The organism is Actinokineospora auranticolor, assembly GCF_002934265.1.
In the GTDB taxonomy this organism is placed as follows: domain Bacteria; phylum Actinomycetota; class Actinomycetes; order Mycobacteriales; family Pseudonocardiaceae; genus Actinokineospora; species Actinokineospora auranticolor.
This window is the reverse complement of record NZ_PTIX01000015.1, coordinates 1-113,928: the sequence shown is the minus strand read 5'-3', so window position 1 is coordinate 113,928 and position 113,928 is coordinate 1. Positions and strand designations below refer to the sequence as shown.

The following is a 113,928-nucleotide window of genomic DNA, read 5'->3' as shown; positions in this document are numbered from 1 at the left end:
TTGGACGCGTTCGACCGGTCGGTGTCGCGGGCCGCCTGCGCGGTGTCCTTGACCTTCCGCCCGCTGGTCTCCGCTGATTCCGCCGCCCGCTGGACGCCCTCGCGGGCGGTCTTGATCGCCTCATCCGCCTTGAACATGGCGACTTGGCCGAACACCCCCGCGCTCTGCGACGAGGCGCCGATGTTGAGCTTGCCGCCGACGCCGTCGCGGAGTTGGCCGCCGCGACCGGAGATGCGGTTGCCGATGGCGTCCATGCCATCGGGGTCCATGCCCGTCCCGGATCCGACTCCGGACCCGGGACCGACGGAGCCGCCCGGGGTGGGTGTGCTCGACCCGCCGTGGTGGGTGGTTCCCCCGTGGCTGCCACCGGGGGAATCGCCGTGCCTGCGCATCTGTCGGTCAGTGGGCCAAGCCGGGGTTGACGCCAGGGGTCTGCGGTTGGGTCTGCGGCATCTCGTACGGCTTGACCGCGTCGTAGGCGGTCTTGGCGTAGTCGCCGTAGTCGGAGAACTTCTCCAGGCCCTTCATCAGGCCGGACATCTTCTTCGACAGCTCGCCGATCCTTTTGCCGAATCGCTCCATCGCCTCAAGCAGCTTCTTCAGCCGCCCGGCGATCTTGGTGGACAGCCTGATCGCCTTGCCCATGGCATAACCCGCATAGGTGGCGACCGAGCTGCCGAGGGTCACCGTGGCCGACGCGGCGGCGATGATCGCGCCTGTGACCAGGTCGCCGATCAGGTCGGAGATCCAGTCGAAGACCATGGCGCGCAGCTCGCAGACCAGCGCGCCGGACAACGCGTAGATCGCGGCCGTGCCGTCCATCGTCTTGCCGAGCGCCTCGTACTGCGCCGCCATCTGTTCCTGCGACGCCCGGAACGCCTCGTTCGACTCGCCGGACCAGGAGCCGCCCATCGCCTGAACGTCGTCCCGGTGTTCTTGGGCGACCATCTTCATCTCAAGGGCGGCGGACTTGAGCTGGTCGGTGTTCGCGTTGATCTCGTCCGGGTTGCCGAGCAGGGCGTCGAGGGGCTCGCGGAGGAAGCTGATGTGCTCCAACAGCCAGCCGACACCGGCCGAGATGACCGAGCTGAGGGGGTCGGCGGCCGAGCCGACCACGTCGACGACCATCCCGGCGCCCCCGATGGCGGCGTCGATGACGTCGACGCCCTCACCCTCGGACTCACCGGTCAACGTGTCGACGAACCCGGCGACGCTCTCCACGGCGCCCGCGCCCTCGTACCACTCGGTCACGCTCTGCTCCCCCACTGCCGTTCCCCCTGAACGGCCATCGGCCAGAGCCTTGCACACCGGCACCGGGCGCGGGTCCGGAATGGCCGGGTTCGCCGCGTCAGAACGCGGGCCACGGGATGGGGCGGCCGTCCTCGTCGGGTTCGGGGAAGACCGGGGCGGCGAGCAGGGCCTGGGTGCGGGAGCGCAGGGCGGCGATCTCGGTCAGGGTGATGTGCGGGGCCAGTTCCTCGGGCAGGTCGTCCCCGCGTAACGCGGCCGACAGGGTGTGCAGGGCGTCGACCGCCTCGTCCGGCAGCGCCTCCCCCGCCCAGCCCCACAGCACCGTGCGCAGCTTCGGCTCCTGGTGCAGGCAGATGCCGTGGTCGACGCCGTAGACGCCGCCGTCGGTGCCGTGCAGGACGTGCCCGCCCTTGCGGTCGGCGTTGTTCAGCACGACGTCGAGGGCGGCCATCAGCGCGACCGGGGCGGCGTTCGAGTGGGCCAGGACGGCCGGGTCGCCGTAGCGGTCCAGGGCGCGCAGCACCGGGCGCCAGCCCTGGGGCAGCTCGTCCGGTGCCAGGACGTCGACCAGGTCGTCGCCCTCCTTGGTGTCCACCCACAGCTGCGCCATCCCCGGCCCGAAGGGGCCCTGGCGCAGCACCGTCGGCGGGATGACCGCCAGCCCGGCCGCCCGCGACACCAGGTACGCGGCCACCTCGCGGCCCGCCAGCGTGCCGTCGGGGAAGTCCCACAGCGGGCGCTCGCCGCGGATCGGCTTGTACACGCACTTGGCCTCGACGCCCTCGGCCTCGATGGCGCAGAACAGGGTCGCGTTGGACGCGTCGACCAGCCTGCCCTCGATGTCCAGGGTGCCGTGGCGCAGGAACTCCCCGGCGTCGGGGTCGGTGGGCAGCACGGCGGGTCAGTCCTCTTCGCTGCGGCGGTACCCGTTCTGCCGCGGGCACACGTGCCCCTCCGGGTCCAGTGGTTCCCCGCACAGCGGGCACGGCTTGCGGCCCGCGTTGACCACCCGGTCGGCGCGCTCGGCGAAGGCGCGGGCCTCGGTCGGGGACAGGAACACCCGCACCGCGTCCGGGCCGTCCTCGGTGTCGTCGAGCACCACCGACTCGTCGACCTCGCCCTCGGTGGCGGCGAGCAGCTCGATGACCACCGCGCGGGTCTCGGCGTCCCAGCCCAGGCCCATGGTGCCCACCCGGAACTCCTCCTCGACCGGCACCTGGAGCGGCTCGGCGTCGACGTCGTCGTCCTCGACCCGGTCGTCGACCTCGGCGCCGAAGCGGCGGTGGACCTCCTCCAGCAGCGACCCGATGCGCTCGGCGAGCACCGCGACCTGCTGCTTCTCGATGGTCACGCTGACCGTGCGGGCGCTCTCGACGGCCTGCAGGTAGAACGTGCGGTCGCCGGGCTGCCCGACCGTTCCGGCTATGAAGCGGTCGGGCTGACGGAAGACGTGGATGACACGGGCCATGGCACCTCCGACCTTATGGGACATCGTCGGGACGGGCAGGCCGTACCCGCCGGTGTCGCCGCACACCTAAACCGTATCGGGCGATCGGACGGGACTCGGTAGGGTCCTGCCTGTGGTGAAGATCGCTCCATACGGTACGTGGGTTTCCCCGCTCGGCGCCGCCGACGTGGCCCGCGCCGACAGCAGGCCGCGCTGGGTGCGCGCGCACGGTCCGGACACGTTCTGGGTCGAGGACCGACCCGCCGACGGGGGCCGCGTGACCCTGGTGCGCCACGACGGCGCGCGGGTCCGCGAGCTGACCCCGGCGCCGTGGAACGTCCGCAACCGGGTGCACGAGTACGGCGGTCTGCCGTACCTGGTCATGTCCGGCCGCGTCGTGTTCACCCACTGGGTCGACCAGCGGCTCTACCTCACCGACCTCGACGGCGCCGAGCCCCGACCGATCACCCCGGAGCCGAATGAGCCCCAGGGGCTGCGGTACACCGACCTGGTGGCGGGCCCGGACGGCACCGAGGTGTGGTGCGTGCGGGAGGACCACGACAACTTCCGCGAACTGGTCGCCGTGCCCCTCGACGGCGGCGAGCCGCGGGTGCTGGGCCGCACCCACCACTTCATGTCCGGCCCGAAGCCGAGCCCCGACGGCCGTCACGTGGCGTGGCTGGGCTGGGAGCACCCGGCGATGCCGTGGGACGGCACCGAGCTGTGCGTGGCCGCGGTCACCGCCGACGGGACGCTGGGCGCGCACCGGGTGGTGGCGGGTGGGCCGCGTGAGTCGGTGTGCCAGGTGGAGTGGGAGTCGGCGGACGCCCTGCTGGTGCTGACCGACCCGGACGGCTGGTGGAACCTGCGTCGTATCGGTGTGGACGGTGCCGCGGCGACGCTGGCGCCCGGCGAGTACGAGCTGGGCGGCCCGCTGTGGCAGCTGGGCTACCGGTGGTTCGCGCCGCTGGGCCGGGGCCGGTACGCGGTGCTGCGCGACGACCGGCTGGCGGTGCTCGACGAGCGCAGCGGCACGGTCACCGACGTGGAGACCGACCTGCCGCTGTGGACGCACTTCGACGCGACCCCCGACGGCGTGGTGGTCGGCGCGGCCGGTGGACCGCGCGAGGGGTGGCGGCCGGTGCGGCTGGACCTGTCCACAGGGGAGCTGGTCGACCTGGCCGGGGCCGAGGAGTCGGCGTACGCCGAGTACCTGCCCGAGCCGGTGGCGCGGTCGTTCGACAGCCCGGACGGGTACCGGGTGCCCGCGTACGCGTACCCGCCGACCAACCCGGACTTCGCGGCGCCGGACGGGGAGCTGCCGCCGTACGTGGTGTACCCGCACAGCGGCCCGACCTCGCGGGTCACCCCCGCGCGCAACCTGGACATCGCGTACTTCACCAGCCGCGGCATCGGGGTCGTCGAGGTCGACTACGCCGGGTCCACCGGCTACGGGCGCGCGTTCCGCGAGTTGCTCAACGGCGCCTGGGGCGTCGCCGACGTCCGCGACTGCGCCACCGTCGCCCGGGCCCTGGTCGCCGAGGGCACCGCGGACCCGCGCCGGTTGGCGATCCGGGGCGGGAGCGCGGGCGGGTGGACCGCGGCGGCGGCGATCACCACGGTGGACGTGTTCGCGTGCGCCGCGATCAGCTTCCCGATCCTGGACCTGTCCCCGTGGGCCGAGGGCGGCGTCGACAGCCACGACTTCGAGTCCCGCTACGTCGAGGGCCTGGTCGGGAGCCTGCCGGAGCACCGCGAGCGGTACCTGGCGCTCTCGCCGATCAACCACGTCGACACCCTCGCCGGTCCGGTACTGCTGCTACAGGGCCTGGACGACCCGGTGTGCCCGCCCGCGCAGGCCAACCGGTTCGTCGCGGCGCTCGACGGCACCGGTGTGCCGCACGCGTACCTGACGTTCGAGGGCGAGAGCCACGGCTTCCGGCGCGCGGAGACCATCGTCACGGCCCACGAGGCGGAGCTGTCGTTCTACGGTCAGGTCTTCGGCTTCGACACCGACGCCCCGACCCTGGAGCTGCACCGATGAACCGCACCCACCCCGCCCGCCTGCGCCCGGGCTCGACGGTGGCGCTGGTCGCCCCGGCCGGGCCGGTGGACCCGGACCAGCTGGCCCGGGGCGTCGCGGTGCTCCAGTCGTGGGACCTGGTGGTGAAGGTCGGCGACCACGTCCTCGACCGCCACCCGAAGCTGCCGTACCTGGCGGGCGCCGACACCACCCGGGCCGCGGACTTCCAGAAGGCGTGGACCGACCCCGAGGTCGAGGCGGTCCTGTGCGCGCGGGGCGGCTACGGCTCCCAGCGCCTGGTCGACCTGCTGGACTGGGACGAGCTGGCCGCGGCGGGTCCCAAGGTGTTCGTCGGCTCCAGCGACACGACCGTCCTGCACGCCGCCCTCGGCGAGCGCCTGGACCTGGTGACCCTGTTCGGCCCGATGATGGCGGGCACCCTGTTCGACGAGGAGGCCCAACGCCACCTCCAGGACACCCTGTTCTACCCGGAGAGCGTGAAACGCCTCATCGGCCCCAAAACCGCGACGGCGGGCCACGGCCTGGCCCGAGGCCGCACGGTGGGCGGCAACCTCTCCCTGATCTCCACAACCCTGGGCGCCGCGGACTTCTACCCGCCGCCGGACGGGGCGATCCTGCTGCTCGAGGACGTTGGGGAGTCGCCGTACCGGGTGGACCGGATGCTGACGCAGCTGCTGCGGGCGGGCTGGTTCACCGGGGTGTCGGGGATCGCGCTGGGGTCGTGGTCGGGGTGCGGGGACCTGTCGGAGATCTACGGGGTGACGGAGGACCTGCTCGGGGGGCTCGGCATCCCGATGGTCTGGGAACTAGGCTTCGGCCACTGCCCGGGCCAACTCACGATCCCCCTGGGCGCCGACGCCACCCTCGACGCCGACGACGGCACGCTGATCATGACGGAACCGGTGCTCTCCTAGCACCGCCCGTGGGCCGCGCGATCCCACCGGAAACCGCGCGGCCCAGGTGAAACCCAAGCTCCCGAAAACCCGCGCAGCACGGACAACGCGACTCTTCGTGTATCCGTTCCGGCACGGTTTCCCACGTAAACCTGCCTTGACCACACGTGCCTCGGCTCGGGGATCGCTGGTTGGCTGCGCGGGTCCGGTGGACCTCAGTCGACGGCATCACCGTGTCCGTCGTGGACCGGAGGTGATAGCGGCAGGAGCGGTTCGCGCCAGGCTCCGGGTGGAGGCTGGCGGTCAGCGCCACGTGGGGTATTCGCGGCGGTCAGGGTGAGGAAGCGGTCGACTGCGACTCTTGCTTCCGCTCTGGGGTCGGACGGGGGTGTTTCGCCTAGTAGGGCGCGGATTTGGTGGTCTTGGATCACCAGGCCGTAGAGGAGTCGGAAGGCGTCCGGGGTTCGGGATGCCGTTGGCGGCCAGGTAGGACTCGACCAGAGGGCCCGTTGTGTGTCGGCCGTGTTGGAGTACCAATTCTGCGAGTTCGGGGGCGGCCATCGCGGCTCGGTTGATTGCCGGGGACGGGGGGCTCACCAGCAGGCCCAGCAGGTTCTCGGCGATGGTGATCAGTTGGTCGCGGAACGGGGCGGGGGTCGCGAGGGCGGTGGTCACGGCCGCGGTGACGGTGTCGGCTTGGCGGCGGATCAGGTCGGCGAGCAGACCGGTGCGGTTGCCGAACCAGGCGTAGAGGCTCGACGACCGCGCCTTTGTCGCCTCGATGCGCGGCATCAACGCCGTCGTCCGCAACGTTGCCTTCGCGCCGAGTTTCTTCGGGGCGCTGGTGCTCACCGCCGTGGCCTTGGCACTGCACACCCGCCGACCGGTGCGGCGGGTGCTGGTGTGGGCGGTCGCGGCGCTCGTCCTCTACGCCGCCGCCTTCGCGCTGACGATGGCGGTCAGCGTGCCGCTCAACGAGTGGCTGGCCGCCGCGGGCGTACGCGGACCCGGCCGCGGTGCGCGCGCAGTACGAGGGACCGTGGGTGGCCTGGAACATCGTGCGGACGATCCTGTCGACGCTCGCGGTGGTGTGCTTGGTGGCGGCGGTGGCCGCGCGTGCCCGGATCAGGGCCCCTCGAGCGGTCTGATCTCCTTGCGCAGGCCGCGGCCCTGGGTGCGGCCGACGACGGCGAGCGCGACCGCCAAACCCAGGGCGATGAACCGGGAGGCAACCTCGGCTTCACTCGTCGACAGGCCCATCGAATACACCACCGGTATGCGCGCGATCGCGTCAACGAGGAACAAGGTCGCGCAGACCGCGGTCATTGTGCGCGCTTTCCTCCGCAGCACCGGATTCCGCCGCCAAGCCGCGTCCCAAAGGGACGGTTTGCCGAGGAAGCGGCGGGCCAGGTGGTACGCCACCGGGCGGCCGAACAGCAGTGAACAGTAGCAACCCACCGCGAAGGCGGCGGTGAAGGCGGAATCCTTGGCGATCGCCACGCGCGGGTCGCCGACCAGCAGTGCGGCGATCACGGCCGCGGCGAACAGGAGCAGGATGAAGGCCGCGAGGCCGTCCAGGCGCTTGGTGTGGATCGCGGTGAAGAGCACGCGGAGCAGGGACGTGGAGCCCGCCGCGGCGATGGCGATGAGGTCGGACACGCCCAACAGGTGCAGGGCCAGGTAGACGCCCGCGGGCAGGACGACGTCGATCAGCAGGAGTGGCAGCATGGCGCGGCCGGTCGCGGGACGCGTTTCGACGGAATGACGGAGTTCTCCGTTGTCCGATATAGACATTTATCCCCCAGGTTGATGTCTAGTTCGAGCGGGATACCTTTCGTGTCAACGGCGTGACGTTGTCCGATTCGGACGGCCAGGTCAGCGAGCAGGCACGGAGATCGGCCACCACCGAGTCGAGCCAGTCCGCCTCGGCGTTGTCCAGCGCCCGCGCGTGTTCGAGTTCCAGCAGCGCCAACCGGTCCAGGTGCGGACGAACGAGCGCGATCTGCGTGTCGACGTCGGCGATCCGGCCGCGTAGCGCCACGACGCGCGACTGGAGCGCGCGCAGCGCGGACTCGACGGGCAGGTGGGCGAGGAAGGAGACCGCGGCGGTGAACACCGGTCGTTCGGTGCGCGGTGTGGAGAGCAGGTCGAGCAGCCGGAGTTCGAGGCGTTCGCGGCCGCTGTCGGTGATCCGGTACGTGGTCCGCTCGGGCCTGCCCTCGTCCTTGGTCGTCTCGGCCTGCTCCACGTTACCGGCCCGCAGGAGCCGGTCGACGGCGTGGTACAGGCTGCGCGGCAGGCCGGTGACGAAGTCCTTGCGGCGCTCCTTGATCAGCCGCTGCATCTCGTAGGGGTGTCGTGGCTGTTCCGCCAGCAGCGCCAGCACCGCCAACGCCACGACGTCCCGGTCGCCGAGCCGTTCCCTGGCCATCCCACCCCCGCCAACTAGTGCGTCACGCATCAAGCACTTTGCACTATAGCGGATCGCCGCACGGTGCGGCGGCGGTCAGGGTTCGAGCTGCTCGGGGATGGAGTCGCGGGCGCCGGTGGGGTGCTGGGTGCGGCCCTGCTCGTCGTAGATCTTGACCCAGTCGACGGTCGGGAACTGCTTGAGCGTGGGCGTGATCTGCCCCGCGACGGTGATCACCGCGGAGCCGTCGGAGCTGATCGGGCCGAGCAGCCGCACGTGCGCGACGCGGTCGATGTCGACGCGGAGATCGGCGAAGCCCGTGACGTGGCTGCTGACGAACCGCAGACGCCTAGCGCGTTCGGACTCCCCTGGGCCGTCGAACAACGCCCGCAGCGCGGCGTTCGCGACGGCGGGCTTGTCCAACCTGCGCTCCACCGCGGTGACCGGCGGGTCGGTGTTGTCGTCCACCTTGTGGTCGTCGCAGAAGAAGACTTCGCCGCAGTACCAAGGATTCCGGCCCTCCTGGGCGATGTCGACGACCACCCGCGCGCCGTCGAGGGCGAAGGCCCGGAACGGCACCGGGTCGGTCGAGCCGCCGACCGCGATACCGAAGCTGACGTGTCCCTCGAAGTCCCCAGCCAGCTTGACCTGCCGGACCCTCGCCAACCCGGGCCGGAGGTCGCGGTCACCGGCGGGGATCGTCGACGCCCCACCCTCGTGCGCGGCGGCCCACCGCAGCGACACCAGCAGCTTCAGCCCTGGCACCATCGGCAGCGGCGTGCCCTTCGGGTCCTCGATCACCTCCGGCACGTAGCCGACGGAGAACCCGGGCGCGGAGGTGTTGTCGCGGAAGTCGAACACCACGCGGTCGAACCCCTCGTCGGGGTGGGCACCGGTGCGGACGTCAACCAACACGGCCACGGGGCTGTTGGTCGGCGGCAGGTCGTGCTCGACGGTCGAGGTGCACGGGAGGTTCGGCATGGTCTGCGCTCCTTCTCGCCTGCATCCGATGGTCGAACCGCAGCACACCCCAGCGGCAGTGCCGAAAGGTGCACGGTTCGTCGTCGGAAGGCCCTGGGACGCCACGCGTGTCGCGGAACGCGCGGGCGATCGGCGGCGTGGCGTTGAGCGCGTCGGGCCCGTGCCTGCGGGCGACGACCGCGTTGAACAGCAACCACAGCGCCCACGCGAGCAGACCCGTGGTGGGCACGACGGCGATGGCGGCGACAACCGTGAGGGTCATCCCCGGCTCCCTCTGCGCAGGGCCAGCTCGGCGAGGACGGCGGCGGCGTCGTTGACGGTCATCGGGTAGCCCTCGACGTACTCGGCCTCGGCGTGCAGGCCGTGCGCCCCCGCGATCGAGGTGGCGGCGGCGAGCAGCGCGGGCTTGAGGATGTCCTTGGTCTGCGCGGAGAACGTGCGGACGGTGGCCTCGAACCACGCGCTGTCCGGGATGATGTTGCGGCGGGTGCCTGCCTGGAACGTGCCCACGGTGAGCACCGCCGGGTCGAAGATGTCGACCCGGCGCGTGATGAGCACGTGCAGGGCGGTGACGATCTCGCAGGCCACCGACACCGGGTCCTTGGCTCGGTGCGGTCGCGAGCCGTGCCCGCCCGCGCCGTGGACCGTGACGCGCAGGCCGTCGGACGCGGCCATCGTGGTGCCGGCCCGCGCGCTGAACACCCCGTGCGGCACGCCCGAGGCGAACACGTGCAGCGCGTAGGCGGCCTCGGCTCGGCGGCCCGCGGCGTCGAGGACGCCCTCGGCGATCATCGCGGCGGCGCCGTCGCAGCCCTCCTCCCCCGGCTGGAACATCAGGACCACGTCCCCGCGCAGCCGGGCGCGGTGCGCGCAGAGCAGCCGGGCGGCGCCGACCAGCGCCGCGGTGTGCAGGTCGTGGCCGCAGGCGTGCATCACGCCGGGAACGCGGGACGCGTGGTCGAGGCCGGTGCGCTCCTGGATCGGCAGCGCGTCCATGTCGCCGCGCAGCAGGACGACCGGGCCCGGCGCGACTCCGCGCAGCACGGCGGTGACCGAGGTCAGGCCCGTGCCGGGGGTGATCTCCAGCGGCAGGCCGTCGAGCGCGGCGAGGACCCTCGCCCGGGTGCGCGGCAGGTCGAGGCCGATCTCCGGGTCGACGTGCAGGTCGCGGCGCAGGCGGATGAGGTCGTCGCGCGCGGTGGCGGCGTCGTCGAGGACGGACACTTCGAACTCCCTTGGCGTGGTGGCAGGGGGCTTGCCGAAGCATCCCGACCGCTGCCGCGCTGTGCCGTGATCTCGATCTGATCAATCACCGGATGGACGCTCCGTGCCGGATTCCGCCATGTTCGACGAGGTCGACCTCGAAATCGTCCACGCGCTGCAAGCCGCGCCCCGGGCCACCTGGCACGAGCTGGGGAAGCGGCTCGGCATCGCGCCCGCCACCGCGGCCCGGCGCCGGCAGGCGCTGCACGACGCGGGTCTGGCGCGGATCACCGCCTACCCCACGGTGACCACCTGGGCCAAGGACCACTGCAACGCGTTCATCGAGTTGGACATCGAACCCGCCTGTCGCGACGACGCGGTGCGGGGACTCGCGCGGATTGGGAACCGCACCACCGCGAGCTGCTCCGCGCCGCTTGGAGGCCGAGCTGGCCGCCAAGCTCCCCCACGTGACCCTCACCGACCGCGCGGTGACGCTGCGGTCCGTCGAGCGGATGGGGTGCCTGATCGACGAGACCGGCCGCATCACCGGCGCCGTCCCGATCGACCCGTGGGCCCCGGCGGCGTGAGCGGTCAGGTGGCCGGCGAGGTCCGTTGGCTCCGGCCCCACCAGACCGTGCCCAGCACGATGAGCGCGGTCACGACCAGCAACTCCAGCCACCCGAGCCAGGCGCCCCTGGCGCGGCCGAGCTCCTGGGCGACGGTCGTGTTCCCGATGACGGCGTACCCGCAACCCGCGAACTGCACGGGCACGCCGCACATGCGGTGGTCATTTCGCCAGTACCGCTCCGCGGGTGAGCCCGCCCGGTTCACCCCGCGCCCCAGCAGGTAGGCGGCGACGCCCGCGACGAGAACCCCCGCCGCCGCGCCGACGAGCACCTCGATCAGCGTCCCGTGTCCGAAGGCGGCTCCGACACCACCGCCGACGAGGATCCCGACCAGCGCCAGCGGCACGGCGACCCAGCCGTACCCGGTCCACGTGGTCACGACGCGGCCCCGGCGTGGTCGTGCGGCACCGGTACGTCGTTCAAGATCGCCCCCATGGGGGCGATGCTCCCACCCGCCTACCGGCCCGCCCCGGGGATAGGGGCGCCGTCACCCGAACAGAGCAACCAGCGGGGTCCCCTGTGGACGATCCACTCGGGGGCATCTCACCCGGCGGGCTCGGACCGGCGCACCCTGGTCGCGCTGTGCGCCCGGTGCCGGTCGCCGACGATCACAAGCGCGCACAAGGCCGTCATCGCCGCCTGGTAGGCGATCGAGGCGGGCAGGCTGGAGGCGATCATGAACGCGATCCCCCAGCGCGGAAGCCACCATCCCGCCAGCGCGCCGGTCCCGGCCGCGTGCCACACGACGAACGCCACGAAGAGCGCTACGGCGAACGGATGCCACGCGATGGCCATGCTCCTCGCGTGGCGGACCGAGGCGAGCGCCACCAGGTTGAACGGCAGGCTCCCAACGAACACCCAGGCGAAAACCGAGTATTCGAGACGACTCGGGTTGTCCGCGTACATACCGAGCAACCCCATCGCCGACGCGAGCTAGACCCCGATGAGCACCAGCGCGACCCAGTCCGGCACTTCGCGACGGGGGCCGCTCACCCTGCCTCCCGATGCGGGGGTTCCACTGGTGGCGCGAGTCTACGACCGCGCGACCGATCGGACGGTCGCGCGGTCGCCAAGATCACGAGCCGGGCCGCACCCGCGGTGAACGGAGCGGAACCCCGTGGGCGCGGCCCGGTGTGACCCGGGCTCAGCTCGTGGGCATGAGCACCGAGTCGATCAGGTACACCGTGGCGTTCGCGGTCTTGACACCGCCGCAGATCACGTTGGCGTCGTTGACCTTCAGGTTGTCGCCGGAGCCGGTGACGTTGACCGTGCCCTTCTCCACCGTGGTCTGCGAACCGACGATGGCGGTGGGCGACTTCTGGCCCGCGACCACGTGGTAGGTCAGGATCTTGGTGAGCAGCGCGTCGTCGGTCTTGAGCTTCTCGATGGTCGCCGCGTCGATCTTCTTGAACGCCGCGTCGACGGGGGCGAAGACGGTGAACTGGCTGCTGTTGAGCGTGTCGACGAGGTTCACCTTGGGGTTGAGCTTGCCCGAGACGGCGGAGACCAGCGTGGTCAGCAGCGGGTTGTTGCTCGCCGCGACCGCCACCGGGTCGGCGGCCATGCCCGAGACCGAGCCCGCGCCGCTGGGCACGGCCTTCGCGTAGTCCGCGCAGCCCGGGCCGACCAGGTCGGACGCCGGTTCGGCCATGGCCGAGGTGGTGGTCATCGGCGCGGCGGCGGCCGTGGTCGTGGTCATGCCCGGGTTCGAGCCGGAGGCGCCGGTGTCACCGCTCCCGCAGGCGGTCGCCGTCAGCGCGATGGCGCCGGTGCCGAGGATGACGAGCGCGGCGCGAATCCTTTTCTGCATGGTGCTTCCACTCCAGTGTGAATCAGTCGCAAACGGACAGCGAATCGAGGGCCGCGGCGGCGCCACCGGGGCCTCGCAGGTCATTCGACGGCACTTCTGGAGCGGATTGGTCGTTCCCGCGAACGGATGACGGGAACCGCGCGGCGGGGTCGGTCCGGTACCTCGGTGCGGCCGCGCGTCGCGGTTTCCACGCCGAACTCCGGGCACAAAACAAGCGGGCCGTGCCAGTGCCACGGCCCGCTCGACGTTGTCCCCAGGCCCGGGGAGGTGGGCCCGCCTCAGGCCTTCGCGGCCAGCCGTTCCAGGCGCTCCGGGCTGGACCAGCGGGCGTCCCGCGCCCAGCCGAGCTTCTCGAAGGCCCAGATCACCCGGGCCGAGATGTCGATCTGCCCGCGCTTGACGCCGTGGCGGGCGGAGGTGGGGTCGGCGTGGTGCAGGTTGTGCCAGGACTCGCCGAAGGACAGGATCGCCAGGGGCCAGAAGTTGGCCGAGCGGTCACGGCTGGTGAACGGGCGGTCGCCGACCATGTGGCACACGGAGTTCACCGACCACGTGACGTGGTGCAGGAACGCGACCCTGGCCAGCCCGGACCACAGGAAACCGGTGAGCAGGCCCCACCACGACCAGGTGATGAGCCCGACGAGCACCGCGGGCAGTCCGACACTGAGCGTGACCAGCAGCGGGAACATCCGGTCGACCGCGCGGATGTCCGGGTCGTCGGCCAGGTCGGGGGCGAACCGGGCGACGTTGGTGCGGTCGCTGCCGAAGAGCCACCCCATGTGCGCGTGCCAGAAGCCCTTGGCCAGCGCGGCGGCCGAGGTGCCGAACAGCCACGGCGAGTGCGGGTCGCCCTCGCGGTCGGAGAACGCGTGGTGGCGCCGGTGGTCGGCCACCCAGGTGATGACCGACCCCTGCGCGGCCAGCCCGCCCGCGACGGCCAGCGCGATCCGCAGCGCCCGGTTCGCCTTGAACGCGCCGTGCGTGAAGTAGCGGTGGTAGCCGATCGTGACACCGAGGCCGGAGACCACGTAGAACGCCGCGCCGACGCCGATCTCGGCCCAGCCGATCCCCCACCCCCACGCCGCGGGCACCACCGCGACCAGCGCGAGGAACGGGATGATCAGGAAGGCCCGGATGGTGATCAGTTCCACCCGTCCCGCCTGGTGGGAGAGCAGCGGTTTGGCCTGCGGGCGCGGTCTGTCGACGACGGGGCTGTTCGTGGTCATGCCACCTCAAGGTGTCGGTGATGACCGGGGCGCGGTCATCTGTCGCGCGCCTGGGCGAGGATCCACACAGGGCTGCGACGCGAAGGGGGAGCACTGCCGGCTCCACCCGGCCTGTGTGTTTTCACATACCGCACCGACTGTACGCGACCGCCAAATCGTACGCCGAACGGCCACCTTCGTCCTCAGTGGACATGAAGCGGGCGTCAGGCGGGCGACGGCGGCCCGTGCGCACAGGCGGTCGCGGGTGTCGCGGTCGAGGAGTTTGCGCAGGTGGGCGACCGCGACTTCGGGGGGCAGGGCCGATTGGTGGCGAATTGGCGCGTTCACGTGTGAGGGGCGTTTTCGACGGGTACCACCGCCACGGTGAGTACCAGACCGCTGCGGGTCGAGGTCGCCGCACGCGCACGAGCCGTGTCCGAGATCAGGTCTGCCGTGCGCGCGTGGCTCATGTCCCACCAGGTGGTCGGTGAGCGGGCGGAGGAGATCCTCCTCGGGGTCAGCGAGGCGGTCACCAACAGCGTCGAACACGCCTATCCCCCGGACGCGCCCGGCGTGGTGACCGTCCGCGCCGACGTCCGAGACCGGGTGGTGCGGGTGTCGGTGTCCGATCGCGGCCACTGGCGAGCCGCCGATCGGCCCCGGACCGCCACGGACCGCTTCCGCGGCCGCGGACTCCGCATCCTGCGCGCCCTTGCCTCCCACCTGCGCGTCGACCACGGTACCAACGCCTCCCCCGGCACCACCGTCGAAGCCGACTTCCCCCTGCCGACCTGATCCCCATTCGTCCATAGAGGACAGCGAGGCCCGCCGCTACGGCGCGCCACCCGACTCGGCGGCGCGGCGGGCGCGGAGCGCGCGGACGCGGCCCCGGCTCGCGCAGGCCGGGGACGGGCACCAGCGCCTGCGCCCGGGTGGATCGATGAAGACGCCTCGGCAGTCGTGTTCCGGGCAACTCTTCAGCGCGCGGCGGTCCGCGCCGGTCAGGTGGTCGACGGCTTGGCGGGCGATGCGGACGAGGGCGTCGGCGGCCGTCGCGGGCTGTTCGCGGCGCAGCCGATCGTCCGCGGCGAGGTGGATCGGGTCGTCGTGTTCGGCCAGGAAGGTGATGAGGTCACCGACCGCGGACTTGGGTGGTGGCTGTTCGTCGACGGTGGCCAGCGCGAGCACGCGCAGTGTCTCCCGCAGGTGGTGGGCCAGGCGCAGGTCGTCTTCGTCCGGCGGCCGGGCCGGGGACAGCTCGCCGTGCTCGAGCCACTCGGCGAGCCGGTCGGGCGTAGCCAACCGCTCGACAGGGTTCGCGCTGTGGGCGCGGCCCTTGGTCGCGAGCAGGTTCAGCCACACCGCGCCGCAGTCGAACCGGAAGGCCGCCGCGTTCTCGTTCGCCATACCCGGACGGTAACGGATCATCCGTTACGCGTGCTAGCGTCGCCGTAACGTTCGAAGCGTTACAGCGAAGGGTTCTCGCCATGACGACCAGGCCTCTGCCGGAGCAGCTGACCCAGGCGCGGTTCGACCGCGACGAGGGATACCGGCTGCTGGACCACTTACAGGACACCGCCACCCAGCACGCCGCCCTGCCCGGGCTCGACGACCTCGCCCCCGGGTTCGCCGACTGGATCGTGACCGCCCTGTTCGGTGGCACCTACCTCCGTGAAGGGCTGTCGCTGCGCGACCGGCAGCTCGTCACCCTGGCGGCGCTGGCCGCGCTCGGCGGTGTCGACCCGCAGTTGGCGGGCCACGTCCGGACCTCGTTGCGGATCGGTATGACCCGCGACGAGGTCGTCGAGGTGTTCGCGCACCTCGCGCCGTACATCGGGGTGCCCAAGGCGCTGGCGGGGCTCCGCGTCGCCGCGGCCGCGCTCGGGGAGCCCGGGCGGTGACCGCGGCGATCCGGACCGTTCTCGGCGACATCGCGCCGTCCGAGCTGGGTGTCTGCGACGCCCACGACCACCTGTTCCTCCGCTCCCCCGTGTTGCCCGGTCAGGAACTGGACGACGCCGGGGCCGCGCTCACCGAGTTGGACGCCTTCGCCGCGCTCGGCGGGCGCGCCGTGGCGCAGTGGACCCCGTGGGGCCTGGGGGCGCGGGCCGACGACCTGCCCGCGCTGTCCCGGCGGTCCGGCGTGCACATCATCTCCGCCACCGGCGCCCACCAGGCGAAACACTACGACCGCGACGACCTGCGACGCGTCTACGACGGGTTGGCGGGCCTGTTCGTCCACGAGTTGACCGGCGCGCGGACCCGGGCCGGGATGATCAAGGTCGCGGGCGCCTACCACCGCCTCGACGACCACGCCCGGCACGTCATCGCGGCGGCGGCTGAGGCGCACCACGCCACCGACGCGCCCATCGGCGTCCACCTCGAAGGCGGAACGGCCGCCATGGACGTGCTCCGGCTGCTGTGCGACACACACCGAGTCCCGGCGCACCGGGTGATCCTCGGGCACGCGCAGCGGTTCCCGGATGCCGAGAGCCACCGGCGGGCCGCCGAGGCGGGCGCGTTCCTGGCGTTCGACGGCCCGTCCCGCGCCCATCACGGCACCGACTGGCTCCTGCTCCGCGGTCTCACCGCACTCGCCGACTCCGGCCACGCCCCGCGGATCCTGCTCGGCGGGGACACGACGACTTCGGCGGCCCGTTCCGGCGCCGACGGACCGGGGATGCCGTTCCTGCTCAGCGGCCTGCGCCCGCGGATCGAGCGCGACCTGGGGGTCGACACCGCGGCCATGATCTTCGTCGAGAACCCGGCCCGGGCGTTCGCGGCGAACTGGCGCTCGTGACGGCGCCATCATGGACACCATGAACTCCCCCGACGCCGTCATCCGCGCCATGACCGACCGCGACTGGTCGGACGTCCGGCGCGTCTACGCCGAGGGCATCGCGACCGGCGTGGCCACGTTCGAGACCGAGACCCCCGACCTCCGGGCGCTCGACGCCAAGTGGCTGCCGGGGCACCGCTGGGTCGCCGAGGTCGGCGGGGCCGTGGCGGGGTGGGCCGCCGTCACCCCGGCGTCCACGCGGGACCGCTACGCCGGGGTCGCCGACACCTCCGTCTACGTCGGCGCGGCCCACCGCGGCCGGGGCGTGGGGAAAGCGATGCTGCGCAAGCAGATCGCGGCCGCCGACGCGGCGGGGTTGTGGACGTTGCAGGCCTCGGTGTTCCCCGAGAACCACGCGAGCATCGCCCTGCACCACGCGGCGGGCTTCCGCACCGTCGGCGTCCGCGAGCGCATCGCCCGGCACCACGGCGTCTGGCGCGACACCGTCCTGCTCGAACGCCGCGCGCCCTGAGTCCGTTCGGCTACGGTCGCGGTGTGCGATACGTGGTCATCGGCGCGGGTGCCGTCGGGTGCTCGATCGGTGGGAAGCTGCACGAGAGCGGCCACGAAGTGGTGCTCGTCGCCCGGGGCGCGCAGGCGACCGCGCTGCGGGCCGACGGGCTGCGGCTGATCACCCCGCAGGGCACCCTGCACCTGGACATCCCGGTGGCGACGGGTCCGGACGAGGTGGACCTGCGGCCCGACGACGTGCTCGTGCTCACCACGAAGACCCAGGACAGCGCCGCGGCGCTGCGGGCGTGGAGCCCGCGCCCGGTGGCGGGCGCGACGGCGGGCCAAGTGCTGCCCGTGGTCACCGCCCAGAACGGCGTGGCGAACGAACGGATGGCGTTGCGGCACTTCCGGCAGGTGCAGGCCGTGTGCCTGATGCTGCCCGCGACGTACCTGACGCCCGGTGAGGTGATCGCCACCGCCGCGCCGTACACGGGGATGCTCACGATCGGCCGCTACCCGCACGGCCACGACGACACCACCGAGGCCATCGCCGCTGATCTGGAGAAGGCGAACCTGCCCGCACCGGTGGTGCCGCGGGTCATGCGGTGGAAGTACGCGAAGCTGCTCGCCAACCTGGCCAACGCGATCGACGCGGTCACCGGTGGACCCGTCCCCGCACTGCGTGACCTCGCCGTGGCCGAGGGCCGCGAAGTGCTGGCGGTGGCGGGGATCGACTGCGCCACGGAGGAGGAGTTCGTCCAGTTGCGTGGGGGCATGGTGGTGTCCCAGGACATGCCGGGGGCCGGGGGGAGTTCGTCGTGGCAGAGCGTGGTTCGGGGGACGGGTGTGGAGACGGACTACCTCAACGGGGAGATCGTGGCGCTGGGCAGGCTGCACGGGATCGAGACCCCGGTGAACGAGGCGCTGCTGGTGGCGGTCCACGAGTCTGTCCGAACGGGACGGTCACCGGGTGGTCTCACGGCGGCGGAACTCGCCGCGCGGATCGGGCGCTGACCGGCACCGGTTCACGAGACGCCTCTTCGACGTCCGCGGCGTTTGCGGTGGAAGTCGTGGTCTTGACGAATCAGGCGTTCGACGTCTGCCTGCCTGCTGGCGCTCAGTACGGCGGGGCCGTGGCGAATCTGCTCGACCAGGTAGCCGGTACCGATGGAGAGCAGGACCGACAGGTCGCTCACCGAGCCGATCTCGGCGCGTTCGTGCATGACCACCACCGCGGCGTACACGGAAACGGGCACCCCGCGTCGACCGAGGAAGCCCTCCAGCGCGTCCGCCACGTCGCGGACCTGTCGACCCCAGCTACGGCCACTCCGATCGGAGAGGTCGTCCTCCTCCACCAGGTTGCCGTAGCGATCGAACTTCTCGTATGTCCAGCCGTCACCATCGACGTGCACGCGCACGCCACGACCCTTGACCTCGACCGCCCACACCCCACCCGGCCCGACCACCACGAGGTCGACCTCACCACGGCGGTTGGTGTAGCCCGAGAAGAGCGCCCACCTGTCGTCGAAGCGCGCCACCAACTCCCAGGCCGCGCGTTCCTCGGCGGCCGCCCCGGCTTCGTACCGGACCAGCTCGTGGTGCAGGGCCGGGTCCACCACCGGCGCCAGCGCCCGCATCGCCGCCTCCTGGGCCCGGTGCCGCCACCACAGACCCCACTGCCACCACCGCCGGGACGCCGCGTTGGCACGGCGGAACCCTTCCACCGCCCGGAAATGCTCGCCCCGGCGGGCTTGGACTTCGGCGATCTCGGCCCGCAGGGCGCGCACCTGGGCCAGTGGGTGGTTGGACAGCTCCTCGACCCGCATCCCCACATGCTAGAAGCCGGGTACGGCGAACCCGCGGCAGTCCGAGGAAGTTGATGATCAAGTGACCACCGACAGCGGAAACTCGACCAAAACGGCAGCCGTACTTCGTGATCGTCAGCCGATCCGGCACACCGGTGGGCGAATGCCGAACAGGATGCCGCCACGCAGGTCGCCGCCGTCCCGGTGTACGCACAGCGCGGTGCCCCGGTCGATGATCGCGCCGCGGGGCGCCGTGGAACCCGGGCACGTCGAGCATCGGCCCGAACCACTGCTCGACGTGCCCGGCCAAGGCGAGGAAGCCCGCGACGTCGGCCATCCTCGCCACTGCCACCTGCACCGGGACCAACCTTTCGGACTGGCGCCGCGGACCCGAGCCCGGGCGGGCTCGGGTCCGCGCGGTGCGGTCAGGCCAGGTCGAAGCGGTCCAGGTCCATCACCTTGGTCCACGCCTTGACGAAGTCGCGCACGAACCGGGTGTGGGCGCCCGCGCCCGCGTAGACCTCGGACAGGGCGCGCAGCTGCGAGTTGGAGCCGAAGACCAGGTCGACCGCGGTGGCCGTCCACTTGAGGTCGTCGGTCTTCGCGTCGCGGATCTCGTAGACGTGCTCGTCCGACTTCGACGCCTGCCAGCGGGTGCCCGGTGCGAGCAGGTTGGTGAAGAAGTCGTTGGTGAGGGTGCCCGGGCGGTCGGTCAGGACGCCGTGTGCGGTGCCGCCGAAGTTGGCGCCGAGGGTGCGGAGGCCGCCGACGAGGACGGTGGTTTCCGGTGCCGTCAGGTTGAGCATGTAGGCGCGGTCGACCAGCAGCACCTCCGGCTGGGCCTTCTCCCCCGCCCGCACGTAGTTGCGGAACCCGTCGGCGCGGGGCTCGAGTACGGCGAACGACTCGACGTCGGTCTGGTCCTGGCTCGCGTCGGTGCGGCCCGGGTGGAACGGCACGGTCACCTCGACGCCCGCGTCGCGGGCCGCCTTCTCCACGGCGGCCGAACCCGCCAGCACGATCAGGTCGGCGAGGGAGATCTTCGCGCCGCCCGCCGCGTTGAACTCGCGCTGGATGCTCTCCAGGGCGTCGAGCACGGCGGAGAGCTGATCGGGCTGGTTGACCTCCCAGCCGCGCTGGGGTTCCAGGCGGATCCGGGCGCCGTTGGCACCGCCGCGCTTGTCGGTGGCGCGGAAGCTCGACGCGGACGCCCACGCGGTGGTGACCAGCTGGGCGGTGGTGAGCCCCGAGTCCAGCACCTTCGCCTTCAGGGCGGCGACGTCGGCGTCGGACACCGGGTCGTGGTCGGCGGCGGGCACCGGGTCCTGCCACAGCTGCGCCTCGGGCACCCACGGCCCCAGGAACCGGCTGACCGGCCCCATGTCGCGGTGCAGCAGCTTGTACCAGGCCTTGGCGAACGCCAGCGCGAACTCGTCCGGGTTCGCCAGGAACCGGCGGGAGATCTTCTCGTACGCCGGGTCGACGCGCAGCGACAAGTCGGTCGTGAGCATGGTCGGCTTGTGCTTGCGGGCCGGGTCGAACGGGTCCGGGATGATGGCCTCGGCGTCCTTGGCCACGTACTGCTTGGCGCCGCCGGGGCTGGTGGTCAGCTCCCACTCGTGGCCGAAGAGGATCTCGAAGAACCGGTTGCTCCACTGGGTGGGCACGTCGGTCCAGGTCACCTCGAGGCCGCTGGTGATCGAGTCGGCGCCCTTGCCGCTGCCGTGCGTGCTCAGCCAGCCCAGGCCCTGCGCCTCCAACGCGGCGCCCTCGGGTTCCGGGCCGACGTGGTCGTCGGCGATCCCCGCGCCGTGGGTCTTGCCGAAGGTGTGACCGCCCGCGATGAGCGCGACGGTCTCCTCGTCGTTCATCGCCATCCGGGCGAAGGTCTCGCGGATGAAGTGCGCGGCGGCGGCCGGGTCGGCGCTGCCGCGCGGGCCCTCCGGGTTGACGTAGATGAGGCCCATCTCGGTCGCGCCGAGGTCGGGCACCATCTCCGCGGCGCCTGCGTAGCGGTCCTCGCCTAGCCACTCCTCCTCCGGGCCCCAGATGATCTCGTCGGGCTCCCAGACGTCCTCGCGGCCGAAGGCGAAACCGAACGTCTTGAACCCCATGGACTCCAGGGCCACGTTGCCCGCGAACACGAGCAGGTCGGCCCACGAGACCTGCTGGCCGTACTTCTGCTTCACCGGCCACAGCAGCCGGCGCGCCTTGTCGAGGTTGGCGTTGTCGGGCCAGCTGTTGAGCGGGGCGAAGCGCTGGCCGCCGTCGCCCGCACCGCCGCGGCCGTCGTGGATGCGGTAGGTGCCCGCGGCGTGCCAGCTCATCCGGATCATCAGGCCGCCGTAGTGGCCGAAGTCCGCGGGCCACCAGTCCTGGGAGGTGGTGAGCACCTCGGTGATGTCGCGTTTGAGGGCCTCGACGTCGAGGGTGGCGAACTCCTCGGCGTAGCTGAAGTCGGCCCCCAGCGGGTTGCCCTTGGCCGAGTGCGCGTGCAGCACCGACAGGTCGAGCTGGTTGGGCCACCAGTCCTGGTTGGTGCGCGGGCGGCCACCCGTCTTCGGCGTCGGCGAGTCGATCGCCGGGTTCTCGCTCTCGCTGCCGTGCGCGGTGGCGGAGTCCTGGGCGACCGGGCATCCCGTTGCCTTGCCCTGGGGATCGCTCATCAGGTCGGGTTCCTCTCAAGCAGTCTGTTCGGCGGAAACACAGTCGGGGCAGGTGCCCCAGTAGACGACTTCGGCCTCGTCGACCACGAACCCGCGGTCGTCCGAGGCGGTCAGGCAGGGGGCGTGGCCGACGGCGCACTCGACATCCGCGATGGCGCCACAGGACCGGCACACGGCGTGGTGGTGGTTGTCCCCCACACGGGTTTCGTAACGCGCGTTCGCGCCCGCGGGCTGGATCCGGCGCAGCAGACCGGCGTCGGTCAGTGCCCGGAGCACGTCGTAGACCGTCTGGTGCGACACGGACGGGTGATCGACCCGCACGAGCGCGATCACCGCGTCCGTGTCCACGTGCGGGTGGTCCCGGAGCACGGCGAGCACCGCCAACCGCGGCTGCGTCACCCGCAGCGACACGGCCCGCAACTGAGCCTCGAACTCCGACGTCACCCCCCGACCGTAAAACGGTTTCTGGAGTCGGTCAAATTATGACGAGGAGAGGTTCATCGGGCCCGCGGCGGGAGCCGATCTTCCCGCTCCAACGGGTGGCCACGCTCTGACAGCCTCGCAGCGGTACACCTACGGTCCACTTCGGACATGTCGGAGGACTTGGCCGTGCACGCGCCGATCAGAGGTTCCGGTACGGCTTGCTGAAGAACCCCACCGAGAAGGACACCGACACGCCCAGCCCGGCCACGATGATCACGAGCCGCGGGTCGACCGCGCCCAGGGCGGTCCCGGCGAGTAGCGCGGAGGCCGGGTAGGCGAGGCCCGCGCAGGTGGCCAGCAGGCTCATGATCCTGCCCAGTGCCTGGGCGGGGACTTCGCGTTGGAGCATGGTCATGTAGAAGACGTTGACCGCGGCTTGCAGGGACGCGGCGGTGAACAGGGTCGCGGTGGCGATGACCAGTGAGGAGCCCGTCGGGATGGCCGCGAGGGCGAGACCCTGGACGACGCCGAGGCAGAGCGCGATCAGTCCGCGGCGGCGTTGCCGGAGCAGGGTCGGGCCCAGGAGCGCGCCGAGGACCGAGCCGCCGCCGAGGCCCGCCATCATGATCCCGAACCCGGGGGCGCCGCGGTCCAGCGTGGTCTGGGCGAGGATCGGCAGCGCGACCTCGATCAGGCCGACGGCGGCGAGGTTGAACACCAGCGTGGTCAGCAGGTTCATCCGCACCAGGGGCGAGCCGGTGGCGTAGCGCAGCACCGATCGCCAGGTCCGCAGCCGGTCGACGTCCGGGACGTCGTCGGCGCGCGGTGCCCCGGCCGCGGGCCTGGGGCGGATCGCCACCAGGGTCAGGCTGGACACCAGGAACGTGACCGCGTCGATCAGCAGCCCCACGCCGCTCTTGAACGCCCCGACGAGCGTCCCGCCCAGCGCGGGCCCGGCGATCCTCGACGTGCTCTGCATGACCTGGATCAGGGAGTTGCCCGCGGCGAGCGACTCGGGCGGCACGATCCGCGGCAGCACGGCGAACGAGGCGGGCATGAAGATCCCGCCCAGGACGCCGAACGGGACCGCGACCGCGACCATCGCCCACAGGGGGATGCGGCTGTTGGCCGCGAGCAGGACGAAACCGAGCACGACGACGGCACGGAGCGCGTCCGCGGCGAGCATCACCGGCCGGGCGCCCAGGCGGTCGGCGAGCGTGCCGCCGACCGGCAGGGCGGCCAGCCTGGCCGCGCCGTAGCAGGCCAGCACCACGCCGAGGTTCGCGGGACCGCCGCCCTGGTTGAGCATGACGAACGGCAGCGTGACCAGGTAGATGCCGTCGCCGATCCGGGAGAGCAGCTGGCCGATGAAGTACAGCGCGAAGCGCCGATCCCGCAGTGGGACCAGCAGGCGGACGGCGGGCTCCGCTGCGATCGCGGCCCGGCGTGGGGTCGTCGTCACGCGCGCCTCCGCTCGAGGGCGACGGGCTGGCCGGGACGTCCGGATGATGACGGCACCTCCTCACCAGGTGACGGGCAGTGTGTGGACACCGTAGAGGAGCGCGCCATCCTTGAAGTCCAGTTCCTCGACAGGGGCGGCGAGCCGGAGCCCGGGGACCCGGGCGAACAGCGTGGTGAACGCGATCTCGAGCTCGAGACGGGCCAGGTTCTGGGCGACGCACCGGTGGATGCCGTGGCCGAACGCCAGCTGGTGCCGCGCGTCGCGGTCGAAGTCGAGTTTCTCCGGCTCGGCGAAGACGCTGTCATCCCAGTTCGCCGCCGCGGTCGACACGACAACACCGTCGCCCTCCTTGACCACCATGTCGCCGACCTCGATGTCGGCCAGCGCCACCCGCAGCCCGCTCGGGTCGGTGATGCTGGTGTGGCGCAGGATCTCCTCCACCGCACCCGGGGTGCGGGTCGGGTCGGCCCGGATCACGGCGAGTTGCTCGGGGTTCTCGAGCAGCAGCACGGTGCCGAGCGCGATCACGTTGGCCGTGGTCTCGTGCCCGGCGCTCAGCAGCGACAGGCACAACGCGGCGATGTCCTCCTGGCTGAGGACCCGCTCCTCCCGGTTCTTGGCGATGAGCCTGCCGACCAGGTGGTCGCCCGGCACGGCACCCGGTTGCTCGGCCTCCGCCACCTTCGCGGCCACGAAATCGCTGAGGTATCCGCGAAGCGCGGCGTCCGCCTCCTCGCGTTCGCGCAGGCTGCTGTGCCAGTCGGCCATCGCCTTGCTGGTCGAGCGGAAGAGCTCGCGGTCGCGGTAGGGGGCACCGAGGACCTCGCAGATGACCTGGGCGGTGACCGGGCGGCAGAGAGCGTCCACCAGGTCGATGGGCCGGTCACCGTCCAGCATGGTCGTGATGTGGTCGTCCACGATCCGCTGCACGAGGGGCCGCAGCTTCTGCACGCGTTTGTGGGTGAACTCGGGGATCACCATCCGGGTCAGCACCGCGTGCGCCGGCGGGTCCAGGCTCATCAGGGACGCGTTGACGCCGATCAACTTGTGCGCGAGCGGGCGGTAGAAGGGAAAGTTGGGGTGCAGCCGGTTCGTGCTGACGTTCCGGTCGGCGAGGAACCGGCGCACGTGCTCGTAGCGCGTGATCAACCAGGCGGTCCGCCCGCTGGGCAGGGTGATCTTCTCGAGCGGCGCCCCGGCACGCAGCTCGGTGTACCGGTCCGGCGGGCGCATCGGGCAGGACCGGGACATCGGGTAGGCCGGTTGTTCCATCGCGGAACTCTCCCTTCGAACGCGGCGGGCGGGCCCGCTCCGCGGCGGCCGTGGCAGCGCGGACCTCGTCCGGCTTTGGCTTCGAACAACGACTTCCGGTTCAGTGGTCGGCGGTCCGGGCGCCGCGGCGCGGGTCCGGTCACGCCGCCCGCAACGAATCCGCGCACGCGCGGAGGTCGGTGAAGTAGTCGGCGCCCTGGGCCGTCCACTCGGCTTGCCTGTCGAGGATGTCCAGGCTCTGCGCCAGGTTCCCCAGCGCCCGCTCCCGCCGCTCGTGCGCCTCGTCGGGAGCGTCCGCCTCCGCCGTCCAGCGGTGCAGGCCGGTGGCCATCCGGGCCAGGACGTGCGCGGAGTGCAGGACGCCGAAGATCGGTCTCGGGTCCGGTCGCAGCGGGTGCGAGGCCAGTGCCGCGCCGTTGAGCACGAAGGGCCCGAACGAGTTCCGCAGGTACAGGGCGTGGTGGCCGGTCTCGTGCAGCAGCATCTCGAACGCGGCGGCGACGCTGCCCAGCGAGCGCGGCGCGGCGTAGATGGCGCCGTACGTCTGCTCGACCGTCGCCGAGCGGAACACCGTCCCGTCCACGTACACGATCGACCGCACCAGGGTCCGGAACTCCCGCGCGGCGGCGGGCCACACCCGGGCGAGCACCTCGACGGCCTGGTCGACGTGTGGCCGCGCGCTCCGGGCCAACCGCCGGGACAACGTCAACGACTGGGCATCGTCGACCGCCCGGATGTCGTGTTCGAGGTAGCGGACGCTTTCCTCGAGCCACGGCACGCCGTCGCGTTCCGGGAGGTGCTCCAGCGGTGGCCGCGCGGGCCCTCCCACCACGGTGTACGTCCCGGCACCGAGCGCGCCCGCGTCGACCGGGCCGACCGTGACCATGCGGACGACGCTCGGGTGCAGCCACGTGAGTCGTCGCCAGCCATCGGGTCCGCCCGGCGGCGTGCCCTGCTCGGCGAGGCGCGCCCAGAGGCGTCGACCGAGCCGCCGGTGGTACACCGTCGCCAGGGCGGCGGTCGCGTTCTGGTTTATCTCGAATGAGGTGAGCTGATTTCTCAGGTATTCCTCGGCTGCGGATGGCATCGCACTGCGCTCCCGGGTCACGTCGGCGGCGTGTCGATAGTCGGCGTCGATTCCGACACCGCGGCGATCAGTTCGCCTGGTCGAGTATACCTACACGACAATAGGCCACAATCGTTTATGGTGGCCGGTTCATGCCGCGCCGACCACTGGCAGGAAATGACCACTCGCGATGGGCGAACGCGCGCGGGAGCATGGGATCCGCCGGCAGGTCGCCGGTGTGGTCTCGAAGGAAGGTGCGCACCATGCCTGACCCCCAGGAGTTGCAGACCCTGCTCACCGCGATGGCCGAGTCCGAGCCGGAGCCCGGCAAGGCCGAGCAGATCGAGTTCGGCACCGTCGCCTGGTACCTGGACACGCCGTAATCGGTATCGCCGCCCCAGCGGGATAACGGCGGGGACGGGTTGCGAAAGGTGGTGGTCCCGTCGGCATGCCGCGGGCGGGGCCACCGCGATCCGGGAAACAATTCACTTCGGGCACTACCCAAGGAGCGACAATGACTGCGCAGATGGTCGACGAGCGGGTCTTCGAGGGGGTCCGCTCCCTGTTGGACGACTACGTGAAGATCCGCGACCAGGACAAGTTCGTGATCACCTACACACCCGACAGCCGCGACCCCGCGGCCTGGGTCGCGCTCGGGCTGCGGCAACGCGGGTTCACCCCGGACATCATCCCGATGCGCCCATTGGAGGACAGCGGCTTCGCCGAGCGGATCGGCGCGGTGCTGCCGGACCCGGCCGCGCTGCCGGGCAGGCTCGTCATCATCACCCTCGAGCTGGACACGATGTCGCACTTCGACGTGCTCGCGCCGCTGCTGAGCCGCTACGGCCAGGGCAACACCATGATCCTGCGGATCATCAGCGCGGGCGCCGACTTCTTCACCAAGGCGCTCAACGTCAGCCCGGCGGAGTTGTCGTCGCTCAACGGCACGTTGCTGCACCGGCTGGACAACGCCAAGCGGGTCCGCGTGACCACCGAGGGCGGCACGGACATCACAGTCGACCTCGACAGCGAGAAGTACCAGTGGATCAGCAACCGGGGGGTGTGGCGGCCCGGCGGCTTCACGATCCTGCCCGCCGGGGAGATCGCCACCTTCCCGGCGGGTGTCGAGGGCGTGCTGGTCGCCGACGGCGCGTACAACGCCAACATCATCAGCGACCTGAACGCCAAGCTGGCCGACAACCCGGCCCGGGTGGAGATCGAGGGCGGTAAGGCCCGGTCGATCAGCTGCGACCGCCCGGAACTGCTGGAGATGTTCGAGCTCTGCCTGAACAGCCCGAACGGGCGCAACATCGGCGAGTTCGGCCTCGGCACGAACCACGGCGTCGGCGAGTTCCTCACCGCGAACTCGCACATCAACGAGCGCAGCTGCGGTCTGCACCTCGGGTTCGGCGCGCACAACCAGAGCAACAGCCGCGTCGGGTACATGGCGTGGGCCCACCTGGACCTGATCACCGTCGGCGGTCTGATGTGGATCGACGACGAGGTCGACCCCATCGACCTGACCCGGGTCCAGCCGCTGGACGTGCCCCACCCGGTGGACGCGCTGGACGAGGACATCACCGGCGACTGCTGCGGCATGGGGTACCGCCAGCTCCAGGGGCTCTCCGAGGACCCGACCTGCCAGGTGCCCGGGGTTCGGCGACCCTGACACGCTAGTCGAGGTCGTCGATGTCGACCCAGCCCCGTGCCACGGCCCGCGCGCCCGCCTGGAACCGGCTCCGCGCGTCCAACCGCGCGAGCAGTCCCGACGCGACGCGGCGGGCCGTGCGCACCGAAACGCCCAACCGGCGGGCGATCACCTCGTCGGTGCACCCCTTGCCCAGCAGCTTGAGCGCTTCGCGGCCCTGGTCGGTCAAGCCGTCCGCGGCGCGCGGCCGGGGCGGGCCGAGCGGCGTCGAGGTCCGCCACACCGACGCGAACAGGGTGTGCAGCGCACTGGCGACGCCGCCGATCGAGACGACTACCGCCGAGTCGGCGTCGTCGTCGTCGACCGGCACCACGGCGATCCGCCGGTCGACGACGAACATCCGCAGCGGCAGCGATGGCGCGGTGCGCACCTCGCTGCCGAGGTCGGACAGCCTGCGGGCGTACTCGACCGCGGGCGGGTGGTTGCGGATGCTGTCGTGGTAGATCGTCCGCAGGCGCACTCCCCGGTCGATGGCCTCGCAATCCAGGAACCGGGTGACGGGCAGGCCCTCGGCGAACGCCGCGCCGCCCGGCATGAACGAGCACGCCTCCCGTTCACAGGACTCCGCTATCTCGCGAAGCCGTCGCCGAATCGCCGTCAGCCCCATCAGGTGCTCGACGCCGGAATCGGCCGATTTGGCACCGGATTCGGAGTGCCGGGAAAGCAACCGGGCGAACGCGAGTTTGCTCTCTTCGACTTCCTGCTGCCTGCGCGCGATCTCGGCCTGCCGCCTGGCGATCAACGCCGCCACGCCGACCTCGGGATCGACCGGCCGCAGCAGCCGCCGACCGGCGTCGCCCGCCTGCAGCAGCGCCAATTTCGTCAATTCATCAAGCGCCACGACGACTTCGCGTTCCGTGAGGTCGAGGTGCTCGACGAGGTGGCGGTAGTCGCCGTCCGCGCAATCCAGCAGTGCCAGGTACACCAGCTCGGAAGTCTCACTCAACCCGAGCGCCTCAAACATAGAACCACCCCCAGGACGCAATGCTCCAGCAGTTCCCCAAGAAGGCATAACGCGGGGCCCCCGCCACGTCAACGCATTTCAGGCAGGATTGAAGCATTGACACGAGGATTGTCCGAAAACCTCGGTGCGAGCATTACATGACTCGACCCCATCCCCAACACCATCGACGGCTCAGGATGCGACTGGGGATGAAACCGCGCATTTGGCAAAGCGCATCCACGACCCGGTGGTGCCCATTGTCACCGGCGAGGTGGCGGTCTTGGCACGAGATCGCGCGGGCCGCGGGCGTCAGGCGGGTTGCCGCAGCCCGAACCCGCTGCGGTGGAACACCAGCGGCAGAGGGTGTGCCACGTGCGCCGCCGCGTGCAGCCGGAGCAGGACGATGGTGTGGTCGCCCGCCGCCACCTGGCGGTCGATCGTGGTGTCGAACCAGGCCACGCCGTCGGCGAGGGTGACGGCGCCGGACTCGGTGGTGACCGTGGCCAGGCCCGCGAAGCGGGTGTCGGCCGGGCCCGCGAGTTGGCGGGCGACGCCGTCGTGGTGCGCGGCCAGCACGGTCACACCCACGTGGTCGGCGCGGCGCAGGTCGGGCCAGGTGCGGGAACCGGTGGCGATCGAGAACGACACCAGCGGCGGGTCCAGCGACACCGAGGTGAACGAACTGGCGGCCAGGCCCACGACCCGCCCGTCCACCCGCGCGGCCACGGCGACGACCCCGCTGGGGAACGCGCCGAACGCCGCGCGCAGCAGGGCGGGGTCCAACCCCGACGGTTCGAGGCGATCGGTGGTGCGGGTCATCGGTGGTCCTTCCCACTCCGGCTCCCACCACCCTGACCCGGCACCGGGGGCCGCGTCCAACAACGTTTCGCGATCAGTACCGATGACCGAGCGCGATGGGTGGGGCGGTCAGGCGCGGAGGCAGCCCTGGTACCTGAGCTGGTCGCGGGGGCTGATCGCCCAGGCGCACGCGCTGGTGGGGACGTCCCCGTCGATCATCATCGTGTGGAAATCGCCGATCGGGATCATGTGCTCCGAGCAGTCGGCAGGCAGGCATACGGCTTTGTTCCCCTTGCTTGGCAGGCTCACGACCAATCTGCCGTAGGTTCGTCCGGTTGCCTGTCCCCAGTCGCGGTTGGACGCGTTGGAATGCCAGACGCGCACATCCAGGATCGGTACGCCCGCGTTGTCGCGTATCGCGCCTTCGGCCGCTATTCGCGCGTCCCGCGCGCAGCCGCTGGTCACCGGGTCGGGGTCCGCGGGGCGCGCTGGCTCGTCGGCCGTGGTCGTCTCGTCGAGGGTCAGTTCGACGCCTTCGGTGGTCGTGGGTGGCGCGGTGGTCGGCACCGGGGCGGTCGCGGTGATGGCGATTTCCCCGTCCGACACGGAGATCACGCTCACCTCCTCGGTGATGATCAGGGTCGTGACGCGGTCGCGCACCCGCAGCACCGGGTCCTTGTAGGCGCCCATGTCGATCTTGAATTCCACGATGCCGAGGCCGACCTCCAGATCCACGACCGGACCGTCGGCGCCGCAACCGCAGGCGCAGGACAACAGCGAAATGATGGCGACCACGCGCGCGAACAAGCACCCCACCTCCTTTTCGCACGGTCGCCCCGAAGATCACCGGTGTTACGGGACAAAAGACCACAGTGGTCACCCCGGCCACCGCGGGAAGACCGACAAATCCGGCGCCCGCCGGTACCCCGGGCGCGTTCCGTCCACCTCGGACCGGGAGCGCGCGCACCCCCACCCCACCACCATGACCTCGGACGATTTAGGGTGCGGCGTGCGTTTCAACCCCCTGCCCAAGGACAAGACCTTCTACGAGCTGTTCGGCAAGTCGGCGAGCCACCTCGTCGACGGCGCCCGGCTGCTCACCGGCATGCTCGACGCCGGGAGCGACCGCGCGGCGGCGGCCGAGCGGCTCAAGGAGGTCGAGCACCAGTGCGACGAGGTGACGCACGAGATCATCCGGAGACTGAACTCGACGTTCATCACGCCGTTCGACCGGGAGGACATCTACCGGCTGACCGGCGGGCTCGACGACGTGATGGACGACATGGAGGCCGCGGCCGACTACATCACCCTGTACCGGATCGAGGAGCTGCCACCGGAGGTGTCCGACCAGGTGGAGGTGCTGCGGCAGGCCGCCGACCTCACCGCGGCGGCCATGCCGCGGCTGCGGGACATGCGCGACCTCGACGAGTACTGGATCGAGGTGAACCGGCTGGAGAACCACGGCGACAAGATCTACCGCCGGTGCCTGGCCCACCTGTTCTCCGGCGCCTACGACGCGTTGACGGTCATGCGGCTGCGTGACGTCGTGGAGCAGCTGGAAGCGGCGATCGATTCGTTCGAGACGGTCGCGAACATCGTCGAGCAGATCGCGGTCAAGGAATCCTGACGTGGAGTTCGCACTCGTGATCGCGGTCGTCGCGATCGCCCTGGCCTTCGACTACACCAACGGCTTCCACGACGCGGCGAACGCCATCGCCACGTCGATCTCCACCCGGGCGCTGACCCCGAGGGTGGCGCTGCTGCTGGCCGCGGTGATGAACCTGCTCGGCGCCCTGGTGTCCGAGGGCGTGGCAAGCACGATCGGCAGCGGCATCATCAGCCCGCCGGAGAACTCCGGCGGCATGACCGTGGTCCTCGCGGGCCTGGTCGGCGCCATCGCCTGGAACCTGATCACCTGGTGGCGGGGGCTGCCGTCCTCGTCGTCGCACGCGCTCATCGGCGGCCTCATCGGCGCGGGGATGGCGGCGTCGGTGACCGTGCACTGGTCGGTCATCGTCGGCAAGGTGCTCGTCCCGATGGTCGTGTCGCCGCTGGTCGGCTTCTGCCTCGCCTACGGCGTGATGGTGGCCATCGCCTGGCTGTTCCGCCGCGGCTCGCCAGGCCGGGTCAACCGGGGTTTCCGGGCCGGACAGTCGCTCTCGGCCGCGGCGCTGGCCTTCGGGCACGGCCTGCAGGACGCGCAGAAGACGATGGGCGTCATCGTGCTCGCCCTGGTGACCGCGGGTCTGCACACCGGGCACGACGTCCCGCTGTGGGTCAAGCTCGCCGCGGCGGGCGCCATCGCGCTCGGCACCTACTCCGGTGGCTGGCGGATCATGCGCACCCTCGGCCGCCGGGTGATCAAGCTGGACCCGGCGCGCGGGGTCGCCGCCGACCTCACCGCGTCCAGCGTGCTGTACGTGATGGCGATCGGCCTGCACGCCCCGGTGTCCACGACGCACACCATCAGCTCCGCCATCATGGGCGTCGGCGCCACCCGCAGGCTCTCCGCGGTCCGTTGGGGTGTGGCGGGCACCATCGTGTCCGCGTGGATCCTCACCATCCCGATGTCGGCGGCGATCGCCGCGGCCACCTACGGGCTGCTCACCCTCTTCCTCCCCTGACCGACCGCGCTCACCCGTCCGGTCCCGGCGCGGCGGTGCGGGTGCGGTCGACCGGACCGCACCGGTCATCGGGTTCGGGTGAGCGCGGTGGGCAGGTCGGGAGCTCGGCGCGGCCGATGTAGTGGGCGGTCTCCTCGTGGTTGGTCGAGTGCACGAGGTCGGCGAAGCCGTGCTTGAAGCGCAGGTGGACGTGGTGGGGACCGGCGGCGGGCGGGTCGAGGTGGCGGCGCGCGCGGGCGGCCCTGGCCAGGGCAGGGACGTCGAAGGCGTAGGTGCGGGCGACGGTCCAGTGGGCCTCGCCGTCGACCGAGGAGAGCCGGGCGTCGGGCAGCGCCCGGGGACCCGGATCGGGCAGGGGACGGGTGTCCAGGTCGTAGCGGAGCACCTCCCGCAGCGCCTCGCGCCACTCGCGGGGCGTGGCCGGGCCCACGGCGGCGCGCCACCAGCCGTCGACCAGGTCGGCGAACTCCTCGGTGGAGAAGCAGTACGCGAGCGCGGGGGCGAGGGAGTCCGGGTCGGCGGTGGAACTCGTCGCCGCCGCGCTCAGCAACCGGGCACCCGCGTGGTGCGCGGCCTCGGCCTCGACGAAGTCCGCCAGCGAGAGGATCACCGCGGACTGGCTCCAGCCCAGCACCGCGTCAAACACCGGCCACGTGTCGCGCAGGACCAGGTTCTCGGCGAGCAGCCGGGCCCAGAACAGGAACCGCTGCATCCGCAGGTTCTGCGCCAGCGAGACGCCCCGCGCGGCCAGCACGTACTCGAAGTCGTCCTGGCGACCGCGCACGGTGACGAAGCCGTGGACCGCGCGGCGGTCGGAGAAGTCGGTGTTGGGCAGCAGCAACAGCGGGTAGGCGGCGATCCGGGACACGTGCTTGGCCAGTTCGTCGTAGCCGCGCAGGAAGGTCTCCGGGGTCTCGCCGGGGATGCCCCAGATCAGCTCGGCGTAGCAGTCGAGTCCCTCGGCGGTGAGCCACTCCGCCAGGTCGCGCCACTGGTTGATCTTCATGTTGCGGCGGTTGACCAGGTCCAGCGCGGTGTCGTCGAGGGTCTGCAGCGCGAGGGTGAACGAGCTGCGCATGCCGGCCTCCCGCATCCGCCGGACGATGCCGCGGAACACCGCCGACTTGTTCTTCGCCCAGGACGTCTCCAACGCCCTCGGGCAGCCGTACCGGTCCCGGATCTCGATGAGGTCGTCGACGAACTCGGCGTCCTGCCGCAGCATCCCGAAGTTGGCGTCGCACAGCACGACGGTGTCGGCACCGGCCCGCGCCAGTGCCTCCAACTCGGCCCGCAGCCGGACCCGGGAGAACGACCGGACCTTCTGGCCGACGGCACCGCCCCAGTAGCAGAACGCGCAGTGGTACGGGCATCCCCGGTTGGTCTCCATCAGGGCCACGTCGTAGCGGAACCCACCGCGCTCGTCGAGCAGCGGGACGGCCCCGGTGAGGATCGGCGACGGGATCCGGTCCAGGTCGTCGACGCGTGCCTCGTCCGCCGTCGTGACGACCGAGCCATCCGGGCCCCGGAAGGAGATGCCGCGCACCCGCGCGTACGGGCCACCGTCGAGGACCGCCTTGAGGATGTTGACGAACGTGACCTCGCCCTCGCCGTTGACCACGATGTCCACCGCCGGGTCCCGGGTGAGCACCCGCGCGGCCTGCTTGGCGACGTGGTTGCCGCCGAAGACGACGACCGCCGACGGGTTGACCTGCTTGACGGTCGCGGCCACGGCGGCGAACTGGTTGGCGTTCCACCCGAGCACGGAGAAGCCGATCACGTCCGGTACCCCGGCCTGGAGCACCTTGATGGCCATCTCCAGCGGGGACAGGTGACCGGGGAAGTTGAGGATCCGCACGGCGCAGCGCGACCCGAGTTCGGGGTGCGCGCGGACCACGGCCGCGAGGTACCCGGCGGCGAGCGGCATGGACTCCTTCGCCATGTGCCACACCCCCTGCTGCACGATCAGCACGGTCAGCGCGGGCAGCACGGTCGACTCGCCTGCCGGGGCGGGTCCCGCCGGGCCGGGCGTCGTGGGCGGCATCTCGGCTGGCGCGCGGGCTCAGGGGGTGACCTGCGGGATTCCGGGTCCGATCATCCGGACCCGGCCGGTGGTGGTGCTGCGCTGCGCCAGCCAGGTGCGGACCGGGTCGGCGTTGGCGACCGCGTTGGTGCCCGACAGCAGGTCGGTGTGGCCGCCGACCGCCGGTTGAACCCGGGAGTCCCCGGTCACCAGGTCCCGCCAGCCCGCGATCCACCCCGGGTCGCCGTCCGCGGCGGTCAGCAGCAGCAGGTCGCACGGCACCCGACCGGCGGGCCGCGCGGCGGCGTGCCAGCGGGCGTAGCGGGCGACGGTGTCGGTGACCCGGTCGGCGCCGGTCTGGTGGACGTGCGCGGTCAGGTGCGGGTCGTCGAGGACCTCCCGGACCATCGCCGCAACCTCGCCGGTGCCGATCGGGACCGGGGTGCCGGGCGGTTCGGAGTCGAGGACCACGATCCCGTCCACGCGCTCGCCGCGTTCCCGCAGCGCGGCGGCCGTGGCGGTGGCGAGCACGCCACCGGCGGAGTAGCCGACGAGGAATCGGGGCCCCGACGCGCGGGTCGCGGTCATGAGGTCCGCCGCGCTGGCCGCCGGGTCCTCGCCACCGGGGAAGTCGAAGCCGTACACGCGGAAGCCCAGGTGCTGGGCGAAGCCCGCCATGGCCCACGCGTAGCCCGCGATCGGTGGGAAGCAGTACACGGTGGCGGCGCCGTCACCCTCGGCCAGCAGCTTCAGCGGGCTGTGCGCGGCGGGGCGCCGGTCGATCAGCCGCGCCAGCGCGGCGGCGGTCTGCGCGCGGTACACGTCCACGATAGACACTTCGCGGCGGAGGACGTCCCGGATGCGGATGGCCAGCAGCGCGGCGCCGAGGCTGTGACCGCCCACCACGAAGAAGTTGTCGTCCAGGCACGCGCTCTCGTCGGCCAGCACCTCGCGCCACAGGTCGAGCAGCACCCGCTCGGTCTCGGTCGCCGGTGGCCGAGCCGCCGCGCGGCGGACCTGCTCGGGTGTGGGCAGGGCGTTGCGGTCGAGCTTGCCGTTGGGCATCCTCGGCCAGTCCGCCATGATCACGACGTCGACGGGCACGGCGGCGGCGGGCAGGAACCGGCCGAGCGCGGCCCGCAGGCTCAGCGGATCCGGTGCCGCGCCGGGGTCGGGGATCACGTAGCCGCACAACCGGAGCTCGTCCGTGCCCGGTACCGGCCGCACCGCGCCCGCCGCGTCCCGCACGCCGGGCAGGGACCGCAGGCACTGTTCGACCTCACCCAGTTCGACCCGGTGGCCGAGCAGTTTGACCTGGGTGTCGGCGCGACCGCTGACGACCAGGTCGCCGCCGGGCAGCCGCCGGGCCAGGTCGCCGGTGCGGTAGAGCCGTTCCCCGGGCAGCGCGGGCGCGCGGGTGCCGAACTTCTCCTCGGTCAGCGCCGGGTCGCCGAGGTACCCCTTGGCCAGCCCGATCCCGGCCAGCCACAGTTCGCCGACCACCCCGACGGGCACCTCGCGCAGCTCGCTGTCGAGGACGTGGGCGCGGGCGTTCGGGATCGGGCGGCCGATCGGGACCGGCCCGGACGAGCCCACCCGCGCCGGGTCGATCACGGCCGCGCAACTGATGTCGGTGGCCTCGGTGGGTCCGTAGATGTTGAGCAGCGTCGCCCGGCACTCCCCCGACGCCACCCAGTCCCGCAGCCGCGCGAGGTCCGGTGTCTCACCGCCGAGCGCGAGGTGGCGCAGCGACCGCAAGGGGCGGAACCCCGCCGCGGCGGCGACGTCGATCAGCGGGTACACCGCCGACGGCACACCCGGGTTCAGGACCGTCACCCGTTGCGCCTCCAGCAGCGCCAGGAGGTCGCGCGGGTCGTAGGCGCTGTCGGGGGCCAGGACCACGCTCGCGCCGGAGATCAGCGGTGCCAGGTAGTTCTTGACGGAGGCGTCGAACCCGCAGGTGATGGTCTGCAGCACCCGCGTATCCGGACCCATCTCGCACGCGTCCCGGTACCACCGGAGCAGGTTGACCAGCCCCCGCATGCCGACCTCGACGCTCTTGGGCGTCCCGGTCGAGCCCGACGTCTGGATCACGTAGGCCGTGGCGTCCGGGTCGTGCCGGTCCGCCACCGGCGTGGCGGGCCGGGTGTCGAGTGCGCGGCGGTCGTACTGGCGCTTGTGGACGCGGGCGGGTGCCCGGGGTGTCGTGCGGTCGATGTGCAGCAGGACGTCGTAGGCGTAGCCGGTGAGGTGGTCGTCGTGGAAGGCCATCGGGGCGGCCTCGACCCGCGTGACCTCCGGGAAGTGGTGGGGCAGGTCCTCGAAGAAGGCGGTCGGGAGGAACAGCGCGTCGGCCGCGGACAGCGGGCGACCGCCGTGCTCGGCCCGGTGGCGGGCGGCCACCTCCGCCAGGAACCCCTCCCGGCGGGCGGCGTCCCACACGTGCCCGAGGTAGACCACGCCCCGCGCGCCGACCCGGCCGATCGCCTCCCCGAGCACGGCGCGCAGGTAGTTCACGCCGCCGAAGCTCTGCACGACGCTGTTGAACACGACCGCGTCGAACGGCCCCGCCGACTCGGCGGGCAGCTCGTTGAGGTTGAGCGCCCCAAGTTCGTGCAGCGCGACGTTGTCCAGCCCGTGTTCGGCGCGGGCCCGGTGCGCCCAGCGCAGCACCCCGGCCGACGGGTCGATGCCGACGTACCGGCCCACCAGCGGCGCGAGGCCCTTCAACGTGGTGCCCGTGCCGCAGCCGATCTCCAGCATGGTCGCGTCCGGGGACAGGTAGTCGGCGATCTTGCCCGCGGTCGCGCGCACGTACCGGTCCAGCGCCTCGTCGCTGATCCGCGCGCCGGTGTACGGGCTGCGCCACCCGTTGGCCGCGACCGGGTCGTCGGCGTGGTCGGCGACGTAGTTCCACAGCTCCAGGCTCATCCGGGTGCCCGCAGGTTCCAGCTCGCGCAGCACGTCCGGGGAGTCGACGCACAGGCTCGCCGCGGTGTCGGGGCTGTTCCAGAACAGCTCGTTGCAGGTGCCGGTCAACGCCCGCTCGGACACGATGACCAGCGGACGGGTGTCGCGGACCAGCGAGTGCAACCGGGCGTCGGGCAGGTCCGGGTTGAGCGGCACGTACGAGCCGCCCGCCTTGAGCACGGCGACCAGCGCGACCACGAGCCGGTAGGACCGCCGCAGCAGGACCCCGACGTGCGCGCCGGGCCCGACGCCGTGCTCGGCGAGGAACCCGGCCAGCCGGTCCGCGTCGGCGATGAGGTCGGCGTAGGTGTGCCGGGCCGCGCCGTCGACCACGGCCACCGCGTCCGGGGTCGCGGCGGCCTGCTCGGTGATCAGCGCGCCCGCGGTCCGCTCCCCGGGGGACTCGGTGGCGGTGGGCGGCCGGGCCCCGGGTTCGCTGTCGTCCTCCCACAGCGCGATGTTGGACAGTTTCACGCGGAGACCTCCCTGGTGACGGCTCGGGCAAGCCGCCGCAGGGCGGCGAGGTAGCGCTCGACCGTGCCGTGCCGGAACAGGCGGCCGTCGTACTCGAAGGCGACCCGGAACTCGGCGGCGGTGTCGTGGACGTAGAGCGTGAGGTCGAACTTGGCGGTGTCCACGGGGACCTCGACCAGCCGGGACTGGTCGAGGAACAGCCCGTCCGACTCGGGTTCGGCGCCGAGGACGTCGGCGAAGTTCTGGTAGGCGAACATCACGTTGGTCAGCGGCTGGGTGCCCGACCCGCGATCCGGGTTGAGGTCGCGGACGACCACATCGATGGGGCAGTCCTGCTGGTCCAGCGCGGCGGTGAGGGCGGCGGCGACCTGGTCGGTGAACTCGTCGAAGTCCAGGTCCGGGCGCGGGAACAGGCGGACGGGCAGGACGTTGACGAAGAACCCGACGAGGTGCTCGAGGTCGGGGTGCACGCGCGCGGCGCCGCCCAGGCCGACGCAGATGTCCTCCAGGGACGTCAGCCGGTGCAGCAGCCAGCCGTACAGGGCGAGGAACACGGTGGCGGGCGTCCGGCCAGACCGCGCGGCCAAGGCGCGCACCCGCGCGGACAGGTCCGCGTCGAAGGTGCACGCGCAGGTACCGCCGGAGAACACCGCGCCCGCCGCCGAGTCGCCGTCCGCGGGCAGGGGCAGGTGGGTGGGCACGCCCGCGAGTCGTTCCCGCCACGCCGGTGCCCGCGCGGACAGGTCCCGCGCGCGGTCCCACACCGCGAAGTCCCGGTAGCCGATCGGCAGGTCGGGCAACGCGGGCCGCTCTCCCCGGCGGGCGGCGCGGTAGGCGGCGTTGAGGTCGCGGGAGAGCACGACGATCGACCAGCCGTCGCAGATGACGTGGTGCAGCGTGATGACCAACCTGCACCGCGACGACGACAGTTCGACGAGCACGACCCGGGCCAGTGGTGCCTCGGTGAGGTCGAACGGTCTGGCGGCCTCGGCGCGGACGAGTCGCTCGGCCGCCGCGACCGGGTCGTCCTCCGTGGACACGTCGACGACGCGCAAGGGGACGCGCACCCGCTCGTGGACGATCTGGCGGGGTTCGCCGTCGCGGACGGTGAACCCGGTGCGGAGGCTGTCGTGGCGGGCCGTGACGACGGCCAGCGCGGTCTCCAGGGCGGCGCGGTCGAGCGGCCCCTGGTCCATGACCACCGGGACGTTGTAGGCCAGGGAACCGCCGAGCTGGTGCAGGATCCACATCCGCTGCTGCGCGTGGGACAGCGGGTGGTCGGCCGCGGGTTCCGCGCGCGGGATGTGGTCGACCCGCGCGCCGAGGTCAGCCAGCGCTCGGGCGAGGGACCGGGGTGTGGGGTGGTCGTAGACGGTGCGCAGCGGAACGCGCGCGCCCCAGCGCGCGGCGATGCCGTTGACCAGGCGCAACGCCTTGAGGCTGTGTCCACCGGCGGCGAAGAAGTCCTCGTCCGGCGCCAAGGCGGCGCGGCCCAGCGCGGTGCCGAGCAAGACGCCGAGATCGGTCGCGTCCGCACTGGGTGGCGCCGCGGTGCTCCGGGCCGCCTCGGCGGCCAGCGCGGCTCGGTCGACCTTGCCGTTGGCGTTGTGCGGCAGCGTGGCGCGGCGGAGGAACCGGGACGGCACCATCCACGGCGGGAGGTGGGCGCGGGCGTGCCCGCGCAGGGTTTCTGCGTCCGCGTCGGCGGCGTAGCAGGCGACGAGGTCGAGGTCGCCCGTGCCGTCGGGGACCGCGACGACGGCGACCTCGGTGACGCCCGGGCAGCCCGCCAGGACGTTGCCGATCTCGCCGGGCTCGACCCGGTACCCGCGCACCTTCACCTGGTCGTCGACGCGACCGAGGAACTCCAGCCCGCCGTCGGGGGTGACCCGCCCCAGGTCACCGGTCCGGTACAGCCGATCGTCGTCGAGGGTGGTGAAGCCGGAGCCGGGCGCCGGGTGCAGGTAGCCGCGAGCGAGTCCCATGCCCCCGACGCAGATCTCTCCGGCCACGCCGGGCGGAACCACGCGCAGGCCGTCGTCGCGGACGTCCACGCGCACACCGGGCAACGCCGTGCCGAGTCCCAGCGTCGGTCCGGTGAGCTGCGTGTCGCGGTCGACGCGCAGACAGGTGGCGTCCACTGTGGCCTCGGTCGGCCCGTACATGCTCCACACGGTCAGCGCGTCGCCCGCGCTCCGGTCGAGCAGCCGCCGGACCACGGCGGTGGGCACGGCCTGCCCGCCGGTGACGATGTGCCGCAGGTCGGTGCGGGTCGTGCCGAGCCCGGCGTCGACGAGCGCGGCCAGGAACGGGGCGACGACGTTGACCAGCCCGACCCGGTGGCGGACCACGAGGTCGAGGAACCGGTGCGGGTCGCGCCGGTCGTGTTCGTCGAGGACGAGGAGGGTGCCGCCGTTGGCCGCGCACGACAGCACCTGTTGGAGGGCCGCGTCGAACACGAACGGCGCCGACAGGGCCTCGACCGTCCGGCCGCCGAGCGGCGCGTAGAGCGTGTCCTGGAGGTGGGTGACGAGGTTGGCGAGGCCGCCGTGTTCGAGCAGCACCCCTTTCGGCGTGCCGGTCGACCCGGAGGTGTACAGCAACGCGGCCAGGCCGGTAGGTTCCGGTGTACCCGGTGCTCGTTGTGCCCCTGGCTCGTCGGGATGGTCCGGAGACAACAGGGACACCGGGGACAGCGTGGTCACCGCGTTCGGGATCGCCCGCCGCCCGGTGTCGTCGACGACCGCGAAGCGGCAGCCGCTGTCGGCGAGCAGCAGCGCGAGCCGTTCCGCCGGGTACTCGGTGCTCAGCGGGAAGTAGGCCGCACCCGACTCAAGCACCCCGAGCAGACTGGAGACCGTCCATTCGGACCGTTCCATGAGGACGGCTACGGGTTCGCCCCGCCGCACGCCGTTGACCAGGAGGGCGTGTGCCAACCGCCGCACGCGGGCGCGCAGCTCGGTGTGGGTAACACGGTAGGTGACGCCACCTCGTTCGCAGACCACCGCGAGCGAAAGGGGATCCCGGGTTCCCTGAAGAACCCGCGCGGCGGTTCGCTGGTCTACCGCGCTCACGAGCTCTTCCGGGTGGCGAACAGGTCGTTGACCACGTAGCCGTCGAGGCCGTGCTGCTCGCCGTAGGTGATGAGGTCGCTGGTGCGGTTGATGAAGCCCCGCCCGGAGAAGTTGAGGGAGGTGTTGCACAGCACGCTGTAGCCGGTCAGGGCGCGGAACTCGGTGAGCAGGCGGGCGATCCCGGGGTTCTGCTCCGGTGTGACGGTCTGGACGCGGGCCGTGCCGTCCACGTGCGTGACGGCCTTCAGCGCGTCGGTGCGCACGTCGGTGAAGTAGAGCATGAACGGATCGGGCAGTCCGCCCGCGAACCAGCGGTCCGCGTCGCCCGCCAGGCAGATCGGCGCGATCGGGCGGTAGGGCTCGCGCTGCTTGATGGTGTTGAGCCGCGCGTGGGTCTCCCTGGTGAACGGCGCGGCCAGGATCGATCGCGCGCCCAGCGCGCGGGGACCCATCTCGTAGCGGCCCCTGGCCCAGCCGATCACGTTGCCCCCCTCCAGGAACCGGGCCACCTCGGCGTGGTCGAGCGGGCGGACGTCGTAGCGCACCGGGTCGAACGCGGCGTCTTCCACGAACTCCTCCCCCGCGTAGGCGTCCCACGCCACCCGGGCGGAGCCGGTGTAGTGCAGTTGCGCGTCGATCGCGGTGCCGAGCGCCGAGCCGCTGTCGTTCGGGCACGGCGGGACGAACACCTCGGCGAAGAGCCCGCAGTCCGCCCAGCGCCGGTTCCACTCGCAGTTGAGCCCGCACCCGCCGGACAGCAGCAGCGGCAGGCCCTCGGTGAGGTGCCGGGCGGCGTAGTCGTGGAACCGGCCGAAGATGGCGTCGGAGAACTTCGCCGCCAGGTTCTTGTACTCCTGCGACAGGACCCCGACGTTGTGGAACGGCGACCACGACAGCTCGGACTTGGGCAGGGCGAGCAGGATGCCGTCCTGGTCCAGCAGGTACTCGATGAGTTCCTTCTCCTCCGGCAGCACCGGTCCCCGCTCGGCGAACCCGGTGAGCGCCATCTGCTTGCCCGCGTCCTGGAAGCGGAAGTGGCCGGGCAGGTCGGGGAACCTCGGGTCGGCGAGGGCGAACAGGTAGGCGTACTTGTTGCCCGGGTCGGTGAGCACGTGCTCGAGGTGGGTGACCGCGCCGGTCTCGTCGACGCGGTAGAAGGAGCCGATGTTGCCCTCCCACACCAGGCAGTAGCAGGGCTGCCCGGCGGCCACCGGTCCGAGTCCGTAGGCGGTCATGATGTGCGAGCGCTCGTGGGTGGAGGAGAAGACCCGGGTCGGCTTGCCCAGGAAGCGGCCGGGCCGGTCGGTGACCGAGCCGGGGCCGACGCCGAAGTAACCGGTGTGGGCGGGCGGTTCGACGGAGTGCCAGCCCTTGACCCAGCCGCCGACGGCGACCGCGTCGGGTTGCCGGTCCAGGCGGTCGGCGGCGCGCAGCAGCAGGTCCGCGGTGAGCCGGTCGTAGCGGGGGTAGTTGTCCTTCTCCGCCTCCAGGGAGAACAGCAGGGTCCCGTCCTCGACCGCCACGACGGCGCCGTCGTGGCCCTCCTTGAACGACAGGATCAGCACGGTGGTCAGCTCCTTGGGTGCGGGGCGGTCACGACCGGACGAGCAGGTGGCGGCCGTGGCCGGTCAGGTCGGGGAGCAGGTCGCCCTGCCGCCGGGCCGAGGCGAACGACCGGTGCAACCGGCCGTCGTGGTGCAGCCGCACCTCGGCGACGTCCTGCAGCGGTCCGATGCGGAAGCCCGGCACCTCGGGTCGCCCGAGGTCCGCCGCGTCGACGGGGTCCAGCGGCACGGGCCGACCGTCGACGAGCAACTCCGGTGCCGAGGCGCACTCCAGCCGGTGCGCGCCGCCGACCGGCAGGAGGGTGCGCGCGCCCCAGGCCCGGCCGCCCCAGGTCACGATCACCCGGTAGGCGCGGACGTCCCGGAGGTCGTCGGGCCCGAACCCGCCCAGGTACGCCGTGGCGGCGCCCGGGGTCTCCTGGGTCCGCAGTCCCGTGGCGGTGAACCGCCACCGCGCCACGGCGCCCGGAGTCGGGGTGCCGGTCCACTCCGGCCGCCGGGTCGGGCCGGCGGCATCGGCCCACAGGTCGACCTCGGCGACCGAACCGCGCAGCCCACGACCCAGGTCGAACAGCCCCGGGTCGCCCGGCTGCCCCTGGTACTGACCCACCGCGAACGCGCCGCCCCCGGGCAGCCGCGCGCCACGCGCCACGACCTGCCGGGCGATCGGGTCAGCAAGTGGGGAAGGCGACCGCCCCTCGGCCTCGGCGGTCACCCTGGCGATGCCGTCGTCCTGGTACAGCAGGGTTTCCCCGGTCGTGGCGTCCCAGCTCACCGCGAGGCGCTGCCACTGGGCGTAGTCGAGGCTCTTGCCGAAGGACACCCGCTCGCCCGCGACCTCGAGCGTGAGGCCGCCGTCGAGCCGTTCGCGCAGCGCGAGGACGGTGCCGTCGCCGGGCACGGCGTAGCTGAACAACACGATGTCCGCGTCGCCCCGCAACGGGCACAGGTCGAACACCGCGGTGAACGCCCGGGGCGGGAAGTCCGCGAGGTTCTGCGCCATGACCCACTGCCGGGGCTTCGCCCGCAGGAACGGCAGCGCGCCGACCGGGTCGAGCAGCAACCCGTACCGACCGCGCGCGGACCGGTACTCCACCACGGGCACGACCGAGGTGTGCGGACGAAGGCGCACCTCGGCGGTCACCCGCGCGTCGACGGCCAGTGCCGCGAGGTCGGATTCGGCGGCCACGGCCCAGGTCGGGCTCACGGGAACACCGCCGGTGTCTCCCACCACCGCACGGCGGGCGCGTCGACGTCGAGGGGGCGGACGATGCGCCAGGCCTCGTACGGGCAGTAGCTCGCTCGGGGGTCGTAGCCGCGGCCGTTGTCCGCGTAGTCGCGGCGGACCTTCTCCCGGACGGGCGGGGGCAGCACGGTCTCCCCCGGCCGCAGCACCCGGGTGAACGACGGCCGCGGCTGGATCAGCAGGTAGGTGCGGTCGATGCCGAACCCGTAGCGGGAGTGCGCGGACGGGTAGCACGGCGCGAAGGTGTTGACGAAGAACTCCTCGCCGCCGAAAGCGAAGCACCACGACACCCGCTCGATCTCGCCGTAGAGGCACCGGCTGTCGGCCGGATCGTGGTCGCTGAGGAAGCGCAGCACGGCGTGCGTGGTCTGGGCCAGTGCCCGCACGCTCGCGCCGAAGCGCTCCCCGGCCAGTTCCACGACGAAGCCGTCGAGGTTGTCCGCGTAGGTGTGGTCGATGAAGTCGCACAGCAGGGGCACGGCACCGGCGAGGTTCTCCTCCGGCGTCCGGTCCCGGTCGTAGTCCGGGGCGCCCCACAGCCGCGACGCCGGGGCGTAGACGCAGTGCGTGCCCGTGCGCACGGGGTCGAACCGCGCCAGGCACGGCGCCTGGTCCGGGGGTGGTGGGGACTGGCTGTCGGGTGGGCTCGTGGTGGGGTTCGTCACGCGGGGTCCTTGTCTCGGCGAACCGGTCCGGTCATGAGCGGACGAGGCGTTCGTTGAGCCACGCCTCGGTCGTGGCGAACACGTCGGCCGCGATCTCGCCGAGCACCGGGTGGCAGGCGGCGGGTTCGAAGGTCTGCCGGGGCGTGCGCCCCGCGGCGAGGCGCCGCCAGTACGGTGGCAGGCCCGCCATCCTGGACAGCATGCCCCCGTCCTCGTCCGGCGCGAGGTAGCGGACGGCGCGGATACCGGAGTTGAGCAAGCGGACCGTACACATAGGACAGCATTCGAGCGAGGTGTACAGGGTAGTGCCGACTCCGACTCCGACTCCGGACCCGGACCCGGGGTCGGAGTCGGGGAAGCGGGCCTCGAAGGTGTCCAGGGCGTCGGATTCCGCGTGCGCCGAGGTGTCCCGGCGCGGTTGGAGCAACCGGTTGCGGCCCTCGGCGACGATCTCGCCGTCGCGCAGGACCACGGCGCCGACGCCGTAGTTGCCCTCGTTGGCCGACACCAGCCCCAACACGCAGGACAGCCAGGCGAACGCGTCCTCGGGGCCGGGCAGGCCCTCGGTGTCGGCGAGCCGTTCGGCCAATCCGGCCACCAGGTCCCCGGTGGGGCGCAGGTCGTCGAGGAGCGCGCGTCCTCGGGCCCAGGCTTCGCGGACCGCCGGTGTCACTTGTGTTCCATGGTCAGATCGGTGGCGGTCCGGGGCTCGGCGATCAGCGGGAGCAGGTGGTGGCCGGGGCGCACCGAACCGTCGCCGTTCATGACGATGGCGCGCTTGAGCAGGCCCCGGGTGAAATCCTCCCTGGCCCGGTAGGTTTTGTCCTCATCGGACAGACCCTCGGAGGTCAGCCCGAGGTACACCGCGATCCCCTCTTCGCGCTTGCGCTCGGCCATGGCGACGATGTCCGAGAGCCTCGGGGGTTTGTAGTCCGGCAGGCGTTGCGCGCGGGCCGCCCACTGGGTGCCGTGGGCCACGTACATGGGGTTGATCCGGATGGTCAGCGGGACGCGCCTGCTCGCGCAGTGCTCGTGCAGGTAGTCGATCGCCTTCTCGGCCTCGGTCCAGGCCTGCTCGTCGGTCATCTCCGGGTCGGGTTTGAAGAGCACGTACGCGGTCAGCTCGCAGCCCGCCTCGGCCACCTCGTCCAGTCCGCGCAGGAACGACTCGAGTGGTTCGCGCTTGCCCAGCACGCGTTCGCGCAGGTCCTCGTCGAGGGTCTCGAAGCCGGTCAGGATGTCGAGCGTCTTGCCGCTGTCGCGCGCGATCTGCCGGAGCCGGTCGGCGCGCGCGAACTCCAACCTGGTCTCCAGCACGATCTTGCGCACCCTCGGGAGCTTGCGCACCGCGGTGGTGATGTCGGTCAACGCCTCCGGCGGGAAGGTGGTCTCGTCGAAGACCGAGCCCTCGTTGGCGATGGTGATCCGCTCCAGCACGCCCAGCGCGTGCCGGTCCTCGTCCAGCACGTGGCGGAACTGCGCGCGCACCTGCTCGGCGGGCACCCAGTCGCGGGAGGACTTGAACGGCAGCGCGCAGAACTTGCACTGGTACCGGCAACGCTTGGTGTTGAACAGGATCGCGAGGTCCTGTTCGCCGAGGAAGTTGCGGTGCAGGAAGAAGTGCGGCCGGTCGTGCGCGGGTGCCGAGTCTCCCATCGCCTTCGGTGGACCGTAGGCCCGGTACAGCGCGCCGAGGTGTTCGTCGAGCGGGAGGCTCATGCGGTCGTGGTCCCTTCACCTGATTTCGGCGCTCACCAGACCGGATCAAGGGTGGTGTCCGCGCGGGCAGGGAAAGCGAAAGCGCTTTCCTGCAATTGCATTCCGGCCTGCGTCCGGGGTGTGGAGTCGAGTGCCCACCTCCTCCCGCACGGCACTTCCGAGTGTCGCACGGGTTCCGGGAGTTCGATCACGAAACCGCCCGTCTGCGCCAATTGTTCACGCACGGTCACTCGGAGTCGGTCGGTCGGTAATGCGACCGGCGCAATGGGAGGTCGCTCGAGAGTTCGCACGGGGAAGCCTGTCCCCGGTACTACGCTGGGCGCCGCCGAGGACGCATCGCTTGGAGGGGTGTGGATCCGCATGCCGGAGGACTTGCGCGTCGAGGTGGTGGACCGGCCGGATCACGCCGAGTGGGATGCTTTGGCCGGGCGGGAGTCGTTCTACGCGGGCACCCGCTGGCTGGCGTTCCAGCGGGCGCTGGAGCCGAACGCGCATGCGTACCACGTGTGCGTTCGCTCCGGCGACCGACTTGTCGCCGCCGTCGCGGTCTTCGCGCTCGACCGCCCCAGCCGCGCCGACTACCACCCCCACCGCCTGTTCCCCGACATCACCCGCCCCGACGCCACACCCGTGACCCTGATCGGCGGCACCAACGGCTACCTCAGCGCCCCCTTGGGCGGCGCGGCGGCCCCGCTGCCCCTCTTGCTCGACGCCGTCGACCGGATCACCGAGGAGCACAGCGCCGGTCTCGGCTGGTGGCTCTACACGACGAGCGAACACGCCGCCACGATCGCCGAGCGCGCGGGTGTCGTCCCCCGCCTGCACGCCTGGGGCGAATGCGTCGTCGACCTCCCCGGTGCCGGTTTCGACGACTACCTCGGCGGCCTCTCCCGGTCGCGGCGCGAGGCGGTCCGCCGGGATCTGCGCGGCATCACGAGGTCGGGCCTCACGGTCGAGCGAACCCGCCTCTCCACCTGCCACGAGCGGTGCGGTTGGCTCCTCGCCCAAACCATGCGCAAGTACGACAAGGAGGCCACGCCCGAGGACATGGCCGAGTGGCTGGACAAACTCAACGGGGCCGCCGCCGACACCGGGCAGGTCTACCTCTGCCGCGACGAACGGCGGCAGGTCATCGGGTTCTCCCTGGCCTACGCCGAAGGCACCACCGACTACATGCGCGTGGCGGGATTCGATTACGCCAACGCGCCGCACGTCGGAGAATACTTCCAACTCCTCTTCTACGAACCCATCCGGGACGCGTACCAGCGCGGCGCCACCGCGCTCCACGTCGGTTCCGGGTCCACCCACGCCAAGGCCAGGCGCGGCGCCCGCGTTCGTCCACTGTGGGCGGTGCCGACCCGGGCCGAGGCATGGGACGTCGGAACGACCACCGAGCACAACCGGCGTCGCGCGAGCGAATTGCGCGCCGAACTACCCAACGAGGACCTGGTATGGGCGCACGGCAGCGAGGAGTGGTTACGCACTCCATGAATCGCGCGGGAGCCCCAAAGGCCGGTCAGGTCGTCAGCCGCGCGGCGATCGCGCGGAACGCGTCGGGGTCGACGCGGGCGAGTGGGACCAGGGCCGAGACCCAGTCGCCGGTGGTGAGTCGCGCGATCACGGTGTCGCGGGACGGGGGCTCGGTCGCGGCCGGGTCCCCGGACCTCGTGGCGAAGGGGCTCGTGGGGACGGTGAGCGCGGCGGAGGTCGTGAGGATGGCCGTGACCGCGCGGCGGTGCAAACCGTCCTTGATCGAGAGCGCCGCGCGCTCGGCCCGGTGGCGCGCGGACCGACCCCGGCGGTCGTGGCAGGCGGTGCAGGCGTCGACGACGTGGCGCAGGCAGCGGACCCGGAGGTCCTGGGGGCGCAGCGGTGTCGCGGCGGTCTCGGCGGCGGCGGTGATGGTGGCTGCCGTGGTGTGGTCGCCGTGGTCGGCGGCGGTGATGGCCACGCGGCAGAGGGCGCGGATCCGGTGGTGGGGGTCCTCGATCGCCTTGGCCGGCGCGGTGGCGCGCTGATACCACCCGGTGCGGGCCACGGCGAGGGCCAGGGTGTCGAGGAGTTGGGCCTGCTTGTCCGGGTCCGCGTGGTCGACCACGTCGGCGATGAAGACCTGGGCCTGCTTCACCACCGGACCGGCGGCCTGCCTGCCCAGGGCGCGCACGGCGGCCTCGACGACGAACGCGTGCGCCTGGCTACGCCAGTCGAGGTCGACCTCCGGCAGCGCCACGCGAGCCAGCGCGAGGATCCGCCTGCCGCGCACCTGGTCGTCGCCGAGACCGTGCAGCAGGGCGGCGAGGGCGCGCACGCGGTAGTACGGGTAGTCGATGTCGTGGGCGGTGGCCTCGGCCCGCTCCGGTTCGCTGTCGTTGGCCAGGGCGGCCCGCGCGGGCGAACCGGACGGCGACGACCGGGTCCGTCGCCGAGTCCGCCAGACCGGTGAGCAACCGGGCCCGTCCGGCGGGCAGGCTCGACGCCCGGGCGATCCGCAGCGCGCCGGTGTGGTCGCCCGCGTCGGCCGACTCCCGCGCGAGATCGGCCAGCGCGGCCTCCTGCCAGGCCGGGTCCGGCGACCGCGCGGCGACGGCGACCCGCTCTTCCCCGCGCGCCAGCTCGAACTCCACCGGCACGTCGATCTCCCCGCGCGCCGCGATTCCCGCCGCCAGCGCGTGATCACCCGCGAGTACCGCGGCGCGGACCAGCTCCACCGGGCGCGGGTGGTCGCGGGCGGCCGCTCGGTGGATCATGGCGACCGCCTGCGCGGCGTACCCGGCGGCCGCCAACCACCCCGCCGCGTCGGCCAGGTCCTCGACGCGGGGCGCGGTGGCCAGCAGCAGGACGGCCCGGTCCGGTTCACCGCAGCGGATCCAGCCGCGGACCACGTTGCGCACCGACTCCACGTGCCGGGTCCGCTTCATCGGCTCGCCCAGCAACTCCGCCGCGGCGCCGACCAGCGCCCGGGCCTCGGCCGCGCGGCCCGCCGGTGGTGCCGCTTCGGCTGGGTCACCGCGGTGGACGCGGCGCGGGCCCGGTCCCGGTCGCCCCTGGCCCACGCGGCCCGGATCACCTCGACGAGCACGTCGGTCCGCCGGTCCGGGTGCAGCGCGGCGGCCACCTCCTCGGCCCCGTCGAAGTCACCCCGGGCCGCCAGGGCGCGGCCCAGCTCGCACTCGGCGTGCATCCGGGCGCGCGGGTCGGCGATGTCGGGTACGGCCGCCTCGGCGTCCGCGCGCAGTCGCTGGGCGTCCGCGTCGGCGGCGGTGTGCCGCAGGGCGGCGGCGAGCGCGGTGATCCGCGCGCGGGGGTCGGACAGCCCGGTGGCCGGCCCGCGCGCCCGCGCGGCGTAGCCGAGGCGCGCCCACACCGCGACCAACCCGGGCGGCACGTCCGCGCTCCGGCCCGCCAGGTCGAGCCGGTGCACGGCCAGGGAGAACAGCGTCTCGACGGACGGGTCGGGCTGTTCGAGGAGGATCCGCTGCGCGGTGGCGACCTCGGCCAGGGCGGCCGTGTCGCTACCGGTCAGCTCGTACATGCGGTCGTGCCGGGCGGTGCTGGTGGCGTGGTGCAGCACTCCGTCGACGTCGCCGAGGGATTCGAGCAGGGCGAAGTAGCGGCCGAGCAGGTATTCGGGGGTGTCCTCGGGCCAGTCCCGCGACCGCCAGTCCTCGGCCCAGGCGCGCAGGTCGGCGTGGCCGTTGATCACGTCGGCCACCTCGCTCTCGCGCTGGGCCGCGTCCGGCGACCTGGTCAGCTCGCGCACGACCCGGGGGTCGCACAGCGGGTGGGTGAGGTCCCGGCTGATCGCCTCGGGGCGGGGGCGGTGCGGGCGGGAGGACACGATGATCCGCAGGCCGTCGCGGGGCCGCGCGGGGAGCAGGTGGGCGATGCCGGTCCGGCCGGTGCCGGACTCCTCGTCCAGGCCGTCCACCACCAGGACCAGGCGCCTGCCCCGGGTGTCCCGGCAGTGCGCGGGACGCGGTTTCGTCGTCGCGCCCGGTGAAGTCCGCGGGCGCCAGGTCGCGCAGGGTGCGGTAGTCCCAGTGGTGCGGGCGGGATCCGATGACGAGGTCGCCGTTGAGGACGCCGACCTGGGTGCTGTTGGTCAGGTCACCGGCCTGGTTGTGGACCTCGACCAGCGCCTACCGCCCCGTTCGCCCGTGGACTCCTCCCGTGCCCGGGAAGATCGCGGACCGCGGCGGTGGCGTTACCCCCGGTGGCTCAGGCGGCGGCGAGGGTGAGCAGGGAGCGGTCGACCAGCATGGCGCCCGCGGCGGTCACCACGACGCGGGCGTCGCGCCCGGCGACCGAGAGCGACTCGATGACGACCAGGCCGCGGCGCACCAGCGACAGCACGGCGTCGGCCTCCCAGCCCGCCAGCTCGCCCGCGGCGGCACCGCTGTAGTCGGCCCAGCGGAAGCCCATCGGGCCGCCCCACAGACCGTTGTGGAACAGCACCGCGCCGTCGGCCACGTCCTGCAGGGCGATCATCTCGTTCTCGGTCATCGCGGACTCCTTCAGGTCGGTGCGGTTGGTGGCGATGACTCATCCTGACCCCGCCGCGGGCCACCGGGCGGGCTCGGCACCGACACAGCTGCCAAGGCACTCCCCACCCGCAACCGTCCACGCGGGACAAGGACACCCCATCCGCTCTACACTCCGTCGCCGCAGCGCCGCTTGCCACCCTTTCAGCGGTCCCCCACGGGCGGGTCAGACCGGTCCTAGTCCGCCAGTGCATATCCCCCACACGGGTCCCCTTCACGCGAACCGGGTACTCGACGACGTCATTTGACAAATCGAACTGTCAAATGGAACATGGGCGCGTGACGGGCGGGATCAACTACCTCGACGAGGTCGACCGGGTGGCCGTCGCGCTGCCCCCGTTGCGCAGGCAACTGCTGGTCAAGCTGCGCGAACCGGCCTCGGCCAGCCAGTTGGCCGCCGCGCTCGGCTTGCCGAGGCAGCGGGTGAACTACCACCTGCGGGCCCTGGAGTCCGCCGGGCTGGTCGAACTGGTCGAGGAGCGCAAGCGGCGGGGGTGCGTGGAGCGGATCCTGCGCGCCCGGCCCGGCGCGCTGGTGGTCGACCCGACGGTGCTGCGCGACGACGACCCGCCCGCCTGCCTGGTCCAGGACCAGTACGCCGCCGAGCACCTGGTCGAGGTGGCCGCCGCGACCGTGCGGGAGGTGGCGGGCCTGCGGGTTCGCGCCGACGAGCGGGGCAAGCACCTGCTGACCTTCACCATCGAGGCCGAGGTCCGCTTCGCCGCCCCGGCCGACGTGCACGGCTTCACCGACGAACTCACCGCCGCGCTGCGCGAGATCGCGTCCCGCTACGAGGGCCGCGACGGCCGGGAGTACCGCGTCATCGTGGGCGGCCACCCCGCGACCACACCCCGACGACAAGAGGACGACCGATGAGCGAGACGCCCCGGATCGTGGTCACGGTGGCCGCCACCGCCGACGCCACCTGGCGGGCACTGCGGGACAAGGACGTCATCGGCCAGTGGCACGGCTGGGACACCGCCGACCTCGACGCCGAGATCGACGCGATCTACTTCACCGGCGTCACCGAGGACGCCGAGACCCGCACCCTCGTCGCCCACGGCGGCGACCGCTTCCAGGTGCACGAGACGGAAGGCGGGGCGCGCGTCACCCTCACCCGCGCCCCGCTGAGCGGCGACCCGAACTGGGACGCCTACTACGACCAGATCACCGAGGGCTGGACGACCTTCCTGCACCAACTGCGCTTCACCCTCGAACGCCGTCCCACCGCCCGGCGCCGAACCGTGTTCCGCAACGACAACGCCTCCGCCGTCGAACGACTCGGCTTGGACTCGCTCACCGGCCCGCCCGGCAGCCGCTACCGCGCGACCCTGGCGGGCGAACGGGTCGAGGGCGAGGTGTGGTTCCGCACCGAACGCCAACTCGGTCTCACCGTCGACTCCTGGGGTGAGGGGCTGCTCGTCGTCGAGGGCATCGGAGCCGATCCGACCGCCGTGCTGAGCACGTACGACCTCGACGGTGCCGCGTTCGACGCGCTCGACACCCGCTGGGCGGCGTGGTGGTCCGAAAGCGAGGCGGAACCGCGTTGACCGCCACGGAGGCGAACCCGGTTCACCTCCGCCGTTTTGAGTACACAATGGACAGTCATGGTCTCGCTGTCCCGTTCGGCCATCCGGCCGATCCGAGGTGGACCGAGCCGGCGGATTAACGACCTCCGGTAATGCTCATCTCACCCAGGGCGATCCCACCCCCGGGACAATCGCCCGACGAGAGGAGTTCCCCGGCATGGGGTGGTTAGGGCGCAAGCACAAACCGCGGTTCCCGCCGGACATGGTCCGGCGGCTGGAGTACCTGGGGCGGTACGAGTTCGACTCCCCGGGCTCCGGTCTGGACGCGGTCGACGTCCAGACCCGTTGCGTCGCACCGTTCCACGACGGCGAGGCGCACGACCGCGACGCGTTCATCGCCGACCTGCGCGCCCTGGTCACCGAGGACGGCAGCGAGTTCGCGACCTACGGCGCCGGGTGCCTGGTCGTCGAGCTGTTCGGCCAGCGGGTGGACACCCCCGATGCCCTGGCCGTGCTCGACGCCGCCATCGAGGTCAAGCGCGTCCGCGGGCTGCCGAGCGCGGCGCTCAAGGGCTACGAGTGGCAGCGCTGGCTGTCCGTGCACGGTCAGGGCACCTGGCCGAACCGGCCCAGGCGCTAGGCGCCGCGTCAGGCGTTGAGGCGCGCGGGTTTGCCCGCCAGGCCGGTCGCCAGGAGCCGGTCGGCGACCGGGAGCCGGGCCAGGCCCAGCGCGGCGCGGCGGACCCACAACTCGGTCCGGGAGCGGGGCAGGAACCAGCGGGCGGTGGCGCGGGCGACCCGTTGCTTCTCGGTGATCACGGGACGCCAGCGGCGTTCGTAACCCGCCAGCGCCGCGCCGATCGAGTCCGGCGAGCCCACTGAGTCGAGCGAGTCCAGCGAGTCCAGCGCCGCCAGCTCCCCGGCCAGGACGTACGCCCCGCCCATGCCCAGCGAAGCGCCTTGACCCGCCAGCAGGGACACCGCGGCGCAGGCGTCACCGACGAGCACGACCCGGCCCCGGTGCCAGGCGGGCAGGTCCACCTGGGCGACCTGGTCGTAGTAGATCTGGTCGTTGGGCGGGCAGGCCGCCAGCGCGCGGGGCACGACCCAGCCCAGATCGCGGTATTCGCGGAGCAACTCGGCTCGCGGGTCGGCGGGCGAGCCCGGTTCGGCGGCGCGGTGCACGGCGAAGGCGGCGACGCGGCCGTCACGCAGGCCGTAGAAGCCCATCTGGCGGTCGCTGGTGTCGGTCAGGCAGAACCGGTCCGCGACCCGGTCGCGGATGTCCGGGGCGTCGAAGGTGAACGCGGCGGTGTGAAAACCCAAGTACCGCAAGGGGTTTTCCGGCCCGAACACGAGTCGGCGCACCGCGGAGTGGATGCCGTCGGCGCCGACGAGCAGGTGCGCCTCGACCTCGGTGCCGTCGCTCAACCCCACCCGCACGGCACTGCGCTCGTCGGTCACGCGCGCAACTGTGGTGGCGTAGCGCGTTTCCACCCGCTCCGGGAGGTGTTCGCGCAGAGCGCGTTCCAGGTCCGGCCGCATGATGCTGAGCAACCGCTGGTCGAGCGCCGAGGCGAACCGCGCGAAGCTGATCCCCGTCCGCCGCCGCCCGGACTCGTCCAGGTAGGCCGCCTCGCGCACGCGGTATCCCAGTTCCGCCAACCTCGGCAGCAGTCCCATCGCCTCGGCGGCGTCGTAGCCCACCCCGAAGAAGTCGATCATGTACCCCTGCTCGCGGGGCCGCGGCGCCTTCTCCACCACCAGGACGTCCCAGCCACGCGTGGCCAACCGCTCGGCCAACGTCAGACCGGCGATCCCGGCCCCGCAGATCACAACCCTCATCACGGCCCACTCCTCCTCGGCTCCGGGCCGGCGCACAACCTGCGCAGCACGGGCGCCACGGCGTCGGCGGTCAACGACGGGTTCAGCGCGCGGTGCAACAGGAGTCCGTCGATCGCGGCGATCAACACCGCCGCCGTGGGCCCCGGATCGGCGACGCCGCGTTCCCCCAGCCACACCGCGAGCCGGTCGCCGACCTCGGCCGCCACGCCCGCGACCGCGCGCCGCAACTCCTCGTCGCGGGTGGCGGCCAGGTAGGTCTCGGTGAACAGCAGCGAGACCGGTTCGTCCCCGGTGTACTCCGCGAAGGCGCCCACGAGCAGGTCGACCGCGTCCTCGGGCGTGCCCGCCCGCGCCAACAGTGGGTCCACGACCTGAGCGGCCTCGCGCATCGCCGCCACGGCCGCCTCGGTCAGCAACGACCGCAGGGACGAGAAGTGGTAGTGCACCAGCCCCGGGGCGACCGCGGCCCGCTCCGCCAGCACCCGGGTGCTGACCGCGCTCCACCCCCGTTCGACGATCAACTCGGTCGCCGCCGCCACCAGCCGCTGCCGCACCTCACGCCCGCGGTCCGCCGCGGTCACACCCGCCATCACCACTCCTGGTCGATCGCCCAGGTCACTCGCCTTGGGCGATTGCCCAAACAGTAGCACGCGGGGTCAGCGGCCGGTCGCGCCGTCGTGCAGCTCGCGGAGGATGTCGGCGTGGCCCGCGTGCCGGGCGGTCTCCTCGATGAGGTGGACCAGCGTCCAGCGGCGGGAGGGCGAGACGCCCCGCCTGCCCCGGCGCGGCGGGCTCGGGTCGTCGAGGGTGGACCAGCGGGCGATCTCGGCGTTGGCCCGCTCGATCGTCGCGCGGTAGGCGGCGAGCACGGACGCCGCGGTCTCGTCCGGACCGGGGTGGTGGCCCGCCTGCCAGTCCCGGACGGGTTCGCTCAGCAGCCAGTGGGCCTCTACCTGGGTGAGGTGTTTGACCAGGCCGAGCAGGCTGGTGCCGGAGGGGACGCCGGGCGCGCGGACGTGCGGTTCGGGGACGCCTTCGGCCTTCGCGGCCACGGCGGCGCGGAGGTAGTCGAGGAAGGCGGTCAGCACGTCCTTCTCCCGGGTACCGGTGCCGGGCGGGCCCATGTCTCGTGTGGTCATCGCCCCACTCTCGCCCCACCTGGCCGGAAGAGCACGAAAACTTGCCACCCCGGCAAGATGGGCGGCATGGACGACGACGTACTGGCCGCGGTCGGCCCCCGGCTGAGGGCGCTGCGCGGGCAACGCGGCCTCACCCTCGCCGACCTGTCCGCCGCGACGGCGATCTCGGAGAGCACCCTGTCGCGCCTGGAGAGCGGTGGCCGCAAGCCGACGCTGGAGCTGCTGCTGCCACTGGCCCGCACCTACGGCGTGCCGCTCGACGACCTGGTCGGCGCGCCGCGGGTCGGGGATCCGCGGATCCACCTGCGACCGATCTACCGGCACGGGATGACGTTCATCCCGCTCACCCGCCGCGCCGGGGGCCTCCAGGCGTTCAAGGTGGTCATCCCCGAGCGCGCGGAGCCCGCCGAGCCGACCCCGCAGACCCACGGCGGCTACGAGTGGGTCTACGTCCTCACCGGCCGACTGCGCCTGGTCATCGGCGACCGCGACCTGGTGCTGGCGACCGGCGAGGCCGCCGAGTTCGACACCGCCCTGCCGCACTGGCTCGGTTCGGCCGACGGCCGCGCCGTGGAGACGCTGGTGCTCTTCGGACCGCAGGGCGAGCGCGCCCACGTGCGCGCCCGCCCCAGGTAGCCCGAGCCGGTCGGCGCCGTCCCATCCGTCCCGAGTGTTGGAGGTGCGGCCCTGGCCGCGTTCGTCTACCTGGCCTTGGCCATCGCGTTCGAGGTCGTCGGGGTGGCGCTGATCGTGGCGGGCGTGGTGACGCTCAACCTCGGCGGCGCGCACCGACCGCGCTACTGTCCACTTAGGAGCAGTCGTACCCGGGTGGCGCGGTGGTCGTGGAACTTCTCGAAGATCTCCAGTGCCCGCCGCCACGCCGCCACCGCCGCGTCCGTGTCCCCCGTCGCGTACCTGGTCTCCCCCAGCCGCTCCAGCGAGCACGCCTCGTTCCACTCGTCGTTGCGCGCCCGGTGGATCGCCAGCGCGCGTTCCAGGGTCTCCCGGGATCGCGCCAACTCCCCCGTCCGGCGCAGGATGATCCCCTCGTTGCGCAGCACCGACGCCAGCCCCCGGGAGTCGGACCGCTGCTCGAACAACTCGCGGGCGCGGGCGAACGCGGCCAGCGCCCGTTCGTCGTCACCCAGGTCCCGGTAGATCAGTCCCAGGTTCCGCAGCGCCCACGTCTCCCCCACCAGGTCCCCCGCCAGCCGCCACTCCCCCAGCGCGCGCTCGCACGACTCCAGCGCGGGCTCGAACTGGCGCAGCGCCCGCCGCAGGTCGCCCAGCCAGTTCAGGCAGGACCCGATGCCCCAGGTCCCGTCCACCGCGCGGAACGCCGCCAGCGCGTGCTCCAGTTCCACCACCGCCTCGGCCGGTTCGCCGCGGTGGCGGAACCCGAAGGCGAGGTCGTGGCGCATCAGGCCCTCACCGAACCGGTCCCCGGCGGTCAGCGCGCACGCCAGGCCCACCCGCAGCAGCGCGGTCCACTCCTCCCACGGCTTGCGCAGGTCGAAGTACGGCCACAGCGCGCCCGCCAGCCGCCAACCCAGCTCCGGCAGCCCCTCCCGCGCGGCCATCCGCACCACCGGCAGGAAGTTCGGGCGCTCACCGTCCAACCAGGCCACCGCGTCGTCGTAGTCGGAGAACTCCCGCCCCGGCTCGGTGCTCAGCGGGGGCCGCACCGGCCGCACGAACCGGGACGCCGCCTCCGCGGCGGCCAGGTACCCGGTGACCGCCCTGCGGACGGAGGCCCGGCGGCGCGCCGGTGCCTCGGTGGCGGCGCGGTCCTCGGCGTAGCAGCGGAGCAGGTCGTGGAACTGGTGCCGGTCCCGCCCGGTGGTCTCGACCAGGTGCGCGGCGGTGAGGGTGGCCATGGCCCGGCGGGCGCGCGGGAGAGGCAGGTCGGCGTACGCGGCGGCGGTGTCCAGGCTGAAGTGCGGACCCGGGTGGCGGCCCGCGGCGCGGAAGAGCCGGGCGGCGTCCGGCGGGAGGATGTCGTAGGACCAGGAGAACACCGCGCGGATCGCCACGGACTCCTCGTCGACCTCGAACCCGGCCAGGCGCGTGCGGGAGTTCCCGAGCTCGTCGGCGAGATCGGCGAGCGCCGTGTGCGGGTCGGAGACTAAGCGCTGGGAGACAATGCGCAACGCCAACGGAAGCCCGGCGCACAGGTCCACCAGGCGGGACAGCGCCGTGTCGGAGTCCGCGCCGGGCACGGCGGCGGCCAGCATGCGCGCGCCGCCCGCGCGGGTGAGGGGTCGCACCCGGACCAACGCGGCACCGTCCTCGGTGAGCAGTCCGGACAGCACGTTGCGACCGGTCACGACCACCGCGCACCCCGGCGCGCCGGGCAGCAACGGCCGCACCTGGGCCGAGTCCCGGGCGTTGTCCAGCAGCACCAGCACGCGCCGCTCGGCCACCAGCGACCGGAACAGCCCGGCCTTGGCGTCGAGGTCCACCGGGATCCGTCCGGGTGGGACGTCGAGGGCGAGGAGGAAGTCGTCCAACGCGGACGCGGGCGGCAACGGCCTGCCGTCGCGGTCGAAGCCGCGCAGGTTCACCACGAGCTGCCCGTCGGGGTAGCGGTGCTCGACCCGGTGCGCCCACCGCACCGCCAACGCCGTCTTGCCCACCCCGGGCGGACCGGTCACCACGCACAGCCTGGTCCCGTCGGCCAAGGCGGAGTCCAGTGTGCGCAACTCCCAGTCGCGGCCGGTGAAGGCCGGGGTGTCCGGTGGCAGCTGCCGGGGCACCGGGATCCGCGCCCCCGACCACACGTTCACCTCCCGCGCCCGCACCACGGATCCCACCTGCAGGACCGCGCCCGCGTGCCCCGTGACCACATTGCTGACCTCACCGACCATGGCCGGTGAGCGCTTCGGCGCCCGCGCGGAGCTGGTCGTGCGCGGCGACCAGGGCCAAGGCGCGCTTGGGGCCGGGCACCTCGTAGTGGTAGGTCGACCGCAGCAGGTACAGGCAGAAGGCGATGTGCCACTGCCAGCGGTGCGCGGCGAAGTCCACCTCGCTGGTCAGCGGCGGGCAGATCTCGCGCAGGTGCCCGGTGATCCACCGCAGGGCGGCCAGCGTGGCGTTGGTGGCCGGGCTGTCGGTGACCGCCACGAGGTCGGTCGACAGGTCCCCGACGGCGGCGGCGAGCGCGCGCCAGGTGGCGAACCCGGTGAAGAACAAGGACTCCGGGCCCTCGTCGACCACCCGGACCACGAGGTCGGCGACCAGTCGGGCCGCGTCGGTGGCCCAGTGCGCCGGGCCGAAGTCGCTGAAGTCGATCAGCATCGGGGCGGGGTGCCTGCCGGGCAGCAGGAGGATGTTGCCGCAGTGCAGATCGCCGTGCGCGTGGGTGCTCCAGCGCTTGTCGGGCCACCGCGGCACGTAGACGCCGGCGAGTCGGCCTTCCACGGCGTACGCGGTGAGATCGGCCCGCAGCCGGGTGGTGTCGCCGAGGCCGCCGCCGTCCGGTCGGGTGAGGACGGGGCAGAGCTCGTCGACGGCCCGCAGGACGAGTTGCCTGCGCCGCAACGGAAGGCGCAACGCGTCCATCGGGTCGCCGGACTCGTCGCGGGCGGTCGCCCAGTACATCGGCGACAGCGCCTCGGTGAACAGGGTGGCGAAGGCGTCCTCCGCCCGTTCCGGCGCGGGTCCGGTGCCCAGCCACTGGCGGGCGGTGGTCACTCCCCGCTCGCACACGGACCCCGTGGCCCACCAACCGTTGACCGGCCCGACCGCCCGGTGCGGCTGGACGACGAACCTGGACGACATCACCTTCGGCGCGCGCGCCGCGCGGGCGGTCTCCTCGCGCAGGCCGTCGAGGTCGCGACTGAGCTTGAGGACGTGGTGGGCGGTCGTCCCGTGCCGCAGCGGGGCCTCGGTGGCGCAGATCCGCGCCCCGGAGACGCCGGGCGCGAGGTGGCGCACCCGCACCACGTCGGCGGTCTCGTTGTCGGCTTCCAGGACCTGGCGGTGCAGTTGGGCGATGGTCGGGTTGCCGACCTCGTGCAGCAGCGTCACCACGGCCGGGTCGCTCTCGTCGACCACCACCCCGATCTCCTCGACGGTCCCGTTGTAGAGCAGGTACGTGCGGATGTCCGTGGCGATGGCCGCCGGGCTCGTCAACGGCGACTCGACGCTGAACTCCCACCGCCGCACCGCGGTGTTCGCGCCGAGTTCCATGGCACGCGCGAAGAGGCTGTGCCGGTGCCGGTCGCCCTCGCTGATGACGAAGACGTACGAGTGCGGCAGCGCGGCCCGGGCCAGCGCCACCAACTCCAGGCCGCGGGCCTCGTCGCCCCCGGTCGTGCGCTCGAACAGCAGGTCGATGACCAGCAGGTGGAAGCCGCCGCCCGCGGTCGCCCCGGAGATGGCGGCGTGCGCGGCGTCGGGGTCGTCGAGCATCGTCCAGTCGACCGCCCAGCCCTGCTCCCGCAGGTACTGGTTGAGCCGCGTGCTGACGCTCTTCAGGTTCTCGGGCACGTCGTCGACGATCAAACCCCGGATGCGGTGGACCATCTGGTGTCACGCTCCTCGCCACAGCGGAAGTGTCACGTTCGCGGTAAAAGTCCAGTCCTCGTCGTCCTCGGCATTGCCGACCAGGGAGCCGCCGAACGGGCGCAGCCGCTCGTTCAACGCGCGCAGCCCGCGGCCCGCGGGCCACCGCGGCCGGGTGCCGGTGTTGCGCACCAGCAGCTCCAGGAAGTGCTCGCCGAGCCGGTAGTCGACCTCGACGCGGGGCCGCTGACCGCCGGGGGCCGCGTGGTGGGTGATGTTGTCCAGCGCGTGGGCGACCACGGCCTCGAGCAGCGGTCCCGGGCAGAACACCCGCGCGGTGCGGCCGATGGGCTCACCCCGGTGCGCGGTGGGCCCGGGCGCGCGGGTCGCCAGCAGCCGCTCGACGTGGTCGGCGGGGCAGGTCGGCACCGAGCCCACCAGGCCGACCAGCAGCGCGGGGGCCTCGCCGTCGGCGTGCGGGTCCATGAAGACCCGGTGCCACCAGCGCAGCCTGCGCAGCAGCTCCTCGCGCGTGGCGCACCAGCCCGGGTTGGTCGGCAGCCACTGCCCGGTGACCTCGTGCAGCAGGTTCTGCACCTGGTGCAGCGCCGCGACGCCCGCCCCGTCGGCCACCGCGACCAGCGCCCGCTGCTCCTGGGTGCCGATCCGGTCGGCGACGTACTCGCCCTGCAGGATCCCGACCAGCGCGGGCAGGTTCGGCATCGCCTTCTCGCCGAGGTGGCGCGCGCACCGGTCCCAGTCCGCCAGCGCCTCCTTGGTGCGCTCGGGGGTGGGGCGCGCGCCGGGCAGGTCCTCGACGTGGTCGCGCACGCGCAGCAGGATCGACTCCATGTTGTGCGCCTCGACGTAGGGCTTGTAGTCCCGCCGCAGCCGGTGCCACGCCTCCTGCGGGTCGGTGGGCGCCGGGCGGTCCCGGTCGTCGAGGATCGAGCGCATCTGGTCGACCAGCGCCCGGTGGCCCGCGATCGACGCGGGGTCGCGGTCGTCGACCATCAGCTCGTCGAGCCGGTCGCGGCAGCGGTCCAGGCACAGCCGCAGCGCGTCGTGGTCCACCGGCGAGTCCACGGCGGGGCGCAGCGTCAGCCGGTAGCACTCCAGCAGCAGCTGGTTGATCATCACCGGTTCGTCCACGGTGAGCGCGAGCAGCCGGGGCAGCCGCCCCACCAGGTTGGCGGGGTCGGCGGCGGCGATCACCATGACGGCCTGGGCGCGCAGCCAGGCCAGCGCGGTGGGCGGCTCGTCGAGGATCGTCGCGCACACCTCGCCGAGCAGGGCGCGGGGGGCGGCGTGGCGCAGCGGGGGCAGCTTCAGCCACTGCTGCTCTGCGGCGATGAGCCGCACCAGGTTGGCCCGCGACCACGTGCCGCCCGGGCCGACGTGCGTGACGCGGGTGAGGCCGGAGAGTTTGTCCACCACCGTCTGGCGCGCTTCGGTGACCCGCAGCGCGCGGTCGAGCAGCGTGCGCCAGCGCAGGTAGTCGGCGAGGTCGGTGCCGTTGACTGGCACGTCGAACAGGTCGGTCGGCGGGGTGCCGAACCCCTCGCGCAGTGGCCGCAGCCGGGTCCGCTCGCGCAGCACGCGCACGTGCGAGCGCAGCACCGCCGGGGCGGTCCGGAGGTGCTCGTCGGCGCGGTCGCGGGTCTCGCACAACGCGCAGTTGCGCACGCTGAGGCCGGTGAGGCTGCTGTTGGCCAGGAACCGGACCTGCACCGGCACCGGCGTGCCGCCGTCGTCGGGGCGCATGGAGCTGAGGGCGAGCATCGCGTCGGCGTCGCGGTCGTCGAGCTGGTTGAGCGCCACGATCACCACCACCGCGGTGGCCCCCGCCGAGACGGCCAGGCGGATGAGCTGGACGATGGAGTTGCCGGTCAGCGACCCGGCGTCGACGGCGACGACCGCGCCCGGCGGGGCGTCGACGTCCAGCGCGGTCGGGTAGCTCCACCGGGTGCCCGCCACGGCGCGCGGCACCAGCCGCCGGTGGGTGACCCGGCGGCCGTCGGCGGCCAGGGCGTCGCCGACCAGGTCCAGCAGGGCGGAGAAGTCGTCGGGGGCCTCGGGGTACCAGATCTCGCAGGTGGCGAACGGGTCGGCGGACAGGCCCGCGCGCCAGAGCCCGGCGGTGTCGTCGAGCGCGCCGCGCACCGCGTCGCGCATCCGGGTGGCCACCGCCGGGGTGCGCAGCAGCCGGTCGAACCGCAGGTAGGCGCTGAAGTGCCGGTTGCGCGGCGCGCGGTCGAAGTGCCCGAGGCGCAGCCAGTCCGGGTCGCGGGCCAGCCAGCCGAGCAGGGTCTCCTCGTCGAGGTAGGCGCGGCGGGCCGCGCGCGGGCGCACCGGCTCCAGCAGCAGCGGGTCGACGTCGACCGGTTTCGGGCTCTCGGGGGTGGGACCGGCGCTGATGTCGACCGACACCAGCGACACCACCGGCACGTCGCGGTTGAAGATGCGGATCTGCCGGTCGTGGTCGCGGCTGTCGACGACGCAGGCCACCGCGACCACGACCGCCTGCCGGGCGGCGATGGCCGCGGCGGCCCGGCGCACGGTGTTCTCCGTGGACAGGATGTCCGCGCACAGCACGACTTCCGCGTGCTGCGGGACCTGCTCGCTGACCGCGACGCCGTCGAGGTCGAGCTCACCGGGCATGGCGTAGAACCGGCCGCCGATCCACAGGCACTCGCTGAGCTGGCCCGCCAGCGGCTCGGTGGCGGTGTTGACCACGCGGGCCACCGCCCGGTTCTCCGGTCCGTGCAGGTCCGCGCGTTCCTCGACCATGCGGGCCAGCACCCAGCCCGCGGTCGCGGTGCCGACCACCTCGTCGAGCAGGGTGCGGACCCGGATCCAGCGGTTGGTGTGGCGCAGGGTGGGGGTGCGGAAGTGGCCCGCCGTGACACCGGGTCCGGCGTCGCGGATGGTCTCGGCCAACCGGCCCCGCGCCCAGTGCCGCATGGCGTGCGCCGCGTCGCCGGGGGACACCCGCAGGGCGATCCCGGTGTCGGTCACCGACAGCAGGTGCGGGTAGCGGCCGAGCCAGGCGCACAGCTCCTGGTGCGCCACCTCGGACGCGCCGGTGCGGGACCGGAGCACCTGGTGGGTCAGCGCGCCGCCGAGTTCGGTGAGCGCGTCGAGCACCGCGCGCAGCCGCGCGGGTCCGCCGCACCACCGCGGCGTGCCGGTGGCGCCCATGACCAGGACCGCGCTGCGCGGCGCGGGCCACCACGACTGGGCGTCCTCGTGGGAGTTGATGCCCGCCACGCACAGGTCGAGGATGCGCACGCCCGCGTCGGGCAGCACCACGGCCAGCGGCACCTGGTCGGGGATCGCGCTCACCGTGTCCAGCACGCGGGCCAGGGCGGTCTTGAGGGCGCTGTCGGACAGCCGCGGCGGGGTCACCGGGACGACGACCACCACGCCCGCGCGGTTGTTGGCCCGCACCGCCTTGCGCAGGCAGGTCCGGTCCGCGTCGCCGATGCCGTCGGCGCCGTCGAGGTCGCACGGCACCACCGCCATCGGACCGTCGTCGTCCACTGTGGACGCCGGGCGCCCGCGCCACGGCTTGCCCCGGACCGGCTCGGGGGTGCCCGCGATCAGCAGCGACGCCTCGACCAGGGTGCCCGGGGCGACGAGTTGGTCGCCCTCGAACACGTGCTCCTCGGTGTCGGGGTCGAGGTAGGACTTGCCCGCGGTGGTGCCCGCCGTGGTCACCTGCACCAGGCCGCGGTAGCCGCTGGCCAGCCTGCCCACCCGCCACAGGCCGTTGCCCTCGCGGCGCACCGGCACGCCCGCGGCGTGCTTGCGGTCGAAGGCGGCCAGGATCGCGTCGCCCGCCTCGTCCGCCGGTGCCGAGGCGCTGCGCGCGACCAGCCCGGTGCCGGAGTCGCCCACCAGCAGGTCCAGCACCCGGCGGTCGCCGCCCTCGCGCAGCACGTCGGCCAGCGCCGCGCCCGACCGGGGCAGGTCGGTGCGCCGGGTCGCGTACAGGCCCTCGTTGACCAGGATCGCGGCCACCAGCGCGTACGGCGGGTCGGACGGGCCGACCCTGGCGTGCTTGCCGATGTTGTCCACCAGTTCCACGACCAGCGCGTGGGTGATCGCCCACGCGTCCGCCGCGGGCAGGCCCATGTCCGACAGCCGCCGGGTGATCCCCGCCAGGGCCTCCGGCAGGCCGAGGCCCGTGCCCGCGTCGTGGTGCAGCCACTGGAACGGCAGCACCCTGCGTTCCTGCGGCGCGCCGGGGAACCGGATACCGCCGTCGACCGGCACGGTGGCGGGGGTGGGCGGGGTTTCCGCGGTGGCGCCTTCCGCGTCGAGCACCGTCACGGCGCCCGGGGGCCAGTGCGGCGCGCGTAGTGCGTCGTCGAAACCGGAATGGCGCAGGAATCCGCGCGCTTCGGCGCGGGAGCGGGCCTGGCGAGCCGCGCGGCGCAGGAACTGGTCGGGCACCGGTGCCGCGCCGGTGTCCGCCAACCACCGGTCGCGCGCGCCGAACACACCCGTCGGCAGCACGACCGTGGCGCCGACCCCGTCGCGCACCGCCGCGTCGAGCAGCAGCAGGATCCGTGCCAGGGCACCGAGGTGCGCGAACTCCACGGCGGTGAGGTCCAACCACAGCCCGCCCTTGAGGACCCCCGGCCGCCACGCCCCGCTCTCGGTCAGCGGCCCGCCCCCCGACCCCAGGTGGCGCCGCCACGCCGCGATGGTCAGCCGGGTGGACAGGCGTATCTCGCTCACCATCCGCCGGTCACCGGCGCCGGTGCTCGCCGGTGGACGACGGTGTTCCGTAACGGGTTCGCCTTCCGCCCATGTTCTTTCACAGGTCGATAATCACCACAGTCCCGGCCGGAATGCAAGGCTCACCCGAATCCCGGAACAGGCGCGCCCGCCGACAAAGGGAGACAGCCGCCCGACCTGGGATTGGACATTTTTAGGACAGGTGGTGGCAATTTCAGCCGCAATTTCGAGTGGGCGGCCTGCCGATATCGGTTCAGCGGTCGATTCAGATGTCGTCGAGGGCGATGAGGACGTCGCGCAGGTGGCCGGAGGCCGACTCGGCCGTGGCGGGCGGGACGTCGCGCAGGAGCTTGACGGTGGCGCGGTTGACCGCGCGGGCGGCGGCCTCGGCGCGACCGGCGCCCGCGGGGGTCAGGCGCACCCAGAGGCCGCGGGCGTCGGTCTCGTCGGCGTCGCGCACGACCATGCCGGTGTCGGTGAGCCTGCGCAGGACGTTGCTGGTGCCGCCGGAGGTCAGCCGGAGGCGGGCGGAGAGCTCCGACGGGCGCAGCGTGAACGGGTCGCCCGCGGCGCGCAGGGTCACCAGGATCTCGTACTCGGCCTTGGTCAGCCCCAGGGCGGTGAGCTGGGCGACGGTGGCGGCGTCGAGCACGGCGGCCAACCGCGCGACGCGCTTGGCCAGGGCGAGGGCGGGGCCGTCGATGTCGGGCAGCTCGCGCGCCCAGGCGGCCACGATCCCGTCCGTCACGTCGCCACCGCTACCCATGGGCCGCAGTGTAGGGCTCTTGACGCACCGCGCCCCACGTCGTTACCTTTTTAAAAAGTTATCGACAAAGCTTCTTGGGAGGTCTCATGCGCCTGGTGCTGCGCGGCGGGTTCGTGGTGGCGGTCGACCCCGACATCGGGGTGCTGCCCGGGGCGGACGTGGTGGTCGAGCACGGGCTGATCACCTACGTCGGCCCGGACGGCGGTGACGGCGAGGTCGTCGACGTGTCGGGTCAGGTGGTGTTACCGGGGTTCGTCGACAGCCACCGGCACGTGTGGCAGGCACCCCTGCGCGGCCTCACCGCCGACCTCACCCTGGCGGGCTACCTACCGCTGGTCCTGGGCACGCTCGCGGGCCGCCACTCCCCCGACGACCTGCGCACCGCCACCCTCCTCGGCGCCGCCGAGGCCCTCGACGCGGGCATCACCACCGTCGTCGACTGGAGCAACCCCGCCACCACGGCGGACCACGCGGCGGCCGCCGTGGACGCCTTGCGCACCACCGGGATCCGCGCGGTCTACGCCTACGGCGACGCCGACGACGAAGCGACCATCCGCGCCCTCCACCGCGACCTGCCCGCGTCGACCACCAGCCTCGCGATCGCCACCCTGGGGCCGGACTTCGGCCCGGTCGAGGACACCGCGCGGCACCTCGCCCTGGCCCGCGACCTGGGCGTCCCCACCACGATGCACCTGCACGACGGCCGCGGCCTCGAGCCCGTCCTCGACGCCCTCGGCCCCGACACCCAACTCGTGCACGCCAACGCCCTACCGGACGCCCTGCTCGCCCGCCTGGCCGCCCGGGGCTGCCCCATCAGCGTCACCCCCTGCGTCGAGTCGACGATGGGGCACGGCCGCCCGATCCTCGACCGCGCCCAGGCCCACGGCGCCCGTGCGGGCCTAGGCGTGGACGTCGTCACCACGTCCCCGGCGGGCATGTTCGACCAACTCCGCTCGGCTCTGGCCCAACGCCGCCTGACCACCCCGTCCGCCACCGAAACCCACCCACCCGCCGCCGACCTCCTGCGCTCCGCCACCCTGGACAGCGCCGCCACCATCGGCCTGGCGAACCGGACCGGCTCCATCACGCCGGGCAAGCGCGCGGACCTCATCACCGTCACCGGCTACGCGGGCCTGATCAATGTCGCCCCCGACGTGGTCCCGTCCGCCGTCGTCGCCACCGCGACCGCCGCGGACGTCGCCAACGTCTTGGTGGACGGCCACTTCCGGAAACGCGACGGCAAGCTCGCCCACGACCTCCACCACTTCCGCACCGCAGCGGACGACCTGCTCCGCCGCATCTTCCCGACGGCATGACAACGCTGTTCGACAATCCGTCACGCCCATTGTCAGATACCGGAAACCCGGCGCGCGCACCCCGCGATTCTCCAACCTGCGACTCCGCGACGTTCAGTCCGAAGCGACGATGAGCCGCGGGGCGACGGGCGATCGTTTCCACTCGTTTACCGGGTCTTGACAAAACCGCAGGTCGCGGGCGTTTCCTCGAACGAAACACTTTCCCGACAAGAAACTCCTTCCACTTATCTCGACGCGGGTTCACCATTGTCTCAACCAGTCGACTGGCGGCCTCACCGGGGATCCACGGTAGGTCGAGTTGGTTAGTCGGTCCTCGTGGAAGGGAATAGGGAAATGCACACGCACGCTATGATCCTGTGGTTGAGCACGCTCTTCGGCTGAAATCGGGTGGTGCCCGGTCCGGCATGGGGGTCGGACCGGGCCTCCCGGCACACGGATGGGGCGAACATGACTGCGTTCGGACCGGAGTTGCGGCGGCGGCGGATGGTCGCGGGTATGACCGCGGCCGCCCTCGGCGAGGGGGTGGGGTTCACCAAGGGGCACATAAGCAAGGTCGAGACCGGGCAAACGCGGCCGACGGTGGCGTTCGCGGTCGCCGTGGACCAGGCGTTGGGGGCCGAGGGGGCGTTGCTGGGGTTGGCGGAAAGCGAGTTGATCGCCTCCCGCGCGCCCCGGCTGCCCGGGGTGTCGGGGTCCACGCGGTTCTTCCTCGGGCGGGAAAGGGAATTGGCGCGGGTGGCGGAGTTCCTGGACCGGCGGTCGGGCGGGGCCGTCTGCCTGCTGACGGGACTCGCCGGGGTCGGCAAGACCGCGTTGGCGCTCGCCGCGGTGGCCAGGGCGCGCACCGGGTTCCCCGACGGGTCCCTCTACCTCGACCTCCGGGGCGACACCCCCGGCGCGGCCGAGGCGCAGGCCGCCGAGTCCGCGCAGCGGTTGCTGGTGATGCTCGACGTCGAGCGCGTGCCCGCCGACCCGGACGCCCGGGTCGCCCTGCTGCGGTCCGTCCTGCACGGACGGCGGGTGCTGGTCGTCCTCGACAACGCCCGCAGCGCCGCGCAGGTCGCGCCGCTCATCCCGGACTCCCCCGGGTGCCGCGTCCTGGTCACCAGCAGGCGCAGGCTCGCCGCCCTCGACGAGGCCTGGCGGGTGCCGTTGGGGATGCTCAGCCAGCCCGACGGGGAGAGCCTGTTCCACGCCGTCGCCCGCGCGTCGGCCGAGCGCGGGGACCCGGCGGTGGGTGAGATCGTGCGCCGGTGCGGCGGGTTGCCGCTGGCCATCCGGATCGCGGCCGCCCAGGTGTCGGCGGGCGGGTGGACGGCCGCCCGGTTCCTCGACCGGATGGCGCGGGAGCCCACCCCGCTCGACGCGCTCGACGACGGCGAGCGCAGCGTCGCCGCCGCGTTCCTGCTCTCCTACCGCGCGCTGCCCGTGCGGGCCCAGTTCCTGCTGGGCCTCACCGCGCTGCACCCGCCCGCCGCGCTCACCCCCGGCGCGGCGGCCGCCCTGGCGGACCTGACCGTGCCCGAGGTCGAGCGGCTGGTGGACAAGCTGCACGACGCCCACCTGGTCACCCGCGCCGAGGGCGGCGACATCGAGGTGCACGACCTGGTCCGCGCGTTCGCCGAGCGGTACGTGCTGCCCGAGATCGGCGACGAGACCCGGGAGGCCGCCTGGTTTCGGCTCGTCGACCACGTCCTGGGCACCGTCCTGGCCGCCGACGAGCTACTCGAACCGCACCGGACCCGGCCCGCGGTCGAGGTCCACCGCCCCCGGGCGCTGCCGTTCGCCGACGCCGCGGGCGCGCTGCTCTGGTTGCGCGCGCACACGTACACGCTGGCGCGGCTGACCGAGCTGACCGCGGGCACCGACCGCTGCTGGGAGCTGGCGATGGCGCTGCGGCCGTTCTTCTTCCACGACAAGCTCTTCGAGCCGTGGGTCGCCACGCACCGGGCCGCGCTGCGCACCGTCGAGGCGGCCAAGGACCAGGCCGCCGCCGGGCGGATCCTCAACAGCCTCGGCATGGCGCACATCGAGTCCGGCAGGCTCGACGAGGCGGCCGACTGCCACAGCCGCGCCGCCGTGCGGTTCGCCCAGGCGGGCGATGACCACGGGGAGACCGACGCGCTGTCGAGCCTGGCCTGGGTGCGGCTCTACCAGGGCGTGCCCGACGAGACGGCGGACGGTCTGCGGGTCGCGTTGGACGCGTACCGGCGAACCGGGCGCACCCGCAACGTCGTCATCGCCCAGCGCGGGCTCGCCCTGGCGCTGACCGCGATGGGGCGATTCGACGAGGCCATGGAGCTGGCCCGCGCGGCGAAGGACGCCGCGCAGATCCCCGTCGACACCGCGATGGGGCTCAACTGCCTGGCCTGGGTGCACTTCCGCGCGGGGCTGCCGGAGGACGCCGCCCGCGCCTACACCGAGGCCGCCGACCTGGCCGAGCGCGCCGGGAGCCGGTACGAGCTGGCCCGCGCCCTGACCGGGCTGGCCAACGTGGCCGCCGAGCGGGGCGAGCCGCGGCTGGCGCTGGAGCTGTGGGCCACCGCCGACGCGCTCGACATCGGCGTCAACCCGGTGGTCGCGGGCGAGGGCGGCGCACGGCTCGCGCTGGAACCGGAGGCCCGGGCGGCGGTCGACTAGAACAGCACGACGAGCAGGAGGATGACCAGCACGGCGATGACGATCCCGGCGAGCGGCAGCAGGCGCGACCGGCTGCGGTGGTGGCTGCGGACGGTGGTGGTGCGGAACCAGCTGCCCGGCACTCGACGGCGGTGGCGGCGGACCCATTCCATGGCTTCTCCCGACCTCGACCGACACGGAACGCGTCTTTCAGGTTAGGTCGGACCCGCCGATCCCGCTGATCACGCGGAGGGGAACTCGAGGTTGACGTTCGTCCCAAAGGGCGAACAAGCTATCCCACAAACGGGTGATGGAGAGTTACGGTGGGCCGATGAAGCCCATCGAAGCGCTGCTCGCGGTCCTGCGCGAGGAACGCGTCACCAAGGTTTTCGGCAACCCGGGCACCTCGGAGCTGCCCTTCCTGGACGCCCTGGTCGACACCCCCGACATCGAGTACGTCATGGGCGTGCACGAGTGCGCCGTCGTCGCGATGGCCGACGGCTACGCCCGGGCCACCGGCAGGCCCGCGTTCATCAGCCTGCACATCGCCGCGGGCCTGGCGAACGGGCTGATCGGGCTGCTCAACGCGGGCCGGTCGCGCACCCCGCTGGTGGTGACCGCCGGTCAGCAGGACCGCCGCCACCTGATCCAGGACCCGATGCTCTCCGGTGACCTCATCGGGCTGGCGCGGGCCGCGGTGAAGCAGACCTTCGACGTCCAGCACGCCCACGACCTGCCGCTGCTGCTGCGCCGCGCGTTCGCCGCCGCGGTCGCGCCGCCCGCGGGTCCGGTGCTGCTGTCGATCCCGATGGACCTGCTCGCCGAGGACGTCGACGTCGACCTGCCCACCCGCACCACCTTCGCCCCGCTCGGCGCGGCGGGCGGCGTGGCCGAGGCGGCCCGGATGCTGCTCGACGCGGCGAACCCGGCGATCGTGGCCGGGGACGGCGTCGGCCGCGAGGGCGCGACGGCCGAGCTGATCGCGGTGGCCGAGGCGCTCGGCGCCACCGTCTTCCACCAGCCGATGCACGACGCGGTGGACTTCCCGTACGCGCACCCCCTGCACGCCGGGCCGCTGCCGCCGGTCAACGCCGCCGTCAACAAGGCGCTGACCGGCCACGACGTCGTGTTCATCGCGGGCGCGCACGCGTTCAACCCGCACCACTACACGCCGGTCTCGCCCATCCCGGAGTCCACGGCGGTCATCCAGCTGGACTCCGACCACGCCGAGCCGGGCCGCAACTTCGGGGTCGCGCTCGGGCTCGTCGGCGGCATCAAGGCGACCCTCGGCCTGCTCGCCGACGCCATCGGCGGCCCGGCGCCGCGGGCGGCCGAGCGGGTCGAGGCCTCGGCGGCGCGCCACCGGACCCGCGTGGCGGAGCACGACGCGGCGGCCCGCGCGGTCTACGGCCCGGCGCCGTTCGACCCGTTCGCCGCCGTGCACGCCATCGTGGCGGGGCTGCCGGAGGACGTGGTGGTCATCGACGAGGCCATCACCAGCGGTGTGCTGTTCCGCAAGGTCATGAGCTTCGACCGCCCCGGCGGCCTGGTGCACACCGTCGGCGGCGGCCTCGGCTGGGGCGTCGGCGCCGCCATCGGCACCGCGATGGGCACCGACCGCCCGGTCGTCGCCCTGCTCGGCGACGGGTGCACGATGTTCGGCCTCCAGGGGCTGTGGAGCGCGGCGCGGGAGCAGGCGCCGGTGACGTTCCTGGTGATGAACAACGGCGAGTACCGCACGCTCAAGGACACTTTGGACAGCTGGCACAGCCGGGCGACCGTCACCGGGAACTACCCCGGCCTCGACCTCACACCGTCCAGGTTGGACTTCACCAAGGCCGCCGAGTTCTTCGGCGTGCCCTCGGTGCGGCCGACGGACCTGGCGCACCTGACGGAGATCGTCGCCAAGTCCACCCAGTCCGCCGGGCCGCTGCTGGTCGACATCCCCATCACCGGTCACCCCTCGCACGCCTGACGGCCCCCGGGTCCCGCACCGCGCGGGACCCGGGGAACCCTCCCCGCGACGCGGGCCCACGTAAGGTGGGTCCATGCGCACACGCCCCACGCTGAGCTGGACCGCCGTGGGGGCGCCCCTGCCCAGGACGACCAGCCTGGACGAGGTGGTCGACGTCGTCGGCCGGGGACGGGTGGTGGTGCTCAGCGGGGCCGGGCTGTCGACCGAGTCCGGCATCCCCGACTACCGGGGCGCCGAGGGCAGCCTGCGCAAGTACACGCCGATGACCTACGACGAGTTCGTCGCGGGTTCGGACGCGCGCAGGCGCTACTGGGCCCGCAGCCACATCGGGTACCGCGTGATGGCGAACGCCGAGCCCAACGACGGCCACCGCGCCGTCACGGACCTGCACCGGGCGGGCCTGGTCACCGGCGTCATCACCCAGAACGTCGACGGCCTGCACCAGGCGGCGGGCACGCCCGGGGTGATCGAGCTGCACGGCGGCCTCGATCGCGTCACCTGCCTGGGGTGCGGCGCGGTCACGCCCCGCGCGGCCCACGACGAGCGCCTCCGCGCCGCGAACCCCGCGTTCAGCTCGACGGCCACGAGCATCAACCCCGACGGCGACGTGGACCTGCCCGACTCCGCCGTGCGCGCCTTCCACCTGGTCGACTGCCCCGCCTGCGGCAGCGACGCGCTCAAACCGGACGTGGTCTTCTTCGGCGAAAACGTCCCGAAACGCCGCGTGGAGCGCTGCAACTCCCTCGTCGACGACGCGGCCGCCCTCCTGGTGCTGGGCTCGTCCCTGACCGTCATGTCCGGCCTCCGCTTCGTCCGCCGGGCGGCGTCGAACGGCATCCCGGTCCTGATCATCACCCGCGGCCCGACCCGCGGCGACACCCACGCCGCAGTCCGCGTGGACCTGCCCCTGGGCCAGGCCCTCACCGCTCTCGTGGCGCGCCTGTCCACTATTTGACCGATTTCTCGAATCCGCGAGCGTACCGAGAGATTTGCAAGGTTCATTTACCACCAGGCCCGGCATTTCGCATATCGGAAATCGGATCCGAATTCGTCCACACGGCGATGCGCCCCCCCAAATGGACGGTCGGCAATTTCGGACGGTGCGTCGGGTCCATTGCGGCGACGTCCGCGGTGGTGGCAGTCTCGGGGGTAGAACCCATCTGGCCCACCGCCGTCGCTTCCGCACGCCACCGGAAGACACGGCCCAGGCCGGGCGCGCTGGAGAAAGGCGGTACGGTGGGAGGGGCTGTCTTCCGTGGACTCAGCACTTTGCTCAACACCGTGCAAACGCTCGTGAACCGGCCACGGCCGTTCCGGGTGGACGAGAAGCCGTACCCCAGCGAGCGCACCAGCTGGAACCGCAGCCGGGAGCGCGCTCTCCCGCTGGTGTGCCTGATCGGCGACGACGCCTGCCAATGGGCGCGGTTCCTGGAAAACCTCCTGAGCCGGGCGGCACCACCCAAAGTGCTGCACGCCACGCTCGAGGTCGACAAGGCGAGCGCGGACATCCGCGCCGCCGGTGCCAGGACCGCGCCGGAAAGCGGGACGGTGCCGGAAGAAAGGCTGCTCCCGCTGCTGACCGCGCTGCGCCGGAGCCTCGCCGCGGACCGGTTCGGCAACCAGCGAATTCGACGGTTCCGCATGTTCGGATTCGTCGAGTGGCTTTCCGCCGGACCACGCCGTCGAATCACGGTGTCGACGAGCGCGCCGCGATCACGACCTTCCTGCGGTGGTGGCACCGGGCCCGCCCCGGCAACGCGCTCGAACCGGGCGAGCCGACGCGGGTGTCCGCGCCCGGTGTGGCGTTCACACCGCGCGCGGCCACCCGCGCGCTGCGGTTCCAGTGGTGGGTCCGCGTGGGACGGGAGCGGTCGTGGCTGCGGCGCCAACCGGTCCTCTCCCCCGGCCACTCCGAGTCCTTCGTCGGGTTCGCCGAGTGGCTCACCGAGGCGAGCGGCCGCGACGACGCCCGCTACGAGCTGAAGCTGCTGCTGGTGCACGCCTTCCTCGAGGACCTGCGCCGCGAGTTCGGCACCGGGACCTGGCGCCTGCGGCGGGGGCGGCGCACCGCGCACGTGCTCGTCCTGCTCACCGGCCTGACCGAGGACAACGGCGGGTGGGAGTTGCTGAAGCTGGTCAACGACGTGCGCGACCGGTCGACCGAGCCGGATCCGGTGCTGTTCGTCGCCACCGCCGACAAGCCGCCCGACTGGCTGCCCACCGAGGTGGAGCCGGTGCACCGGCTGCCCGGCGCGCTCGCCGCGTGGGCGCGGCGGTTGCCCGAGCGGCGGCAGTTCCTGCACGACGACGCCCGGTTCGTGGTCGTCGGGATGCCGGACGACGCCGACCGGGCCGGTCGAGGACCACGACGAGACCGCGTGGTCGGACATCGGGTACCCGCGGCCCCGGCCGGTCTCGCCGCTCGTCCGCAAGGCGACGACCCGGGTGGTCACCACCGTGGTGGTGGGCGGCCTGCTCACCGCCGCCGGCCTCTGGTATGTGCCGCGCTGGCTGGGCACAGGCCTCCCCGAGCTGGGGATCGGGGTGAGCGTGCGGTTGGTCGACACCCCCATCGGCGTGGAGTGCGTCGGCTACAGCGACCGGTCGGGCCAGACCTTCGGCGACAGCGACTGGATGCGGACCGCGCAACGCGCGGTGTTCGAGATGAACGAGACGGCCGCGCGCCTGCACGCCGAGTCGCCCGCCCGGCCGCTGGTCAGCGTCATCTACCTCTCGGAACTGACCAAACCGGAGGGCCAGGTTGGCGCGGACGACTCCACGGTCGAGCAGCTGACCGGACTGCTCCTGCTCCAGGCGTGGGCCAACCAGCCGAGCGACCACCCCACCCCGGTGCTGCGGGTGGTCATCGCGAACGCGGGTTTCCTGATGAGCCAGGCCGGTACGGCGGTCGACCTGATCACGCCGCTGCTGGAGCAGGACCGGTCCGTCCTGGGCGTGGTCGGTATGAGCCGGACGGTCGACTCCGTGGAACAGGCCATCACCAGGCTCGGCGACCTCGGGGTGCCCGTCGTCGGCACGACGCTCACGGGCACCGGGTTGACCAACCGCTCACCCCTCTACTTCCAGGTCATCCCCGACAACCACCAGGAAGCGGCGCTCGTCCAGCGCTACGCGGCCGAAGCGGGCAAGGCGCTCACGGTCTACCAGCCCGAATCCGTCGACGGCGACGGGTACCTGGCGTCGTTGCACGACGAGCTGGCGCAACTCGTGCGCGCGGAGGACCTCCGCCTGTGGCGCGACGTCGCCCTGGTCGACCCGGTGTGCGGGGCCGACCGGATCGCCTTCTTCGCGGGCAGGCAACCCGACTTCGACAGGTTCCTCGACCAGGTGCTCGACGTGTGCGGCAAGGACCTGCCCACGGTGATCGGCGACGACACGGTGGCCCGTTTCGTGGCCCAGCAGGCGAAGCGCGCCAACCCGAAGTACAGCGGCAAGTCCATCACGTACGTGTCGCTGGGTCCGCTGACGGTCCTGCGCAACCGGGATTGCCTGTCGGACGGCACCACCCGGGCGACACCGCTGTGCGCGGGCCTGCGCGACCTGACCGGCGGCCGGCCACTCGCGCTGTTGCGGCTCCCGGACGTGCGGGACTTCGCCCGCCCGCCGGAGTGCGTGCTCATCGTGAACGCCGACGCGACCCAGTGCCGGTAACTCCACAGAGGACGCTCGGTTCCGGCTCCCCCGGGCCGGAACCGGTGGCGCGGCGGCTACTGCGGGTACAGCACGAAGAGCACGCCCGCCGACACGTCGGTCGTGGCGTCCGCGCCCTCGGTGACCTGGTGGTCGCGGAAGCGGACCTCGCCCGTGTCCGCGCCCATGACCTCGCCGACCACGGCGTGCCCGCTGCCGTCCGCGCGGCCGAACGCGACGGCGAAGCGCCGGTGGCTGCCCGCCGCCACCCGGCGCATCTCCGCGACCAGCGCGGTGTAGGTGGTGAGGGTGGTGGGGGTGGCCCGCAGGCCCGCGGCGCGGAACAGCGAGGTGATCTCCCCTTCCGAGGCACCGCCCCGGATCTGCATGGTTTCGGTGGTGGTGATGAGGGCGCCGACGGTCGTGTCGAGGAGGGCGGCGGCGGTGACGTAGTAGCAGTTGTCGTCGAGGCCGTAGGTGTTCGTCGCGGGGGCCGGGGGCTCGACCTCCATCTCGGCGGTCAGCGCCTCGTAGTCGGCGCGGGTGACCTCCACGTACTCGATCTGGTGCTTGGTCGGGTTGTCCCAGGTGAACACGACGGGCTGACCGCCCGCGAACTGGCCCAGGTCGGTGACGTTGGCCAGCACCAGGTCGCGGTACGGTTCCACATCGGCCACCGGGTCGCCGTAGAAGCTGTTGCTGTTGGAGAAGCGCATGGGTGGACCTCCGCGTCGTCGGCCGGACAGCCAGCACATCGCTTGATCCACTTCGGCCGTGACGGGGTGGTCACAAGATCGTCCGAACGCCCCCCGGGTCAGGGGCGGTAGCGGGGCATGACCGTCCACTCGTCGGTGGAACCGACGCGGGGGTCGTAGTTGGGGTCGTCGCTGCCGCGGATGTCGCCCTGGCGGTTGACCCAGTAGAAGCGGTACCGGGTGCTCAGCTCGACCGGCCGGTTGTTGTCGTACGGGTCGACCCGGGTGTCGACGTTCCCCAGTGCCTCGCGGAACTCGAAACCGCGCCGCTCGTCGGACCGCCAGCGCTGGTCGACGACCTCCTGCCAGCGCTGCTGACCGTGGTCGTCGACCTCGTGGAACCGCTGTCCCAACGCGATGGAGTTGTCCAGGTTCTGCCGGGCCAGCGCGCCCGCGCCGTAGGTCTGCGAACCGGCCGGGGCGACGTGCGCCGCGACGTCCGGCAGCCACTCGCGGTAGGCGGGCCAGGACGGGACCTGGGCGGCGGCCATGGTGATCGACGCGTCGCACTGCCCGTAGCCGTGGGTCACCTGGGAGACAACGACGGCGTGGCAGGCGATCGGGCCGATCGCGTAGGTCAACTCGAACAGACCCGCCGCGGTCGCGCCGGGCGGTGGCGGGACCGGGCGACCCGAGTGCCACGCGGTGACCGGCATGCCCTGCAGCCGCAGGGCGTAGTCGGCGAACTGGTCCGGGGTGAACGGTTGGAACATCCCCACCAGACCGACGGTCATGATCGCCGCCTGCTGGTCCGGGGAGTTCAGGCACAGCATGTTCGCGTTCTCCTGCACCGTCCACCCGTCGGGCAGCAGGAACCGGAAGTAGTTGCCCACCTGGGGTCGGGCCTGGGGCGCGCTCATCGTCGGGTCTCCGCTCGCTGGAATCCGACCACTGCATCGGCGCACGGCACCGGGCGTTACCCGTCGACGGTAGACAATCGGTGACGACCCCGACCGCCGTCACGCGGTCGAGGCCCCTCGATAGGGTGGCGCGGTCAACTTCGACTCCCCACCCCAGGAAAGGAACACCGCTGTGGCGATCTCGGTGGACTTGGCCAAGCAGCTCGACAAGGCCTACGAGGAACTGAGCCTGACCGAGGTGCTCGACGCGCCCGTGGCCGCGCTCGCGGGCGTCAGCGAGGGCGACGCGGAGAAGCTGGCCGCGGCCTTCGGCATCAAGACCGTCCGCGACCTGGCGAGCAGCAAGTACTTCACCCTCGCCGCCGCCCTGCTGCACCTCGAGCAGTCGGCCAAGTGACCCGCGGTCCGGGCCGGGGATTCCCCGGCCCGGACGCCGCCGCCTGAGCGCCCCCCACCCTCGACGGACCCGGTCAACGACCTTTTGAACCCCACCGCCCGAATCGAGCGCAGCCCCCGCCCTCCTCCGGGGTGTCCCTATGGGGTTGTCAAGCCGCGATGGCGGTGTGGGCGGGTTCGGTGTGGCGGTAGTGGGCGCTGTTGCGGAGCATGGCGAACAGGACGTCGCGGCGGCGTCGGGCGAGGCGGATGAGGGCGGCGTTGTGCTTCTTGCCCTCGGCTCGTTGCCGGTCGTAGTAGGTGCGGCCGGCGGGGTCGTGCAGGGCGGCGAAAGCGGAGAGGAAGAACGCGCGTTTGAGTTTGCGGTTGCCGGATCTCGCGGGGTGTTCGCCCTTGATGCTGGTGCCGGAGGTGCGGGTGACGGGAGCGATGCCCGCGTAGGCGGCCAGGTGCGCGGAGGACTTGAACGCGGAGGCGTCGCCGACTTCGAGCAGGATGCGGGCGGCGGTCCTGACCCCGATGCCGGGCATGGAGGTCAGGACCCGGGCAGCCGATCGGGCCGCCGGGCGGGACAGGATCTCCAGCGTCGCGGGGTGGGCGGCTCTCGGGCCGAGCACGCGTTCCAGCGCGGGGTGCAGGCCGGTGAGCAGGCCGCGGATGCGGTTGCTGATCCGGGTGGCCTCGGCGGCCAGATCGTCGTCGAAGCCGATGAGCACGTCCAGTTCGGCGAGGGTGTCATCGCCGACGTCGATCCGGCGCAGGGCGTGGGGCAGGGTGCGGGCGGCGTCGGCGATGACGAAGGCGTCGCGGGCGTCGGTCTTGGCGTTGCCGGGGTAGAGGTCGGCGATCCCGCGCGTGGCCAGGCCGGGCAGGTAGGCGACGTCCAGGCCGCAGGCGCGGGCCACGGTGACCGGCAGCGCGCCGATCGTGTTGTGCTGGTCGACCACCACCAAGACCCGCCCGAGCTTCGCGAGCTTGTCGAAGACCTCCCGCAGCTTGGGCTCACTGTTGGGCAGCGGCCCGCCGTGCAACCGCCTCCCTGCCGGGTCCAGGCCGACCGCGTGGTGCTCGCCCTTGCCGACGTCCAGGCCGGGGAACACCGCGTAGCCGTCGTCCATCAACGGTCCTCACGTCTCGTCGTGTCCTGGTCGCCAGTCACGCACCGACGGCCGCAACCACGTTACGACGAGACCTGCCCAGAGGGCGGCCGTGTCCCTATCAGCGGTCCACCCACGCACCAAACCCGGTCCCCCGGATCATGCGTTCGACTGGGGAAGCAAGTCATGCCGGGCCTGGCGACCAGCACTCCTTGATCAGGAGCTACGAAGAAGGTAACGGGGACAGCCCTGCTCCAGTCTACCGGCGCTGGGGTGAGGTGGAAGCGGCCGCGAAATCCTGTGGATGGACAGGGCAGGCGAGATCAAATCGCGGCCTGCCCCGGGCGGCGGATCGGATCAGGGGTTGGAGCTTCAGGGACGCTGTCCCGGCTGGTCCACGATCACCGGTTCCCGCATCGAGTCGAAGTTGGTGCCGAGGAACTGGTGGGTGGTGGGGTCGAAGACCATCACCACGCCGACGGACCCCGGATCCCCCTCCGGCTGGGTCCAGGTGATGCCGACGCCGGGCCTGCCCGCGCCGTCCTGGGTGCTGGGGATGACGGTGAGACCAGGGATCTGGGCGGCGGCCTCGTAGAGCGCGGCACGGGTGGCGGGCGGGAGCATGGACTCGGTCGCCAGGCCCAGGATGTCCTTGCCCCGGGCGTTGATGTCGCCCGGCTCGCCGCTGGCGTTGTCCGCCAGGTAGGTGATCATCGCCTCGGTGGTCGTGGGCAGGTCCGAGCGGTACGCCGGACGCACCTCACAGGGCTGGAACTGCCCCGGGACGACGTCGTCCCCCTTCACCACGGCCTCCACCCCGCCTCGACAGCCGGGCACGGGGGTGTCCCTGCCCGCCCTGCGCATGAGGCTGTCGTGCTTGCCGTCCACGGAGAACCAGGTCTCGCGGTCGCCGGTGCGGGTGTAGACGAACTGGTCGGGCCGCGGGGTCTGGCCGGTCTGGGCGCGAGCGGTCTTCGCGGCCGCGGCCAGCAGCCGCACCGGGTCCGTGACGGGCGGGGCGGTGGCCTGTCCGGTGGCGGTGGACGGCGCGGGCGGGTCGCCGCCGACGAAGGAGAAGGCGACCACGGCGGCGGCCGCCGCGGCGACGCCGATCGTCGTGCCCCCCAGCGCGATCCGGGAGCGGCGGCGGGAGGTGCGCTGCCGGGTGATGCCCGCGACCAGCCGCTGCCGGACCGGGTCGAGGTCCGCGGCCGTGGGCAGCGGGGTGTCCGCGCCGAGGTCGTGGACGAGGGTCAGGTCATCGAGCCTGGTGTTGTCCATTGTTGAGCAGCTCCTCGATGGTGTCGGTGGTGGAGGTGGCGCCGAGCGCCTCCCGCACGAGGCGGCGGGCGCGGTTGAGCCGGGAGCGGACGGTGCCGACCGGGATGTCCAGTGCCGAGGCGACTTCCTCGTAGGCCAGCTGCTCCCACGCGATCAGCAGCAGCACGTCCCGGTCCCCCGGTGACAGGGCGCCCAGCGCCGCGGTGAGCTGGGCGCGCAACGACCGGGCGGTGACGTCGGCGGCCACCCGGTCGGCGTGGTCGTGCGCGTCGACCGGGTGCGGCCGGGCGCCGAACCGGCGCGCCTCGGCGCGGCGGTGGCCGCCCGCGACGTTGGTCGCGATGCCGTAGAGCCACGGCCGGGCGTCCGGTCTGCCCCGGTCGTAGCGCTCCCGCTTGTCGAAGGCGGCGAGGAACGTCTCGGCCACCGCGTCGTCGGCCGCCTCCCGCCCCAGGCGCCGGGCCAGGTACCGGTGGATGTGCGGGGCGTGCCGGTCGAAGATCTCGGCGAACGACTCGGGCTCCCGCCGTGATCGTTCGATGATCTCCGCGTCGGTTGCTGTCATCTCGTCCTCTCGGGCGGGCACTGCGCGGTTCGGTCACCTGTTATCCGCACAACCCCCGATCCGGGTTCACGGGCCGCCGGTGTAACAGCGGCGCGTACTGGTCACCGTAGGGATTTTCCGCGAAACGCAAGGAGGTTCCGCGATGCGCATGCGCGTTCCCACCGCCGTGGTCACCGTGGGCGTGCTCGCCCTCGTGGGTGTCACGGCCACCGCCACCGCCGCCGAGGCCAAGGATCGGCCCTGCGGGCAGGCGGCGCGGGCACAGGGTGTGGGCGGCAACGGCACGCCGTGGACGCTCAAGTCGATGTACGACGACGACGGGCCGGTACCGGGGGCGCTGGTCGTCGGGGAAGAGTTCGAGATCGCCACCCGGGGCGCAGGTCAGCACTGGACGGTCACCTTCACCGACAACGACGTCGTGTTCTTCACCAACCCCGACGACGTCTCGACGCCCACCGGGCTCCGCGAGGTCCACATGACGCCCGCCGCGCGCAACACGGTGGAGCACATGAGGGCCCACGCCGTCCGCCACGACACCGGTGAGGTCATCGACGGCACCGTCGTCCTGCCACCCGCCCCCGCGCGCTGCGGCAACCGCGGCGCCTGACCCACGCAGGGGGGACACCACCCCGGCCGCTGGGGCGGCGCGTCGAGGTGGACGTGGCGTTCCGCCGCGGTGATCACAGCCGCGGCGGAACGCCACCGCCAGGTCCCGCGCGTGATATCCCTGGGATGTCGCGACGCGGAGGAGGACGGGGATGCCGAAGGTGACCGTGGACGGGCTGGAGTTGGCCGTGCTCGACCCCGGCGGTGATGGTGCGGTGGTCCTGCTCGCCCACGGCTTCGGCCTGGACAAGACGATGTTCGCGGACCTGGCCACCGCGCTGGCCCCGCGCTACCGCGTCATCACGTGGGACAGCGCCGGACACGGCGACACCACCTCCGACGGCTCGCCGTACACGTACTGGGACCTGGCACGGGGACAGCTCCAGCTGATGGACGCGCTCGGCGTCGAGCGCGCCGTCGTCGGCGGGGTCAGCCAAGGCGGTTTCATCGCCCTGCGCACCGCTCTGCTCGCACCGGAGCGGGTGACGTCGCTGGTGCTGATGGACACGGAGGCGTCCGCCCTCGCCGCGGACGACCGCGCGCAGTACACCCAGCTGTTCGCGGCTCTCACCGCTTCGGGACCGATCGACGACCTGATCGTCCCCCTGTCCCGCCAGATCGTCGGCGACGAGCGCCTGGCGGCGGTGTGGGCGGCGCGCTGGCGCGAGCGCGGGGTTCCGCTCGGCGCCCCGGTGGACTGCCTGATCACCCGGGACGACATCGTCGACCGGCTCGCTGAGATCACCTGCCCGGCCCTGCTCCTGCGCGGCTCAGAGGACGTCTCGATCCCGGTCGAGCGCATGGCGCTCCTGCGCGACCACCTGCCGGGGTCGACCGACATCCAGACCGTCGACGGCGCGGGCCACTCCCCCGCGCTGACCCACCCGGCCGCCACGGCCGCGATCATCTCCGCGTTCCTCGCCGGGGAGCTGCCCGCCAAGTCCCAGCGGATGGTGTGACGCCGCGTCCGGTCCGGCGCGGGGCGGCTACGCCTCGCCCATGAGGACCACAGCGGTGGCCGCCGCCATGGCCGCGACCAGCATGTTCATCGTCTCGCCCGCGTCGGCGGACCCGGCTGCCCAGCGGTTGCTCACCGCCGACCCCGGCGGCGGCACGGTGGGTGTCACGGTCGCGGGCGTGCCCGGCCAGACCTGGGACCTGGCGCCGGGTACCACCGGGTAGCCCGGGCGCGCCACCCGATCGGTTGACGGTTGGCGGTCCGGCCGCCGTGCCGGCGCGACGCTGGTGGGGTGACAACCGACTCGGCACGACGCGGACCCGTCGAGCACGACGCGCCGGTGCGCTACACCGTGCTCTCCGTGAAGGTGATCATCGCGTGGGCGGTGCTGATCGTGGCGGTGGGGGGTGCGGTGACGGCGTGGCTGCTGATGGGGCACACCGACCGCGACACCGAGGCCGACCGGCTCAAGCTCGACGCGATCCGGACGGCGGGGTCGATCGTGGTCGGCACCGGGGGCGCGGCGGCGCTGCTGCTCGCCGCGCGCAGGCAGCGCAGCACCGAGATCGCCCTGCGGCAGAAGGACCGCGACCAGGCCGACACCGCGCTCGCGTTCGCGCTGCGGGAGCGGGTCGCCGCCGACACCCGCGACGACGCCGCCGCCCGGCGGATCACCGACCTCTACACCAAGGCCGTGGAGCTGCTCGGCTCGCCGCACGCCCCGGTCCGGCTCGGTGGCCTCTACGCCCTCGAACGGCTGGCCCAGGACAACCCGGGCCAGCGGCAGACCATCGTGAACGTGCTGTGCGCGTGCCTGCGGATGCCGTGCGAACTGCCCGACGACACCAGCGACGACCTGCCCGTCGAGCAGATCGAGGACACCTACCGGGCGACCTACCGCGAGCGCCTCCAGGAGCGCGAGGTCCGCCTCACCGCGCAGCGCCTGATCACCGCGCACCTCTGCCCGGGCGAGCACACCGACGGCCCGCTGTCGACGTTCTGGCGCGACATCGACCTCGACCTCACCGCGGCGACGCTGGTCGGCTTCAGCCTGCGGCGGTGCGCGGTGCGCACGGCGGTCTTCCGCTCCGCCACCTTCGTCGGCTACGCCGACTTCGCCTCGGCCGCCTTCTCCGGCGACGCCGACTTCGGCGCGACCACCTTCACCGGCGGCGCCAACTTCGGCGCCACGCGCTTCGCGGCCGACGCGGACTTCGAGTGGACCACCTTCACCGAGTACGCCAACTTCGAGGCGGCGACCTTCGCCACCGCGGACTTCGAGTGGAGCACCTTCGGCGACGGCGCCGACTTCGAGTCCGCGCAGTTCACCCACAGCGCGAACTTCGGTTCCACGACCTTCACCGACGGCGCCGACTTCGAGCGCACCCACTTCCACGACGGCGCCAACTTCGGCGCGGCGGGCTTCACCGGCTACGCCGACTTCCGCACCACGGTCTTCGGCGGCACCACCAACTTCGGCGCCGCCACCTTCACCGCCAACGCGGACTTCCACGGCGCCGAGTTCTGCCCGATCCCGGCGCCGCGCACCGATTCACCCACCGACCCCCAGGTCGACTTCCACAGCACGACCTTCGAACGCGGGATCCCGCCGGAACTCGCCGACTACACCGACCTCGACTGACCGCTCCCCGTCGTGGCGCTCAGGGCCTGGGAGAAGGTGAACGCGTTGGCGTAGAGGGCACGGCCGATGATGGCGCCCGCCACACCGCGGGGCGCGAGCGTCGCGACGGAGCGGAGCTCGCCGAGGGAGCTGATGCCGCCCGCCGCCAGGACCGGGGTCGGGGTCGCGGCGCAGACGTCCTCGAACAGGGGGAAGTTCGGGCCGGACAAGGTGCCTTCGCGGGTCACGTCGGTGACCACGTACCGGGTGCAGCCCGCTTGGTCGAGGGTGGTGATGACGTCGGTGAGGGTGGCGACGGTCGTCCCGTGACCGGGTCCCGCGACGTGGCGGGCGTCGTCGACGGTGCGCACCGGGAGGCTCACCCCCAGGCGGTCGCTGTGCCGGGAGACGGCGCGGGCGCACCAGTCGAGGTCGGTGAGGGCGGACCGGCCGAGGTTGAGCCGGGCGCACCCGGTGGCGAGCGCGCGGTCGAGGGAGGCGTCGTCGGTCAGGGTGTCGCGGCACATCAGCTGCACGTCGATGTCCACCGCGCCGATGACCCGGCGGACGGTGTCGATGTCGTCGTCGACGGCGACCAGGTGCAGCCAGGTCGCGCCCTGCCGCTGGAACTCCAGCGCGGTGCGGACCGGGTCGACCCGGACGGGTTCGGGTACGTGGCCGTCGCCCACGAGGTGCACCACCCGCCCGCGGGCGACGTGGATGGATGGGAACACCGTGAACGCGTCCGTGGTCATCCGGCCTCCTGCTCGGGGTTGATCAAGGGTCACTTAACCGCGTGGGGCGAACCGCGAAACTCGTCCATCAGGGTGGGAACCGGTCGACACCGGTTTGGAGCAGCGCGGGACCACGCAGGGTCCGCGCCCGTGCGACGTCGGGTTCATTTCACCGGCAATGGCGTTACGGGGATTCTCACGCGGTGGTGGCGGCGGAGAGCGTGGGCGGGACCAGCCGACCGCCGTGGGAGGACCGAACGTCACGGATCCGGTGTCCGGAACGGACAGTGCGGCCGTGACCGCGGCCCACGAACCGCTGCTGTCCGTCGCGGACCCGGACGAGGTCGCCGACCTCGCCGCCGCGGAGAACCTGGTGCGGTGCTGGGTGCGGGAAACCCGCGTCGCGGAGCCCGATGGCGACGTCCTGGCGTTGTCGCTGCCCGCTTCCGGGGCGCGGTTGCGGGTCCGGGTGCACTACTGGTCGCGAACGGGCCACCACCGGTTCGGGCCGGTGAAACACCGAGCGCGGGGTCCGGTTGGACTCCACTGCGGTCGCCGCGCTGCTGGCCACGGAGGCGGCGTCCGAGGCGTCGCGGGCACCGTCCGACGCGGTCGCCGACATGGTGGGCCGCGTGCTGGATTCCCGCAGGCGGGTGGCGCGACAGGTCGAGGCCCGGCGCGCGGAACACCCTTCGGGGGCGCTCGATTTCCTCGCCGGTGAGCAGTCACTCGTGCTGGGGCACCCGCTGCACCCGTCACCAGCGAGCCGGGAGGGTCTGACCGGGGAATCGGCGCGGACGTGTTCCCCCGAGCTGCGCGGGGAGTTCGCGCTGAGCTGGTTCGCCGTGGCAGCGGAGTTGGTGGACCAGGACTCGGCCTTGGCCACGCCCGCCGACCGGGTGGTGGCGGAGCAGGCACCGGAGTTGGTCGTGCCGGAGGGGTTCACCGCCGTACCCGCGCACCCGTGGCAGGCGGGTGACCTGGTGACCCGGCCCGGGGTCGGGGAGTTGCTGGACCGGGGCGCGTTGGTGCCGTTGGGGTCGGCGGGACCACAGTGGTCCCCGACCTCGTCGTTGCGCACGGTCTACCGGCCGGACGCGCCGGTGATGCTGAAGCTGTCCCTGGGGTTGCGGATCACGAACTCCCGCCGGGAGCACCTGCCGGTCGAGCTGGCGCGGGGGATCGCCGTGCACCGGCTGCTGGCGGCGGGGCTGGGCGCGGACCTGCGGGCCGCGTACCCGGACTTCGACGTCGTCCGCGATCCGGCGTGGCTCGCGGTCCGCGGCGCGCGCGGGTTGGAGGTGGTACTGCGCGACAACCCCTTCCGGCACGGGGAGCGCGTCTCGTGCCTGGCCGGGCTGACCGCGTCACGCCCGGACCGACCCGGTGGCCGGTCCACCCTGGGCGCCCTCTTCCACGACCTCGCTCGACGGGACGGCAGGGAGACCCAGGAGGTCGCAGAGGAGTGGTTGGCGCGCTACCTCGACGCCGTCATCGCCCCGGTGCTGTGTTTGTACGGTGCGCACGGCCTCGGTTTGGAGGCGCACCAGCAGAACACGCTCGTTGTGCTGGACGAGTCCGGCCTGCCCTCAGGTGGGCGCTACCGGGACAACCAGGGGTACTACTTCTCCGCCGAGCGCGCCGACGCGCTCTCGCGGTGGCAACCGGGCGTGGGGCGGGACCTCGGCACCTGGTGCCCCGACGCGGTGATCGACGAACGCCTCGGCTACTACGTCGGCGTCAACAACCTCCTCGGCCTCGTCGGCGCGCTCGGCGCTCAACGGCTGGCCGATGATCGGCCCGGTCGACGGGCAGTCGGTCTACGTCGACATCGCCAACCCGCTCGCGTGATCACCGCCGACGACCCGGTGCCGGTACCCGCGGGTGACTTCCACCTGCGGCCGGTCGATCCGGTGGCGGACGCGGAACTGGTGCGCGCTTGGATGAACGACCCCGAGGTGGCCCGCTACTGGAACATGGCCTGGTCACAGCGGAGGATCGTCGACTACCTCCGCGCCACCGCCGCCGAACGCGACGCCTGGATCGGGCACCTCGGCACCGAGGCGATGAGCTACTGGGAGGTCTACCGGGTAGCCGCGGACCCGCTCGCCCGGTGCTACCCCGCGCATCCCGACGACCTCGGCGTGCACCTGCTCATCGGTCCGGCCCACCACCGGGGCCGCGGTCTCGGCCACCACCTCCTGACCGCCGTGACCGACGCCGTCCTCGCCGCCCACCCCGAGGCCGCCGCGTCGTCGCCGAACCCGACTCGCGCAACGCATCCTCGATCAAGACGTTCGAACGGTCCGGTTACACCTTCCTCGGCACCGTGGACCTGCCCGACAAGACCGCCGCGCTGATGTCCCGCGAACGCGGCGTCAGCAGGTGATGAGCAGTCCCAGGACCGTGTCGCAGGTCGCGGTCGCGGAGTCGTTGGCCGGGTTGGGGTCCACCGGCGTCCCGGCGACCTTGACGACCCGGGCGGTGCGTTGACCAAGGGTGAGCAGGTCCGCGACGGTGCGGACCACGCGCTGGGTGGACTTGCCCGGCTCCAGCGGGCCGACCACACAGGACACCTGGTTGCCGGACGCGGTGCAGCCTGCGGGGACCAGGGTGGGCGTGATGCCCGCGGGCAGGGTCAGGACGACGGTCGCCGAGCCGAGGGTCGCTGGGCCGGAGTTGGCGACGCCGATCGTGTAGTCGACGCGGCTGCCGGTGATGGGCGCGGCGGCGGTGAGGGTCACGGCGGCGTCGGCGGGGACGACGACGGCCCAGTCGCCCGCCATGAGCGCGGCCGTGGCACCGCCCGGGGAGGCCGCGGTGCGGGAGCGGCCGGTGCCGTCGGGCTTGACGGTGTCGAAGACGCGGCCGTAGCCGCCGGTGATCAGGATCCGGGCGCCGTCCGGGGACCACTGGGGCCCGTACTCGGTGGACGCACTGGGCACAGTGGACAGTCCACTGCCGTCGGCACCGACCACGCCGACGCCCGCGGTGACGCGGCTGAAGAGGGTGAACGCGACGCGGGTGCCGTCGGGCGACCAGTCCGGGTGCCAGGCGCTGGTGTAGTCGGGGTTGTCGGTCAGGCGGATCGCGTTGGCGCCGTTGAGGTCCGCGACCCACAGGTTGCCGTTGGCGATCCCGGTGGGCGGTGGCACGTAGGCGATGCGGGTGCCGTTGGGCGACACCGCGGGTTCCGCCCCGGTGATGCCGGTGGACGCGCCACCGGTGCCGTCGGCGTTCACCGACACGATGACGCCGTCGCGGTTCGAGTAGAAGATCCGGCCGTTCGGCGCCCAGGACAGCGTCCACACGACGAATCCCCGCTCCACCACGCCGTCGGCGCCGACCTGGGTCTGCCCGCTGCCGTCGGCGTTCATCACCCAGATCTGGTTGACACCGGTCCGGCTGCTGATGAACGCCACTTTCCGCCCGTCCGCCGACACCACCGGCGACGAGTCGTACTCGGGGTGGGTGGTCAGCCGCGCGCGGTCGGTGCCGTCGGGGTTGACGGCGAGCGCCTGGACATAGCCCGATCGGTCAGCCCGGCGCACCTGTTGGGTAGCCGCCCCCATCGGGCTACGGGGGCGGCGCGGACGGGTTAGCGCGGCGTGGACCGGTGGCCCTGGGTGCTCGGGCCGCTACGCGGTCTGCTCGATCAGCACCTGCATGCCCTGGGAGTCGACCAGCAGCACCGCGGGCAGGAACTGGCCGTTGGCGTGCTCGGACTTCATGACCTCCTCCCGGATGGCGTCCAGCCACCCGGATTCGGCGGCCGCGATGAGCAGCTGGTCCGGGTTCGGCATGCCGACGACGATGCGGTCCGTGCCGAGTTGCCGGGACAGCCGGGCGTGGAAGTCGTCGAGGGCGATGGCGGAGGAGGCCAGCCAGGTGGCCCGGGTCATCGAGAGCAGGTCGCCGCGGTCGGACTCGTGTACCTCCATGCGCAGGCCGCGCTTGAGGTTGTCGCCCGCCTGGGCCAGCAGGTCGGCCAGCGGTGGGGCGCCCATGTCCTCGTGTTCCTTGGCGGTCAGGTAGTGCACGCCGACCGTGCCGCGCTCGGTCATGCCGACCCGGCCGAGGGTCACGGCGAGCTGGCCGGGGACCAATTGGAGGTGCGGGAGGGATTCGAGGAGGGACGAGCCGGTGGCGGCGGTGCTCCAGACCAGGGGCAGCAGCTCCTCGCCGGTCTCCTGCGCCTGCTGCCGCGCCGCTTCGACCATCACCCGGCGCGCCTCGGTGAAGGCCGCCTCCCAGCCGTCGGGGGCGGGGCGGGCGAAGCTGTAGGTCTGCTGGACACCCGGGAAGGTCGCGGCGACGAACGCGTTGTCCTCGTCCGAGGGCTGCCACTCGCTGTAGACGGCGGTGACGTCCGCCGGGGTGATGCCGCGCTCGGTCGAGACGTGCGCCCAGGCCAGGCGGACGGCGTCGTCGGCCTGGGTGGGGACGTTGGCCAGTGCCGGTTCGCCTTCCCGCAGTTGGAACACGATGACGTTCACGGTGACGTCGTTGTTCATGGCCACGAGGCTAGTGCCGGGCGCGTGTGAGGCGTGTTGCGAGAGCGGTTCGCCTTCCCCACGCGCGCCCGGCCACAAGGTCTAGACCATATGACGGGTGCGCCGATAGTCGCGCGGCGCGCAGCCGTAGGTCTGGCGGAACACCCGGCTGAAGTACGAGGAATCCGGGATGCCCCACCGAGCGCCCACTTCGGACACCCCGGTCCCGCGCGCGGCCAGCAGGTCGACCCGGCACCGCTCCAGCCGCCGGTCCCGGATCCACCGCGCCACCGTGGTTCCCTCGGTCTCGAACAGCCGGTACAGCTGCCGGGTCGAGACGTGGTTGGCCGCCGCGACCCCGGTCGGGCTCAGCTCCGGGTCGGAGAGCCGGGCGTCGATGAAGGCGTGGATGCGGTGCAGCAGGGGATCCGGGCCGCGGCCGGTCACGACTTGTATTCGGGGTGCAGCGACAGCGCGATGAACTGGAACGGCCGGTCCACGCTCTTGTAGCCGAGCGGGCAGTGCCGCACACCCGCCGGGATGTAGACCGACGCGCTGGTGGAGATCTCGTAGACCTCGCCCTCGATGGTCAGCTCCGCGACCGCGCCGAGGTCGTTGATGTCGTCGGGGTTCGAGCCCATCCACAGCAGGACCTCGTCGTACTCGTGCGTGTGCTCGAGCACGTACGGGTTCGGCGTCGGCACCTGGTAGATCCAGCTGTAGGCGATGTGCACCTGGCAGCCCGGCACCTGCCAGCCGCTGATCAGCGCGTGCGCGCCGCTGGTACCGCCCTCGACCTCGCCGTAGGCCAGCACGCCCTCGTTGGGCAGCTCCTCGCGGACCATGTTGCGAACGATGTACTTCTCGTACTTCCCTGCCATGTCAACGCCTTTCGCTTCGATGTGGCCTGTTTCGAAGCTACGAGCGCGGACCCCGCGCGGACAGTCAGAGGTCGTGGGCCAACTGGTACTTTTCGCGGATGTCCCGCCGAAAGTCACCCGGGCTCGCGCCCGCCTCCCGCTTGAAGAACCGGCCGAAGTAGGACGGGTCCTCGAAGCCGAGGGCGTGCGCGATCTGCGCGACGCTCAGCTCGGTCTGCGCCAGCAGCCGCTTGGCCTCCAGCGCCAGCGCCGCGCGGATCACCGCGCCCGGGGTCGTGCCCAGGGCGGCGCGCACGAGGTCGGTGAGGTGGCCCGCGGTCACCCCGACCCGCTCGGCGTACGCGGTCACCGAGCGCTCGGCGAGCACGTGCTTGGTGACCAGCCGGGTGAACCGCCACACGATCGACGACGAAGCGGGCACCCGCGGGTGCGCCTGCCGCAGCCGTTGGATGCGCACCAGCAGGATGTGCAGGTGCGCCTGCAACATCGTGGCGTACCCGGGGTCACGGGACCGGTACTCCCGGTCGATGTCGTCGAGCACCTCCTCGACCTGCGCGGCTTGCGCGTCGTCGAGCCGCAGCAGCGGGCTGCCGCCCGGCGCCGGGAGCAGCCCGCCGGGGTGCACGAGCAGGAACTCCTCGGCGAACACCAGAACCCGACCGGTGATCAGTTCGGAATCCTTCCAGAAGTGCACCTGGCCGGGCGCGAGCACGTACACCGAGTTCGGCTCGATCTCGTACGGCTCGAAGTCGACGACGTGCACTCCCCCGCCGCCGGTGAGGAACAGGATCTCGTAGAAGTCGTGCCGGTGCGGGAACCGGGCCCTGGTGAAGGACCCGATCTCGTCGAAGGTCCCGATGGCGAACGGCGACAGGCCGTTCGGCACCGGGACCTCGATCTCGTGCAGCGGCAGCGGCGGTGTCGCGCGGACCATGCCGCCCCCTTCGCCTAGCTGCCCTTGGTGGCCAGGTTGATCCCCGGTTCGGGCAGCGCCTTGAGTCCATAGTGGCCGATGATGGTGTCCAGCGTGCCATCTGCCTTGAGCGCCTTCAACGCCGCGAGCAGCGCGTCGGCCAACTGGGTGTCGTCCTTGCGCAGGTACATGCCCACGTAGCTGAGCCCGAAGTTCTCCGACACGATCGCGATCGGCGCGTTCTGCTTCTCGATCGCGTACTTGGCCTGCTCGGTCACCGCGACCTGGAAGTCGGCCTGGCCGGAGCGCAGCGCGAGGTCGGCGTCCTGGGCGGTCGGGTACTGGCGGGCCTCCGCGGCGGCCTTGCCCTTCTTGACGCAGTCCTGCGAGATCTCCTCGGCGTGCTTGACGTCGGTGGTGCCACGGATGGTGGCGATCCGCTTACCGCACGCGTCATCGATCGACTTGAACTTGCCCTCGTTGGCCTTCGCGGTCACCAGCACGCTGGCCGACTGCATGTAGTCGACGAACACCCCGACCCGCTGCCGCTCCTCGGTGTCGGACAGGCCGTCGTCGGCCATGTCGAAGCGGCCCGCCGCGACCCCGGGCAGCAGCGCCTCCCAGGCGATGTTCTCGATCTTGTAGCCGACGCCGAGCTTGGCCGCGACGGCCTTGCCGACCTCGGGGGTGATACCGCCGGTGATGGTGTTGTCCGCGTCGGTGAGCAGGTAGGGCAGGTTCGGCAGGGTGGTGCCGACGTTGAGTACCCCCGCGTCCTTGATCCGCTGCGGCAGCAGGTCGTGCAGCGCCTGGTCCTTGGCGGGCTGGGCGGTCGCGGCGGGGGCGGTCGGCTGCTGCTGGGCACCGGGGTCACCGCACCCCGCGGTGACCAGGATGGCGGCGAGCGCCGTGACGGCCAGGCGTCTGGGCATGGTCGGGCTCCTTCGAGGGGGATCGGCGGGGATCAGTCGGCTTCGGGGTGGCGGCGGACGTGCGCGAGGAAGGCCGCGGTCCGGGCGGAGTCGGGGTGGCGCAGCACGCGGTCGGCGGGGCCGGACTCGACGATGACGCCCTCGTCCATGAAGACCACGGTGTCGGCCACGTCGGCGGCGAAGCCGATCTCGTGGGTGACCACGACCATGGTCATGCCCTGGTCGGCGAGGTCCCGCATGACCGCGAGCACCTCCCCGACCAGCTCGGGGTCGAGCGCGCTGGTGGGCTCGTCGAAGAGCAGCACCGAGGGCCGCATGGCGAGCGCGCGGGCGATGGCCACCCGCTGCTGCTGGCCGCCGGAGAGCTGGCCGGGCAGCTTGTCGGCGTGCCCGGCGAGGCCGACCCTGGCCAGCAGCTCGCGGGCCTCCGCCTCGACCTCGGCGGGGTCGCGGCCGAGCACCTTGACCGGGCCGAGGGTGATGTTGCGCAGCGCGCTCAGGTGGCTGAACAGGTTGAACTGCTGGAACACCATGCCCATCCGCAGCCGGGCCCGGGCGGTGTCGCGCTCGCTGCTCTCGTGCAGCCGCCCGTCGCGCGGCTCGTAGCCCACGAGCAGGCCGTCGACCTGCACGAACCCGGCGTCGAGCGGTTCGAGGTGGTTGACGCAGCGCAGCAGGGTGCTCTTGCCGCTGCCGGACGGGCCGATGACGCACACGACCTCGCCCGGCGCCACGTCCAGGTCGACGCCGCGCAGCACCGCCATCGCGCCGAAGGACTTGCGCAGGCCGCGCAGCCGCAGGCCGCCTTCCGCCGTCATCACGCCGCCGCCCATCGCTCGAGGAAGCGCTGCCCGAGCCCGGCGAGGGTGACCAGGATGAGGTACCACCCCGTCGCCACCAGCAGCAGCGCGATGACCTGGTAGTTCTGCCCGTAGATCTGCTGCGCCCGGGTCATCAGGTCGCCACCGCCGATGACCGACACCAGCGAGGTGCCCTTCAGGATCAGGATGAACTGGTTGCCCAGCGCGGGCAGGATGACCCGGACGGACTGCGGCAGCACGATGGCCCGGGTCGCCTGCGCGCGGGTCATGCCGATGGTCAGCGCGGCGTCGACCTGACCACCGGGCACCGCGAGGAACCCGCCCCGGATGATCTCCGCGAGGTAGGCCGCCTCGTGCAGGCCCAGCCCCAGCATGGCGGCCAGGAACGGGGTGATCACCGCGTTGGTCTGGGCGAAGCCGAGGGTGGGGAACAGCAGCGACAGGTTGAACCAGAACACGATCTGCACGACCAGCGGCACACCCCGGAAGAACCAGATGTACCCGGAGGCCGCCGCGATGGCGACGGGGTTGTGCGACTGGCGCATCATGGCCAGCAGGGCACCGAGCACCAGCCCGATGCCGAGGGTGGCGAAGGTCAGCACCAGGGTGGTGCCGACACCCTCCATGACGGGTGTCGACAGGAAGTACTGACCGATCACCACCCAGTCCAGGTTCGGGCTCGTGACCACCGTGTAGGCCAACCACCCGACCACCGCGACCAACACCGCGCCGACCACCCAGCGGGACGCGTATCCCCTGCGCCGCACCACTTCCAACGTGTGCGCGTTTTCCAGCATCATCCTCCCCCTCTGCCCGGGTGCGAAGCACGGTAGGCCGCCGCGGAGCCGGTTTCTTGACTCTCCCTGCCAAGCTCCCACCCGACGCCAGGCACCCGCGCGCACTGGCCCGTCAGGGAATTTCCGCGGCCAATCGGACACAGTGGACCGATCACCGCTGATGCCGGGACCACGGCCCGATGACGATCGAGTTCACCCGCCTGCCCGAGGTCGACCCCACGCCCTGACGGCGATGATGACCAGATCCGAGGTCCTGAACCCGCGGTCGGTCACCGCCCTGCTGCCGCCAACCCGTGGGCGGGTGAATACCCTGCTACGACTGGGGCATCGGTGTTCCAGCGCGGACCGCTGTCGCCGCGGCAGCACGAGAGGTGACACGAGCGGGAGTGCCCAGACGTCAGCGCCGGTTTCACCCCGGCGAACACCGCGCTGAGCGCCCTTCTCAGCAACGTGGGTCTTGAGCTGGACCGCGAGCACGGCCCGAATCGCGGCTTCGGTTCCGGTGAATGGCCATCGAACTCCGGCAGACATGGGAACCGAGTCGTCCCCGAGTCTCGTAGCGGGGCTCGAGTTCGCCGCCGACCCGGGGGCGAATCCTCAATTCCGCGGGCAGGGTTATCGCCGCGAAGTGGACGTTCTGTCGCCCCTCGGTGGGGACGCGATCGGGCGCCAGGTCGGCGGTGAATCTCGGATCGCCACCGTGCGGCCGGTATGGCGCGGACTTCGGTGTGCGCGGGGTAGCGCTCTGTCACTGGCCGCCATGCGGATGCGGACCAGGCCGACCGCCGCGCCCCGAGCACGGGGCGCACCCCCTGCCGGGGTGGTGCCTGCCCCACCGCCAGTAGGTGATCGGGCCGACGAAGTTGATCGCGATCGCCGCCGCCCAGAGCGGTTTCGGGCCGTTGACCTGCTCGGCGCGACGGTGGGCCAGGTCGGTCCACGCCCACGCGGCGAGGCCGATCTGGAGGACCGCCGCCGCGATGACTCCTCTGCGCTGACAACGGGTCAGGTCTGTCCACTTGCGCCGCATCGTTGTCTCCTTCGCTGTGAATCCACCTGTCGGGGCTCAACCGACGTCGCGGTGGCGGAACGCTGTCAGACCGCCTGCCACCAGCACCGCCGATGCGGCGACCAGCGAGGCGACCGGCAACGGGGCGAACGCGCCGCCGGGCAGGTGGGGCAAGTGCGCGTACGGGGAGAGGCCGATCAGCCAGTCGGCGAGTCCCAGTGCCGGGCCCAACTCCCCCAGCAGCAGGAACACGGCCAACGCCGCCCAGGTCGCCTTCGCGAAGCGGGGTGCCACGCCGAACACGGCCAGGACCAAGCCCGTCAACAGCCAGCCCGCCGGTGCCTGCGCCAGCGCCGCGGTCAGCACCCGTCCGATCTGCCCCGCGTCGCCCGTGCGCGCCCCGTGTACGGCACCGGCTGCCACGCCCGCCGCGGCGAGGACGACGACCACGCCCGTGCCCGCGATCAGCAGGTGGCCCGCCACCCAGCGCGGTCGCCCCAGCGGGGTGGACAGCAGCAGGGCCGCGCGACCCGCGTCTTCCTCCACGGCGGGTCGCAGCGCGGCCTGCACGCCGTAGGCCGAGGCCACCACGCCGAGCAAGCCCACCATGGCGGCCAGCACGGCGTCGGTCATCCCGGACTGCCCACCGAGACGGGTGAACAGCTCACGTGCCTGGTCGCTGTCGAGCAGTCCACCGACCTGGTCCGCCACGCCACCGACCAGCAGCCCGTAGGCGGCGAAACCCGCGGACCAGGCCAGCAGCGATCCCCGCTGGAGCCGCCACGCGAGGCCGAGCGCGGATCGCAGCCCGCGCCCGGCGGTCGCGGGTCCGACGCGCTCGGGCAGCACACCGGCACCGAGGTCGCGACGGGCCAGCACCCCGTAGGCGGCGGCCATCAGCGCGCCCGCGACGACCAGACCGACGCAGGCGACCCACCAGTGGTCCCCGGCGAAGGGGCGCGTCCGCTGCGCCCACCCCAGCGGCGACAGCCACGACAGCCACGGCGCGGTCGTGTCGCCGATCGCGCGTACCGCGAAGGCCGCGCCGAGCGCGGACACCGCGAGGCCGTTCGCCGCCCGCGCCCCGGTGACCACCTGAGCGGCCAACGCGCCCACGCCCGCGAACACCGCGGCCACGAAGAGCCACGCCGCCGCCAGCGTGCACGAGCCCGCCACCGGCAGACCGGTCGCGCTGAGCCCCAGCGCGGTCACCACCGCCATTACCGCGTTCGCGCCGATGACGACGACCAAGGCCGCGGTCATCGGCGCGAAGCGGTCGACCAGCCCGGCGCGCACCAGTTCGAGCCTGCCCGCCTCCTCTTCCGCCCGCGTGTGCCGCACCACGAGCATTGCCGCGAGCACCGCGACCAGCACCGCGCCCGTGGTCAGGGGCTTGAGCATCGCCAGGGCCCCGAGGGAGGACACGTCCGCGATGTGGCCGTAGACCGCGACCATGGCGGGGGTGTCGTTGAGGGCACCGGCCGCCTGCCGCACGGAGTCCGCCGTCGGGTACAGGCCCTTCGTCGCGGCGGCGGAGGTGATCGCGACCAGGGCGAGCGCGGCCATCCACGCGGGCAACAACACCCGGTCCCGGCGCAGCGCCAGTCGCGCCAACACCCAGGTTCCCTCGGGGACGGTCATGACCGGCTCCCGTAGTGGCCGAGGAACAGCTCCTCGAGGGTGGGCGGCTGGCAGACCAGGTCACGCACCTCACGCTCGGTGAGCACGTGCAGCACCTGTGACAACCGGTTCCCATCCACCCGGAACCGGACTTGGTCGCCGTCAGCGGTCCAGTCGTGCACGCCGGGAAGCGCCGCCAAGCCGTTGGGCGGGCCCGTCAGCCGGGCGCGCACCGTGGTCCGGGTGAGGTGGCGCAGGTCGCTCAGCGTGCCGCTGTCCACGACCCGGCCCGCGCGCACGATGCTGACGCGATCGCACACCTTCTCCACCTCGGCGAGGATGTGGCTGGCCAGCAAGACCGTGCGCCCATCCTCCCGTGCCCGCGCGACGCACTCCTCGAACACCGCCTGCATCAGCGGGTCCAGCCCGGCGGTGGGCTCGTCCAGCACCAGCAGTTCGGCGTCGGAGGCCAGCGCGGCGACCAGCGCGACCTTGCGGCGGTTGCCCGACGAGTAGGTGCGGCACCGCTTGGTGGGGTCCAATTCGAAGCGCTCCACCAACTCGGCCACCCGCGCGCGACGTGCGCCACCGCGCAACTCCCCCAACAGGCCGATCACCTCGCCGCCGGTCAACGTCGGCCACAACGTCACCTCCCCCGGCACGTAGGCCACCCTCCGGTGCAGCTCCGCGGCTTCGCGCCACGGGTCGGCGGCGAGGACGCGCGCCACCCCGGAATCCGCCCGGACAAGCCCGAGCAGCACCCGCAGCAGGGTGGTCTTGCCCGCTCCGTTGGGACCGAGCAGCCCATGCACTTCCCCCGCGCGCACCGTCAGAGCCAAGTCGTCGAGGGCGCGCGTGCGGCCGAACGCCTTGCGCAGCCCGGATGCGGTGATGGCGTCACTCGTGATTGCGTTCGCCATGGCGTGGCTCCTCTGCCGGGTGGCCGGTAGTCAGGTGGATTGGGTGGACGGTGGCGCGAACGGCCGGACCAGCACGCGTTCGCCCTCAAGGAGCACCACCGCGGTCCACCCGTACCCGGTCCCCAGGCGCGCCGCCAAGGACGCGGATCGCGCGAGGCGCGCCGGGGTGAGCAGGACCGTCTCCGTGCGGTCGACGGCGAAGGCGGGGATCAGCACGCCGCCGCCGCGGTCGACAGTCCCACGCACGACCTCGGTGAGCTGGTCCCCCCGAGGCCGGTGTCGTCGTGGCGGCGACCCGCCGGAGGTCGACTCGATCGGTGGTCGCGGCCGAGAGGGTTCCAGCAGGGGGTGGTGGTTCGGTCATCAGGTGGGCGCTGTCGGCGAGCCGCTGATGACCGAGGAAGTCGATGGCGGGCGACTGCCGAGTGCCGGTGTTCGCGGTGGGCGGTGTCCGCCTGCTTGACGTCGCGGTCACGGGTGGCTCCTCCCGGTGTCGTCGACCGCTTCCCAGAATCGCGGCGGCGACCGCGACCGCGCAGGGACGAAGGTCCTGTCCGCCGCGCGGATGGTCCGGTCTCGCCGGGTGACGTCGTCGGGTGCGAAGGTCCCGGCGATCAGGGGACCTCCGAGCGCGTCGGTCGTCGCGGGTCCGCCCTAGCGTCGACGTGCCTGGCCCCGCGTGTGCGGGGCGTCGCGATCGACACGAGGAGGTCGTCATGAAACCGGTTCGGCTGTGGATCGGCCTGGTCCTGCTCATCCTCGGGGTGCTCGGCCTGGCCGACGCGTTCGACCTGTTCGACGCGGGAAACGTCCTCGACCACTGGTGGCCGGTCGCGGTCATCGGGCTCGGGGTCACGGTCATGCTCGTGCAGCGGCGGGTGTCAGCGGGCCCGGTTGTCGTAGCGGCTTTCGGTTGCGTTCTGCTGGCGAACCAACTGGGGTGGCGCGAGAGCGGCGTGTTCTGGCCGACCGTCTTCGTCGTCATGGGCGCGGCCGTCCTGATCGGACTGCGCAGGCACCGCGTCGTCGACCACAGCGAGTTCACCGCGCCGGTGGCGGTGTTCGGCGGCACCAGGACCGTCGACCGCTCCGCGCACCTCACGCACGCCGACGTCTCCGCGATCTTCGGCGGCGCCACCCTCGACCTGCGCGAGGCGCACGTCGAGCGGGAGGCCACAGTGGACGCGCTCGCGCTTTTCGGTGGCGTCGACGTCCTCGTGCCACGCGGGTGGCGGGTGCGCATCACCGGCATGCCGGTCATGGGCGGGTGCGAGGACAAGACCGCGGGGGAACAGCTCCCGCCGGAGGCACCTGTGCTGGTCGTGCGCGCTACCGCCGTGTTCGGCGGGATCCGTGTGGGCAACGAACCCGGCTGAGCGTCCCCCGGCGCCGTCGGCGGGCCGACCACGAGCTGCCGCGCCCGCCGATCGGTTGCGGTAAGCCGCCAACAGCCGGTGGTGCCGACGGTGGGCGACCTGGCCGCGCGTGGTCGGTCGGATGACGGGCAAGGGTAGTCGGTCGCGTCCGCGAACCGCGGCGGGTTCGCCGACTCGTCGCGGGTCACGCCGTCCGTGGGCACCCGATGCCTGGCAAATCGGTGCCGGAAAGCGGTGTCCAGGCCGCCGGTCGCCGCGTAGGGCCCTACTCGGCAGTCTGCCTTCTACGTGCGAGCACAGGTCTCAGGGCGTGTGGTGGCTCCAGCGGGGGCCGACACGGGCCCATTCCTCCGCCCAGCCGCGCAACCGGAGCCGGTCGAGTGCCGAGTGCGCGGTCGCGCAGAGCACCACCAAGCCGACCAGTGCGAACATCAGGACCAAAACGGCGACGGTGATGGCGCTGGTCACCGCGTCGGTGGCGCGGGTGGGCTGGGAAACCGGCTCGCCGGTCACCACGTCGAGCCAGACCGTCTGGTGCTCGCCCACCCGGGTACCTTCCGGCACGGACGCCATCCCGGTGTGCCGCTCCCCGCCCGCGAACCACTCCACAGGCGCCTGGAAGCTGTGCGGCAGGGCGGCGCCGCCGCTGCCGGAGAGACCCGCGGGTGTGGCCACCAGCACGGTCGCCTCGGCGGGGATCCGCGTGGCCTGCTCCCGACGCGCCGCCGCCGAAGTGCCGACGTACACCTCGGTGCCGACCGCCGCCGCGACCGGCACGGCCACGAGTGCGCCCAGTGCGCAGAGCACGACGACAACCGCCTCGACGTGGTCGGCGCCGCGGGCGGAGGAACGCACCGACCACCTCAGCAGGCGCAGGAACCCGCGGGTCCGCTCCGGTCGCGGGACAGGACCGATGGTCGACCGAGGCATTTTCGCGCTCCCGTTCGTCGTGTGCTCCTCCCAGCGAGTACAGCGGAGACGAAGGGGCCACGGCAGAGGACGACTTCCCGGGGTTGCCGAACCGATCGTCCCGGCGATCGCGGCGTAGGTCCCGATCCGCGCGTCGGTCGACTGGACCCGGGTACACGGTCCTGGACTCCGGCCCGGATCGGAGCGGCCCGTGTCTGCCGCACTCCTCTGTGGACTGAACGAGCAAGTCCGCCGAGGTGCTCTTCCGCGAGAAGCCGGGTTGTGACGTGTCTCGGGGGCCAGGGGTGTTCGAGGGCAAGGAGACCACCGCCAAGCGGGTCGACCGGCGCGGCGCGGTCATCGGGGAGGCGTGGCGATGTGCCGTGACGACATCGCGGTATCCACGCCGCCTTGTCGCGCTGCCGCGGGTGAACCCCGCGTCGCGCGATCAGTCACGGGGTCCAGGCGCCGGTCGTGTGCGCGCCGTCCGCACCCCGGGTACCGAAGACGCCAGGGCTCGGACCACGCGCTCCTCGCGGCCGCTGCGGAACTCGCCGGTCACCACCGCGTTGCCATCGGTGACGGCGCAGTCGAGCGCGCACGGCTGGACGTTGTCCGCGACGAGTTTGCACACCCGCACGGCCAGCACGTCATCCCGGGTTTCCAGGGCGTCGAGCAGGTCGCTCAGGCCGATCACCCCGGCGAGGCCGCCGTCCCCGTCCACCACGGGCAGCGCCTGGTGGCCCGTGCCCAGCAGGAGCCTGGCGACGTCCCCGCAGTGGGCGGTCGACGTGATGGGCCGCACGGGGTCCATCACGTCCGCGGCGGTGGCGGCCCGCGGGATCGACCGGACCTGCTCGCGCAGCAGGTCGCCCGAGGACACCATCCCGACCACGCGGTCGTCCGCCACGACCGCGACCGCGCCGTCACGCGCCGCGCGCAACACCTCCCGCACCGCGCGCAGCGGCGTGTCCGGCCGCACGGCCACCGCTCCCGCGTCCATGATCTCGCTCGCCAGCATGACGCCTCCTGATCGGTCTCGGCCCGCGCGATCCAGCCCGCGCCCGCCCCGTCCGGGCGGGCGCGGTTCGTCTCCACCGACACTGACCGCGGACACCCCCGGGCGACCAGTGACGAGAGGTACGCCCATCCAGTGGCGGACGCTCGCCGTTCCGGGGCCGGATTCCCCTGTCCGCCCACCACCGGGGAACGGCGATGTCCAACGCCGGGCCCCGTGCCGCGGACCTCAGTCGTCCCAGCCGGACGAAGTGGGGGCGAGCGCCGACAACCGGACCTCGCGAACGCCCGGGACGGTGCGGCACAGGGCGACGACCAGGCCGCGCTCGGCCTCGTCGGCGAACTCGCCGGTCACGACGAGCCGCCCGTCGTCGGCCTCGACCCGCCAGTGGCGCCTGCTGCCCGCGTAGTCGTCGAGCAGGGCGCGCACCTTGGCGGCGATGACGTCGTCATCGCGGACCATGGAGCGCAACAGGTCCCGGCGGGCGACCACACCGACGAGCAAACCCTCTTCCACAACCGGCAGGCACCGCAGCCCGGTCCGCAGCATCGTCTCCGCGACCGTCGACACGTCGTCGGCCGGGTGCGCGACCTCGACCGGGCGAACCATCACCGACGACACCGGCGCGTCGGGAGAGACCTGCCGGTCGCCCACGTGGCGGAGCAACTCGGGCTCGCCCACCACACCGACCACGCGACCCAGGTCGTCCACGACCGGCAGGCTCGCGTAGCCGTGCTCGGTGATCACCGTGACCACCTCGCGCACCGTGCTCCCCGGTCGGGCGCTGAAGACCGGCCTGCTCATCAAGTCCCGAACCCGCATCGCATCCTCCACACCGGACGGACCAACCCGTCCTCCGCCAGTGGCGCGCCCGGGGCGGACGCGCTGCTCCCACCTCTCGATCGTCGCCACTCGCGCGGGTGTCGGGCAGTGGTCGCGGGACCTCGACCGGCGGTGACCTTCGGCACTGCCCCGATCACCGCACCTCGAACGAGGGCGGGTACCGGGCTCGGTGCGCGCCCCGGGAGGAGCGGTGGCGGCGGCGAAGCGGTCGGCTCAGCAGCGACCCGGGCGGCGGCCTACCTCCTCGCGGGCGGTATCACCGACGACCGCACACCGACGTGAGGTGGTGGCTGGAACCTCCCGCGGTCGTGGTCGCCGCGCTGCCGTTCCTCGCCCGGTTCCCGGGATCCCGCCAACCCGATGGGCGAGGCCGGGCCCGCGGGGTGGTTCAGCCCCCACCGGGGAGGAGCCGCGTCGGAACGAGGTCGTCACGTCGAACCCCGCCCGGGCGGCGCGCTCAGGGTCAGGACGGCCGCCGGGGTGATGACCCCGGTGACGACCTGGTGAGCGACTTCGGAGACCAGGGCGTTGCGGCTGCGCCCGTAGGCCCGCAGCGCCTGGAACGCTTGGTGCATGTCGAGCCTGCCCGCGTGCGCCAGCACGCCCTTGGCCTGCTCGATCGTGATCCGGTTGTTCAGCGCGGTCTGCAACTGCTCGGTGAGCACTTCACCGCGGCGGATCGCGCGTTCGTGCAGGATTCCGATGGTGGCGATGTCGGCCAAAGCCCGAGCGACCAGCAGGTCCTGCTCGGCCATCGCACCCACGCCGTGGTCGAAGAGGTTGAGGGCGCCGATGGTGTTCTGGCGCAGGCGCATCGGGATGGCGTGCACCGCGGCGAAGCCACGGGAGACCGCCTGGGGGACGAACCTCGGCCAGCGGGCGCGCTCGGCGGCCAGGTCGGGAACGCGGACCGGTTCGCCCGCCCCGATGCAGTCCAGGCAGGGACCCTCGCGGATCTGGACCTGGAACAGCTCCAACAGCCGGGTCTCGTCGGTCGACGACGCGAGCACCTGCAGACCGCCGCGCTGGTCGGACAGCACGAGCCCGGCCGCGGCCGAGTCGAGCAGGCTGACGCAGTATCCCACGAGTTCGTGCAGCATCTCGACGACGTCGTAGTCGTCGACCAGCGTGTCGGCCATCCGCACGAACGCGCCCAGCAGCAGCGCCTCCCGCGCCGATCCCGGCGTCTCCACAACGGGAACCTCCTTTCCTACTTCGCCCGAACAGCGTAGAACGTGCCGGGCGGCCACAGGTGGATCACGCTCCCCCGACGTCCGCGGGGTGAAGCCTGCGGGACACGAGGTCGTCGGCGACCTCGTCCACGAGGCGTCCGGTGGTGAACGCGTGTCCGCGCAGGCGGGCCAACGCGTGCTCCGGCGACACGCCGAACTCCGCGATGAGCATTCCGACCGCTTGGTGCACCTGGGCGCGGCGCAACGGCAGGTCCGTCCACGCCCCGGCCGCTCGGTCGAGCCCGAGCCCCAGCAACACCAGCGTCGCGACGTCGACCAGGCGCAGGGCGACCCGCAGCTGCGCGGCCGACAGCCAGCCCGGAGTCCGCCGGTACAGGTCGAGCGCGCCGATGCTGATCGCCCCGGCGACCAGCGGGAACCCGAACAGGGCCCCGACCGGCTCCGCCCCGATCTCCGCGGCGAACACCGGCCAGGCCACGTCGCGCAGGTTCGGGGCGAGCGCGGGCCGCTTGGTGTCGAACGCTTGAAAGCACGGCCCCTCACCCAGGCTGAACTGCACCGCCTCGATGCGGGCGGCGACCCGATCGGTCGCGTACAGGCATTCGCGCCCGAGGTCGCCGGTCATGACCGAGACCGACGCGCCGTCGACCGGCAGCAACTCGACGCAGGCATCGCACACCTTCGCGAGCGCGTCGAGTTCGCTGCCGCCGCCGCGCAGGTCCCCCACCACGCGGTGACGAACCCGGTCGGCCTCGTCATCACCGGCCTCAGCCACGACGAGCGCACCAGTGGACCACGCGCGCGACACCTCCTGCCCACTCCTGAACGAAGTCCGCGGGGGCACGACGGTTGCGCAGAGCCCGCACAGGGTCAGGCGGGCAACGTACCCGACGCGGCGCACGTCCGGTGAAACGGTCCTGGCCGCTCGGTGCCCGTTCACTCCCGCGTGTGATGGGGTTCATCGCGAACTCCCGCCGCGACTCGACCGCCGCCGCGTCGCGGCTCACGGACCCACCCGCTCGGCGGTTCCCCCGGCCGGTGATCCGATTATGGTCGAGTCGTGGAACGAAGCGACCCGGTCCACACAAGCTGACATCGTTGGCCGTGACCCCGCCGACACGTGACACGTGAGCGATGGGGAATCGTCATGTCGAACGCGTCTCGGGAGCAGGTGTCCGACCACGGCTCCGCCCGCTGGGAGGCCTTGCTCGCCAGGATCACCCACAGCAGTGCGAGCGCGCTGGTGTCGGTCTGCGCGACGGGAGACCCGCGGTCGACTCCCGGCGCCGACGGGGTGATCGAGACCGCGGCGCTGGTCCGCGCCGTCCTGGAGGCGGGCGCACGCGCGACGCGGTGCCTGCCCGCCGCCCCCTCCGGCGTGCCCGCCACGACCGAGGACACCCTGGCGGAAGCACTCGCGCTGACGGTGGCGATGGTCCGCGACAGCGCGCGGCACATCCGCGAGTCCGCGTTGCGGGAGCGCTGGGCGGCGGCGTCGGCCTGCGCGAGCGTCCAACTGTTCTACGGCGGTGGCCAGCGCCCGCTCGACCAGCTCACCGACCGCGCCGCCGAGGCCGCCGAGGCCGATTTCGGCACCCTCACGCTGCTTTCCGACTCGGGGGTGTTGCGGGTGCGCGCGGTGACCGGGTCGCTCGCCGCCGACCTCACCGCGGGCACCTCCCCGCACCCCGTGCACAGCCTGGCGGCGCGCGTGGTCCGCGCGGGGAAGGCGTTGCTGGCCGAGGCGTACCCGGAGGCCCGCGCGATCGGTCCGGTCGCCATGGTGCCGCTCAGGTGGGGAGACCGGGTGACCGGCGCCCTCGCCGTCGGCCGGACCCCGGGTGGACCACCGTTCACACCCGTCGACCTGCGCCACCTCGGGGCGTTCGCCGGGCAGGTCGCGGGAGCGATCGAGTTCGCGTGGTCCAGCGCGGCGCACGACCAGTCCGAGCACCGCGACGAAGTCGACACGGCGGTGGCCGCGTTGACCGACGCGGTGGTCGGCGACCTGTTCGCGGTGGGGTTGGGACTGCGGAACCTCATCGGCACCGGTACGCCGCCCGCGCACCGCGAACGCCTCACCGAGCACATCGACTCGCTCACGGCCACCGCCTCCCGCGTCCGCGACTTCTTCGCCGCCGAGTTCCCCCGCCGCCGACACCCCGTTCCCCTCTCCCTGCGCCTGCTCGCGACCGCCGACGCGGCGGAGCTGGTGATCGACACACCGGTGCGGGTGGCCCTGGCCGACAACATCACCCGGATGTGCCCGCCCGGTCTCGCCGACGACATCATCGCGGTCGCACGCGACGCGCTGACGACCGTGGCGCACGCCCGACTCGTCGAACTGTGCGTCGACTTCGACGGTGACACGTTCGCGGTGGCGGTTCAGGACGACGGTGCGCCCACGGTCGCCAGATCACGTCTGGTGGCCGTCCTGCGGGATCTTTCCGACGGCTCCCGCTCCGTGCGCCAGACGCGGGGAGTCGACGGGACCAGGGTGTTCGTCTGGACCGCCCGACTCCCGTGAACGACGCGGCGCGACCACGGTTCTGATCCGAGCTGGAGGGGCGGACAATGGCCGGTACGCCCCGTATGTCCTCAGTGGAAGAACTGGCTCCGCTCGACGGCAACGGGTTCCGGACCGAGAGTTCGGTGGGCTGGTCCATCGCCGTGGTTCCGTCCGCGGTTCACCTGGCGGTGAGGGGCGTGTCGGAGCCGTCGACTCCGACCTGCCCGTGTGAAGTGGTCACCCGGGCCTCCCGGACTCTTCGGACGTGACGCGGATCAGGTCGTCGGTGGATCGGCGCCTGCTGGGCGCGGGCACCTCGGCGGGGTGCCCGACCCTCAGCAGGAGTTGGGGGTAGCCGGACAGGTCCAGTCGCCGGATCAGGGACTTCCGCGCCTCGGGGACGTGCAGTGGCTGGGTGAGAACCGAGCCGGCCAGTCCGGCGGCGACGGCCCCGAGCCACAGCTGTTGGGTGACCATCCCGGCGGCGAGGTGGTCGCTGCGGCCGTCGCCGGTGGTGGTGATCAGGAGGTAGCTCTCCCGCGCCAGGCGGGCGGCCAGCACGTCGTCGTCGGGGACCGCGGTGTGCTCGTCGACGAGACCGGTCCAGGGCAGTGTGGGGGTGCCACCCGCGCTGGGCAGCCCGTCGTCCGCGCCGCCGCGCCACGCGGCGAGTTCGCGCTGGTACGCGTGGTCGTGGCGGAATACCAGCGCGCTGCGCGCGAGGACCCGCGCCAGGTCGCCGGTATCGCCGGGGGCGTGCAGGATGCGCACGGCCGCGGCCCGCGGGGTGTCCTCGAGCGCCTGGTCGCGCAGCGCGCACAACAGGGCGGCGTCGACCGGGTCGGGTGTGAACGCCCCGCGGTGGCTGTGCCGGTTCGGGATGGCGCGGTAGACGGCCAAGTCGGTCTCGGTGGGCTCCCGGCGCCCACCCGCGTCGATCCGGGCCACGACCTCGGGCCGGGTCGGGTCCGGGAACTGGCGCCAGGGAGCGGCCCAGCCGAGCTGGCGCACCGCGACGCGCACGGTGGTGACGGCGGCGCCGCAGGAGATCAGCCGGTCGCGGCCGAGCCGGTCGTGCCGGGGCAGCGCGATGTCCACCCGCTCCAGCACACGCGCCGCGCGGCCGTCCAGCTCCAACAGCCAGGGTTGGCTGTTGTGCACCGACGGCGCGCGGGAGAACGCCGCCGTGAGCACGGCCACCTCGCCTCGATCCCACTCCGCGATCATGCTCGCCCCTCCTCGCCGGCCACCCCGGTCGCGACCTCGTTCAGCGCGCGGCGGGTTGCGGGCGCCTCGATCAGTTGGGACAAAAGGGAAAAGGCCAACTCCTCGGCGCAAGCTGTGAGCAGCACCCGCGGCAACGCCCGACCCGCGGCGACCTGGTCGCCATCGCGGTCGCCGGGGGTGGTCGGCACGGCGGGCATCGGTAGCGGCTCGACAGGCAGCGGCGACACCGGGGAGTCGAAGTCCCGCAACACGACCAGGGTGGCAGGCGATGGCGGCCTGCCCACCGCGAAGGCGGGTGCGCCGTCGCCGTCACCGGATCCCGCCGTCCAGGCGCGGACCTCGGCCACGTGTGCCGGGTCACGACCCAGCACGTGGTCGACGCGGCGGATGAGCTCGGCCACCGCGCCCAGGTCCGCGGGGCGCTCCGGCAGGCGCAGTCGGGCACCTTCACCCGCGGCGGCGCGCACCGCCGCGCCGGAGGATGTCGCTGTGGTGTCCTCGGCGGGCATCTCGGCTCCTTCCGTGTCGTCCACCAGGCTGCCCGGTCGGCGGGCACGCGGGCACGGACGGCGGACCCCGGCGACCGGGACGTTGGTCCCGCACCAGGCGAACTCCTCGATCGTTCCCGCCGAGCAGGGCGATGCGGCACGGCGCGACCGGGACTTCCGTCGGTGTCCGGCCGGTCGTCGGGTGGGTGAGGCTGGAACCGACACCGAGAGCGGGGGAACGGAGGAGTGATGGCGCGACAACCGGAGCCGGTCAGGGTGACCGGGACGCTCGACTCGCCTTCGCGGTGGTTGTGGTTGGTCAAGTGGTTGCTGCTGCTGCCGCACTTGCTGGTGCTTGCCGCGCTGTGGTTGGGATTCGTCCTGGTCGTTGTCGTCGCGTTCTTCGCGATCCTGGTCACCGGCCGCTACCCGCGACCGCTGTTCGACTACACCACCGGGGTATTGCGTTGGAGTTGGCGGGTGCACTACTACGGATACGCCGCCCTGGGCACGGACCGGTACCCGCCGTTCACCCTGGCCGACGTGCCCGACTACCCCGCCAGGCTGCACATCGCCTACCCGGAGCGGCTTTCGCGGGGTCTCGTGCTGGTCAAGTGGATCCTGGCGGTGCCGCACTACCTGGTGGTCGGCCTGCTCGCCGGCGGCGGCCTGTGGTTGGCGGGCAACGCCGACACCGGTGGCTTCCACTGGGGCGCCGGTGGCTTGGTCGGTGTGCTGACGCTGGTCGCGGGCGTGGTTCTGCTGGTTCGGGGCGAGTACCCGACATCGCTGCACGACCTGGTGGTCGGGCTCGACCGGTGGGTGCTGCGCGTGGCCGCCTACACGGCGCTGCTGACCGACCGGTACCCGCCGTTCCGGCTCGACCTCGGCGCGGACGAAACCGGTGCCCCAGCGGAAACCCCGCACGCGGACGTCGCGCCCGCCGTCTCCCCGCGGCCCGGGTGGACTCCGGGCCGGGTGGTCGCCATGGTCGTGGGAGTCGTCGTGGCGTTGTCGGCGGTGGGTTTGCTGACCGGGGGCATCGGTCTGGTCGTGGCCGACCGGGGTTACCGTGACCAGGACGGCTACCTGCACACCGCGACCCGCGAAGCCACCAGCAACGGCTACGCCGTGGTCGTCGAGCACGTGGACTTGGCGCGCGGTACCGGGTGGCCGTGGATGGCACGCGCGGTGGGCGAGGTGTCGATCCGGGTCGACGCCGGGGAACGCCCCGTGTTCGTCGGCCTGGCGCCGGCCGCGCGGGCGCGGGGGTACCTGACGGGCGTGGACCGCACCGTGCTCGGATCGGTCACGATGCCGATGCACAACGGCGTGAACACCCGCGACATCACCGGTGACGCGCCTCGGACACCGCCCGCCGCGCAGTCGTTCTGGACGGTCACCGGGACCGGCAGCGGGGTGGTGCGGCTGGACTGGACCCCGATCGAGGGTGACTGGACGGTCGTGCTCATGAACGCGGACGCCTCGGCCGGGGTCGACGCGCGGGTGTCGATCGGAGCCACCGCGCCCGCGCTGCCCTGGCTGGCCGCCGGGTTGTTCACCGCGGGCGCCGTTCTGCTCGCGGGCGGGGTCGCCCTGGTGGTCGGCGCGGCGCGCCGAGCCACCCCGAACCATCCACTCAGGACAGCGCAGGTCGATGACGAGGAGGAAGACCATGTCCGGAAATAGGTCCGGCGGCGGGCGGCGTTTCGTGGTCGGCTACGACGGCTCGGGCCACGCCACCGCGGCGCTGCGATGGGCACTGGCCCACGCCGACGCAGAAGGCGCCGCGGTGGCCGCGATCGAGGTGGTGGCACCGGAAACCGCGTTCGTGCCCGCCGCGCCCATGTCACCGCAACCCCACGGTGGCCAACCGCCTCGACGCCCCCTGCCCGAACCCGCCGAACTGCTCGGTGACCACGCGCGGGTCCCGCTGTCGGTCGAACGCGTCGAGGGCCGCACCGGCCGGGCGCTGGCCGAAGCGGCCCGGGACGCCGACCTGGTGGTGATCGGGGCGCACCACTCCCCCGCGCACATCACCTCGGGAGTCGGCGCGTTCGCCGCGGACTGCCTGCGGCACGCCGGCTGCCCGGTGGTGATCGTGCCCGCGGAGTGACCGCCACGCGCGGCTCGGCCACCCGCCACTCCCCGGCGGGTGGCCGAGCCGCCGCTACGGCACCAGGACGGCGGCGCCGCGCACCCGGTCGGCCGCGAGATCGCGCAGTGCGCGGGCGGCACCGTCGAGCGGGTACGCCGACGCGATCACCCGAAGCGGGTGCGTTCCGGCGAGGGCGAGGAGGTCCCTGGCGTCGGCGCGGGTGTTGGCGGTGACGCTGCGCAGTTGGCGCTCCTGGAACAGGTGCCGCCGGTAGTCCAGCGGCGGGATGTCCGAGAGGTGGATACCCGCCACCGCCAGCGTCCCGCCGCGGTCCAGCGCGGCCAACGCGGCCGGCACCAGCTCGCCCGCGGGCGCGAACAGGATCGCGGAGTCCAGCGGCTCGGGCGGGTGTTCGGCGGCGCCCCCCGCGGACGCGGCGCCGAGTTCCAGCGCCAACTCGCGGGCGCGGGGATCCCGGGTGAGCACGTGCACGGTCGCGCCCTCGGCGACGGCCAACTGGGCGGTGAGGTGGGCACTGGCACCGAAGCCGTAGATGCCCAGCCGCCCGCCCGGTGGCAGGGCGCTGCGCCGCAGCGCCCGGTAGCCGATGATGCCCGCGCACAGCAGCGGCGCGGCTTCGACGTCGGTGTACCCGGTGGGCAGCGGGTGGGCGGAGGCAGCGGGCGCCACGGTGTACTCGGCGTAGCCGCCGTCGGCGTCCCACCCGGTGTAGACGGAACCGGGACACAGGTTCTCGGCGCCGCGCAGGCAGTAGCGGCACCGCCCGCACACCCCGCGCAGCCACGCCACGCCGAGCCGGTCGCCCACCGCCACACCGGACACGCCCGCGCCGGTGGCGACCACCTGTCCCACGACCTCGTGCCCTGGGACCACGCCGGACCGGTGCACCGGCAGGTCCCCCTCGGTGATGTGCAGGTCGGTCCGGCAGACGCCGCAGGCCAGCACGCGCAGCAGCACGTCCCCCGGACCGGGCTCGGGCACGGGTTCGCGCCCGGCGACCAGCGGCTCACCGGTGGGCGCGCCCGGCGCGCGGACGCGCCAGGCCAGGTGTTCGGCCATATCGGGCTCCTCTCCGCGCCCGACCAGCCTCACCCGCCGGGCCCGGCCCCGACGCGGCCCATGTTCGTGTCTTGCCGGGACGTTCGGCTCTGCTGGGTGGTGGGCGGGCGGTCGAGCGTGGACGACGACCGCTTCCCGTGCCCGGCACGGGTTCGCCGAGGGGAAGGGCCGCCGCGATCATGGCGCAGACACCGGTGACCGACTCGCCGCGCGGGTTGACCGACGCCGAGGCCGCCGAGGTGCGGGCCCGGGTGGGCCACAACCTGATGGCCGAGCCGAAGCGGGCGGGCCGGGGTGCGCGGGTGCTGGCGCAGCTGCGCGACCCCATGGTGCTGTTGCTGCTGGTGGCCGCCGCGTTGGCGCTGGTCCTGGGGGACTTCGCCGATGTGGCCGTCATCGGGGCGGTGGTGGTGCTCAACACCGCTGTCGGCGTGGCGCAGCAGTCACGGGCCGAACGGGCGTTGGCGGCGTTGCGCTCGATGTCCGCGCCGACCGCGACCGTGGTGCGCGACGGGACGGCGCGGGAGGTGCCGTCCGCTGAGGTCGTCCCCGGCGACGTGGTGGTCCTGACCGCCGGTGACGTCGTGGCGGCGGACGCCGCGCTGGTGCGGGCGCACGCGCTGCGCGTCGACGAGGCGGCCGTCACCGGTGAGTCGGTCCCGGTGGACAAGCCCGTCGGCGGTGAGGTCGCGGCGGGCACGGTCGTCACCCACGGCCGGGGCGTCGCGGTGGTGAACCGGACCGGTCCCGACAGCGGTCTTGGCCGCATCGCCGCCTTGGTGGGGGCGCAACGGCCCCGCCCGACGCCGTTGCAGCGCAGGCTCGCCGACCTGGGACGCGTGCTCGCCCTCGCCGCGGTCGGGCTGTCGGTGGTGGTCGCCGCCATCGGCTTGGCGCGCGGCGAGCCGGTGGGCGCGATGGCCCTCACGGCGATCAGCCTGGCCGTGGCGGCGGTGCCCGAGTCGCTGCCCGCCGTGGTCACCCTCGCGCTCGCGCTGGGGGCGCACCGGATGGCGCAGCGGCGCGCCGTGGTCCGGTCCCTGCCCGCGGTGGAGACCCTGGGCTCGGTCACCGTGCTGGCCACGGACAAGACCGGCACCATCACCGAGGGCCGGATGGTCGCCGAGCGGGTGTGGACACCCGAACGGGGTGAGGTCGACCCGGGCGCCGAGCTGCCCGCGGCGCTGCTGCGCGCGGTCGTGCTGTGCAACGACGCGGACCCGCGTGCCACGCCCGGGGACGACCGGGTGGCCATCGCGGGCGACCCGCTGGAGGTGGCGCTGCTCTCGATGGCCGCGGCCGCGGGCGTGGACTGCGCGGCGCTGCGCGACCGCCACCCCCGGATCGATGAACTGCCGTTCGACAGCGAGCGCGGGCGGATGACGACCGTGCACCAGGCGGGCGAGCACTGGCTGGTGGTGTCCAAGGGCGCGCCCGAAACCCTGCTCGCCGAGGGCACCGAGGCCGTGGACGCGGCGGAACGGCTGGCGCGCCGGGGGTACCGCGTCCTCGCCGTGGCCGCGGGCGGCGGATCGGGTGCCGCTCCCGGGGCCGCCGCGGGTGAGCGGGCGGTGCGGCTGCTCGGCTTGGTGGCGCTCGCCGACCCACCGCGGTCCGACAGCGCCGAGGTGGTGACCGCGTTCCAGGAGGCGGGCATCGAACTCGTCATGATCACCGGGGACCACCCGCGCACGGCGGCCTCGATCGCGGACCGCGTGGGCATCGGTGACGGCGGCGAGGTGCGCACCGGCGAGGAACTCGCCGCCCGCGGCGCGGGAGCGCCGGGCCGGGTGCGCGTGTACGCGCGCACCCGGCCCGAGCAGAAGCAGGCGATCGTGCGGGCCTGGCAGGACGAGGGCCACGTGGTCGCGATGACCGGTGACGGCGTCAACGACGCCCCCGCCCTGCGGCGGGCCGACATCGGCGTGGCCATGGGCGGCGGCACGGAGGTGGCGCGGCAGGCCGCGGACCTGGTGCTGACCGACGACAACCTGGGCACCGTGGCCACCGCGGTGGAAGAGGGCAGGCGCATCCACGCCAACGTCCGGACCTTCCTGCGCTACGCGGTCTCCGGCGGTGTGGCCGAGGTGCTGGTGATGCTGACCGGACCGCTGCTGGGCCTACCGGTCCCACTGCGACCGGGGCAGATCCTGTGGATCAACCTGCTGACCCACGGACTGCCCGGGGTGGCGATCGGTGCCGAACCCGCCGCGGCGGGGGCCATGCGCGCCCGGCCGCGCCCACCCGGGGAGTCGATCCTGGGCGCCGGTCTGTGGGCGCGGACAGCGTGGACGGGGGCGCTGATCGCCGCGGTCACCCTGGGCGTCGGGGTGTGGGCGGCGCACACCGGCCGGGAGTGGCAGACGCTGGTCTTCCTCTGCCTGGGCCTCGCCCAACTCGGTGTCGCGACGGCGCTGCGGCGCCCTGGCGCCCGCCCGAGGTTCCTCGACCTCGCCGTGATCGCGGCCGTGGCACTGCAACTGGCGGGCGCGTGGCTCCCCCCGCTGCGGGACGCGCTGGGCACCGCGGCGGTACCGGTGGGCGACCTGCTGCCCACCGTGGTCGCCGCCACGGTCCCCGGACTGGTGGTGCGGGCGCTCCGGCGCCGCGAGAACCGTTCGCCGGAGACAATCGGGCGCGGTGGGACCCGACCGCGCGACCGCCGGGCGGAACCCCGCGAACCGCGTCGTGGAACGGATCGGTGATACCGGCGGTCGAGCGTCGCGCTCCGCGTGCCCCAGCGCCACATCGGGTCGCCGAGAGCTCGTCCACAGCGGGGAGCCGGACGGATCAACGCGCAACCGACGGTGCTGGTCGCGGCCAGAACGCCCGGACCTGGCGGGCCCGCTGAGCCGCCCGCCGAACGGTGAGCGCGTCGCGGGCACTCGACGCGCTCACCCGCACACGTCCACACCGGACTCCCGGCACGCCTTGGCGATCACGTGCGCGCACCGCCGGAGCCCGGCCAGTTCAGCGGTGCCCGGGACCGTGGGCTCCAGCGCGCCCGCGCCCGAGCGGTCGACGATCCTGGGCAGCGACAGGCACACCCCGCCGATCCCGTGGAAGTCGGCGACGTAGGCGCTGACCGGCAGGATCAGCCGCTGGTCGCCGAGGATGGCCTCCAGCACGTGGGTGACGGCGAGGCCGACGGCGTAGTTGGTGGCCCCCTTGCCCGCGATCACCTCGTACGCGGCGCCGACCACCGAGTCCTCGATCTCCCGGCGCGCGGGCTCGTCGAAGACCTGGCGCCCGTCGACGACCCAGTCGAGCACCGGCACCGAACCGATGAACGCCTGCGACCACAACGGCACCGCGGTGTCACCGTGCTCACCGACGATGTACGCGCACACCCCCGCCACCCCGACCCCGGCCCGCGCGGCGATCAGCGCGCGCAGGCGCGAGGAGTCGAGCACCGTGCCCGACCCCAGCACCCGGTGCGCGGGCAACCCGCTGACCTCCAGCACGGCCTGGGTCACCACGTCCACCGGGTTCGTCACGACGAGGAACACGGCCTCGGGGGCCAGCGCGCACAGCTCGGGCACCAGGGCGCGGCAGAGGCGCACGTTGCGCCCGGCCAACGCCATCCGGCTCTCCCCCGCGCGCTGGCGGGCTCCCGCGGTGATCACCACCACGTCGGCGCCCGCGCAGATCCCGACGTCGTCGGAGCCGACGACCTCGACGGTCGGGGCGAACATGCCGCCGTGGCGCAGGTCGAGGACCTGCGCCCGCAGCTTCGCCGCGTCGGTGTCGAACAGGGCCACGGTGTTGGCGGTGCCCCTGATCTGGCAGGCGTAGGCGAGGGTCGATCCCACCTGTCCGGCGCCGACGACCGCGATCCTCGGTCCCCGCGCCGCTCTGCGATCAGTCACGCCGCCGAGCCTGCTCACCGCCGCCGACCGGCTCCAGGGATCTTGGACCGTGTCCCGCAGGGCCAAGCGGCCACAATGGCGGACCGGGCCGGAGGTGACGGGCCCGGTCAGGTGTGCGCGACCGCCACCGGGCACGCGCCGCGGTGCGGCGGAGCACGGGCGGTCGAGCCCATGCCCAGGCCGGTGCGCAGCCCGCGCCCCCTGCCCCCGACGACGAGGAGTTGGGCGTCCCCGCTCAGCTCCGTCAACGCGCGCGGCGCGGTCGCGCGGTACGACCAGCCGGACGGGCACCTCCGCGTGCTCCTCGCCGCGGCCCGCGGCCTGTTCGAGGGCGAACCCGATGGCGGCGCCCCCGGCACGGGAACCGTCCACACCGAACACGATCGGTCCGGCGGTTCCGCGTACCACGACCACGGGGCAGCGGGCGTGCGCGGCGACGGCGTCGGACACCGAGCCGATCAGCAGGCCCTCGACCCCACCGAGGCCGCGGTGCCCGGTGACCGCGTGCGGCGCGGCGTCCAGCAGCACGGTTGCGGCCCTCTCGCTCAGGTGGACCGGTGGGGTGCCCCCGCGGTCGACGCGGGTGAGCCGACCGCGGCGACCACGCCCGGCACCACGACGACCGGGCAGCGGGCGTGGCGCAGGCAGTAGGCGGTCGTGGAGCCCATCAGCGCCGCGATGGCGCCCGTGCCGTGCTTGCCGACCACGAGCAGGTCGGCCTCCTCGGAAGCCCGGACCAGCGCGGGGCCCGCGGCGCCGGTGCGGTCGTCGTAGCGCACCGACACGTCCGGGTGCCGCGCGACCACCGACGACAGCACCGCACCGACCCGGACGCGCTCGTCCCAGGGCGGACCGCCGCCCCAGACCCAGATCACCCGGACGGCGACACCGCGCCGTTCGGCCTCGGACAGCGCCCACTGGAGGGCGGTGGACGCGGGCGTCGAGCCGTCGAACCCGACGAGGATGTGCTCGGTGCGCATGGTGTTACCTCCTTCGTGCGAGTGGTCCCCGTGGCGGCGCCGACCGGCCCGCGCTGCGGGGACCGGCGGTCACTCGGCTACCTGGTTCACGGTGATCCGCTTGGCCTCCCCCTCGGTTTTCACCGGCACGGTGAGCGTGAGGATGCCCTTGTCGTAGGTGGCTTCCACGCGGTCGACGCTGGCTCCCCGGGGCAGTGCCACGGAGCGGGCGAAGCTGCCGTAGTGGAACTCGCTGCGCCCGTGCTCGCGCCGCCGCTCCACCCGCTGCGCGGTGATGGTGAGCGTGTCGCCCTGGACGGTGACCGCGATGTCCTCCTCGGGGTCCAGGCCCGGCAGTTCCGCGCGCACCACGTAGGTGCCGTCGTCGAAGTAGTCCTCGACGCGGACGATGTGGCGGTCGATGGTCGGCAGCGCCTCGAACAGCCGGAACACATCGGGGATCAACGTGGTCCTGGGCAGGATGCCCGTCATGTCGCCTCCTACGGTTCGGTGCCCGCAGAGTGCGGGCACCGCCGACACTGCCCCGGTCCGGCGCTCTCCCGAAGCGGACCGGGGACCCCGACTGCCAGGGACCTTCGTCCACTGCCGTCCGCGTTCCACCCCGGCGGTGCCGGTCACGGGCTTCGGTCCCGGAGACCGGGGACTTTTGGTCTCTGTCCCCGGGCGAGAGCGGGTGGGCACCGTGGGGCCGTACCACCGAGGAGAGGAGGACCGGTCATGCCGCGGACCGATCACGACACCGTGCGGGACGCGATCGCCCTCGCCTGCCGCGCGCCGTCGGTGC

At 72.7% G+C, this 113,928-nt stretch carries 102 protein-coding genes and 4 pseudogenes; 33 read left to right on the top strand and 73 right to left on the bottom strand.

Going from position 1 to position 113,928, the window contains the following annotated elements; all coding sequences use genetic code 11:
- Positions 1 to 399: 399 nt before the first annotated feature.
- From CLV40_RS24535 to CLV40_RS24525, 3 genes are all read right to left on the bottom strand, one after another.
- Positions 400 to 1,251: a WXG100 family type VII secretion target gene (locus CLV40_RS24535; RefSeq protein ID WP_146108225.1), complete on the bottom strand. Its 852-nt coding sequence runs from the start codon at positions 1,249 to 1,251 to the stop codon at positions 400 to 402.
- A gap of 97 nt (positions 1,252 to 1,348) precedes the next feature.
- On the bottom strand, positions 1,349 to 2,146 hold the full coding sequence (locus tag CLV40_RS24530) for an SCO1664 family protein (RefSeq protein ID WP_104481348.1): 798 nt from the start codon (positions 2,144 to 2,146) through the stop codon (positions 1,349 to 1,351).
- A 6-nt stretch (positions 2,147 to 2,152) separates the two neighbouring features.
- Positions 2,153 to 2,719, bottom strand: coding sequence for a DUF3090 domain-containing protein (locus CLV40_RS24525; RefSeq protein WP_104481347.1), 567 nt, complete (start codon positions 2,717 to 2,719; stop codon positions 2,153 to 2,155).
- A gap of 112 nt (positions 2,720 to 2,831) precedes the next feature.
- Here CLV40_RS24525 and CLV40_RS24520 point away from each other — a divergent pair, with 112 nt between their 5' ends.
- Complete coding sequence (locus CLV40_RS24520) at positions 2,832 to 4,742, top strand: S9 family peptidase (RefSeq protein ID WP_104481346.1); 1,911 nt, start codon at positions 2,832 to 2,834, stop codon at positions 4,740 to 4,742.
- The gene (locus tag CLV40_RS24515; protein WP_104481345.1) at positions 4,739 to 5,656 is read left to right on the top strand and encodes a S66 peptidase family protein; all 918 of its coding nucleotides are present in this window, start codon (positions 4,739 to 4,741) and stop codon (positions 5,654 to 5,656) included. Before CLV40_RS24520 ends, CLV40_RS24515 begins: the two co-directional genes overlap by 4 nt.
- Positions 5,657 to 5,938: 282 nt before the next feature.
- Here CLV40_RS24515 and CLV40_RS37430 read toward each other — a convergent pair whose 3' ends face one another.
- Positions 5,939 to 6,487 (bottom strand): hypothetical protein, encoded by a 549-nt coding sequence (locus tag CLV40_RS37430; protein ID WP_146108224.1) that lies wholly within the window; start codon positions 6,485 to 6,487, stop codon positions 5,939 to 5,941.
- Between CLV40_RS37430 and CLV40_RS40880 the strand changes: the two are divergent.
- Positions 6,417 to 6,599 (top strand): annotated as a pseudogene (locus CLV40_RS40880) (DUF1772 domain-containing protein); the annotation flags it as partial. The gene CLV40_RS37430 and the pseudogene CLV40_RS40880 overlap by 71 nt on opposite strands.
- Before the next feature lie 161 nt (positions 6,600 to 6,760).
- Here CLV40_RS40880 and CLV40_RS39780 read toward each other — a convergent pair.
- The 5 genes and pseudogenes from CLV40_RS39780 to CLV40_RS24495 all read right to left on the bottom strand — a co-directional run.
- The gene (locus CLV40_RS39780) at positions 6,761 to 7,363 is read right to left on the bottom strand and encodes a VC0807 family protein (protein ID WP_104481344.1); all 603 of its coding nucleotides are present in this window, start codon (positions 7,361 to 7,363) and stop codon (positions 6,761 to 6,763) included.
- A gap of 85 nt (positions 7,364 to 7,448) precedes the next feature.
- A complete protein-coding gene (locus tag CLV40_RS24505; protein WP_181043710.1) occupies positions 7,449 to 8,066 on the bottom strand; it encodes a PadR family transcriptional regulator in 618 nt (205 codons plus the stop codon).
- A gap of 75 nt (positions 8,067 to 8,141) precedes the next feature.
- Positions 8,142 to 9,026, bottom strand: coding sequence for a GerMN domain-containing protein (locus CLV40_RS24500; protein ID WP_104481342.1), 885 nt, complete (start codon positions 9,024 to 9,026; stop codon positions 8,142 to 8,144).
- Positions 8,950 to 9,288: a hypothetical protein gene (locus CLV40_RS37425; RefSeq protein ID WP_146108223.1), complete on the bottom strand. Its 339-nt coding sequence runs from the start codon at positions 9,286 to 9,288 to the stop codon at positions 8,950 to 8,952. Before CLV40_RS37425 ends, CLV40_RS24500 begins: the two co-directional genes overlap by 77 nt.
- A 41-nt stretch (positions 9,289 to 9,329) precedes the next feature.
- Positions 9,330 to 10,250: pseudogene (locus tag CLV40_RS24495) on the bottom strand (M20 metallopeptidase family protein); the annotation flags it as partial.
- Between the two features lie 118 nt (positions 10,251 to 10,368).
- Between CLV40_RS24495 and CLV40_RS39775 the strand changes: the two are divergent.
- Positions 10,369 to 10,449 (top strand): annotated as a pseudogene (locus CLV40_RS39775) (AsnC family protein); the annotation flags it as partial.
- A 371-nt stretch (positions 10,450 to 10,820) separates the two neighbouring features.
- On the opposite strand, the gene CLV40_RS24485 reads toward CLV40_RS39775, so the two are convergent.
- The 4 genes from CLV40_RS24485 to CLV40_RS24470 all read right to left on the bottom strand — a co-directional run bounded on the left by CLV40_RS24485 (position 10,821) and on the right by CLV40_RS24470 (position 13,891).
- Positions 10,821 to 11,234, bottom strand: coding sequence for a hypothetical protein (locus CLV40_RS24485; RefSeq protein ID WP_104481340.1), 414 nt, complete (start codon positions 11,232 to 11,234; stop codon positions 10,821 to 10,823).
- A gap of 164 nt (positions 11,235 to 11,398) precedes the next feature.
- Positions 11,399 to 11,761 (bottom strand): hypothetical protein, encoded by a 363-nt coding sequence (locus CLV40_RS24480; protein WP_146108222.1) that lies wholly within the window; start codon positions 11,759 to 11,761, stop codon positions 11,399 to 11,401.
- Between the two features lie 238 nt (positions 11,762 to 11,999).
- Complete coding sequence (locus CLV40_RS24475; RefSeq protein ID WP_104481338.1) at positions 12,000 to 12,665, bottom strand: fasciclin domain-containing protein; 666 nt, start codon at positions 12,663 to 12,665, stop codon at positions 12,000 to 12,002.
- A gap of 278 nt (positions 12,666 to 12,943) precedes the next feature.
- Positions 12,944 to 13,891, bottom strand: coding sequence for an acyl-CoA desaturase (locus tag CLV40_RS24470; protein WP_104481337.1), 948 nt, complete (start codon positions 13,889 to 13,891; stop codon positions 12,944 to 12,946).
- A 363-nt stretch (positions 13,892 to 14,254) separates the two neighbouring features.
- Between CLV40_RS24470 and CLV40_RS24465 the strand changes: the two genes are divergently transcribed.
- Positions 14,255 to 14,665, top strand: a complete 411-nt coding sequence (locus CLV40_RS24465; RefSeq protein WP_104481336.1) for an ATP-binding protein — start codon at positions 14,255 to 14,257, stop codon at positions 14,663 to 14,665.
- A gap of 36 nt (positions 14,666 to 14,701) precedes the next feature.
- Here CLV40_RS24465 and CLV40_RS24460 read toward each other — a convergent pair whose 3' ends face one another.
- Positions 14,702 to 15,277, bottom strand: a complete 576-nt coding sequence (locus CLV40_RS24460; protein ID WP_104481335.1) for a CGNR zinc finger domain-containing protein — start codon at positions 15,275 to 15,277, stop codon at positions 14,702 to 14,704.
- Positions 15,278 to 15,357: 80 nt separating this feature from the next.
- Here CLV40_RS24460 and CLV40_RS24455 point away from each other — a divergent pair, with 80 nt between their 5' ends.
- The 4 genes and pseudogenes from CLV40_RS24455 (at position 15,358) to CLV40_RS24440 (ending at position 18,176) form a co-directional block, all read left to right on the top strand.
- Positions 15,358 to 15,771 (top strand): carboxymuconolactone decarboxylase family protein, encoded by a 414-nt coding sequence (locus CLV40_RS24455; protein ID WP_104481334.1) that lies wholly within the window; start codon positions 15,358 to 15,360, stop codon positions 15,769 to 15,771.
- Positions 15,768 to 16,670 carry a phosphotriesterase family protein gene (locus tag CLV40_RS24450; protein ID WP_104481333.1) on the top strand — a complete coding sequence of 301 codons (903 nt, stop codon included), beginning with the start codon at positions 15,768 to 15,770 and terminating at the stop codon, positions 16,668 to 16,670. Before CLV40_RS24455 ends, CLV40_RS24450 begins: the two co-directional genes overlap by 4 nt.
- 31 nt (positions 16,671 to 16,701) lie before the next feature.
- Positions 16,702 to 17,181, top strand: a pseudogene (locus CLV40_RS24445) (N-acetyltransferase family protein); the annotation flags it as partial.
- A gap of 23 nt (positions 17,182 to 17,204) precedes the next feature.
- Entirely contained in the window at positions 17,205 to 18,176 is a 972-nt protein-coding gene (locus CLV40_RS24440) for a ketopantoate reductase family protein (RefSeq protein WP_104481331.1), read from the top strand.
- Positions 18,177 to 18,187: 11 nt separating this feature from the next.
- Here CLV40_RS24440 and CLV40_RS24435 read toward each other — a convergent pair whose 3' ends face one another.
- The 6 genes from CLV40_RS24435 to CLV40_RS24410 all read right to left on the bottom strand — a co-directional run bounded on the left by CLV40_RS24435 (position 18,188) and on the right by CLV40_RS24410 (position 25,877).
- On the bottom strand, positions 18,188 to 18,988 hold the full coding sequence (locus tag CLV40_RS24435) for a nuclease-related domain-containing protein (protein ID WP_104481330.1): 801 nt from the start codon (positions 18,986 to 18,988) through the stop codon (positions 18,188 to 18,190).
- 404 nt (positions 18,989 to 19,392) lie between these two features.
- A complete protein-coding gene (gene katG / locus CLV40_RS24430; RefSeq protein WP_104481329.1) occupies positions 19,393 to 21,633 on the bottom strand; it encodes a catalase/peroxidase HPI in 2,241 nt (746 codons plus the stop codon).
- A 15-nt stretch (positions 21,634 to 21,648) separates the two neighbouring features.
- The gene (locus CLV40_RS24425) at positions 21,649 to 22,077 is read right to left on the bottom strand and encodes a Fur family transcriptional regulator (RefSeq protein WP_104481328.1); all 429 of its coding nucleotides are present in this window, start codon (positions 22,075 to 22,077) and stop codon (positions 21,649 to 21,651) included.
- A gap of 178 nt (positions 22,078 to 22,255) precedes the next feature.
- Positions 22,256 to 23,518 carry an MFS transporter gene (locus tag CLV40_RS24420; RefSeq protein ID WP_181043709.1) on the bottom strand — a complete coding sequence of 421 codons (1,263 nt, stop codon included), beginning with the start codon at positions 23,516 to 23,518 and terminating at the stop codon, positions 22,256 to 22,258.
- 60 nt (positions 23,519 to 23,578) lie between these two features.
- Positions 23,579 to 24,790 carry a cytochrome P450 gene (locus tag CLV40_RS24415; protein WP_104481326.1) on the bottom strand — a complete coding sequence of 404 codons (1,212 nt, stop codon included), beginning with the start codon at positions 24,788 to 24,790 and terminating at the stop codon, positions 23,579 to 23,581.
- Positions 24,791 to 24,929: 139 nt separating this feature from the next.
- Positions 24,930 to 25,877, bottom strand: coding sequence for an aKG-HExxH-type peptide beta-hydroxylase (locus CLV40_RS24410; RefSeq protein ID WP_146108221.1), 948 nt, complete (start codon positions 25,875 to 25,877; stop codon positions 24,930 to 24,932).
- Positions 25,878 to 26,370: 493 nt separating this feature from the next.
- Between CLV40_RS24410 and CLV40_RS24405 the strand changes: the two genes are divergently transcribed.
- Entirely contained in the window at positions 26,371 to 27,525 is a 1,155-nt protein-coding gene (locus tag CLV40_RS24405; protein WP_104481324.1) for an aminopeptidase, read from the top strand.
- Between the two features lie 4 nt (positions 27,526 to 27,529).
- Here the strand turns inward: CLV40_RS24405 and CLV40_RS24400 are convergent, their stop codons facing one another.
- The 3 genes from CLV40_RS24400 to CLV40_RS24390 form a co-directional block, all read right to left on the bottom strand.
- Positions 27,530 to 28,510 carry a helix-turn-helix domain-containing protein gene (locus CLV40_RS24400; protein ID WP_219824092.1) on the bottom strand — a complete coding sequence of 327 codons (981 nt, stop codon included), beginning with the start codon at positions 28,508 to 28,510 and terminating at the stop codon, positions 27,530 to 27,532.
- Positions 28,511 to 28,816: 306 nt separating this feature from the next.
- Positions 28,817 to 29,326 (bottom strand): flavin reductase family protein, encoded by a 510-nt coding sequence (locus CLV40_RS24395; RefSeq protein ID WP_104481322.1) that lies wholly within the window; start codon positions 29,324 to 29,326, stop codon positions 28,817 to 28,819.
- A gap of 108 nt (positions 29,327 to 29,434) precedes the next feature.
- A complete protein-coding gene (locus CLV40_RS24390; protein WP_146108220.1) occupies positions 29,435 to 30,112 on the bottom strand; it encodes a hypothetical protein in 678 nt (225 codons plus the stop codon).
- A gap of 202 nt (positions 30,113 to 30,314) precedes the next feature.
- Here CLV40_RS24390 and CLV40_RS24385 point away from each other — a divergent pair, with 202 nt between their 5' ends.
- The gene (locus CLV40_RS24385) at positions 30,315 to 30,932 is read left to right on the top strand and encodes a DUF47 domain-containing protein (RefSeq protein WP_245931539.1); all 618 of its coding nucleotides are present in this window, start codon (positions 30,315 to 30,317) and stop codon (positions 30,930 to 30,932) included.
- Position 30,933: 1 nt separating this feature from the next.
- Complete coding sequence (locus CLV40_RS24380) at positions 30,934 to 31,929, top strand: inorganic phosphate transporter (RefSeq protein ID WP_104481319.1); 996 nt, start codon at positions 30,934 to 30,936, stop codon at positions 31,927 to 31,929.
- Positions 31,930 to 31,939: 10 nt separating this feature from the next.
- On the opposite strand, the gene CLV40_RS24375 is transcribed toward CLV40_RS24380, so the two are convergent.
- Genes CLV40_RS24375 through CLV40_RS24340 form a run of 8 tightly spaced genes read right to left on the bottom strand, consistent with a single transcriptional unit; the run spans position 31,940 to position 45,662 of the window.
- Positions 31,940 to 33,970 carry a KedN5 family methylcobalamin-dependent radical SAM C-methyltransferase gene (locus CLV40_RS24375; protein ID WP_146108219.1) on the bottom strand — a complete coding sequence of 677 codons (2,031 nt, stop codon included), beginning with the start codon at positions 33,968 to 33,970 and terminating at the stop codon, positions 31,940 to 31,942.
- An 18-nt stretch (positions 33,971 to 33,988) separates the two neighbouring features.
- A complete protein-coding gene (locus CLV40_RS24370) occupies positions 33,989 to 37,393 on the bottom strand; it encodes an AMP-binding protein (RefSeq protein ID WP_104481318.1) in 3,405 nt (1,134 codons plus the stop codon).
- Positions 37,390 to 40,467, bottom strand: a complete 3,078-nt coding sequence (locus CLV40_RS24365) for a non-ribosomal peptide synthetase (protein WP_104481317.1) — start codon at positions 40,465 to 40,467, stop codon at positions 37,390 to 37,392. The genes CLV40_RS24370 and CLV40_RS24365 overlap by 4 nt, the downstream gene beginning before the upstream one ends.
- A complete protein-coding gene (locus CLV40_RS24360) occupies positions 40,464 to 42,032 on the bottom strand; it encodes a carbamoyltransferase C-terminal domain-containing protein (RefSeq protein ID WP_104481316.1) in 1,569 nt (522 codons plus the stop codon). Before CLV40_RS24360 ends, CLV40_RS24365 begins: the two co-directional genes overlap by 4 nt.
- A gap of 28 nt (positions 42,033 to 42,060) precedes the next feature.
- Positions 42,061 to 43,239 (bottom strand): LamG domain-containing protein, encoded by a 1,179-nt coding sequence (locus tag CLV40_RS24355; protein WP_104481315.1) that lies wholly within the window; start codon positions 43,237 to 43,239, stop codon positions 42,061 to 42,063.
- Positions 43,236 to 43,943, bottom strand: coding sequence for a YqcI/YcgG family protein (locus CLV40_RS24350; protein WP_104481314.1), 708 nt, complete (start codon positions 43,941 to 43,943; stop codon positions 43,236 to 43,238). The genes CLV40_RS24355 and CLV40_RS24350 overlap by 4 nt, the downstream gene beginning before the upstream one ends.
- 31 nt (positions 43,944 to 43,974) lie before the next feature.
- Entirely contained in the window at positions 43,975 to 44,616 is a 642-nt protein-coding gene (locus tag CLV40_RS24345) for a nucleoside deaminase (protein ID WP_104481313.1), read from the bottom strand.
- On the bottom strand, positions 44,613 to 45,662 hold the full coding sequence (locus tag CLV40_RS24340; protein WP_104481312.1) for a radical SAM protein: 1,050 nt from the start codon (positions 45,660 to 45,662) through the stop codon (positions 44,613 to 44,615). Before CLV40_RS24340 ends, CLV40_RS24345 begins: the two co-directional genes overlap by 4 nt.
- A 360-nt stretch (positions 45,663 to 46,022) precedes the next feature.
- Between CLV40_RS24340 and CLV40_RS24335 the strand changes: the two genes are divergently transcribed.
- Positions 46,023 to 47,153: a GNAT family N-acetyltransferase gene (locus tag CLV40_RS24335; protein WP_146108218.1), complete on the top strand. Its 1,131-nt coding sequence runs from the start codon at positions 46,023 to 46,025 to the stop codon at positions 47,151 to 47,153.
- A gap of 25 nt (positions 47,154 to 47,178) precedes the next feature.
- Here the strand turns inward: CLV40_RS24335 and CLV40_RS24330 are convergent, their stop codons facing one another.
- The 4 genes from CLV40_RS24330 to CLV40_RS24320 form a co-directional block, all read right to left on the bottom strand.
- Positions 47,179 to 47,970 carry a hypothetical protein gene (locus CLV40_RS24330; protein WP_104481310.1) on the bottom strand — a complete coding sequence of 264 codons (792 nt, stop codon included), beginning with the start codon at positions 47,968 to 47,970 and terminating at the stop codon, positions 47,179 to 47,181.
- Positions 47,858 to 48,580, bottom strand: a complete 723-nt coding sequence (locus CLV40_RS37420; RefSeq protein WP_146108217.1) for a hypothetical protein — start codon at positions 48,578 to 48,580, stop codon at positions 47,858 to 47,860. Before CLV40_RS37420 ends, CLV40_RS24330 begins: the two co-directional genes overlap by 113 nt.
- On the bottom strand, positions 48,577 to 49,590 hold the full coding sequence (locus CLV40_RS24325) for a hypothetical protein (protein WP_146108216.1): 1,014 nt from the start codon (positions 49,588 to 49,590) through the stop codon (positions 48,577 to 48,579). The genes CLV40_RS37420 and CLV40_RS24325 overlap by 4 nt, the downstream gene beginning before the upstream one ends.
- 290 nt (positions 49,591 to 49,880) lie before the next feature.
- Positions 49,881 to 50,165, bottom strand: coding sequence for a hypothetical protein (locus CLV40_RS24320; RefSeq protein ID WP_104481308.1), 285 nt, complete (start codon positions 50,163 to 50,165; stop codon positions 49,881 to 49,883).
- A gap of 317 nt (positions 50,166 to 50,482) precedes the next feature.
- On the opposite strand from CLV40_RS24320, the gene CLV40_RS24315 reads away from it, so the two are divergent.
- From CLV40_RS24315 to CLV40_RS24305, 3 genes are all read left to right on the top strand, one after another.
- On the top strand, positions 50,483 to 51,079 hold the full coding sequence (locus CLV40_RS24315) for a helix-turn-helix domain-containing protein (protein ID WP_104481307.1): 597 nt from the start codon (positions 50,483 to 50,485) through the stop codon (positions 51,077 to 51,079).
- Positions 51,076 to 51,753: an SRPBCC family protein gene (locus tag CLV40_RS24310; RefSeq protein WP_104481306.1), complete on the top strand. Its 678-nt coding sequence runs from the start codon at positions 51,076 to 51,078 to the stop codon at positions 51,751 to 51,753. The genes CLV40_RS24315 and CLV40_RS24310 overlap by 4 nt, the downstream gene beginning before the upstream one ends.
- A 196-nt stretch (positions 51,754 to 51,949) precedes the next feature.
- Positions 51,950 to 52,372 (top strand): hypothetical protein, encoded by a 423-nt coding sequence (locus tag CLV40_RS24305; RefSeq protein ID WP_104481305.1) that lies wholly within the window; start codon positions 51,950 to 51,952, stop codon positions 52,370 to 52,372.
- Positions 52,373 to 52,380: 8 nt separating this feature from the next.
- Here CLV40_RS24305 and CLV40_RS24300 read toward each other — a convergent pair whose 3' ends face one another.
- The 3 genes from CLV40_RS24300 to CLV40_RS24290 all read right to left on the bottom strand — a co-directional run bounded on the left by CLV40_RS24300 (position 52,381) and on the right by CLV40_RS24290 (position 54,716).
- Positions 52,381 to 53,577 (bottom strand): FAD-dependent oxidoreductase, encoded by a 1,197-nt coding sequence (locus CLV40_RS24300; RefSeq protein WP_104481397.1) that lies wholly within the window; start codon positions 53,575 to 53,577, stop codon positions 52,381 to 52,383.
- Positions 53,577 to 54,167 (bottom strand): TetR/AcrR family transcriptional regulator, encoded by a 591-nt coding sequence (locus CLV40_RS24295; RefSeq protein WP_181043708.1) that lies wholly within the window; start codon positions 54,165 to 54,167, stop codon positions 53,577 to 53,579. The genes CLV40_RS24300 and CLV40_RS24295 overlap by 1 nt, the downstream gene beginning before the upstream one ends.
- A 66-nt stretch (positions 54,168 to 54,233) precedes the next feature.
- Positions 54,234 to 54,716 carry a DinB family protein gene (locus tag CLV40_RS24290; protein ID WP_104481304.1) on the bottom strand — a complete coding sequence of 161 codons (483 nt, stop codon included), beginning with the start codon at positions 54,714 to 54,716 and terminating at the stop codon, positions 54,234 to 54,236.
- Between the two features lie 57 nt (positions 54,717 to 54,773).
- Between CLV40_RS24290 and CLV40_RS24285 the strand changes: the two genes are divergently transcribed.
- Entirely contained in the window at positions 54,774 to 55,352 is a 579-nt protein-coding gene (locus CLV40_RS24285; RefSeq protein WP_374066383.1) for a helix-turn-helix domain-containing protein, read from the top strand.
- 161 nt (positions 55,353 to 55,513) lie between these two features.
- Here the strand turns inward: CLV40_RS24285 and CLV40_RS24280 are convergent, their stop codons facing one another.
- The 4 genes from CLV40_RS24280 to CLV40_RS24265 form a co-directional block, all read right to left on the bottom strand.
- On the bottom strand, positions 55,514 to 57,562 hold the full coding sequence (locus CLV40_RS24280) for an ATP-binding protein (RefSeq protein WP_181043707.1): 2,049 nt from the start codon (positions 57,560 to 57,562) through the stop codon (positions 55,514 to 55,516).
- Between the two features lie 10 nt (positions 57,563 to 57,572).
- Positions 57,573 to 59,243 (bottom strand): phosphotransferase, encoded by a 1,671-nt coding sequence (locus CLV40_RS24275; RefSeq protein ID WP_104481302.1) that lies wholly within the window; start codon positions 59,241 to 59,243, stop codon positions 57,573 to 57,575.
- Positions 59,244 to 59,249: 6 nt separating this feature from the next.
- The gene (locus CLV40_RS24270; RefSeq protein WP_146108215.1) at positions 59,250 to 63,968 is read right to left on the bottom strand and encodes an ATP-binding protein; all 4,719 of its coding nucleotides are present in this window, start codon (positions 63,966 to 63,968) and stop codon (positions 59,250 to 59,252) included.
- A gap of 265 nt (positions 63,969 to 64,233) precedes the next feature.
- A complete protein-coding gene (locus CLV40_RS24265; RefSeq protein WP_104481300.1) occupies positions 64,234 to 64,734 on the bottom strand; it encodes a MarR family winged helix-turn-helix transcriptional regulator in 501 nt (166 codons plus the stop codon).
- Between the two features lie 86 nt (positions 64,735 to 64,820).
- On the opposite strand from CLV40_RS24265, the gene CLV40_RS24260 reads away from it, so the two are divergent.
- Entirely contained in the window at positions 64,821 to 66,050 is a 1,230-nt protein-coding gene (locus CLV40_RS24260; RefSeq protein ID WP_104481299.1) for an amidohydrolase family protein, read from the top strand.
- A gap of 447 nt (positions 66,051 to 66,497) precedes the next feature.
- A complete protein-coding gene (locus CLV40_RS24255; protein ID WP_104481298.1) occupies positions 66,498 to 68,690 on the top strand; it encodes an XRE family transcriptional regulator in 2,193 nt (730 codons plus the stop codon).
- Here CLV40_RS24255 and CLV40_RS38285 read toward each other — a convergent pair.
- Entirely contained in the window at positions 68,687 to 68,842 is a 156-nt protein-coding gene (locus CLV40_RS38285; RefSeq protein WP_181043706.1) for a hypothetical protein, read from the bottom strand. The two genes, CLV40_RS24255 and CLV40_RS38285, sit on opposite strands and share 4 nt — an antisense overlap.
- A gap of 158 nt (positions 68,843 to 69,000) precedes the next feature.
- Here CLV40_RS38285 and CLV40_RS24250 point away from each other — a divergent pair, with 158 nt between their 5' ends.
- Together CLV40_RS24250 and CLV40_RS24245 are read left to right on the top strand one after the other, a co-directional pair.
- Positions 69,001 to 70,644, top strand: a complete 1,644-nt coding sequence (locus CLV40_RS24250; protein ID WP_104481297.1) for a thiamine pyrophosphate-binding protein — start codon at positions 69,001 to 69,003, stop codon at positions 70,642 to 70,644.
- Positions 70,645 to 70,717: 73 nt separating this feature from the next.
- Positions 70,718 to 71,599, top strand: a complete 882-nt coding sequence (locus tag CLV40_RS24245; protein ID WP_104481296.1) for an NAD-dependent protein deacetylase — start codon at positions 70,718 to 70,720, stop codon at positions 71,597 to 71,599.
- Positions 71,600 to 71,642: 43 nt separating this feature from the next.
- Here CLV40_RS24245 and CLV40_RS37415 read toward each other — a convergent pair whose 3' ends face one another.
- A complete protein-coding gene (locus tag CLV40_RS37415) occupies positions 71,643 to 73,097 on the bottom strand; it encodes a hypothetical protein (RefSeq protein ID WP_146108214.1) in 1,455 nt (484 codons plus the stop codon).
- On the opposite strand from CLV40_RS37415, the gene CLV40_RS24240 reads away from it, so the two are divergent.
- The gene (locus CLV40_RS24240) at positions 73,090 to 74,316 is read left to right on the top strand and encodes a hypothetical protein (RefSeq protein ID WP_104481295.1); all 1,227 of its coding nucleotides are present in this window, start codon (positions 73,090 to 73,092) and stop codon (positions 74,314 to 74,316) included. The genes CLV40_RS37415 and CLV40_RS24240 overlap by 8 nt on opposite strands.
- Positions 74,317 to 74,372: 56 nt before the next feature.
- Here CLV40_RS24240 and CLV40_RS24235 read toward each other — a convergent pair whose 3' ends face one another.
- Positions 74,373 to 75,011: a hypothetical protein gene (locus tag CLV40_RS24235; RefSeq protein WP_104481294.1), complete on the bottom strand. Its 639-nt coding sequence runs from the start codon at positions 75,009 to 75,011 to the stop codon at positions 74,373 to 74,375.
- 98 nt (positions 75,012 to 75,109) lie between these two features.
- Positions 75,110 to 75,910, bottom strand: coding sequence for a hypothetical protein (locus tag CLV40_RS24230; protein ID WP_146108213.1), 801 nt, complete (start codon positions 75,908 to 75,910; stop codon positions 75,110 to 75,112).
- A 172-nt stretch (positions 75,911 to 76,082) separates the two neighbouring features.
- Here CLV40_RS24230 and CLV40_RS24225 point away from each other — a divergent pair, with 172 nt between their 5' ends.
- Positions 76,083 to 76,307 (top strand): hypothetical protein, encoded by a 225-nt coding sequence (locus CLV40_RS24225; RefSeq protein WP_104481292.1) that lies wholly within the window; start codon positions 76,083 to 76,085, stop codon positions 76,305 to 76,307.
- Between the two features lie 148 nt (positions 76,308 to 76,455).
- Here CLV40_RS24225 and CLV40_RS24220 read toward each other — a convergent pair whose 3' ends face one another.
- The 3 genes from CLV40_RS24220 to CLV40_RS24210 all read right to left on the bottom strand — a co-directional run bounded on the left by CLV40_RS24220 (position 76,456) and on the right by CLV40_RS24210 (position 79,249).
- Positions 76,456 to 77,424 (bottom strand): IS110 family transposase, encoded by a 969-nt coding sequence (locus CLV40_RS24220; RefSeq protein ID WP_104481291.1) that lies wholly within the window; start codon positions 77,422 to 77,424, stop codon positions 76,456 to 76,458.
- Positions 77,425 to 77,775: 351 nt separating this feature from the next.
- Entirely contained in the window at positions 77,776 to 78,684 is a 909-nt protein-coding gene (locus CLV40_RS24215) for a CU044_5270 family protein (protein ID WP_104481290.1), read from the bottom strand.
- A complete protein-coding gene (locus CLV40_RS24210) occupies positions 78,662 to 79,249 on the bottom strand; it encodes an RNA polymerase sigma factor (protein WP_104481289.1) in 588 nt (195 codons plus the stop codon). Before CLV40_RS24210 ends, CLV40_RS24215 begins: the two co-directional genes overlap by 23 nt.
- 142 nt (positions 79,250 to 79,391) lie before the next feature.
- Between CLV40_RS24210 and CLV40_RS24205 the strand changes: the two genes are divergently transcribed.
- The 4 genes from CLV40_RS24205 to CLV40_RS24195 all read left to right on the top strand — a co-directional run bounded on the left by CLV40_RS24205 (position 79,392) and on the right by CLV40_RS24195 (position 82,455).
- Positions 79,392 to 79,856, top strand: coding sequence for a hypothetical protein (locus CLV40_RS24205; protein WP_104481288.1), 465 nt, complete (start codon positions 79,392 to 79,394; stop codon positions 79,854 to 79,856).
- 151 nt (positions 79,857 to 80,007) lie between these two features.
- Entirely contained in the window at positions 80,008 to 80,814 is an 807-nt protein-coding gene (locus CLV40_RS24200) for an alpha/beta fold hydrolase (protein ID WP_104481287.1), read from the top strand.
- Positions 80,815 to 80,854: 40 nt separating this feature from the next.
- Positions 80,855 to 81,037: a hypothetical protein gene (locus tag CLV40_RS37410; RefSeq protein WP_146108212.1), complete on the top strand. Its 183-nt coding sequence runs from the start codon at positions 80,855 to 80,857 to the stop codon at positions 81,035 to 81,037.
- Positions 81,038 to 81,105: 68 nt separating this feature from the next.
- Positions 81,106 to 82,455, top strand: a complete 1,350-nt coding sequence (locus CLV40_RS24195) for a pentapeptide repeat-containing protein (protein ID WP_104481286.1) — start codon at positions 81,106 to 81,108, stop codon at positions 82,453 to 82,455.
- On the opposite strand, the gene CLV40_RS24190 is transcribed toward CLV40_RS24195, so the two are convergent.
- A complete protein-coding gene (locus tag CLV40_RS24190; protein ID WP_104481285.1) occupies positions 82,437 to 83,189 on the bottom strand; it encodes a HisA/HisF-related TIM barrel protein in 753 nt (250 codons plus the stop codon). The two genes, CLV40_RS24195 and CLV40_RS24190, sit on opposite strands and share 19 nt — an antisense overlap.
- Positions 83,190 to 83,704: 515 nt before the next feature.
- On the opposite strand from CLV40_RS24190, the gene CLV40_RS24180 reads away from it, so the two are divergent.
- Entirely contained in the window at positions 83,705 to 85,528 is a 1,824-nt protein-coding gene (locus CLV40_RS24180) for a GNAT family N-acetyltransferase (RefSeq protein WP_104481283.1), read from the top strand.
- Between the two features lie 18 nt (positions 85,529 to 85,546).
- Here the strand turns inward: CLV40_RS24180 and CLV40_RS24175 are convergent, their stop codons facing one another.
- The 12 genes from CLV40_RS24175 to CLV40_RS24120 form a co-directional block, all read right to left on the bottom strand.
- On the bottom strand, positions 85,547 to 86,740 hold the full coding sequence (locus CLV40_RS24175) for a DUF11 domain-containing protein (RefSeq protein ID WP_104481282.1): 1,194 nt from the start codon (positions 86,738 to 86,740) through the stop codon (positions 85,547 to 85,549).
- A 66-nt stretch (positions 86,741 to 86,806) separates the two neighbouring features.
- The gene (locus tag CLV40_RS24170; protein ID WP_104481281.1) at positions 86,807 to 87,682 is read right to left on the bottom strand and encodes a DUF1444 domain-containing protein; all 876 of its coding nucleotides are present in this window, start codon (positions 87,680 to 87,682) and stop codon (positions 86,807 to 86,809) included.
- A gap of 81 nt (positions 87,683 to 87,763) precedes the next feature.
- Entirely contained in the window at positions 87,764 to 88,108 is a 345-nt protein-coding gene (locus tag CLV40_RS38280) for a helix-turn-helix domain-containing protein (RefSeq protein WP_181043705.1), read from the bottom strand.
- Positions 88,105 to 88,542 carry a cupin domain-containing protein gene (locus CLV40_RS24160; protein ID WP_104481279.1) on the bottom strand — a complete coding sequence of 146 codons (438 nt, stop codon included), beginning with the start codon at positions 88,540 to 88,542 and terminating at the stop codon, positions 88,105 to 88,107. The genes CLV40_RS38280 and CLV40_RS24160 overlap by 4 nt, the downstream gene beginning before the upstream one ends.
- A 64-nt stretch (positions 88,543 to 88,606) precedes the next feature.
- Positions 88,607 to 89,476: a helix-turn-helix domain-containing protein gene (locus tag CLV40_RS24155; RefSeq protein WP_104481278.1), complete on the bottom strand. Its 870-nt coding sequence runs from the start codon at positions 89,474 to 89,476 to the stop codon at positions 88,607 to 88,609.
- A 14-nt stretch (positions 89,477 to 89,490) separates the two neighbouring features.
- The gene (locus CLV40_RS24150; protein ID WP_104481277.1) at positions 89,491 to 90,387 is read right to left on the bottom strand and encodes a transporter substrate-binding domain-containing protein; all 897 of its coding nucleotides are present in this window, start codon (positions 90,385 to 90,387) and stop codon (positions 89,491 to 89,493) included.
- Between the two features lie 32 nt (positions 90,388 to 90,419).
- On the bottom strand, positions 90,420 to 91,220 hold the full coding sequence (locus tag CLV40_RS24145) for an amino acid ABC transporter ATP-binding protein (protein ID WP_104481276.1): 801 nt from the start codon (positions 91,218 to 91,220) through the stop codon (positions 90,420 to 90,422).
- The gene (locus tag CLV40_RS24140) at positions 91,205 to 91,975 is read right to left on the bottom strand and encodes an amino acid ABC transporter permease (protein WP_245931538.1); all 771 of its coding nucleotides are present in this window, start codon (positions 91,973 to 91,975) and stop codon (positions 91,205 to 91,207) included. Before CLV40_RS24140 ends, CLV40_RS24145 begins: the two co-directional genes overlap by 16 nt.
- Positions 91,976 to 92,753: 778 nt before the next feature.
- A complete protein-coding gene (locus CLV40_RS24135; protein ID WP_104481274.1) occupies positions 92,754 to 93,035 on the bottom strand; it encodes a PLD nuclease N-terminal domain-containing protein in 282 nt (93 codons plus the stop codon).
- Positions 93,036 to 93,071: 36 nt separating this feature from the next.
- The gene (locus CLV40_RS24130) at positions 93,072 to 94,655 is read right to left on the bottom strand and encodes an ABC transporter permease (RefSeq protein WP_104481273.1); all 1,584 of its coding nucleotides are present in this window, start codon (positions 94,653 to 94,655) and stop codon (positions 93,072 to 93,074) included.
- A complete protein-coding gene (locus CLV40_RS24125; protein ID WP_104481272.1) occupies positions 94,652 to 95,554 on the bottom strand; it encodes an ABC transporter ATP-binding protein in 903 nt (300 codons plus the stop codon). The genes CLV40_RS24130 and CLV40_RS24125 overlap by 4 nt, the downstream gene beginning before the upstream one ends.
- Positions 95,555 to 95,584: 30 nt before the next feature.
- On the bottom strand, positions 95,585 to 95,800 hold the full coding sequence (locus CLV40_RS24120; RefSeq protein ID WP_104481271.1) for a hypothetical protein: 216 nt from the start codon (positions 95,798 to 95,800) through the stop codon (positions 95,585 to 95,587).
- Between the two features lie 470 nt (positions 95,801 to 96,270).
- Between CLV40_RS24120 and CLV40_RS24115 the strand changes: the two genes are divergently transcribed.
- A complete protein-coding gene (locus tag CLV40_RS24115) occupies positions 96,271 to 96,930 on the top strand; it encodes a LiaF transmembrane domain-containing protein (RefSeq protein WP_104481270.1) in 660 nt (219 codons plus the stop codon).
- Between the two features lie 303 nt (positions 96,931 to 97,233).
- Here CLV40_RS24115 and CLV40_RS24110 read toward each other — a convergent pair whose 3' ends face one another.
- The 5 genes from CLV40_RS24110 to CLV40_RS24090 form a co-directional block, all read right to left on the bottom strand.
- Positions 97,234 to 97,785 (bottom strand): Rv1733c family protein, encoded by a 552-nt coding sequence (locus CLV40_RS24110; protein ID WP_146108211.1) that lies wholly within the window; start codon positions 97,783 to 97,785, stop codon positions 97,234 to 97,236.
- Between the two features lie 502 nt (positions 97,786 to 98,287).
- On the bottom strand, positions 98,288 to 98,860 hold the full coding sequence (locus CLV40_RS24105; protein ID WP_181043704.1) for a CBS domain-containing protein: 573 nt from the start codon (positions 98,858 to 98,860) through the stop codon (positions 98,288 to 98,290).
- A gap of 225 nt (positions 98,861 to 99,085) precedes the next feature.
- Positions 99,086 to 99,679: a CBS domain-containing protein gene (locus CLV40_RS24100; protein WP_104481267.1), complete on the bottom strand. Its 594-nt coding sequence runs from the start codon at positions 99,677 to 99,679 to the stop codon at positions 99,086 to 99,088.
- A gap of 449 nt (positions 99,680 to 100,128) precedes the next feature.
- Complete coding sequence (locus CLV40_RS24095) at positions 100,129 to 100,893, bottom strand: GAF and ANTAR domain-containing protein (protein ID WP_245931536.1); 765 nt, start codon at positions 100,891 to 100,893, stop codon at positions 100,129 to 100,131.
- Positions 100,894 to 100,957: 64 nt separating this feature from the next.
- Positions 100,958 to 101,668, bottom strand: a complete 711-nt coding sequence (locus CLV40_RS24090) for a GAF and ANTAR domain-containing protein (RefSeq protein ID WP_245931535.1) — start codon at positions 101,666 to 101,668, stop codon at positions 100,958 to 100,960.
- Positions 101,669 to 102,040: 372 nt separating this feature from the next.
- Here CLV40_RS24090 and CLV40_RS24085 point away from each other — a divergent pair, with 372 nt between their 5' ends.
- Positions 102,041 to 103,420 (top strand): sensor histidine kinase, encoded by a 1,380-nt coding sequence (locus CLV40_RS24085; RefSeq protein WP_104481266.1) that lies wholly within the window; start codon positions 102,041 to 102,043, stop codon positions 103,418 to 103,420.
- A 219-nt stretch (positions 103,421 to 103,639) separates the two neighbouring features.
- On the opposite strand, the gene CLV40_RS24080 is transcribed toward CLV40_RS24085, so the two are convergent.
- Both CLV40_RS24080 and CLV40_RS24075 read right to left on the bottom strand, forming a co-directional pair.
- The gene (locus CLV40_RS24080; protein ID WP_104481265.1) at positions 103,640 to 104,629 is read right to left on the bottom strand and encodes an Acg family FMN-binding oxidoreductase; all 990 of its coding nucleotides are present in this window, start codon (positions 104,627 to 104,629) and stop codon (positions 103,640 to 103,642) included.
- The gene (locus tag CLV40_RS24075; protein ID WP_104481264.1) at positions 104,626 to 105,138 is read right to left on the bottom strand and encodes a hypothetical protein; all 513 of its coding nucleotides are present in this window, start codon (positions 105,136 to 105,138) and stop codon (positions 104,626 to 104,628) included. The genes CLV40_RS24080 and CLV40_RS24075 overlap by 4 nt, the downstream gene beginning before the upstream one ends.
- Before the next feature lie 228 nt (positions 105,139 to 105,366).
- On the opposite strand from CLV40_RS24075, the gene CLV40_RS24070 reads away from it, so the two are divergent.
- Positions 105,367 to 106,806, top strand: coding sequence for a DUF4389 domain-containing protein (locus CLV40_RS24070; RefSeq protein ID WP_104481263.1), 1,440 nt, complete (start codon positions 105,367 to 105,369; stop codon positions 106,804 to 106,806).
- Positions 106,793 to 107,233: a universal stress protein gene (locus tag CLV40_RS24065; protein WP_181043703.1), complete on the top strand. Its 441-nt coding sequence runs from the start codon at positions 106,793 to 106,795 to the stop codon at positions 107,231 to 107,233. The genes CLV40_RS24070 and CLV40_RS24065 overlap by 14 nt, the downstream gene beginning before the upstream one ends.
- Positions 107,234 to 107,287: 54 nt before the next feature.
- On the opposite strand, the gene CLV40_RS24060 is transcribed toward CLV40_RS24065, so the two are convergent.
- Positions 107,288 to 108,295 carry a zinc-binding alcohol dehydrogenase family protein gene (locus CLV40_RS24060; RefSeq protein WP_104481261.1) on the bottom strand — a complete coding sequence of 336 codons (1,008 nt, stop codon included), beginning with the start codon at positions 108,293 to 108,295 and terminating at the stop codon, positions 107,288 to 107,290.
- Positions 108,296 to 108,474: 179 nt separating this feature from the next.
- Here CLV40_RS24060 and CLV40_RS24055 point away from each other — a divergent pair, with 179 nt between their 5' ends.
- Positions 108,475 to 111,000, top strand: a complete 2,526-nt coding sequence (locus tag CLV40_RS24055) for a cation-translocating P-type ATPase (protein ID WP_104481260.1) — start codon at positions 108,475 to 108,477, stop codon at positions 110,998 to 111,000.
- A 189-nt stretch (positions 111,001 to 111,189) separates the two neighbouring features.
- Here CLV40_RS24055 and CLV40_RS39770 read toward each other — a convergent pair whose 3' ends face one another.
- From CLV40_RS39770 to CLV40_RS24035, 3 genes are all read right to left on the bottom strand, one after another.
- Positions 111,190 to 112,692, bottom strand: a complete 1,503-nt coding sequence (locus tag CLV40_RS39770; protein WP_181043702.1) for a lactate/malate family dehydrogenase — start codon at positions 112,690 to 112,692, stop codon at positions 111,190 to 111,192.
- A 17-nt stretch (positions 112,693 to 112,709) separates the two neighbouring features.
- Positions 112,710 to 113,144, bottom strand: a complete 435-nt coding sequence (locus tag CLV40_RS24040) for a universal stress protein (protein WP_104481259.1) — start codon at positions 113,142 to 113,144, stop codon at positions 112,710 to 112,712.
- 69 nt (positions 113,145 to 113,213) lie between these two features.
- Positions 113,214 to 113,615: an Hsp20/alpha crystallin family protein gene (locus CLV40_RS24035; protein ID WP_104481258.1), complete on the bottom strand. Its 402-nt coding sequence runs from the start codon at positions 113,613 to 113,615 to the stop codon at positions 113,214 to 113,216.
- Between the last annotated feature and the right edge of the window lie 313 nt (positions 113,616 to 113,928).

Coding starts and splice junctions, on each gene's coding strand:
- CLV40_RS24525 (WP_104481347.1), bottom strand. CDS start 2,719: ATGGCCCGTGTCATCCACGTCTTCCGTCAGCCCGACCGCTTCATAGCC.
- CLV40_RS24515 (WP_104481345.1), top strand. CDS start 4,739: ATGAACCGCACCCACCCCGCCCGCCTGCGCCCGGGCTCGACGGTGGCG.
- CLV40_RS39780 (WP_104481344.1), bottom strand. CDS start 7,363: ATGCTGCCACTCCTGCTGATCGACGTCGTCCTGCCCGCGGGCGTCTAC.
- CLV40_RS24505 (WP_181043710.1), bottom strand. CDS start 8,066: ATGGCCAGGGAACGGCTCGGCGACCGGGACGTCGTGGCGTTGGCGGTG.
- CLV40_RS24500 (WP_104481342.1), bottom strand. CDS start 9,026: ATGCCGAACCTCCCGTGCACCTCGACCGTCGAGCACGACCTGCCGCCG.
- CLV40_RS37425 (WP_146108223.1), bottom strand. CDS start 9,288: ATGACCCTCACGGTTGTCGCCGCCATCGCCGTCGTGCCCACCACGGGT.
- CLV40_RS24480 (WP_146108222.1), bottom strand. CDS start 11,761: ATGTACGCGGACAACCCGAGTCGTCTCGAATACTCGGTTTTCGCCTGG.
- CLV40_RS24475 (WP_104481338.1), bottom strand. CDS start 12,665: ATGCAGAAAAGGATTCGCGCCGCGCTCGTCATCCTCGGCACCGGCGCC.
- CLV40_RS24470 (WP_104481337.1), bottom strand. CDS start 13,891: ATGACCACGAACAGCCCCGTCGTCGACAGACCGCGCCCGCAGGCCAAA.
- CLV40_RS24460 (WP_104481335.1), bottom strand. CDS start 15,277: ATGGCGAACGAGAACGCGGCGGCCTTCCGGTTCGACTGCGGCGCGGTG.
- CLV40_RS24455 (WP_104481334.1), top strand. CDS start 15,358: ATGACGACCAGGCCTCTGCCGGAGCAGCTGACCCAGGCGCGGTTCGAC.
- CLV40_RS24435 (WP_104481330.1), bottom strand. CDS start 18,988: ATGCGGGTCGAGGAGCTGTCCAACCACCCACTGGCCCAGGTGCGCGCC.
- katG (WP_104481329.1), bottom strand. CDS start 21,633: ATGAGCGATCCCCAGGGCAAGGCAACGGGATGCCCGGTCGCCCAGGAC.
- CLV40_RS24415 (WP_104481326.1), bottom strand. CDS start 24,790: ATGGAACAACCGGCCTACCCGATGTCCCGGTCCTGCCCGATGCGCCCG.
- CLV40_RS24410 (WP_146108221.1), bottom strand. CDS start 25,877: ATGCCATCCGCAGCCGAGGAATACCTGAGAAATCAGCTCACCTCATTC.
- CLV40_RS24405 (WP_104481324.1), top strand. CDS start 26,371: ATGACTGCGCAGATGGTCGACGAGCGGGTCTTCGAGGGGGTCCGCTCC.
- CLV40_RS24395 (WP_104481322.1), bottom strand. CDS start 29,326: ATGACCCGCACCACCGATCGCCTCGAACCGTCGGGGTTGGACCCCGCC.
- CLV40_RS24375 (WP_146108219.1), bottom strand. CDS start 33,970: ATGCCGCCCACGACGCCCGGCCCGGCGGGACCCGCCCCGGCAGGCGAG.
- CLV40_RS24340 (WP_104481312.1), bottom strand. CDS start 45,662: ATGAGCCTCCCGCTCGACGAACACCTCGGCGCGCTGTACCGGGCCTAC.
- CLV40_RS24335 (WP_146108218.1), top strand. CDS start 46,023: ATGCCGGAGGACTTGCGCGTCGAGGTGGTGGACCGGCCGGATCACGCC.
- CLV40_RS37420 (WP_146108217.1), bottom strand. CDS start 48,580: ATGAAGCGGACCCGGCACGTGGAGTCGGTGCGCAACGTGGTCCGCGGC.
- CLV40_RS24320 (WP_104481308.1), bottom strand. CDS start 50,165: ATGACCGAGAACGAGATGATCGCCCTGCAGGACGTGGCCGACGGCGCG.
- CLV40_RS24310 (WP_104481306.1), top strand. CDS start 51,076: ATGAGCGAGACGCCCCGGATCGTGGTCACGGTGGCCGCCACCGCCGAC.
- CLV40_RS24305 (WP_104481305.1), top strand. CDS start 51,950: ATGGGGTGGTTAGGGCGCAAGCACAAACCGCGGTTCCCGCCGGACATG.
- CLV40_RS24300 (WP_104481397.1), bottom strand. CDS start 53,577: ATGAGGGTTGTGATCTGCGGGGCCGGGATCGCCGGTCTGACGTTGGCC.
- CLV40_RS24295 (WP_181043708.1), bottom strand. CDS start 54,167: ATGGCGGGTGTGACCGCGGCGGACCGCGGGCGTGAGGTGCGGCAGCGG.
- CLV40_RS24290 (WP_104481304.1), bottom strand. CDS start 54,716: ATGACCACACGAGACATGGGCCCGCCCGGCACCGGTACCCGGGAGAAG.
- CLV40_RS24285 (WP_374066383.1), top strand. CDS start 54,774: ATGGGCGGCATGGACGACGACGTACTGGCCGCGGTCGGCCCCCGGCTG.
- CLV40_RS24275 (WP_104481302.1), bottom strand. CDS start 59,243: ATGGTCCACCGCATCCGGGGTTTGATCGTCGACGACGTGCCCGAGAAC.
- CLV40_RS24265 (WP_104481300.1), bottom strand. CDS start 64,734: ATGGGTAGCGGTGGCGACGTGACGGACGGGATCGTGGCCGCCTGGGCG.
- CLV40_RS24260 (WP_104481299.1), top strand. CDS start 64,821: ATGCGCCTGGTGCTGCGCGGCGGGTTCGTGGTGGCGGTCGACCCCGAC.
- CLV40_RS24255 (WP_104481298.1), top strand. CDS start 66,498: ATGACTGCGTTCGGACCGGAGTTGCGGCGGCGGCGGATGGTCGCGGGT.
- CLV40_RS38285 (WP_181043706.1), bottom strand. CDS start 68,842: ATGGAATGGGTCCGCCGCCACCGCCGTCGAGTGCCGGGCAGCTGGTTC.
- CLV40_RS24250 (WP_104481297.1), top strand. CDS start 69,001: ATGAAGCCCATCGAAGCGCTGCTCGCGGTCCTGCGCGAGGAACGCGTC.
- CLV40_RS24245 (WP_104481296.1), top strand. CDS start 70,718: ATGCGCACACGCCCCACGCTGAGCTGGACCGCCGTGGGGGCGCCCCTG.
- CLV40_RS24235 (WP_104481294.1), bottom strand. CDS start 75,011: ATGCGCTTCTCCAACAGCAACAGCTTCTACGGCGACCCGGTGGCCGAT.
- CLV40_RS24230 (WP_146108213.1), bottom strand. CDS start 75,910: ATGAGCGCGCCCCAGGCCCGACCCCAGGTGGGCAACTACTTCCGGTTC.
- CLV40_RS24220 (WP_104481291.1), bottom strand. CDS start 77,424: ATGGACGACGGCTACGCGGTGTTCCCCGGCCTGGACGTCGGCAAGGGC.
- CLV40_RS24215 (WP_104481290.1), bottom strand. CDS start 78,684: ATGGACAACACCAGGCTCGATGACCTGACCCTCGTCCACGACCTCGGC.
- CLV40_RS24210 (WP_104481289.1), bottom strand. CDS start 79,249: ATGACAGCAACCGACGCGGAGATCATCGAACGATCACGGCGGGAGCCC.
- CLV40_RS24205 (WP_104481288.1), top strand. CDS start 79,392: ATGCGCATGCGCGTTCCCACCGCCGTGGTCACCGTGGGCGTGCTCGCC.
- CLV40_RS24200 (WP_104481287.1), top strand. CDS start 80,008: ATGCCGAAGGTGACCGTGGACGGGCTGGAGTTGGCCGTGCTCGACCCC.
- CLV40_RS37410 (WP_146108212.1), top strand. CDS start 80,855: ATGAGGACCACAGCGGTGGCCGCCGCCATGGCCGCGACCAGCATGTTC.
- CLV40_RS24190 (WP_104481285.1), bottom strand. CDS start 83,189: ATGACCACGGACGCGTTCACGGTGTTCCCATCCATCCACGTCGCCCGC.
- CLV40_RS24175 (WP_104481282.1), bottom strand. CDS start 86,740: ATGGGGGCGGCTACCCAACAGGTGCGCCGGGCTGACCGATCGGGCTAT.
- CLV40_RS24170 (WP_104481281.1), bottom strand. CDS start 87,682: ATGAACAACGACGTCACCGTGAACGTCATCGTGTTCCAACTGCGGGAA.
- CLV40_RS24160 (WP_104481279.1), bottom strand. CDS start 88,542: ATGGCAGGGAAGTACGAGAAGTACATCGTTCGCAACATGGTCCGCGAG.
- CLV40_RS24155 (WP_104481278.1), bottom strand. CDS start 89,476: ATGGTCCGCGCGACACCGCCGCTGCCGCTGCACGAGATCGAGGTCCCG.
- CLV40_RS24150 (WP_104481277.1), bottom strand. CDS start 90,387: ATGCCCAGACGCCTGGCCGTCACGGCGCTCGCCGCCATCCTGGTCACC.
- CLV40_RS24145 (WP_104481276.1), bottom strand. CDS start 91,220: ATGGGCGGCGGCGTGATGACGGCGGAAGGCGGCCTGCGGCTGCGCGGC.
- CLV40_RS24135 (WP_104481274.1), bottom strand. CDS start 93,035: ATGCGGCGCAAGTGGACAGACCTGACCCGTTGTCAGCGCAGAGGAGTC.
- CLV40_RS24130 (WP_104481273.1), bottom strand. CDS start 94,655: ATGACCGTCCCCGAGGGAACCTGGGTGTTGGCGCGACTGGCGCTGCGC.
- CLV40_RS24125 (WP_104481272.1), bottom strand. CDS start 95,554: ATGGCGAACGCAATCACGAGTGACGCCATCACCGCATCCGGGCTGCGC.
- CLV40_RS24115 (WP_104481270.1), top strand. CDS start 96,271: ATGAAACCGGTTCGGCTGTGGATCGGCCTGGTCCTGCTCATCCTCGGG.
- CLV40_RS24105 (WP_181043704.1), bottom strand. CDS start 98,860: ATGCTGGCGAGCGAGATCATGGACGCGGGAGCGGTGGCCGTGCGGCCG.
- CLV40_RS24100 (WP_104481267.1), bottom strand. CDS start 99,679: ATGCGGGTTCGGGACTTGATGAGCAGGCCGGTCTTCAGCGCCCGACCG.
- CLV40_RS24085 (WP_104481266.1), top strand. CDS start 102,041: ATGTCGAACGCGTCTCGGGAGCAGGTGTCCGACCACGGCTCCGCCCGC.
- CLV40_RS24080 (WP_104481265.1), bottom strand. CDS start 104,629: ATGATCGCGGAGTGGGATCGAGGCGAGGTGGCCGTGCTCACGGCGGCG.
- CLV40_RS24075 (WP_104481264.1), bottom strand. CDS start 105,138: ATGCCCGCCGAGGACACCACAGCGACATCCTCCGGCGCGGCGGTGCGC.
- CLV40_RS24070 (WP_104481263.1), top strand. CDS start 105,367: ATGGCGCGACAACCGGAGCCGGTCAGGGTGACCGGGACGCTCGACTCG.
- CLV40_RS24065 (WP_181043703.1), top strand. CDS start 106,793: ATGTCCGGAAATAGGTCCGGCGGCGGGCGGCGTTTCGTGGTCGGCTAC.
- CLV40_RS24060 (WP_104481261.1), bottom strand. CDS start 108,295: ATGGCCGAACACCTGGCCTGGCGCGTCCGCGCGCCGGGCGCGCCCACC.
- CLV40_RS24055 (WP_104481260.1), top strand. CDS start 108,475: ATGGCGCAGACACCGGTGACCGACTCGCCGCGCGGGTTGACCGACGCC.
- CLV40_RS24040 (WP_104481259.1), bottom strand. CDS start 113,144: ATGCGCACCGAGCACATCCTCGTCGGGTTCGACGGCTCGACGCCCGCG.
- CLV40_RS24035 (WP_104481258.1), bottom strand. CDS start 113,615: ATGACGGGCATCCTGCCCAGGACCACGTTGATCCCCGATGTGTTCCGG.